The sequence below is a fragment of the Nocardioides sp. NPDC000445 genome (genome assembly GCF_040300245.1).
GTDB lineage: Bacteria > Actinomycetota > Actinomycetes > Propionibacteriales > Nocardioidaceae > Nocardioides.
Map to the genome: position 1 here is coordinate 1 of NZ_JBEPDH010000008.1, position 112,586 is coordinate 112,586.

The 112,586-nt window shown below is 69.6% G+C and carries 115 protein-coding genes, 1 tRNA gene and 1 riboswitch (1 of these 117 running past the window's edge); of the genes, 54 read left to right on the forward strand and 62 right to left on the reverse strand.

Going from position 1 to position 112,586, the window contains the following annotated elements; translation table 11 throughout:
- Positions 1–591 (forward strand): HNH endonuclease signature motif containing protein (locus ABT304_RS12195; RefSeq protein ID WP_350715458.1); only part of this gene is annotated, 591 nt, incomplete at its 5' end.
- 6 nt (positions 592–597) lie between these two features.
- On the opposite strand, the gene ABT304_RS12200 is transcribed toward ABT304_RS12195, so the two are convergent.
- On the reverse strand, positions 598–1,221 hold the full coding sequence (locus tag ABT304_RS12200) for a TetR/AcrR family transcriptional regulator (protein WP_350715460.1): 624 nt from the start codon (positions 1,219–1,221) through the stop codon (positions 598–600).
- The gene (locus ABT304_RS12205; protein ID WP_350715462.1) at positions 1,218–1,847 is read right to left on the reverse strand and encodes a hypothetical protein; all 630 of its coding nucleotides are present in this window, start codon (positions 1,845–1,847) and stop codon (positions 1,218–1,220) included. The genes ABT304_RS12200 and ABT304_RS12205 overlap by 4 nt, the downstream gene beginning before the upstream one ends.
- Before the next feature lie 92 nt (positions 1,848–1,939).
- Between ABT304_RS12205 and ABT304_RS12210 the strand changes: the two genes are divergently transcribed.
- From ABT304_RS12210 to ABT304_RS12245, 8 genes are all read left to right on the forward strand, one after another.
- Positions 1,940–2,950, forward strand: coding sequence for a TIGR01777 family oxidoreductase (locus tag ABT304_RS12210; protein ID WP_350715464.1), 1,011 nt, complete (start codon positions 1,940–1,942; stop codon positions 2,948–2,950).
- Positions 2,951–2,954: 4 nt separating this feature from the next.
- Positions 2,955–3,251, forward strand: a complete 297-nt coding sequence (locus tag ABT304_RS12215; RefSeq protein ID WP_160026936.1) for a DUF2087 domain-containing protein — start codon at positions 2,955–2,957, stop codon at positions 3,249–3,251.
- Between the two features lie 37 nt (positions 3,252–3,288).
- The gene (locus ABT304_RS12220; RefSeq protein ID WP_160026934.1) at positions 3,289–3,708 is read left to right on the forward strand and encodes a hypothetical protein; all 420 of its coding nucleotides are present in this window, start codon (positions 3,289–3,291) and stop codon (positions 3,706–3,708) included.
- 57 nt (positions 3,709–3,765) lie between these two features.
- A complete protein-coding gene (locus tag ABT304_RS12225; protein ID WP_350715466.1) occupies positions 3,766–4,422 on the forward strand; it encodes an exonuclease domain-containing protein in 657 nt (218 codons plus the stop codon).
- Positions 4,423–4,554: 132 nt separating this feature from the next.
- Complete coding sequence (locus ABT304_RS12230; protein ID WP_350715468.1) at positions 4,555–5,412, forward strand: L,D-transpeptidase family protein; 858 nt, start codon at positions 4,555–4,557, stop codon at positions 5,410–5,412.
- A gap of 74 nt (positions 5,413–5,486) precedes the next feature.
- Complete coding sequence (gene serA, locus ABT304_RS12235; protein WP_160026930.1) at positions 5,487–6,683, forward strand: phosphoglycerate dehydrogenase; 1,197 nt, start codon at positions 5,487–5,489, stop codon at positions 6,681–6,683.
- A gap of 17 nt (positions 6,684–6,700) precedes the next feature.
- Entirely contained in the window at positions 6,701–7,318 is a 618-nt protein-coding gene (locus ABT304_RS12240; protein WP_350715470.1) for an HD domain-containing protein, read from the forward strand.
- Between the two features lie 40 nt (positions 7,319–7,358).
- A complete protein-coding gene (locus ABT304_RS12245; protein ID WP_350715472.1) occupies positions 7,359–8,600 on the forward strand; it encodes an MFS transporter in 1,242 nt (413 codons plus the stop codon).
- A gap of 41 nt (positions 8,601–8,641) precedes the next feature.
- Here the strand turns inward: ABT304_RS12245 and ABT304_RS12250 are convergent, their stop codons facing one another.
- On the reverse strand, positions 8,642–8,899 hold the full coding sequence (locus tag ABT304_RS12250; RefSeq protein WP_350715474.1) for a DUF4031 domain-containing protein: 258 nt from the start codon (positions 8,897–8,899) through the stop codon (positions 8,642–8,644).
- A 64-nt stretch (positions 8,900–8,963) separates the two neighbouring features.
- On the opposite strand from ABT304_RS12250, the gene ABT304_RS12255 reads away from it, so the two are divergent.
- Positions 8,964–9,314 (forward strand): DUF8819 family protein, encoded by a 351-nt coding sequence (locus ABT304_RS12255; protein ID WP_160026922.1) that lies wholly within the window; start codon positions 8,964–8,966, stop codon positions 9,312–9,314.
- Positions 9,315–9,327: 13 nt separating this feature from the next.
- Here ABT304_RS12255 and ABT304_RS12260 read toward each other — a convergent pair whose 3' ends face one another.
- Positions 9,328–10,098, reverse strand: coding sequence for a GntR family transcriptional regulator (locus ABT304_RS12260; protein WP_350715476.1), 771 nt, complete (start codon positions 10,096–10,098; stop codon positions 9,328–9,330).
- An 89-nt stretch (positions 10,099–10,187) separates the two neighbouring features.
- Between ABT304_RS12260 and ABT304_RS12265 the strand changes: the two genes are divergently transcribed.
- Complete coding sequence (locus ABT304_RS12265) at positions 10,188–10,799, forward strand: alpha-ketoglutarate-dependent dioxygenase AlkB (RefSeq protein WP_350715478.1); 612 nt, start codon at positions 10,188–10,190, stop codon at positions 10,797–10,799.
- 7 nt (positions 10,800–10,806) lie between these two features.
- On the opposite strand, the gene ABT304_RS12270 is transcribed toward ABT304_RS12265, so the two are convergent.
- The 4 genes from ABT304_RS12270 to ABT304_RS12285 all read right to left on the reverse strand — a co-directional run bounded on the left by ABT304_RS12270 (position 10,807) and on the right by ABT304_RS12285 (position 13,520).
- Entirely contained in the window at positions 10,807–11,409 is a 603-nt protein-coding gene (locus tag ABT304_RS12270) for a TetR/AcrR family transcriptional regulator (protein WP_350715480.1), read from the reverse strand.
- Positions 11,410–11,458: 49 nt separating this feature from the next.
- Complete coding sequence (locus ABT304_RS12275; protein ID WP_350715482.1) at positions 11,459–11,782, reverse strand: nuclear transport factor 2 family protein; 324 nt, start codon at positions 11,780–11,782, stop codon at positions 11,459–11,461.
- Positions 11,783–11,856: 74 nt separating this feature from the next.
- Positions 11,857–12,747, reverse strand: coding sequence for an SDR family oxidoreductase (locus ABT304_RS12280; protein ID WP_350715484.1), 891 nt, complete (start codon positions 12,745–12,747; stop codon positions 11,857–11,859).
- 32 nt (positions 12,748–12,779) lie between these two features.
- Positions 12,780–13,520: an SDR family oxidoreductase gene (locus ABT304_RS12285; protein ID WP_350715485.1), complete on the reverse strand. Its 741-nt coding sequence runs from the start codon at positions 13,518–13,520 to the stop codon at positions 12,780–12,782.
- A 199-nt stretch (positions 13,521–13,719) separates the two neighbouring features.
- Between ABT304_RS12285 and ABT304_RS12290 the strand changes: the two genes are divergently transcribed.
- Genes ABT304_RS12290 through ABT304_RS12315 form a run of 6 tightly spaced genes read left to right on the forward strand, consistent with a single transcriptional unit; the run spans position 13,720 to position 18,827 of the window.
- The gene (locus tag ABT304_RS12290) at positions 13,720–14,733 is read left to right on the forward strand and encodes an AAA family ATPase (protein WP_350715487.1); all 1,014 of its coding nucleotides are present in this window, start codon (positions 13,720–13,722) and stop codon (positions 14,731–14,733) included.
- 25 nt (positions 14,734–14,758) lie between these two features.
- Positions 14,759–15,646, forward strand: a complete 888-nt coding sequence (locus ABT304_RS12295) for a DUF58 domain-containing protein (RefSeq protein WP_350715488.1) — start codon at positions 14,759–14,761, stop codon at positions 15,644–15,646.
- A complete protein-coding gene (locus ABT304_RS12300) occupies positions 15,633–16,136 on the forward strand; it encodes a hypothetical protein (RefSeq protein WP_350715490.1) in 504 nt (167 codons plus the stop codon). Before ABT304_RS12295 ends, ABT304_RS12300 begins: the two co-directional genes overlap by 14 nt.
- Positions 16,127–17,200, forward strand: a complete 1,074-nt coding sequence (locus ABT304_RS12305; protein WP_350715492.1) for a VWA domain-containing protein — start codon at positions 16,127–16,129, stop codon at positions 17,198–17,200. Before ABT304_RS12300 ends, ABT304_RS12305 begins: the two co-directional genes overlap by 10 nt.
- Positions 17,197–18,099, forward strand: coding sequence for a vWA domain-containing protein (locus ABT304_RS12310; RefSeq protein WP_350715494.1), 903 nt, complete (start codon positions 17,197–17,199; stop codon positions 18,097–18,099). The genes ABT304_RS12305 and ABT304_RS12310 overlap by 4 nt, the downstream gene beginning before the upstream one ends.
- Complete coding sequence (locus tag ABT304_RS12315; protein ID WP_350715496.1) at positions 18,096–18,827, forward strand: tetratricopeptide repeat protein; 732 nt, start codon at positions 18,096–18,098, stop codon at positions 18,825–18,827. Before ABT304_RS12310 ends, ABT304_RS12315 begins: the two co-directional genes overlap by 4 nt.
- 3 nt (positions 18,828–18,830) lie before the next feature.
- Here the strand turns inward: ABT304_RS12315 and ABT304_RS12320 are convergent, their stop codons facing one another.
- The 7 genes from ABT304_RS12320 to ABT304_RS12350 form a co-directional block, all read right to left on the reverse strand.
- Positions 18,831–19,799: an AraC family transcriptional regulator gene (locus ABT304_RS12320; protein ID WP_350715498.1), complete on the reverse strand. Its 969-nt coding sequence runs from the start codon at positions 19,797–19,799 to the stop codon at positions 18,831–18,833.
- Between the two features lie 164 nt (positions 19,800–19,963).
- A complete protein-coding gene (locus ABT304_RS12325) occupies positions 19,964–21,445 on the reverse strand; it encodes a flavin-containing monooxygenase (protein ID WP_350715500.1) in 1,482 nt (493 codons plus the stop codon).
- 127 nt (positions 21,446–21,572) lie between these two features.
- Entirely contained in the window at positions 21,573–22,316 is a 744-nt protein-coding gene (locus tag ABT304_RS12330; protein ID WP_350715502.1) for an SRPBCC family protein, read from the reverse strand.
- A gap of 3 nt (positions 22,317–22,319) precedes the next feature.
- Positions 22,320–23,174, reverse strand: coding sequence for an FAD binding domain-containing protein (locus ABT304_RS12335; RefSeq protein WP_350715504.1), 855 nt, complete (start codon positions 23,172–23,174; stop codon positions 22,320–22,322).
- Positions 23,171–25,648, reverse strand: a complete 2,478-nt coding sequence (locus ABT304_RS12340) for a xanthine dehydrogenase family protein molybdopterin-binding subunit (RefSeq protein WP_350715506.1) — start codon at positions 25,646–25,648, stop codon at positions 23,171–23,173. Before ABT304_RS12340 ends, ABT304_RS12335 begins: the two co-directional genes overlap by 4 nt.
- The gene (locus ABT304_RS12345) at positions 25,645–26,160 is read right to left on the reverse strand and encodes a (2Fe-2S)-binding protein (RefSeq protein ID WP_350715508.1); all 516 of its coding nucleotides are present in this window, start codon (positions 26,158–26,160) and stop codon (positions 25,645–25,647) included. Before ABT304_RS12345 ends, ABT304_RS12340 begins: the two co-directional genes overlap by 4 nt.
- A gap of 114 nt (positions 26,161–26,274) precedes the next feature.
- Complete coding sequence (locus ABT304_RS12350) at positions 26,275–27,501, reverse strand: transcriptional regulator (protein WP_350715510.1); 1,227 nt, start codon at positions 27,499–27,501, stop codon at positions 26,275–26,277.
- Between the two features lie 151 nt (positions 27,502–27,652).
- Here ABT304_RS12350 and ABT304_RS12355 point away from each other — a divergent pair, with 151 nt between their 5' ends.
- Positions 27,653–28,111 carry a GNAT family N-acetyltransferase gene (locus tag ABT304_RS12355; RefSeq protein ID WP_350715512.1) on the forward strand — a complete coding sequence of 153 codons (459 nt, stop codon included), beginning with the start codon at positions 27,653–27,655 and terminating at the stop codon, positions 28,109–28,111.
- Positions 28,112–28,144: 33 nt separating this feature from the next.
- On the opposite strand, the gene ABT304_RS12360 is transcribed toward ABT304_RS12355, so the two are convergent.
- The 17 genes from ABT304_RS12360 to ABT304_RS12440 all read right to left on the reverse strand — a co-directional run bounded on the left by ABT304_RS12360 (position 28,145) and on the right by ABT304_RS12440 (position 48,269).
- Entirely contained in the window at positions 28,145–28,930 is a 786-nt protein-coding gene (locus ABT304_RS12360) for a TspO-related membrane protein (protein ID WP_350715514.1), read from the reverse strand.
- A gap of 35 nt (positions 28,931–28,965) precedes the next feature.
- A complete protein-coding gene (locus ABT304_RS12365; protein ID WP_350715515.1) occupies positions 28,966–30,087 on the reverse strand; it encodes an XdhC family protein in 1,122 nt (373 codons plus the stop codon).
- Positions 30,080–31,183: a vWA domain-containing protein gene (locus ABT304_RS12370; RefSeq protein WP_350715517.1), complete on the reverse strand. Its 1,104-nt coding sequence runs from the start codon at positions 31,181–31,183 to the stop codon at positions 30,080–30,082. Before ABT304_RS12370 ends, ABT304_RS12365 begins: the two co-directional genes overlap by 8 nt.
- Positions 31,180–32,058, reverse strand: coding sequence for an AAA family ATPase (locus tag ABT304_RS12375; protein ID WP_350715518.1), 879 nt, complete (start codon positions 32,056–32,058; stop codon positions 31,180–31,182). The genes ABT304_RS12370 and ABT304_RS12375 overlap by 4 nt, the downstream gene beginning before the upstream one ends.
- A 73-nt stretch (positions 32,059–32,131) precedes the next feature.
- The gene (locus ABT304_RS12380) at positions 32,132–32,674 is read right to left on the reverse strand and encodes a nucleotidyltransferase family protein (protein WP_350715862.1); all 543 of its coding nucleotides are present in this window, start codon (positions 32,672–32,674) and stop codon (positions 32,132–32,134) included.
- A gap of 2 nt (positions 32,675–32,676) precedes the next feature.
- Positions 32,677–33,252 (reverse strand): hypothetical protein, encoded by a 576-nt coding sequence (locus tag ABT304_RS12385; RefSeq protein WP_160026880.1) that lies wholly within the window; start codon positions 33,250–33,252, stop codon positions 32,677–32,679.
- Between the two features lie 287 nt (positions 33,253–33,539).
- Positions 33,540–34,571: an alpha/beta hydrolase family protein gene (locus ABT304_RS12390; protein WP_350715520.1), complete on the reverse strand. Its 1,032-nt coding sequence runs from the start codon at positions 34,569–34,571 to the stop codon at positions 33,540–33,542.
- Between the two features lie 204 nt (positions 34,572–34,775).
- The gene (gene groL / locus ABT304_RS12395) at positions 34,776–36,410 is read right to left on the reverse strand and encodes a chaperonin GroEL (RefSeq protein ID WP_160026878.1); all 1,635 of its coding nucleotides are present in this window, start codon (positions 36,408–36,410) and stop codon (positions 34,776–34,778) included.
- 207 nt (positions 36,411–36,617) lie between these two features.
- A complete protein-coding gene (locus tag ABT304_RS12400; protein ID WP_350715522.1) occupies positions 36,618–37,829 on the reverse strand; it encodes an ABC transporter permease in 1,212 nt (403 codons plus the stop codon).
- Positions 37,826–38,515 (reverse strand): ABC transporter ATP-binding protein, encoded by a 690-nt coding sequence (locus tag ABT304_RS12405; protein ID WP_350715524.1) that lies wholly within the window; start codon positions 38,513–38,515, stop codon positions 37,826–37,828. Before ABT304_RS12405 ends, ABT304_RS12400 begins: the two co-directional genes overlap by 4 nt.
- Positions 38,508–39,674 carry an efflux RND transporter periplasmic adaptor subunit gene (locus ABT304_RS12410; protein ID WP_350715526.1) on the reverse strand — a complete coding sequence of 389 codons (1,167 nt, stop codon included), beginning with the start codon at positions 39,672–39,674 and terminating at the stop codon, positions 38,508–38,510. The genes ABT304_RS12405 and ABT304_RS12410 overlap by 8 nt, the downstream gene beginning before the upstream one ends.
- Complete coding sequence (locus ABT304_RS12415; RefSeq protein WP_350715528.1) at positions 39,671–40,240, reverse strand: hypothetical protein; 570 nt, start codon at positions 40,238–40,240, stop codon at positions 39,671–39,673. The genes ABT304_RS12410 and ABT304_RS12415 overlap by 4 nt, the downstream gene beginning before the upstream one ends.
- A gap of 110 nt (positions 40,241–40,350) precedes the next feature.
- Positions 40,351–41,766, reverse strand: coding sequence for a sensor histidine kinase (locus tag ABT304_RS12420; RefSeq protein ID WP_350715530.1), 1,416 nt, complete (start codon positions 41,764–41,766; stop codon positions 40,351–40,353).
- Positions 41,763–42,461 carry a response regulator transcription factor gene (locus ABT304_RS12425; RefSeq protein ID WP_160026872.1) on the reverse strand — a complete coding sequence of 233 codons (699 nt, stop codon included), beginning with the start codon at positions 42,459–42,461 and terminating at the stop codon, positions 41,763–41,765. Before ABT304_RS12425 ends, ABT304_RS12420 begins: the two co-directional genes overlap by 4 nt.
- A gap of 72 nt (positions 42,462–42,533) precedes the next feature.
- Entirely contained in the window at positions 42,534–43,055 is a 522-nt protein-coding gene (locus ABT304_RS12430; protein ID WP_350715532.1) for a GNAT family N-acetyltransferase, read from the reverse strand.
- 27 nt (positions 43,056–43,082) lie between these two features.
- Positions 43,083–44,417, reverse strand: a complete 1,335-nt coding sequence (locus tag ABT304_RS12435) for a M1 family metallopeptidase (protein ID WP_350715534.1) — start codon at positions 44,415–44,417, stop codon at positions 43,083–43,085.
- A 15-nt stretch (positions 44,418–44,432) separates the two neighbouring features.
- Positions 44,433–48,269 (reverse strand): Pls/PosA family non-ribosomal peptide synthetase, encoded by a 3,837-nt coding sequence (locus tag ABT304_RS12440; protein WP_350715536.1) that lies wholly within the window; start codon positions 48,267–48,269, stop codon positions 44,433–44,435.
- 114 nt (positions 48,270–48,383) lie between these two features.
- Here ABT304_RS12440 and ABT304_RS12445 point away from each other — a divergent pair, with 114 nt between their 5' ends.
- Complete coding sequence (locus ABT304_RS12445) at positions 48,384–49,952, forward strand: AMP-binding protein (protein WP_350715538.1); 1,569 nt, start codon at positions 48,384–48,386, stop codon at positions 49,950–49,952.
- Between the two features lie 89 nt (positions 49,953–50,041).
- Positions 50,042–51,643 (forward strand): AMP-binding protein, encoded by a 1,602-nt coding sequence (locus ABT304_RS12450; RefSeq protein WP_350715540.1) that lies wholly within the window; start codon positions 50,042–50,044, stop codon positions 51,641–51,643.
- A 118-nt stretch (positions 51,644–51,761) separates the two neighbouring features.
- Here the strand turns inward: ABT304_RS12450 and ABT304_RS12455 are convergent, their stop codons facing one another.
- The 8 genes from ABT304_RS12455 to ABT304_RS12490 all read right to left on the reverse strand — a co-directional run bounded on the left by ABT304_RS12455 (position 51,762) and on the right by ABT304_RS12490 (position 59,949).
- The gene (locus tag ABT304_RS12455) at positions 51,762–52,682 is read right to left on the reverse strand and encodes an SGNH/GDSL hydrolase family protein (protein WP_350715541.1); all 921 of its coding nucleotides are present in this window, start codon (positions 52,680–52,682) and stop codon (positions 51,762–51,764) included.
- A 52-nt stretch (positions 52,683–52,734) separates the two neighbouring features.
- The gene (gene thrC / locus ABT304_RS12460) at positions 52,735–54,006 is read right to left on the reverse strand and encodes a threonine synthase (RefSeq protein ID WP_350715542.1); all 1,272 of its coding nucleotides are present in this window, start codon (positions 54,004–54,006) and stop codon (positions 52,735–52,737) included.
- A gap of 11 nt (positions 54,007–54,017) precedes the next feature.
- Positions 54,018–54,157, reverse strand: a riboswitch (SAM riboswitch).
- A 94-nt stretch (positions 54,158–54,251) separates the two neighbouring features.
- Positions 54,252–55,163 (reverse strand): GlxA family transcriptional regulator, encoded by a 912-nt coding sequence (locus ABT304_RS12465; protein WP_350715544.1) that lies wholly within the window; start codon positions 55,161–55,163, stop codon positions 54,252–54,254.
- Positions 55,160–55,711, reverse strand: a complete 552-nt coding sequence (locus ABT304_RS12470; protein ID WP_350715546.1) for an isochorismatase family protein — start codon at positions 55,709–55,711, stop codon at positions 55,160–55,162. The genes ABT304_RS12465 and ABT304_RS12470 overlap by 4 nt, the downstream gene beginning before the upstream one ends.
- A gap of 68 nt (positions 55,712–55,779) precedes the next feature.
- Positions 55,780–58,104, reverse strand: a complete 2,325-nt coding sequence (gene lon / locus ABT304_RS12475; protein ID WP_350715548.1) for an endopeptidase La — start codon at positions 58,102–58,104, stop codon at positions 55,780–55,782.
- Between the two features lie 85 nt (positions 58,105–58,189).
- Positions 58,190–59,041: a trehalose-phosphatase gene (gene otsB / locus ABT304_RS12480; protein WP_350715550.1), complete on the reverse strand. Its 852-nt coding sequence runs from the start codon at positions 59,039–59,041 to the stop codon at positions 58,190–58,192.
- Positions 59,042–59,133: 92 nt separating this feature from the next.
- A complete protein-coding gene (locus tag ABT304_RS12485) occupies positions 59,134–59,652 on the reverse strand; it encodes a LytR C-terminal domain-containing protein (RefSeq protein ID WP_160026838.1) in 519 nt (172 codons plus the stop codon).
- Positions 59,653–59,949, reverse strand: coding sequence for a DUF3263 domain-containing protein (locus ABT304_RS12490; protein WP_008360832.1), 297 nt, complete (start codon positions 59,947–59,949; stop codon positions 59,653–59,655).
- Between the two features lie 157 nt (positions 59,950–60,106).
- Between ABT304_RS12490 and ABT304_RS12495 the strand changes: the two genes are divergently transcribed.
- Both ABT304_RS12495 and ABT304_RS12500 read left to right on the forward strand, forming a co-directional pair.
- Positions 60,107–61,549: an alpha,alpha-trehalose-phosphate synthase (UDP-forming) gene (locus ABT304_RS12495; RefSeq protein WP_350715864.1), complete on the forward strand. Its 1,443-nt coding sequence runs from the start codon at positions 60,107–60,109 to the stop codon at positions 61,547–61,549.
- Between the two features lie 27 nt (positions 61,550–61,576).
- On the forward strand, positions 61,577–62,599 hold the full coding sequence (locus tag ABT304_RS12500) for a Gfo/Idh/MocA family protein (protein ID WP_350715552.1): 1,023 nt from the start codon (positions 61,577–61,579) through the stop codon (positions 62,597–62,599).
- Between the two features lie 114 nt (positions 62,600–62,713).
- Here ABT304_RS12500 and ABT304_RS12505 read toward each other — a convergent pair whose 3' ends face one another.
- Both ABT304_RS12505 and ABT304_RS12510 read right to left on the reverse strand, forming a co-directional pair.
- The gene (locus ABT304_RS12505; protein ID WP_350715554.1) at positions 62,714–64,264 is read right to left on the reverse strand and encodes an FMN-binding glutamate synthase family protein; all 1,551 of its coding nucleotides are present in this window, start codon (positions 64,262–64,264) and stop codon (positions 62,714–62,716) included.
- A 64-nt stretch (positions 64,265–64,328) separates the two neighbouring features.
- The gene (locus ABT304_RS12510) at positions 64,329–65,324 is read right to left on the reverse strand and encodes an LLM class F420-dependent oxidoreductase (protein WP_350715555.1); all 996 of its coding nucleotides are present in this window, start codon (positions 65,322–65,324) and stop codon (positions 64,329–64,331) included.
- Between the two features lie 53 nt (positions 65,325–65,377).
- Between ABT304_RS12510 and ABT304_RS12515 the strand changes: the two genes are divergently transcribed.
- Genes ABT304_RS12515 through pdxY form a run of 4 tightly spaced genes read left to right on the forward strand, consistent with a single transcriptional unit; the run spans position 65,378 to position 68,164 of the window.
- Positions 65,378–66,067 carry a uracil-DNA glycosylase gene (locus ABT304_RS12515; protein WP_160026833.1) on the forward strand — a complete coding sequence of 230 codons (690 nt, stop codon included), beginning with the start codon at positions 65,378–65,380 and terminating at the stop codon, positions 66,065–66,067.
- Between the two features lie 56 nt (positions 66,068–66,123).
- A complete protein-coding gene (locus tag ABT304_RS12520; protein WP_350715557.1) occupies positions 66,124–66,684 on the forward strand; it encodes a hypothetical protein in 561 nt (186 codons plus the stop codon).
- 14 nt (positions 66,685–66,698) lie between these two features.
- Positions 66,699–67,292 (forward strand): rhomboid family intramembrane serine protease, encoded by a 594-nt coding sequence (locus ABT304_RS12525; RefSeq protein WP_350715559.1) that lies wholly within the window; start codon positions 66,699–66,701, stop codon positions 67,290–67,292.
- Positions 67,293–67,315: 23 nt separating this feature from the next.
- Positions 67,316–68,164, forward strand: coding sequence for a pyridoxal kinase PdxY (gene pdxY / locus ABT304_RS12530; protein ID WP_350715561.1), 849 nt, complete (start codon positions 67,316–67,318; stop codon positions 68,162–68,164).
- On the opposite strand, the gene ABT304_RS12535 is transcribed toward pdxY, so the two are convergent.
- The 7 genes from ABT304_RS12535 to nirD form a co-directional block, all read right to left on the reverse strand.
- Positions 68,165–68,569: an HNH endonuclease gene (locus ABT304_RS12535; RefSeq protein ID WP_350715562.1), complete on the reverse strand. Its 405-nt coding sequence runs from the start codon at positions 68,567–68,569 to the stop codon at positions 68,165–68,167.
- A gap of 35 nt (positions 68,570–68,604) precedes the next feature.
- Positions 68,605–68,680, reverse strand: a tRNA-Thr gene (locus ABT304_RS12540).
- Between the two features lie 145 nt (positions 68,681–68,825).
- Positions 68,826–70,364, reverse strand: a complete 1,539-nt coding sequence (locus ABT304_RS12545; protein ID WP_350715563.1) for a metallophosphoesterase — start codon at positions 70,362–70,364, stop codon at positions 68,826–68,828.
- Between the two features lie 50 nt (positions 70,365–70,414).
- The gene (rlmB, locus tag ABT304_RS12550; RefSeq protein WP_350715564.1) at positions 70,415–71,368 is read right to left on the reverse strand and encodes a 23S rRNA (guanosine(2251)-2'-O)-methyltransferase RlmB; all 954 of its coding nucleotides are present in this window, start codon (positions 71,366–71,368) and stop codon (positions 70,415–70,417) included.
- Positions 71,368–72,777, reverse strand: a complete 1,410-nt coding sequence (gene cysS / locus ABT304_RS12555) for a cysteine--tRNA ligase (RefSeq protein WP_350715565.1) — start codon at positions 72,775–72,777, stop codon at positions 71,368–71,370. The genes rlmB and cysS overlap by 1 nt, the downstream gene beginning before the upstream one ends.
- 116 nt (positions 72,778–72,893) lie before the next feature.
- Positions 72,894–73,373: a 2-C-methyl-D-erythritol 2,4-cyclodiphosphate synthase gene (ispF, locus tag ABT304_RS12560; RefSeq protein ID WP_350715566.1), complete on the reverse strand. Its 480-nt coding sequence runs from the start codon at positions 73,371–73,373 to the stop codon at positions 72,894–72,896.
- Between the two features lie 24 nt (positions 73,374–73,397).
- On the reverse strand, positions 73,398–73,790 hold the full coding sequence (gene nirD / locus ABT304_RS12565) for a nitrite reductase small subunit NirD (protein ID WP_502890332.1): 393 nt from the start codon (positions 73,788–73,790) through the stop codon (positions 73,398–73,400).
- A gap of 139 nt (positions 73,791–73,929) precedes the next feature.
- On the opposite strand from nirD, the gene ABT304_RS12570 reads away from it, so the two are divergent.
- On the forward strand, positions 73,930–74,631 hold the full coding sequence (locus tag ABT304_RS12570) for an IspD/TarI family cytidylyltransferase (protein ID WP_350715567.1): 702 nt from the start codon (positions 73,930–73,932) through the stop codon (positions 74,629–74,631).
- Between the two features lie 23 nt (positions 74,632–74,654).
- On the opposite strand, the gene ABT304_RS12575 is transcribed toward ABT304_RS12570, so the two are convergent.
- Both ABT304_RS12575 and ABT304_RS12580 read right to left on the reverse strand, forming a co-directional pair.
- Complete coding sequence (locus tag ABT304_RS12575; RefSeq protein ID WP_350715568.1) at positions 74,655–75,263, reverse strand: hypothetical protein; 609 nt, start codon at positions 75,261–75,263, stop codon at positions 74,655–74,657.
- 91 nt (positions 75,264–75,354) lie between these two features.
- Entirely contained in the window at positions 75,355–75,840 is a 486-nt protein-coding gene (locus ABT304_RS12580; RefSeq protein ID WP_008360791.1) for a CarD family transcriptional regulator, read from the reverse strand.
- Between the two features lie 235 nt (positions 75,841–76,075).
- Between ABT304_RS12580 and ABT304_RS12585 the strand changes: the two genes are divergently transcribed.
- From ABT304_RS12585 to ABT304_RS12595, 3 genes are read left to right on the forward strand one after another with little or no spacing between them, the layout of a single operon-like run.
- A complete protein-coding gene (locus tag ABT304_RS12585) occupies positions 76,076–76,924 on the forward strand; it encodes a UbiA family prenyltransferase (RefSeq protein ID WP_350715569.1) in 849 nt (282 codons plus the stop codon).
- A 57-nt stretch (positions 76,925–76,981) separates the two neighbouring features.
- Positions 76,982–77,749: a copper chaperone PCu(A)C gene (locus ABT304_RS12590; RefSeq protein WP_350715571.1), complete on the forward strand. Its 768-nt coding sequence runs from the start codon at positions 76,982–76,984 to the stop codon at positions 77,747–77,749.
- The gene (locus ABT304_RS12595) at positions 77,749–78,489 is read left to right on the forward strand and encodes a phosphoglyceromutase (protein WP_160026820.1); all 741 of its coding nucleotides are present in this window, start codon (positions 77,749–77,751) and stop codon (positions 78,487–78,489) included. The genes ABT304_RS12590 and ABT304_RS12595 overlap by 1 nt, the downstream gene beginning before the upstream one ends.
- Before the next feature lie 81 nt (positions 78,490–78,570).
- Here the strand turns inward: ABT304_RS12595 and phoU are convergent, their stop codons facing one another.
- A complete protein-coding gene (phoU, locus tag ABT304_RS12600; protein ID WP_350715573.1) occupies positions 78,571–79,221 on the reverse strand; it encodes a phosphate signaling complex protein PhoU in 651 nt (216 codons plus the stop codon).
- A gap of 120 nt (positions 79,222–79,341) precedes the next feature.
- On the opposite strand from phoU, the gene ABT304_RS12605 reads away from it, so the two are divergent.
- Both ABT304_RS12605 and ABT304_RS12610 read left to right on the forward strand, forming a co-directional pair.
- On the forward strand, positions 79,342–80,499 hold the full coding sequence (locus tag ABT304_RS12605; protein ID WP_160026818.1) for a sensor histidine kinase: 1,158 nt from the start codon (positions 79,342–79,344) through the stop codon (positions 80,497–80,499).
- Entirely contained in the window at positions 80,496–81,173 is a 678-nt protein-coding gene (locus tag ABT304_RS12610; protein WP_091046002.1) for a response regulator, read from the forward strand. The genes ABT304_RS12605 and ABT304_RS12610 overlap by 4 nt, the downstream gene beginning before the upstream one ends.
- A gap of 34 nt (positions 81,174–81,207) precedes the next feature.
- On the opposite strand, the gene ABT304_RS12615 is transcribed toward ABT304_RS12610, so the two are convergent.
- Entirely contained in the window at positions 81,208–82,569 is a 1,362-nt protein-coding gene (locus ABT304_RS12615; RefSeq protein WP_350715575.1) for an MFS transporter, read from the reverse strand.
- 71 nt (positions 82,570–82,640) lie between these two features.
- On the opposite strand from ABT304_RS12615, the gene ABT304_RS12620 reads away from it, so the two are divergent.
- Together ABT304_RS12620 and ABT304_RS12625 are read left to right on the forward strand one after the other, a co-directional pair.
- Positions 82,641–83,624 carry a GlxA family transcriptional regulator gene (locus ABT304_RS12620; protein ID WP_350715577.1) on the forward strand — a complete coding sequence of 328 codons (984 nt, stop codon included), beginning with the start codon at positions 82,641–82,643 and terminating at the stop codon, positions 83,622–83,624.
- Between the two features lie 197 nt (positions 83,625–83,821).
- Positions 83,822–84,724 (forward strand): DMT family transporter, encoded by a 903-nt coding sequence (locus ABT304_RS12625; RefSeq protein ID WP_350715579.1) that lies wholly within the window; start codon positions 83,822–83,824, stop codon positions 84,722–84,724.
- 76 nt (positions 84,725–84,800) lie between these two features.
- On the opposite strand, the gene ABT304_RS12630 is transcribed toward ABT304_RS12625, so the two are convergent.
- Complete coding sequence (locus ABT304_RS12630; protein ID WP_350715581.1) at positions 84,801–85,313, reverse strand: type III secretion system chaperone family protein; 513 nt, start codon at positions 85,311–85,313, stop codon at positions 84,801–84,803.
- Positions 85,310–86,566, reverse strand: a complete 1,257-nt coding sequence (gene mshA / locus ABT304_RS12635) for a D-inositol-3-phosphate glycosyltransferase (protein ID WP_160026813.1) — start codon at positions 86,564–86,566, stop codon at positions 85,310–85,312. Before mshA ends, ABT304_RS12630 begins: the two co-directional genes overlap by 4 nt.
- 146 nt (positions 86,567–86,712) lie before the next feature.
- On the opposite strand from mshA, the gene ABT304_RS12640 reads away from it, so the two are divergent.
- Together ABT304_RS12640 and ABT304_RS12645 are read left to right on the forward strand one after the other, a co-directional pair.
- Entirely contained in the window at positions 86,713–87,456 is a 744-nt protein-coding gene (locus ABT304_RS12640; RefSeq protein WP_350715583.1) for an SDR family NAD(P)-dependent oxidoreductase, read from the forward strand.
- 94 nt (positions 87,457–87,550) lie between these two features.
- Complete coding sequence (locus ABT304_RS12645) at positions 87,551–88,240, forward strand: aspartate/glutamate racemase family protein (protein ID WP_350715585.1); 690 nt, start codon at positions 87,551–87,553, stop codon at positions 88,238–88,240.
- Positions 88,241–88,246: 6 nt separating this feature from the next.
- Here the strand turns inward: ABT304_RS12645 and ABT304_RS12650 are convergent, their stop codons facing one another.
- The gene (locus ABT304_RS12650) at positions 88,247–89,545 is read right to left on the reverse strand and encodes a M4 family metallopeptidase (RefSeq protein ID WP_350715586.1); all 1,299 of its coding nucleotides are present in this window, start codon (positions 89,543–89,545) and stop codon (positions 88,247–88,249) included.
- Between the two features lie 99 nt (positions 89,546–89,644).
- Here ABT304_RS12650 and typA point away from each other — a divergent pair, with 99 nt between their 5' ends.
- The 13 genes from typA (at position 89,645) to ABT304_RS12715 (ending at position 103,029) form a co-directional block, all read left to right on the forward strand.
- Positions 89,645–91,537: a translational GTPase TypA gene (typA, locus tag ABT304_RS12655; RefSeq protein ID WP_160026809.1), complete on the forward strand. Its 1,893-nt coding sequence runs from the start codon at positions 89,645–89,647 to the stop codon at positions 91,535–91,537.
- A gap of 76 nt (positions 91,538–91,613) precedes the next feature.
- Positions 91,614–92,522, forward strand: a complete 909-nt coding sequence (locus tag ABT304_RS12660; protein WP_350715588.1) for a class II fructose-bisphosphate aldolase — start codon at positions 91,614–91,616, stop codon at positions 92,520–92,522.
- An 86-nt stretch (positions 92,523–92,608) separates the two neighbouring features.
- Positions 92,609–93,901 carry an ABC transporter substrate-binding protein gene (locus ABT304_RS12665; RefSeq protein ID WP_350715589.1) on the forward strand — a complete coding sequence of 431 codons (1,293 nt, stop codon included), beginning with the start codon at positions 92,609–92,611 and terminating at the stop codon, positions 93,899–93,901.
- Positions 93,902–93,904: 3 nt separating this feature from the next.
- The gene (locus ABT304_RS12670; RefSeq protein ID WP_350715591.1) at positions 93,905–94,897 is read left to right on the forward strand and encodes a carbohydrate ABC transporter permease; all 993 of its coding nucleotides are present in this window, start codon (positions 93,905–93,907) and stop codon (positions 94,895–94,897) included.
- Positions 94,894–95,724, forward strand: coding sequence for a carbohydrate ABC transporter permease (locus ABT304_RS12675; protein WP_350715593.1), 831 nt, complete (start codon positions 94,894–94,896; stop codon positions 95,722–95,724). Before ABT304_RS12670 ends, ABT304_RS12675 begins: the two co-directional genes overlap by 4 nt.
- Entirely contained in the window at positions 95,721–97,190 is a 1,470-nt protein-coding gene (locus tag ABT304_RS12680; protein ID WP_350715595.1) for a glycoside hydrolase family 1 protein, read from the forward strand. The genes ABT304_RS12675 and ABT304_RS12680 overlap by 4 nt, the downstream gene beginning before the upstream one ends.
- A 14-nt stretch (positions 97,191–97,204) precedes the next feature.
- Positions 97,205–98,200 (forward strand): LacI family DNA-binding transcriptional regulator, encoded by a 996-nt coding sequence (locus ABT304_RS12685; RefSeq protein WP_160029437.1) that lies wholly within the window; start codon positions 97,205–97,207, stop codon positions 98,198–98,200.
- 114 nt (positions 98,201–98,314) lie between these two features.
- Entirely contained in the window at positions 98,315–100,132 is a 1,818-nt protein-coding gene (ectB, locus tag ABT304_RS12690; RefSeq protein ID WP_350715597.1) for a diaminobutyrate--2-oxoglutarate transaminase, read from the forward strand.
- A 27-nt stretch (positions 100,133–100,159) separates the two neighbouring features.
- Entirely contained in the window at positions 100,160–100,576 is a 417-nt protein-coding gene (locus tag ABT304_RS12695; protein WP_350715598.1) for an ectoine synthase, read from the forward strand.
- Positions 100,573–101,472 carry an ectoine hydroxylase gene (thpD, locus tag ABT304_RS12700; protein ID WP_350715600.1) on the forward strand — a complete coding sequence of 300 codons (900 nt, stop codon included), beginning with the start codon at positions 100,573–100,575 and terminating at the stop codon, positions 101,470–101,472. Before ABT304_RS12695 ends, thpD begins: the two co-directional genes overlap by 4 nt.
- A gap of 113 nt (positions 101,473–101,585) precedes the next feature.
- On the forward strand, positions 101,586–101,921 hold the full coding sequence (locus ABT304_RS12705; protein ID WP_350715602.1) for a DUF4333 domain-containing protein: 336 nt from the start codon (positions 101,586–101,588) through the stop codon (positions 101,919–101,921).
- Between the two features lie 79 nt (positions 101,922–102,000).
- A complete protein-coding gene (locus tag ABT304_RS12710) occupies positions 102,001–102,510 on the forward strand; it encodes a hypothetical protein (RefSeq protein ID WP_350715604.1) in 510 nt (169 codons plus the stop codon).
- Between the two features lie 36 nt (positions 102,511–102,546).
- Complete coding sequence (locus ABT304_RS12715; protein ID WP_350715606.1) at positions 102,547–103,029, forward strand: MarR family winged helix-turn-helix transcriptional regulator; 483 nt, start codon at positions 102,547–102,549, stop codon at positions 103,027–103,029.
- A 24-nt stretch (positions 103,030–103,053) separates the two neighbouring features.
- Here ABT304_RS12715 and ABT304_RS12720 read toward each other — a convergent pair whose 3' ends face one another.
- The 3 genes from ABT304_RS12720 to ABT304_RS12730 are packed head-to-tail and all read right to left on the reverse strand — an operon-like array spanning position 103,054 to position 104,042.
- Positions 103,054–103,320 (reverse strand): transcriptional regulator, encoded by a 267-nt coding sequence (locus ABT304_RS12720; protein WP_350715608.1) that lies wholly within the window; start codon positions 103,318–103,320, stop codon positions 103,054–103,056.
- Positions 103,321–103,324: 4 nt separating this feature from the next.
- On the reverse strand, positions 103,325–103,669 hold the full coding sequence (locus ABT304_RS12725; protein ID WP_350715610.1) for a zinc ribbon domain-containing protein YjdM: 345 nt from the start codon (positions 103,667–103,669) through the stop codon (positions 103,325–103,327).
- Positions 103,670–103,709: 40 nt separating this feature from the next.
- A complete protein-coding gene (locus ABT304_RS12730) occupies positions 103,710–104,042 on the reverse strand; it encodes an ArsR/SmtB family transcription factor (protein ID WP_350715612.1) in 333 nt (110 codons plus the stop codon).
- A gap of 115 nt (positions 104,043–104,157) precedes the next feature.
- On the opposite strand from ABT304_RS12730, the gene ABT304_RS12735 reads away from it, so the two are divergent.
- The 4 genes from ABT304_RS12735 (at position 104,158) to ABT304_RS12750 (ending at position 110,161) form a co-directional block, all read left to right on the forward strand.
- Positions 104,158–104,397 (forward strand): hypothetical protein, encoded by a 240-nt coding sequence (locus ABT304_RS12735; RefSeq protein WP_350715614.1) that lies wholly within the window; start codon positions 104,158–104,160, stop codon positions 104,395–104,397.
- 18 nt (positions 104,398–104,415) lie between these two features.
- Entirely contained in the window at positions 104,416–106,083 is a 1,668-nt protein-coding gene (locus tag ABT304_RS12740; RefSeq protein ID WP_350715615.1) for a SulP family inorganic anion transporter, read from the forward strand.
- 123 nt (positions 106,084–106,206) lie between these two features.
- Positions 106,207–109,323: a fused isobutyryl-CoA mutase/GTPase IcmF gene (icmF, locus tag ABT304_RS12745; RefSeq protein ID WP_350715617.1), complete on the forward strand. Its 3,117-nt coding sequence runs from the start codon at positions 106,207–106,209 to the stop codon at positions 109,321–109,323.
- Between the two features lie 100 nt (positions 109,324–109,423).
- Positions 109,424–110,161: a helical backbone metal receptor gene (locus ABT304_RS12750; RefSeq protein ID WP_350715618.1), complete on the forward strand. Its 738-nt coding sequence runs from the start codon at positions 109,424–109,426 to the stop codon at positions 110,159–110,161.
- On the opposite strand, the gene ABT304_RS12755 is transcribed toward ABT304_RS12750, so the two are convergent.
- From ABT304_RS12755 to ABT304_RS12765, 3 genes are read right to left on the reverse strand one after another with little or no spacing between them, the layout of a single operon-like run.
- Positions 110,109–110,480: a YrdB family protein gene (locus ABT304_RS12755; RefSeq protein WP_350715620.1), complete on the reverse strand. Its 372-nt coding sequence runs from the start codon at positions 110,478–110,480 to the stop codon at positions 110,109–110,111. The two genes, ABT304_RS12750 and ABT304_RS12755, sit on opposite strands and share 53 nt — an antisense overlap.
- 29 nt (positions 110,481–110,509) lie before the next feature.
- Positions 110,510–111,268 (reverse strand): DinB family protein, encoded by a 759-nt coding sequence (locus ABT304_RS12760; RefSeq protein WP_350715621.1) that lies wholly within the window; start codon positions 111,266–111,268, stop codon positions 110,510–110,512.
- 40 nt (positions 111,269–111,308) lie between these two features.
- Positions 111,309–112,181: an oxidoreductase gene (locus ABT304_RS12765; RefSeq protein WP_350715623.1), complete on the reverse strand. Its 873-nt coding sequence runs from the start codon at positions 112,179–112,181 to the stop codon at positions 111,309–111,311.
- 69 nt (positions 112,182–112,250) lie between these two features.
- Between ABT304_RS12765 and ABT304_RS12770 the strand changes: the two genes are divergently transcribed.
- A protein-coding gene (locus ABT304_RS12770; protein ID WP_350715625.1) for a helix-turn-helix transcriptional regulator crosses the window boundary here: on the forward strand, positions 112,251–112,586 show its beginning. The gene runs 540 nt beyond the window's last position; the window shows 336 of its 876 coding nt (coding positions 1–336); it begins with the start codon at positions 112,251–112,253; the stop codon falls past the right edge of the window.

A 112,586-nucleotide genomic window follows, 5' to 3' on the forward strand; every position in this document is an offset into this window, starting at 1 on the left:
GACCGGCTGGCCACCACCTTGGAGGCCTTCGCCTCACCCCGACGCGAGGACGGCACCCGCACCGAGACCGGTGAGTACCTGCCCTATGACCGCCGCCTGGGACGCGCGTTCTGTCAGCTCCTCGAGACGATTGACCCGGCCCGGCTGCCGATCCACGGCGGCGATGCGACCACGGTGATCGTGACCATCGACCTCGACCAGCTCCGCAAAGAGGCCGGCATCGCCCAGATCCTCGGCGGCAGCCCGATCACCGCCGCCGAAGCCCGCCGCCTGGCCTGCACCGCGAACATCCTCCCCGCCGTCCTCGGCGGCGCCTCCGAGGTCCTCGACCTCGGGCGCAAGGAACGCTTCTTCACCGCAGCCCAACGCCGAGCCCTCCTCCTCAGGTCAGCCACCTGCGAGGCCGAGGGCTGCGACATCCCCGGCACCTGGGCCGAGGCCCACCACTGGATCGCCTGGGCCCAAGGCGGAGCCACCGACCTCGACAACGCCGCCCTGCTCTGCTCCCATCACCACCACCGCGCCCACGACGCCGCCTACCTCCACGAACGCTTACCCAACGGCGACATCCGCTTCACGCGACGCACATAGACGGCGCTAGCCGCGGGCTTTGAGCCGAGAGCGAAGGACGAGCCGGGCCGCCGGTCCGAGATCCTCGATCACCTCGACGAGCGCGCCGAGCTGCTCGAGGGAGGCGAAGGCCGACTCGGCGCCGGGGCGGTCGACACCGTCGTACATGAGCAGGCCGATGAACGCCGAGCTGATCGCGCGCGACAGCCCAGGGGCGTCCACCACATCTTCGACCGGGCTTCCCTTCAAGGCGCGAGCGACCGCGGCCTCGACCTCGTCGTTCCAACGACCCAACGCGTAGCGCGCTGTCTCGGCCAGCGTCTCGTCGCGCTGCGCACCGGCCAGGAGCTGAGCCATCAGCGTGATGTTGCCGGCGGCTCGCTCCCGCTCATGGAGCCCGCGCCCGAGCTCCAGCAGCTCACCCAGCGAGGTCACCTCGGCGAGCTCCGCTCGGTAGGACGCCGCCGCCTCGTCCGTCGCCGCCCGGCATGCCTGGTCGACGAGGTCCATCACGGTTCCGAAGTGGTAGAAGACCAGCGCCTGGTTGACCCCCGCCCGGTCGGCGACCGCCCGCGCCGAGAGACCGGCGATCCCCTCCTGCTTGAGCAGGTCGGTGACCGCCGACATCAGCTTGGCCTTGGTGGGGTTCATTCTGCGGCGGGCTCCTTCGTGACGAGCAGGTTGTAGCCGATCAGGACGAGACCGAGTATGCCGCCACCGATGAAGCCCACGAACGCGCCGAGCATGGCAATCCACGGCCCGGCATGAATCCATCCTTCCGCCATCACGAGTCGCACGGTCGACACCACCGTTCCCGCCAACGCAAAGTAGACGAAGGTCTCAGGCGTACGCAGCCCACGGATCCGCGCACGGCGGGTGATCGCACGACCGAAGAGTCCCGCGATCAGACCGGCAGCGACAGCCAGGCCGACGAAGATGGCGAGGTCTTCCGAAGACGCATCCAGGCTCGCCCCCGAGAACATGACCTGACTGAGCAGCACGAACGTCAGCCCTGCCGCGACGATCGCCGGCCACGCCCGATCCGCGACAGCCGAGCGCCGAAGCAGCGACACCGGCGCCACCAGAACGGCGAACGGCACCCCGGTCATCGCACCCATGACAGCGCCGATCACTCCGCCGATCACTCCGCCGAGGACCGCCCCCAGGACAGGCATGAGAAGGCTCCCGAGAGCACCGCCCAGCACCAACCCGAGCACCACCCCGAACAGCCATGCTCGGAGGAACGCTCCGAAAAAGATCCGCACCAGACCCACCACGTACGCCTCCTTCGACCCATTTGAGCGATTGCTCAAATTCAAGGTAGCGCAACTCTTGAGCGATCGCTCAAATAGGCCGTATGGTCGCTGGCATGAAGATCGTCATCCCCGGTGGGACCGGACAGGTCGGAGGCATCCTGCGGCGTGCCTGGAGCACGCGAGGACATGAGGTCGTGGTGCTCTCGCGCCACCCGGAACAGCTGGAGGAAGGCGTACGTCATCAGGTCTGGGACGGCCGGACGATCGGTCCCTGGGCCGAGGAGATCGACGGCGCTGACGTGGTGGTGAACCTCGCAGGCCGGACGGTCAGCTGTCGCTACACCGATGCCAATCTGAAGCAGATGATGGACTCGCGCGTCGAGTCGACCCGGGTCGTCGGCGAGGCGATCGCGAGGGCGGCCAACCCACCGAGCACCTGGCTGCAGATGAGCACCGCGACGATCTACGCCCACCGCCTCGACGCACCCAACGACGAGGCGACCGGCATCATCGGCGGCAGCGAACCCGACACCCCGGCCTACTGGGAGTTCTCCACGAGGATCGCCAAGAGCTGGGAGGCCGAGCAGGCCGCGGCGGTGACACCGCACACCCGCAAGGTGGCGCTCCGCTCGGCGATGGTGATGAGCCCCGACAAGGGCGGCGTTCTCGACGTACTCCTCACCATGGCGCGCCTCGGTCTCGGCGGGCCGGTCGCAGGGGGCGACCAGTTCGTCTCCTGGATCCATGAGACCGACTTCGTACGCGCCTGCGATCTGCTCATCGGGCGCGATGACATCTCCGGACCGGTGAATCTGGCAGCACCAGGACCACTGCCCCAACGCGACATGATGCGCACGCTGCGGGCGGAGGCCGGGATGCCGATCGGGTTGCCCGCCACTCGCTGGATGGCCGAGATCGGGGCTTGGGTGCTGCGTACGGACACCGAGCTGCTCCTCAAGAGCCGTCGTGTCGCACCGGGGAGGTTGCTCGAGGCAGGCTTCGAGTTCGAGTACGCCGACTGGGCCTCCGCCGCCCATGACCTGGTCAGCTGGGCCCGGCGGACCCGCAGAGAGGGAGCCGGCAGAGAAACCAGTCGCATCGCCGAGCCGGATCGGCCACGATGAAAAGGTGACCCGCGCGACCTGGCAGCCCCGACCCGACGACGCCGAGACCCTGAGGCGGTTCTTCGGCAAGGACGGCCGGCTGCTGACGATCCCCTCGAAGCACGTCAAGAAGCTGGTGGTGCTCAACCAGCTCGCGCAGGCCTTCGAGCCGGGGAAGGTCTACCCCGAGCGGGAGGTCAACGAGATCCTGGGGCGGTTCCACGAGGACGTCGCCGCGCTGCGCCGCTACCTCTTCGAAGAGGGGTTCATGATGCGCGAGGACGGCTACTACTGGCGCGACGGTGGGAGCGTGGAGGTCTGAGCGGCGAGGGTCCCGCCCGTCGGGCATGATTCGCCCCATGACGATGCCGGACCAGTCGGGCCAGCCAGTGCCCGGACAGCCGCCCGTGGGGTGGATCGACCTGACCATCCAGGGCAGCCACATGACCTCGAACATGATCGTGCCGACGGTGCTGCTCAACGGCCACCAGATGCCGACGCAGTACGGCCGGAACGTCTTCCCGGTGCCGCCGGGACGCTGGAACGTCGACATGTACGCCCAGTGGACCTGGAAGTTCGGCAAGGCGTCGATGAGCTTCGACGTCGCCGAGGGCCAGACCGTCCCGGTCTTCTACGCCTCGCCGCTGACCGGCTTCAGCAAGGGTGCGATCGGGCACGAGAAGCAGCGCAAGCCCGGCGTCCTCGGATTCGTCCTCTTGATGGTCGTGCTGCTGCTCTTCATCGTCGGCATCGTGGCCCTGGGCGTGGTGTCGGGCTAGCCCCGCCCGCGGGGACACCGGCTCGGACTGTCGGTGCTCACCGATACCGTCAGCCTTGTGACCACCACCGAATCACGCGGCCGAAGCGAAGCCCGGCGCAATGGCCGGGGCTACGCGGTCCTCGACGTCGAGACGACCGGGCTCGACCCCTACCGCGACCGCGTGATCCAGGTGGCGATCCGCCAGATCGCCGCCGACGGCACCGCCGAGTCGGAGTGGGAGACCCTGGTCAATCCCGGCGCCGGCGTCGACCCGGGGCCGGTCGAGGTGCACGGCCTGACCAGCGCCGACCTCGCCGGTGCCCCGCTCTTCCGGGACGTCGCCGCCGCGATCGCCCAGCGTCTCGCCGGCCGGGTCTTCGTGGCCCACAACGCCGCGTTCGACTGGGCGTTCGTTGCCGTGGAGTCGGACCGTGCCGGCGTACGCCTCGAGGTCCTGGAGTGGCTGTGCACGATGCGGTTCGCGAAGGCGCTCGCGCTGGAGGTGCCGGACAAGTCCCTGGCGACCATCGCGGCCTACTACGCGGTCGAGCAGCTGAAGGCCCACGACGCCGGTGACGACACCCGGGTCGCCGCGGAGATCCTGCTGCGCGAGCTGGCCGACGCCGACCGGGTCGGTCTCACCCTGCCGCTGGTGGAGTGCAACACCTCCCGACACCGGCTGAAACGGACCGTACGCCGTTGGTTCAGCCGCGTCCGGAGACCGCTTCGCTGAGAGATCGTCCCACCATCCGGGACATTTCCCGCAGAAATGCAACCGGAGAACCCGGTTCGGACATCACCATGTCGTCGGCCCCGCGTTACTTGGAGTAACAGCACCTTGAGGGCCCTGCTCCGAAGTGAGGCGATGAAGATGGTCATCCGGGGATTGGTCGCCGGGGCGCTCGCCGCCCTGTTGGCAACGACGTTCGCGGCCTGCACCGAGGAGCCGGCCGCCGCACCTGGGTCCGAGGCGACGACCTCGTCCGCCGCGGCCTCCTCTTCGGCGAGCCCCTCGCCGAGCGCCACGCCGACACCGTCGCCCAGCGCGAAGCCGAAGCCCGAGCCGAAGCCGTCCCCGACCTCGGGCCCGCGGCTCTTCGGCAAGGGTGACAGCGGTGACGACGTACGTGACCTGCAGGCGCGCCTGAAGCAGATCGGCTGGTTCAACGCGGGCGTGACCGGGTATTACGGCAACGTCACCACCGAGGCCGTCTCCGGGTTCCAGGGCAAGCGCGGGATCGCGGTCACCGGCTTCGTGGACCAGACCACGCTCGACCGGCTGCACGCGATGACCCGCGAGCCGACCGAGGCCGAGCTGACCGACGCGCCCCCGCCGGTGCCCTCCGGCAAGCTCGACCCGCGCTGCCTGACCGGCCGGGTGATGTGCATCGACAAGTCCACCTCGGTGCTGCGCTGGGTCGTCGGCGGGACCGTACAGCTGAGCGTCGAGGTGCGGTTCGGCTCGCAGGAGCTGCCCACCCGTGAGGGCCAGTTCTCGGTCTTCGCCAAGAGCCGCGACCACGTCTCGTCCATCTACAAGACCCCGATGCCGTTCGCGATGTTCTTCTCCGGTGGCCAGGCGGTCCACTACTCCCCCGATTTCGCCGCCAACGGCTACAACGGCGCCTCCCACGGCTGCGTGAACGTGCGCGACTACGGCGCCATCACCTCGCTCTACGACCAGGTGAACATCGGCGACGGCGTGGTCATCTACTGGTCCTGAGAACCGCCCTGCGCGGCCGTCCGGCCCTCGGGCAGGATTGAGGAGGCGTACGTCCCGCGTCTTAGGCTTGAGCCATGAAGGCGCTGCTCCTGGAGAACATCCATCCTGTCGCTGTCGAGAACCTCGAGAAGGCCGGCTTCGAGGTCGAACTGCGCAGCAAGTCTCTCTCCGAGGACGAGCTGGTGGCCGACCTCCCGGGCGTGACGCTGCTCGGCATCCGGTCCAACACCCACATCACCCCGCGCGTGCTGGACGCGGCCACCGACCTCAAGGCGATCGGCTGCTTCTGCATCGGCACCAACCAGGTGGACCTGGCCGGAGCCGCCGAGCGCGGCGTGGCCGTCTTCAACGCCCCCTACTCCAACACCCGCTCGGTCGTCGAGCTGGTCATCGGCTACATCATCTCCCTGGCGCGACGACTGCCGGAGAAGACCGAGAAGATGCACGCCGGCGTCTGGGACAAGTCCGCGAAGGGCTCCCACGAGATCCGCGGCCGCACGTTGGGCATCGTGGGCTACGGCAACATCGGCACCCAGCTCTCCAACATCGCCGAGGCGCTGGGGATGTACGTCATCTTCTACGACATCGCCGACCGGCTGGCCCACGGCAACGCCCGCCGGATGAAGTCCCTCGACGCGCTCCTGGAGGAGGCCGACGTGGTCTCCATCCACATCGACGGACGCCCGGGCAACCTGGGCATGTTCGGCGAGGAGCAGTTCGCGAAGATGAAGCCGCGTTCGCTGTTCATCAACGCCGCGCGCGGCTTCCTGGTCGACAACGACGCGCTGCGCAAGCACATCGAGTCCGGCCACATCGCCGGCGCCGCGCTCGACGTCTTCCCGATCGAGCCCAAGGCCCAGGGCGACGCCTTCGAGAGCCCGTTGCAGGGTCTCGACAACGTCATCCTGACCCCGCACGTCGGCGGCTCGACGCAGGAGGCCCAGGAGGAGATCGGCTGGTTCGTCTCCGGCAAGCTGCGCGACTTCATCCGCTCCGGGTCGACCGCGCTGAGCGTCAACCTGCCGGCCGTCCAGCCGCCGCCGTTGGCCGCCGGTGCGCGCCTCGCACTGCTGCACGACAGCGTCCCGGGCGTGCTCGCCGAGCTCAACGCGCTGCTCGCCGCCGAGGGTGTCAACGTGACCGGTCAGTACCTCGCCACCGCCGGGGAGACCGGCTTCGTGGTCACCGACGTGACCAACGTACCTGCGACGACGCTGGAGAAGATCACAGCCAACCCGCACACCAGGTGGGTGCGCGCCTACCACGCCTGACGCTAGCGTTCTGGCTCATGGAGCTCCCGCAACATTGGCCGCTGCCAGAGGCGACCGACCTTCTCGAAGACGTCCTGGCAGCGTACGACGAACCGACCCGCCGCTATCACGACCGCCGGCACCTCACCGAGGTGCTGGACCGGATCGAGGAGCTGCGGGCGGAGGGAGAGCGCTTCGACCAGCTGACGGTCACCCTGGCGGCGTTCTTCCACGACTCCGTCTACGACGGGGAGCGGGACGCCGAGGAGCGTTCGGCCACCTGGGCCGAGGACGCGCTGGGCGCCCACCTGGAGGCCGACGCCGTGGCCGAGGTCGCCCGGCTGGTGCGGCTGACCGAGACCCACGATCCCGCCCCCGACGACCACAGCGGCCGGGTGCTCTCCGACGCCGACCTGGCGATCCTGGCAGCGCCGGCGGAGCGCTATGCGGAGTACGCCGCGACCGTCCGGGAGGAGTACCAACACCTCTCCGACGAGGAGTTTCGCGTCGGCCGCGCCCAGGTCCTCGAGCGGCTGCTGGAGAAGGAGTCGCTCTTCTCGACACCCTTCGCGAGAATCAGCTGGGAGGCCGCCGCGCGGGCTAACATCTCGGCCGAGATGGAGACCCTGGACACATACCTGTCACGCGATCGATAACAATTCGTAAAGAACCGCTCCCCGGTGACAGAATTCATCGGTGAGCTTCCAGACGTACGCCGAGCTGTGGCGGATCCCCGACGTGCGCCGCATCCTCGTGCTGGGTCTGTTCCTGCGGATCCCGATGCCGGCGTCCTCGGTCATCGTGACCCTCCACGTGGTCGGCCCGCTGGACCGCTCCTACGCCGAGGCGGGCCTGGTCTCGACGGTGCTCGCGATCGCGATGGCGATCTCCGCGCCCTGGCTCGGCCGGCTCCTCGACCGCCTCGGCCTGCGGCGTACGCTCCTGCTGCCGCTGGCCGTCCTCCCGATCGCCTGGTCGATCGCCCCCTGGGTCGGCTATCTTCCGCTGCTCGCGCTGGTCGCCGTCGCCGGGCTCTTCACGGTCCCGTCCTTCTCGGTCGTACGCCAGGTGATGATCCGCTCGGTCGGTCCCGGGCAGCGCACCGCGGCGCTGAGCGCCGACGCGATGATGACCGAGCTGGGCTTCATGGTCGGTCCGGTGATCGGCGTGCTCGGCGCCAGCTACTTCGGCACGGCCTGGGCGATGCTGCTGATCCAGTGGCTCGGGATCGCCGCGGCCGTCGTGTTGTGGCTGTTCAACCCGATGATCACCGAGGGCGAGCCGACACTTCCGAGCGACGCAGTCCCGAGCGACGCCGTTCCGAAGCGCCGCTTCGGGCTCCCCTCGTGGGTGAACCCGGGCGTCACGCTCCTGCTCGCCGGCACCTTCACCGCCTCGCTCATCCTCATCGCCGAGGACCTCGGCACCGTGGCCGCGATGCGCGACTTCGACCGCACCGCCCTGCTCGGGATCGTCATGGCGATCTGGGCGCTCGGCTCGCTGCTCGGCGCACTCATCTACGGCGCCCTCAACAGCCACCCCTCCACCGCGGTGATGCTCGTCCTGCTGGGTGCCACGACGGTCCTGACCGCGTTCGCCTGGGACCCGATCTCCTTCGCCGTCCTGCTCCTGCTCAGCGGCTTCTTCTGCGCACCGACCCTGACCGCCGCGCTCGAGGCGATCACCAGCAGCGTCCCCTCGACCGTACGCGGCGAGGTGATGGGCTGGCACGGCTCGGCCATCACCCTCGGCAGCGCCGTCGGAGCCCCCACGGCCGGGTTCGCCATCGACCTGATCGGCTGGCAGGGCGGCTTCGTCCTCGGCGGCGGCCTCGGCCTGCTCATCGCGGCGGCCATCTGGCTCACCACGCGACGGATGTCCACCCCCGCCGAGGCGTCACTCCCGCCGGGCGAGAAATCAGCCGCGCCGGCCGAGTAGTCACCGCGGTGCCCACTCGGCCGACGTACGTGACGCCTGGGCTAGTGGGGTTTGCGACGGCGTAGGCCGGCGGCGATGAGCGCAGCGACCAGGACCCGAGAGGTGACCTCGACCGCACCCGCGGCGACCATGTCGTCGTAGACCTCGGCAGGTACGTCGTAGTGGTCCCGGTCGAAGCCCCGGGCGGGGATGCCCATCCGGCTCGCGAAGGCGTGCAACTCCTCGTAGGAGGTGTCACTGGCGAGGTGAGACCACATCCGGCCGCGACTGGGTACGTTCGGCGGGTCGATGAGGATCACGGGCCATTCTTACCGTGTCCATCCTGAGGCCACAGCCTTGACCGGTCGGCAAGAATGGGTCCTGATGAACACGACAGTGCTGTTCGAGGCTCGGGCGAGGGTGCTCCATGACCTCGATGCCCGCGGACTCGCCGGTGCGGCAGCCGTCTCCGCTCTCGAGGACGCGATGACCGAGCGCGGCTGGTGGGTGGAGCAGTGGCCGGAGGGCAAGGCGTACGTCGCCGGCCTGGTCGCCCAGGACGTGCAGGACCTGCTCTTCGACGGCGAGGCCTCCGCGCGCTGGCCGGTGTGCACCACCTGTCCGCCGGAGTCGCCGGTGCACTCGCTCCACATCACTCCCGACCTGGGAGGTCCGGACCCGATCTGGGTCTGCGAGGAGAGCGGCGACGTGGTCGCGCCGCTCGGCGATCTCTGACCAGCTCAGCAGGTCAGGACGGGCCGAGCTGCAGGTGCAGCGCGTAGCGGTCGGCACGGTAGACCGAGCGGCACACCTCGACATAGCGGTCCCCCGCGACCGACTTCCGCTGCCTGCGGAGCACGGGGACGCCGACCGAGAGGCCCAGCAGGGTGGCCTCCTCGATGTTGGCCACATCGGCACGGAACGTGTCGTCGACCCACGACGGCCGCATCTGGCGACTGGCCAGCTCGGCGTAGAGGCTGGTCGGCGCGGTCCGCTCGAGCATCCCGGGCACGATCGCCTCGTCGAGATAGACGTCCTCGATACAGATCGGCACCCCGTCACCGCGGCGCAGACGCCGCCAGTGGACGACGGCGGCACCTTCCTTGATGCCGAGCGCGCGGGCGATGGTGGGCCCGGCCTTCTCCCGGCCGAGCAGCAGCGTCTCGGAGGATGCCTGCATCCCTCGGCGAGCCATCTCCTCGCTGAACCCGAGCACCGGACTCGCCGCCCGCGGCGGGCGCGCCACGAAGGTGCCCCGGCCCGGGATCCGCACCAGCAGACCGTCGGCGACGAGCGCGTCGAGCGCCTGCCGCACGGTGGCTCGGGCGACGCTGAACTTCTGGACCAGCTCGCGCTCGGAGGGCGCGGAGGCACCAGGGCTTTCGCCGATGACCAGCTCCCTGACGTACTCACGGATCTGGACGTGCTTGAGCGACCGCTCTCCCTCGACCGACCGGACCATGAGCAGAGCGTAGGTGTACACCTCGCGTACGTCCGGAGTTTGGTCAAGTTGTGACATTGCAGCGAGATGAGGCAGACCAGCTGCAACGAAATAAGAATGTCTGATTTGAGTAGAACACGTGTTCGATCACGAGGTATGGTGAAGGGGTGGACTTCCAGGGAACACTCTTCGCCCCCACAGACGACGAGACCACCGAGACGACGTACGAGCGGATCCACCTGGACCGCGGAGCGTGGGTGGACATCGCCCGCGGCTGGCTGCCCGATCCCGACGACGTCTTCGCGGCGCTGGTCAGCGACGTCCCGTGGCGCGAGGAGCGCCGGCAGATGTACGACCGCGTCGTCGACGTACCCCGGCTCCTGCACACCTATCTGCAGGGCGACCCGCTCCCCCACCCCCGTCTCGCCGAAGCCCGCGGGCGCCTCACCGCCCACTACCTGCCCGAGCTGGGCGAGCCGTTCGTGACCGCGGGGTGCTGCTACTACCGCAACGGCCACGACTCGGTCGCCTGGCACGGCGACAAGGTCGGCCGGGGCCGCACCGACGACACGATGGTCGCGATCGTCTCCGTCGGCGACCCCCGCCGCCTCGCACTGCGCCCCCACGGAGGCGGCAAGGGGATGAGCATCCAGATGGGCCACGGCGACCTCGTCGTCATGGGCGGCTCCTGCCAGCGCACCTGGGAGCACGCCATCCCCAAGGTCGCCTCCGCCGGACCCCGGATCTCGGTCCAGTTCCGCCCCCGCAACGTCTTCTGAGACTCGCTCAGGACGCTGCGACGCCGTCCAGGAGGTTGGTGACCAGGGCGGTCGCGAACTCACGGGTGACGGGCTCGTCGGGGATGAGCAGCCGGTGGTAGACGGATCCCCAGAGCTGGTCGATGAGGACGCGTACGTCAACGCCAGAGCGGAGCTGGCCGGCCTCCTGAGCGCGGGTGAGCCGCTCGACGGCCAGCCGACGGCGCTCGGCGGAGTAGAGCGCTCGATAGGCGGCTGCGAGCTCGGGGTCCGTCTGCGCCTCCCCGATCAGCTGGAGAAGCGCTGAGCCGCCGGCCGTCTCGGTCATCAGCGTGACGAACGCATGCAACTGGCTGAGGAGATCGGCACGGATGTCGCCGGTGTCCGGGAAGGCCAAGGTGTCCTCGACGGCGTGGAAGTATCCGTCGAGGGCGAGCGCGCCCCGAGAAGGCCACCACTTGTAGAGCGTGGTCTTGCTGACCCCTGCGAGGCGAGCGACCCGGTCGAAGGTGAGGTCGGCGATGCCCTCGCTGAGGAGCAGCTCACCCGTCGTACGAAGGATGTCGGCTCGGACCTCGTCGGCGGGTCGCCGGCCCCGTCCACGGCGTGGCGGAACATCCTCGGCGGTCATGATCCGTCCCCTTCTGATGTCGATCGGTGAGCCAGTGTATGGGGAGTCATCACTCGATCCGGAGTTCGGCGATCAGCCCCTCGCGGAGCTCGAAGGTCATCGGCCCGGTGCCTCTGTAGCCGTTGCCGGTCACCCGCAAGGTGACCACCCAGGACTCTCCGGGTTCCGCGGGTGTCCAGTCGACGACGTCGAAGTGTGCCTGCACGCCGATGTTGTCGGTCTCGTTCCAGGCACGTACGCCGTCGCGGCCGCGGTAGCTACGGCCCCAGTCCACGATGAGCGCGTCCTGGGTGAATGCTGCAGCGAAGGCCTCGGAGTCTCCGCGGTTGGTCGCCTCGACGAAGGTCGCGATCGATCTGGGAAGGCTGTTCATGTCTGCTCCTTGGAGAAGATGGTCGGCGGTGAGGTGAGGCCGGCAGCGGGATGGCGCTGCCGACCTCACCTGGTTCACCGAGCGATGGTGAGAAGGTCAGCGAGGTCGACGCGGGTGAGGAAGTCGCGGCGGACACGATCGGCCACGTCGGACACCTCCTCCGAGCCGTCGTTCGCCGGGTCGATGTGGACCCGGAACGGGCGTTCGCCGGCCGGCAGGGACACGATCCGAGCGATCTCGTCGGAGACCATCGCGGCGTCCGCGTCGGCCGGAGCCAGCGCGGCGAGCTTCTCGGCCACCTGGCCCATGAGCCCGGCGTATCGCGTCTCGTACTCGGCTTCGACGGCCGTGTCGGCCGGCCGTCCGGAGTGCGCGAAGTGGTTCGTACCGCTGGTGAACGAGCCGGGCACGACGATCGAGGTCTCCACACCCCACCGGGCCAGCTCGCCGGCGTAGGAGACCGCGAGGGAGTCCATGCCCGCCTTGGCGGCGAAGTAGGGCGCCAGGTAGGGCGGCGTACCTCCCTTGACCGAGGAGCTCGACACCCACACCACCAGGCCGGCACCACGTGCCCGCATGCCCGGCAGCACCGCCCTGTTCACACGCTGGGTCGACAGCACGTTGACGTCGTACAGCTCGGCCAGCTGCTCGGGCGTGAACGCCTCGGTCGGACCGACGACCATGTGACCGGCGTTGTGGATGAGGACGTCGATACGGCCGTGGTCGGCAACGACTTGGGCGATGGCCGCATCCACCGAGTCCTGGGAGTTGACGTCGAGCTCGATCGCACGCAGGTCGACCCCGTGCTCGGTCGAGTAGTCGGCAGCGGCTCGAACCGCCGGTGCGTTGCGGCCGCCGGTCTCGCGCATCCCGGCGTAGACGGTCTGTCCGGTCCGCGCGAGCGCGCGGGCGGTGAGAGCGCCGAAGCCGCTCGAGGCTCCGGTGATGACGACGATCTGATTCATGACGATGTCCTTCCTGCTGCTCGCCGACCGGCTCAGACCATGCCGCCGTTGGCGTACACGACCTGGCCGTTGATCCATCGGCAGGTGCCCGCGAGGAAGGCGACGACCTCGGCGATGTCGTCAGGCGTGCCGAGCCGGTGCAGCGGGTTCATGTTGGCCATCCGATCGATGGTCTCCTCGTCCTTGCCCTCCAGGAACAGCGGCGTGGCGACCGGGCCCGGCGCGACCGCGTTGACGGTGATGTCGCGGCCCGCGAGCTCCTTGGCCAGCACCATGGTGAGGGCGTCGACAGCGCCCTTGGACGCGGTGTAGGCGGCGTACCCCGGCAGCGCGACCTTCTTGACCGAGGTCGAGAAGTTGATGACGGCGCCACCGGCGCGGACCTGGTTCGCGGCGAGCTGCGAGACCACGAAGGTGCCGCGGATGTTGGTGCGGTGCATCCGGTCGAGGACGTCCAGGTCCAACGACGCGATCGGACTCAGCGACATGATGCCGGCGGTGTTGACGACGACGTCGATGCCGCCGAACGCCTCGCTGGTGGCCTTGAAGGCCTCGGCCATCGCGACCTCGTCCGCGACGTCGCCGCCGACTGCGATCGCCTGGCCACCGGCCGCGGTGATCTCCGCGACGAGGCTCTCGGCCCGGTCGGCGTTGCCCGCGTAGTGGACGGCGACCGCGAAGCCGTCGCGGACGAGTCGCTCGACGACGGCCGTGCCGATGCCGCCCGAGCCGCCGGTGACGAGTGCGACGCGAATGGTGGTGGTGCTGGTCATGGTGGTCTCCTTCAGGAGTCGATGTGAACGATGCGTTCATATAATCATAGATATGAACTGTCTGTCCACATATGTGGTTCACGCCACCCTGCCAAGAGCTCCTTGCGGTTCACGGAACGGGCTTTGGAGTGGGTCCCAGATGCGATCCGTACGCTGGTAGGAAAGGATGGGACTGACAGCCGACGCCTCTGGAGCCGCCTTGACCACCACCGCACCACCCATCGCCCCGCCGTCCGCTGAGGAGATCGCCAGGGCGAAGGAGATCGTCGGGCGGGTCAGCACCGCCTTCAGCAGCCGTGTGGTCGGCCAGGAACGGCTCAGGACGGCGCTGCTGATCGCGCTGCTCTCCGAGGGTCACGTGCTGCTCGAGAGCGTGCCCGGGCTGGCCAAGACGCTGGCCGCGAGCACGCTGAGCCAGACCGTCAAGGCGCAGTTCTCCAGGATCCAGTGCACCCCCGACCTGCTGCCGAGCGACATCATCGGCACCCAGGTCTACGACCAGCGCAACCACGAGTTCGAGACCCAGCTCGGCCCGGTGCACGCCAACTTCGTGCTGCTGGACGAGATCAACCGAAGCTCCGCCAAGACGCAGAGCGCCATGCTCGAGGCGATGCAGGAGCGCCAGACGAGCATCGCGGGCCACATCCACCCGCTGCCGCGCCCGTTCATGGTGCTCGCCACGCAGAACCCGATCGAGGAGGAGGGCACCTACGTCCTCCCGCACGCGCAGATGGACCGGTTCCTGCTCAAGGAGATCGTCAACTACCCCAGCGACGCCGAGGAGCTCGTCGTCCTCGAGCGCATCGAGGCCGGCACGCTCGGTCCCGACCACGAGGAGACCCGCCCGGTCGCCGACCCCGACGACGTGATCTGGCTCCAGGAGCTGACCAAGCGCGTCTACGTCGACCCGGCGATCAAGCGCTACATCGTCGCCCTCGTCCAGGCGACCCGCAACGCCCGCCAGCTCCTCGGGCCGGAGACGGGTTCCTACGTCGAGATCGGCGCGTCCCCGCGTGCCTCGATCGCGTTCCTGCAGGCGTCGCGCGCGGCGGCGCTGCTGCTCGGCCGCTCCTACGTCACTCCCGAGGACGTGCGCGAGCTGCGCCACAGCATCCTGCGCCACCGGCTTCACCTCAGCTTCGAGGCGCTGGCCGAGAAGGTCCAGCCCGAGATGCTGGTCGACGCGCTGGTCCGCGCTGTCCCGAGCCCCTGAGTGGCGCCAGGAAATCAGGCACAGAATGGCGACGTACCTTCCCCGGATCCGCACGCGGTTGATGATCCATGCCCACCGCAAGGTCCTGAGCCTGCTCGACGGGGAGTACGCCAGCGTCCAGACCGGGCGCAGCATGGACTTCCACGACCTGAGGGAGTACGTCCCCGGCGACGACGTCAAGGACATCGACTGGAAGGCGACCGCCCGGTCCCGGAGCCTGCTGGTCAAGCGGTTCACCGCCGAGCGCCAGCATCTGGTGCTGCTGGCGATCTCCACCGGCCGGAGCATGGCGGCCCAGGCGACCGGCACCACGACCAAGCGTGAGCTGGCGATCTTCACCGCCGGCCTGGTGGGTTGGCTGGGCGTACGCCACGGCGACAAGGTCGCGGTCGCCTACGGCGACTCGGAGACCCAGAGGCTCACCAAGTCCGCGGACACCGAGGTCGCGCTCGAGCGGGCGCTCGGGCAGGCCCACGAGGCGATCACCCCCGACTCCGCCGAGGCCGACATCGTCGCCGTCCTGCGCCACATCGCCACCACCGTACGTCGGCGCGCGATCCTGCTCGTCGTCACCGACGAGCACTCGGTCAGCGACGAGATGGCCGCGGTCCTGCGCCGCCTCACCGTCCAGCACGAGGTCCTGGTCGCCGGCATCGACGACCTCGACCCCACCACCGCTGTGGCCGGCGGTGCCCCAACCGTCGACGTCGACACCGTCTCCGCCCTGCCTGGTTGGCTCACCGGCGACGCGGTCCTCCAGGCGCAGTACGCCGAGCTGGCCGCTGCCGAGGAGCACAGCCTGCGCAGCGCCCTGGACCGTCTGGGCATCGCCTACCAGCGGGTCCAGGACGACGCCACCGCCATCGGCGCGGTCTTCCATCTCCTGGAGAGGCACCGCCATGCGCGCCGGTAGCGTCCCCGAGGAGTTCCAGCAGCCGCTGGCCCACTCGGGCTGGTGGCTGGTGCTCGCGCTCGCGCTGCTCGCCGCGGTGGCGCTCTACTACCTCGCGGTCATCCTGCTGACCCGTAAGCGCCGCCCGGTCGTCGAGGTCGAGACACCCTGGGTGCCCGCGCCTCGTGACTTCCGTGCCGAGCACCTCGCCGAGATCGACCGGATCGAGCGCGCGGTGCACCGTGGCGATGTCCCGGCGCGGGTCGGCCACCAGCACCTGAGCCGCACCGTGCGCGACTACGTCGCCGAGGTCAGCCAGATCCCGGCCGACAAGATGGTCCTCGCCGACCTGAAGGCGACCGTACGCAGCGACCCTCGCACGCGTCCGCTGGCGATGGCCGTCGAGGTGATGTACCCGCCGGCCTTCGCCTCCGAGGAGGAGGGCAAGGCTGCCGAGCGCTTCCCCGAGGCGCTGAGCCGGGCCCGTCAGGTGGTGACGACATGGACCTGAGATGGCCCGTCCTCGGCGCGATCGTGCTGGTCCTCACCATCATCGCGATCGCCGCGATCGTCGTGTTCGCGGCCCGGGTGCATCGCCGCCCGGCCGACGCGGTGCTCGTCGCCCACACCGAGCGGCTCAAGCGGCTCCCCCGGTTCCGTGAGCTCGCGACCCAGCAGCGGTGGCTGTCCTGGTGGCAGACCGCGGGGATCGCGCTCGCGGTGATCGGATGCATCTGGCTGATCGCCCGGCCGCAGGCGACCGACATCACCCAGAACCGCTACTCCACCCGCGACATCGTGCTCTGCCTGGACGCCTCGACCTCGATGTTCGACGAGGACACCCAGGTCACCCAGGCGTACTCCCAGCTCGTGGCCGGCCTCAACGGCGAGCGGGTCAGCCTCGTGCTGTGGAGCGACGCCGCGGTCACCGTCTTCCCGCTCACCGACGACTACGGCTGGGTGCAGGACGAGCTGGCGCGGGCCGGCCGGGCCTTCGCCCTCGGCGACCAGGAGTACGTCGCCGGAACCTATCTCGGCAAGGAGCGGGCGAGCCTGATCAGCGACGGGATCGTCTCCTGCGTCAAGCGCTTCGACCTGTCCAACTCCGAGCGCGGCCGGGCGGTCATCGTCGCCTCAGACAACGACCCGCAGGGCGGCCCGCCGGTCTACACGCTGCCCGAGGCCACCGAGTTCGCCAAGGAGCGCGACGTCCAGCTCTACGGCATCGGCTCCGCCGACCTCAGCTTCCAGGAGGACAAGCGCGCCACCTTCGACAAGGCGATGACCGACACCGGCGGCACCTTCTCGCTGCTCGGTGACGACGGGTCGATCGACTCGATCCTGGCCGGCATCGACCGGCTCTCCGCCGACGAGGTCGTCGAGCCGCCGAAGTACCAGATCCGCGACGCTCCCGGCTGGCCGATCGCGACGATCGTCCTCGGGGTCCTCATGCTGATCGCCGGGTGGGTCTACGCCCTGGTCCGCTCCGGACGGCTGTCCCCGGGCCCGGCACCCCGGCAGGCGGGAGGCTCGTTGCCCCCACAGACCCGGCCACCGAGCGAGGTGGCCCGATGAGCGCCTCGGGATGGCAGATCCTGACGCTCGTACGCCGCGCGCTGATCGTCCTGCTCACCGTCGTCGTCCTGGTGCGACCGAGCTGGGGAGCGGCGCCGGCCGAGATGCGTACGGCAGATCTCGACGTCCTCGTCGTGGTCGACCGGACACGGTCGATGGTCGCCGAGGACGCACCCGGCGGCGAGGCCCGGATGACGCAGCTCAAGAAGGACCTCAAGGCGCTCTCCGCGGCTCTGCCCTCGGTGCGGTTCGGCGCGATCACCTTCGGCGGCGAGGTCGTCCGCACCGAGATGCCGTTCACCTACGACACGACAGCCTTCAACGCCTGGGTCGACGGTCTCTACGCCGAGCGGGCCTTCGACGGGTCCGGGTCGATGGTGGATGCTCCGCGCGACGAGATGATCGAGGCCCTGGAGCGTGACCAGGAGCGATACCCCGAGCGGCGCCGGATCGTGGTGTTCGCCTCCGACGGCGAGAACACCCGCGAGGGCGTCGACCAGCAGTCGTTCGCCGAGGTCGACGACCTCTCGGCCGGCGGCGTGGTGCTCGGCTACGGCACCGAGGAGGGCGGCCGGATGCCCTGGGACGACGAACGTCCCCAGGACGGCTACCTCAAGGACGGCGACGGCCAGGACGCCCGGTCCCGGATCGACCTCGCCAACCTGCGCGAGATCGCCGGTCAGATGGGTCTTCAGACCCTTCACCGCACGACGAAGGAGACCAAGGAGGTCACCACGGAGGCCTCGACCTGGGACTCCGAGATGCTCACCGAGGAGACCTCAGCCGGCGGCGAGACGTCCCGGGCCTGGCTCTTCGGCTTCCCGCTCCTGGCACTCTTGCTGTGGGAGCTGTGGGGCCATCGCCGCCGTGCGCACGAGGCCGAGGAGGTGCTGTCGTGACCGTCACCGAGACGCCTGTCGACTCGACCGAGCCGCAACCGCTACGCACCCCTCGCGAGCAGGTGCGGCGCGCGCTGCTCCTCGCCGGGATCGTGCCGGTGGTCATCGGCCTCGCCTTCCTGGGGAAGGTGATCCTGATGGGTCACCACGACCGCGGCGGCCGGGACGCCTGGGACGTACGCGACGCCGCGACCGCGATGGAGCACTACTCGGCCAACCGCGACCTCAACTTCCTGCAGCCGTGGATCGCCCACTTCGACGCCGGCAACGCCGCCTTCCTGCTCGGCGAGAACGCCCGCGCGGTCGCCTACTACGGCGAAGCGCTGGAGCGGGTGCCCGAGGACCACGAGTGCACCGTACGCATCAACATGTCGCTGACCCAGGAGGCGATCGGCGACCGCGCCCGGGACGCCGGCAACCAGGCCGGTGCGAAGGCGGCCTACGAGGACGCGCTGGCCACGCTGAAGGAGGGCGACTGCCCCACCGACGCCGGCCAGGGCCCCGAGCAGTCCCAGCAGGGCGAGTCCGTCGAGGAGCGCCTGAAGGAGAAGCTGACCCCGAAGGTACGGGTCAAGCCCAACGAGCAGGAGGACCCGCCCGAGGAGCCGCAGAACCAGGACGAGAAGGAGGACAAGCTCGACCGGCGCAACGGCGACGGCGAGGCCTACCGCCGCGACGACGCCGACCTGGACGACTACGGCGGGTTCAGCGACGAACCGCAGTGGTGACGCTCAGCGCATGAGCGTCTGAGACGGGAGCTCCTGGAACTGCGCCCGGTACGCCTGGGAGAACCGGCCGAGGTGGAAGAAGCCCCACTGAGCAGCGACCTCGGTGACCGAGGTCGCGGTCGCGTCCGCGGCGAGCAGGTCGGAGTGGGCACGGTCGAGCCGCGCACGCCGCCAGTACTCCAGCGGGGTGGTGTCGAGGTCGCGCTGGAACGCCTCCTGCAGCGTGCGGGTGGAGACACCGACCCTCTGGGCCAGCTCGGCTACCTTCCAGGGGTGCTCGGGGTGGGCCTCGAGGAGGTCCACGGCCATGCGTACGGCCCGGGAGATGGTGGAGGATCCGGTCTCGGAGACGATCTCCAGGGACGTGTTGGCCTGGATCGTCAGCAGTCCCCCGATGAGCGCCTGCTCGTAGGGCGCGGCCACCAGCGGAGAGCTCATCAGCGTGCCCCCGGCCTCGACGTTGTCGTAGGCCAGCCGCACCATCTTCAGCCAGTCGCGCACCTCGGGCCGGCCGAGGTCGAGCGTGGGGTCGAAGACCACCGGCCCGGAGCCGCCGATGCCCGCGGCCGCCTCCTCGACGGCGCTGCGGCGGATGTAGACCTGCAGCTTCTCGCAGCCGTCGGACCAGAGCATGTCGACCGGTTCGGTCGGCGAGCCGATCGAGGCGCGGGTTCGGTCGGCGAGGACGACGTGCTCCCCCACCTTGACCTTGGCGGTGCCGGCCAGCGGGAGCTGGATCAGGTAGAAGTCGTCGAAGGTGCCGGGAGTGATCCGCACCTCGTCGCCGTAGCGCATGTAGTTGAGCATCACGTCCTCGCCCAGCGGCGCGGCGTTGTGCACCATGTCGAGGTGGGAGCCGGCCTTGGTCAGCGCAAGATAATGAGCACAGAATCGTTCGGCGACGGCTTCTCGGGCCTGGTCCACGTCAGTGGTGGCGACAACGGTGTGGCGACCCAGCAGGGGACGGGGCAAGGCAGGCTCCTGGCGCGCGGCTCGATTGACCGAAGAGCGTAGCGGAGCCCGCGTCGCGTGAACGCGAACACGGCGCAATCACCGTCTAAGGTCCCAGCCGAGGTCCTGCCCTGGTCCCGAACGAGATGCCGGTCCCACCCTGGAGTAACCGGCATCTCGCCGTACTAGCTCCTCGCTGCCAGCTTCTCCACGAGTCTGGGAGTGATGGAGGCGTACGCCTTCGGGTCGATCGGCAGCAGCCACTGCACTGCTTTGACCCGCTTGCTGACGTCGATGCCGACGTCACCGAGAACCTCGTCGATGTTGTGCATCGAGAACGGGATGATGTTGGTGCCGCGGGCATGGTGGCCGTCGGTGCGCTCCCGCATCCAGGCCAGCCGCGCGGTGACATGGGCCTCCATCTCCTCCGCAGGCGGAACCTCGTGGCCGCCACCGAGGTGCGAGCCGATCCAGACGGCGCTCATCTCGGCCGAGAGCGGCGAGAAGAACGAGGAGTTGTAGCCGGCGAAGGTCAGGTCCTTCACGCTCAGCGGCAGGATCTGGCGGTAGAGCTGGTAGTCGCCGTTGTCGTCGGTGAGCTGGTCCTGGATCTCCTCGGAGAAGAACGGGAGCTCCTGCTTGAACCCGGTCGCGGTCACCACGACGTCGGCGGGAACCGCGCGCCCGTTGGCGAGCTCGGCGTACGGCTTGCCGTCCTTGGTCACGAACGCGGCGATCTCGGTGTCGCGCTCGACGGCGATGTCCCCGGCCTCGACGCCCTCGAAGAAGCCCTCGGTGGCCAGCGAGACCGTCGAGCGGGCGATGTCGGTGAACTGGCCCTTGGGCAGCAGCCCGAGCTTCTTCAGCTTGAGCTGGCTGGTGGTGACCGACTCGACGCTGCCGACCATCGAGCCGGCCATCTTCGAGCCCCCCGCGTGCAGGGCCTTCTCGGCCCCGCGGATGCTCTGGTAGGGGAACAGCCCCTCCCCCAGGCGGGTGAGCAGCAGCATCTTGTAGTTGAGGACGCCCTTGATCTTGCGGGGCATCTTCCACAGCAGCTGGCGCGCGACCACGGTGGTCGAGGCCGCCTCCTTGGCGATCTCGACGGCCACGTCACAGGCCGACTTGCCGTAGCCGACGACCACGACGTGCTTGCCGTTGACGGTCTCCAGGTCGTGCAGCTCGCTCGCCGCGAGGATCTTGCCTCCGGCGGCCTCCAGCTCCTCGACCCCGTCGTACGCGGGGGCGAACGGCTCCGAGAAGACGCCGCTGGCCACGACCAGATGGTCGTAATGCTCGGTCGTCTCGCCGTCGTCACCCGCCAAGGTGATGTCCCAGCCGCCCCCTCCAGCCGGCTGGGCACTCCGCACCTCGGTGGAGAGCTTGATCATCGGGGCGAGCTCGAACTTCTCGACGTACATCTCGAGGTAGCTCTGCACCTGCTCGCCACTGAGCCACTCGGGGAACACCTTCGGCATCCTCAGGTCCGAGAGCGTGTAGGAGTCCTTGTTGTTCTGCGTCGTCAGGCCCGGGTAACGACGGGTCCGGCTCCAGACGCCGCCGACATCCGGGGCCTTCTCGTAGACGGTGACGTCATGACCGAGCTCGGTGAGCACCTTCGCCGAGGCAACGCCCGCGAACCCGGCACCGATGACCGCGATCTTCACTTTTCTGTTTCCTCTCGCAGCAGGGTCTGCGTACGCAAAACGCTAGAGAGGTCGCGTGGCGCTCCGCTATCCACGTTGCGCGAGAGGTATCCGGTTTGCGCGACGGGATTTGTCACGCAGACCGGCCTCAGCCCCGCAGGAGCCTGTAGACGATCACCACCGCCGCGATCACGGCCACCCCGACGGCGATCTTCCTGCCGTAGTTCTTGATCAGCACCGGTACGACCGTCGCACCCAGGTCGAGTGCCTCGGGCTGCTTGGTCGCCGCGTGCCTCGGTGCCCCGCTGGTCGAGCCGCCGGAGCCGCTAGGCGGAGGCCCCGCCGAACCGGGCACAGTGAGTCCAACACGGTCTTCTCCGGCGCTCGATGGAGCCGTGTTGGTCTCGACACCGCTCGCTTCGCTCGCGGGCTCGACCAGCGGAGCGGCAGCCGGAGCCGACTTCTGCTCCAGGCACGCCACGAACTGGCCGAGAAGCTTGTCGGAGACGTCCTGCATGACCCCGCGCCCGAACTGGGCGGGCTTTCCGGTGACGGCGAGGTCGGTGACGATCTCGACCTTCGTGCCGGTGCCCTCCGGGGCCATCGTCAAGGTCGCGTTGGCGCCGGCGGTGCCGTTGCCGCGCTTGTCCCGTCCCTTGGCCTCGACGACCAGGCGGCGAGCGGCCTCGTCCTTCTCGACGAAGGTTCCGGAGCCGGCGTAGACCATGGCGATCGGGCCGAGCTTGACCTTCACCGTGCCGGTGAAGGTGTCGCCCTCGGCCGAGGTGACCTGGGCTCCAGGGAAGCACTCGGCAAGCGAGCCGATGTCCAGGAAGCTGTTCCAGGTCTCCTCGACCGAGGTCGGAACCGTGAACTCGTGCGTCAGGTCCACGCCTCAGCCCCCGAGGGCCTTCATGATGGCGCGCCGGGTCAGCACCGTGACCAGATGACGCCGGTAGTCGGCGTCGCCGTTGAGGTCGGAGGGCGGCTCGGCGCCGTCCGCGGCCAGGGCCGCGGCGTTGCGTACGACCTCCTCGGTGGCCTGCTGGCCGACCAGCGCCTGCTCGACGCCGGCGGCACGCAACGGAGTGGAGCCCATGTTGGTGAGACCGATCGCCGCGCCCTCGATCACCCCGCCGGAGACCTTGAGGGTCGCGCCGACCGCGCAGATCGGCCACTGGTGGGCGACCCGGACGAACTTCTCGTAGTGGGCCGTCCATCCGGTGTGCTTCGGGATGCGTACGCCGATGAGCAGCTCGTCCTCGGAGACGGCCGTCTCGAAGAGCCCCTGGAAGAACGCAGGCCCTGGGACGACCCGCTCCCCGGCCGGCCCGGCGATGACGAACTCGGCGTCCAAGGCAAGGGCCGGGGCTCCGAGGTCGCCCGCCGGGTCGGCGTGGGCGAGCGCGCCACCGAAGGTGCCGCGGTGGCGTACCTGCTCGTCGGCGACCGTCGCCGTGGCACGAGCGACCAGGGCCGCGTGCTCGGCGACCAGAGGATCGGCCGCGACGTCACAGTGGCGCGTCATGGCGCCGACGAAGATCGACTCACCCTCGTCGCGTACGCCGCGGAGAGAGTCGATGCGACCGAGGTCGATGACCCACTCCGGAGCGTTGAGGCGCATCCTCAGCACCGGCAGCAGGCTCTGTCCGCCGGCGATGATCTTGGCCTCGTCCCCGTACTGTGCGAGGGCGGCCAGCGCCTCCTCGACCGTGGTCGGGGCGACGTAGTCGAACGATGCGGGAATCACTGGACGTCTCCTTCCGTGCGGTCGACGTTCCCGGACATGCCCGTCGACGGATCGAAGTGTGCTGCGGCCGCGCCGGTGGTCTCGCCACCGGACGAGCCCTCGTTGATCGCCCGCCACACCCGTTCCGGTGTGCAGGGCATGGTCACGTCGTGCACGCCCAGCGGGCGCAGCGCGTCGACGACCGCGTTGACCACGGCGGGCGTGGAGGCGATCGTGCCGGCCTCGCCGACGCCCTTGGTGCCGAGCGTGTTGGTGGTCGCGGGCGAGGTGGTGTGGTCGATGTCGAAGCTGATCGTGTCGGCGGCCGTCGGCAGCAGGTAGTCCACGAACGAGCCCGACACCAGGGTCCCGGCGTCGTCGTAGACCGCGTCCTCCCACAGCGCCTGAGCGATGCCCTGGACCAGGCCACCGTGCACCTGACCTGCGACGATGAGCGGGTTGATGATGTTGCCGATGTCGTCGCAGCAGACGTACTTCCGCATCTTCACCTGGCCGGTCTCGGTGTCGACCTCCATCGCGCACAGGTGGGTCCCGTGCGGGAAGTTGAAGTTCTCCGGGTCGAAGGTGGCCTCGGAGTCGAGGTTGGCCTCGACGCCGTCGGGCAGGTTGTGCGCGGCGAAGACCGCCGTGGACAGCTCGCCGATGGACATGCCCTGGTCGGTGCCGCGCACCGTCCACCTGCCGCCGGTGAACTCCATGTCGTCGACGCTCGCCTCGAGCAGGTGGGCCGCGATCGGCTTGGCCTTCTCGAGCACCTTGTCGGCAGCCCGCATCAACGCCTCGCCACCCACGACCAGCGACCTGGACCCGTAGGTGTCGTAGCCCTTGGCGGCGATCTGGGTGTCGCCGTGGAGCACCTCGACGTCCTCGAAGGCTACGCCGAGACGGTCCGCCACGATCTGGCTGAACGCGGTCTCGTGCCCCTGGCCGTGGGCACTGGCCCCGGTGATGACCTCGACCTTGCCGGTCGGCGTCAGTCGCACCTGGGCGTGCTCCCAGCCGCCGGCTCCGTAGTCGAGGCTGCCGAGGACTCGGGACGGAGCCAGGCCGCACATCTCGGTGAAGGTGGAGATGCCGATGCCGAGCTGGACCGGGTCGTTGTTGGCGCGGCGCTCGGCCTGCTCGGCCCGCAGCGCGTCGTAGCCGAACATCTCCTTCGCCTTGGCGGTCGCCGCCTCGTAGTTCCCGGAGTCGTAGGTCAGACCGGCGATGGTCGTGAACGGGAACTCCTCGTGCTTGATCCAGTTCTTCTCGCGGATCTCGAGCGGGTCGACCCCGACCTCGGCGGCCAGCTCGTCCATCAGCCGCTCGATGGCGTACGTCGCCTCCGGCCGCCCCGCGCCGCGGTAGGCGTCGGTCCAGGTGGTGTTGGTGAACACCGTCTGGCAGTTGAACTGGTAGGCCGGGAACTTGTAGATCGCGTTGAACATGAAGGCGCCAAGGACCGGGACACCGCCGCCGACGATGGCGACGTACGCCCCCAGGTTGGCGTCGAGCTCGACCTTGAGGCCGGTGACCTGGCCGTCCTTGGTGGCCGAGAGGGTCAGCTTCTGGATCTGGTCCCGCCCGTGGTGAGCGGAGAGCAGCGACTCGGAGCGGGTCTCGGTGTACTTGACCGGCTTGCCGAGCCGGCGAGCCATCGCGAAGACGATCATCTCCTCCGGCGTCTGCTGGAGCTTGCCGCCGAAGCCACCGCCGACGTCGGGCGCGATCACCCGGATCTTCGACTCTGGCACGCCCGTGGTCGCGGCGAACGCGAACCGCAGGATGTGCGGGATCTGGGTGGCGCTCCACACCGTGATCTGCTCACCGGTCGGGTCGCACACCACGCTGCGGGGCTCCATGAACGCGGGGATCAGCCGCTGCTGGCGGTAGGTGCGCTCGATGACGATCCCGTCGCTCTTCGCGGAAGCGATCGCCTCGTCGACGCTGCCGCCGGTGCCGGCCTGAGCGCTGTCGAAGACCCACAGGGCGGACTTGTTGGTGCCGAGGTCGGGGTGCGCGAGCACCTCGTCCTTGACCGCCTCCTCGAGGGAGACGACCGCAGGGAGCTCCTCGTAATCGACCTCGACCATCTCGGCGGCGTCCCGAGCCGCGGCCGCTGAGCGGGCGGCCACCACGGCGACGATCTCACCGGCGAAGGTGACCCGGTCGGTGGCGACCGGCGGGTGGGCCGGCATCTTCTGGTCGGGCGTGATCGGCCAGGCGTTGATGCAGACGCCGAGGCTCTCGTCGAAGTCCTTGGCGGCCAGCACGGTCACCACGCCCTCGGACTCCTCCGCGGCGCTGGTGTCGATGCCGGTGATCCGGGCGTGCGCGAACGGGCTGCGCACCATCGCGAGGTGCAGCATCCCGGGCAGGTTGATGTTGTCGGTCCAGCGCGTCCGTCCCGTGATCAGGCGCGCGTCCTCCTTGCGGCGGCGGTCGCGGCCGATCTCGTTGGTCTGCTCCGGACGAGCTTCTACGGCGGTCACAGCGCGTCCACCTCCTCGGTCGCGCCCTTGGGGCCGGCAGCCGTGGCCAGGTGGCCGCTGGCGTACTGCACCGCGCGGACGATGTTGTGGTAGCCCGTGCAGCGACACAGGTTGCCCTCGATGCCCTCACGGATCTCTTCCTCGCTGGGCTGAGGGTTGCGCTTGAGCAGGTCGACGGACTGCATGATCATGCCCGGCGTGCAGAATCCGCACTGCAGGCCGTGGCACTCACGGAACGCCTCCTGGACCGGGTGGAGGTCGCCCTCGACCGTGTCGGCGAGGCCCTCGATCGTGGTCACCTCGCACCCGTCGGCCTGGACCGCGAGCACGTTGCACGACTTCACCGAGTCGCCGTCGAGATGGACCGTGCAGGCGCCGCAGTTGCTGGTGTCGCAACCGATCACCGTGCCGGTCTTGCCGAGTCCTTCGCGAAGGTACTGCACGAGCAGCGTTCGCGGTTCGACGTCGTCGGTGACCTTCATACCGTCGACGCGCATGCTGATCCGGGCCATGTTGTCTCCCTGCCAGACGTCACTGTTCTAGTGGAAAGCTGTGTGGGCCAGATCACACTAGGACGCGCAGGGTTGGGCGTCGGTTGGCTGCTCGGGTGGCGTACCCGTTCTTGGTCAGCGGCTGGCAGCCAGGCGTGCCCTGAGCAGGGGCAACGCGGGATGCGCGCTGCCGCCCAGGTGGCGCAGACAGACGTCGACGACCTCGGTGTCGTACGGAGCCAGCTCGCTGTAGCTCAGCACCGCGTCGGGCTGCGGGTCGGCGATCAGCGCCTCGCGCAGCGCGACCGCGACGTACTCGGCCATCTCGGCGAGCGCGGGACTGTTGGTGCCGGGCAGGAGATCACCGCCGTACGCCTCCACAGCAGCGGCCACGCGGCCGTGCCGGACCAGGGCGAGCACCTGCTCGACGTCGGTCACCACCGGCATCAGCAGGCGGTAGGGCCTCGATGCGACCTGGCCGCCGAGGGCGTGGCGCAGGTGGGAGACCTCCGCCTTGAGCGTGGAGAAGGTGACCGCCTGGTCGCCGTAGACCATCGCGTGCAGCCGCTCCAGCGAGAGGCCCTCGGGGTGGAGCGCGAGCAGGGCGAGGATCTCGGTCTGGCGGCGGTTGAGCAGCAGCCGCTGCCCGTCGAGCCAGGTCTCGGCGGTGCCGAGCAGCGTCAGCACCAGCCCTGGCTGCTCGATCGCCTCGTCGCTGTCACGCTGGGTCGGCATCTTCGGCAGCGCGCTCTCGATGAGCCGCGCCATCACCCGGGCGGTGGCCATTCCGATCGGGTGGGTGCGGTCCCAGGTGGTGGAGAGGTCGAGGACACCGAGGTGCTTGCCGGTGACGGGGTCGTGGAGCGGCGCGGCCCAGCAGACCCAGTTGTGCACGACCTCGGCGTAGTGCTCGGGGCCGAAGACCATCGACGGCGAGTTGGTGCGGTTGGCGAGGTCGAGCGCGTTGGTGCCGGCGCTCTCGTCGTCCCAGCGGCCGCCCGGCACGAAGTTGACCGACTCCGCCTTCCGCCGCATCACCCGGCCGCCGTACGTCCACAGCACCCGGGTGTCGGGGTCGGTCACCGCGATGACCAGGTCACCGTCGTCGGCGGTGCACCGCAGCTCCTCCTCGACTCGCTCGACCGCCACCTGGAGCGGGGAGCCGCGCCACATCTCGCGGGTCTCGTCCTCATCGGCCAGCGGCGCCTCGCGTACGTCCGTCCTGACGGTCGTCGCCGAGCGCGTCCAGCTGCTCAGGATCTCGGGGCGGACGAAGTCCTCGGCGGCATCGCCACTCTCCACGAAGGCGGTCCACGCCCGCGCCGCGCTGATGCGGCGCTCCTGCAGATCGCTACGAACCATCACTCCCCCTTTGGAGCTCGGCCCATTGAGGCTCGGTTCTGCCAAGGTAGCACCCTGTGACGTGCCTCACGATCCCCTCGGCGGTACCCGCTCCGTACGCACTCCGATCGCAGGCGCCGCAGCGTTCGGGCGGCGGTGTCACAGTGGGTGCATGACCACGCGCACAGCCACGACCTGGGCGGACTTCGAGACCGCGGCCAGACTGCAGGTCGACTTCAACACCGAGTACGCCTACCCCGCCCCGCCCGCCGACGAGCTCGCCCGGCACTTCAGCCGGCTCGTCGAGGGTGGGGACACGACCGTGATGCTGATGGGCGACCCCGCGGTCGGCCACGGCATCACCCGCTTCCGCCTGCAGACCACGGCCGACGAGCTCGAGGCCTACCTCGCCGAGCTCTACATCGTGCCCGACCGGCGCGGGCACGGCCTCGGCACCATCCTGCTGCAGGCGATCATCGACGAGGCGAAGGCCCGCGGCGCGACGTACATGGACCTGGGGACGAGCGAGGACGACATCTCGGCCCGTGCGCTGTACGAGAAGTTCGGCTTCGACAACCACGAGGGGCGCGGCTCCGGTCCGCGGGCGCTCTACTACGAGAAAGAGCTGTAGCGCGCCCGTTTCGACCGCTCAGCCCGTCGACGATCAGGCGGGAGCGCTTTCGGGGCGGCCGTCGTACGACAGTCCGCGAGCAATCGCGTGGACGAGCATCGCGAGGATCAGGATCCCGGCGCAGACCAGCGCCACGATCGCCACCGGCGTGCTCTGCGACAGCTGAATCTGGCGGAGGCCGATCGCGGCCAGCGCCCAGGCGCAGGAGAACAGCAGCTCTCGCAGGTTGCGCGCGAACAGGAGCGTGAGCAGAGCGACGGTGAGCACCGCGATCACCACGATCGAGGCCAGTGGGCTGACCGTCACCTCCCTCGAGTCGAGGTAGGTCGCGATGTTGACGATGCTCGCCGCGGTCACCCATCCCGTGTAGAGCATCAGCGGCAGCCAGACCATGAGGAAGTCCTTGGTGGTCGGCCGCTTCGTGCCGACTCCGAGGCGCCACAGCGCGGCGTAGAGGCTTGCGGTGAGAGTCAGCAGGACGACGACGGAGAGGCCGACCCACTCCTGCACGAAGACGTAGGTCCACAGCCCGTTGCAGATGCTGGCGACGATGAAGAGCGGCCCGAGCAGCTGCGGGATCTGGTTGTCATCGCGCGGATCACGCAGGTCCCTCGCCTGGTAGACCGCGAAGACGATCAGCAGCAGATAGATGAGGGTCCAGATGGAGAAGGCGTATCCGGCTGGTGTGAGGTACGTGGCGTACCTGTCCGATATCTCGCCGATCGGCGGCAGATCGAGAATCTGCGCACCGGTCAGGAAGTTGGCCACCAGCGCAAAGACGAGAGCCAGAACATTACCGAGCTGCCATGTTCTCTTCACCCTTCGACCGTAGCAAGATCCGATCGCAATCTTGCCTAACGATCTTCGTGGATCCGTCCGGTGGTGGTGGCCAGGCGCTCGCCCGAGCCGCCCCAGCGGCCGGCGATGATCTCGGCGGCGATGGAGATGGCGGTCTCCTCCGGCGTACGGGCGCCGAGGTCGAGGCCGATGGGGCTGCTCAGCCGGGCGATCTCCTCCTCGGTGAGACCGGCGTCGACCAGGCGGGCGAGACGGTCGTCGTGGGTGCGGCGGGAGCCCATCGCACCGACGTAGGCGATGTCGGGGAGACGGAGGGCGACCTCGAGGAGAGGTACGTCGAACTTCGGGTCGTGGGTGAGGACGGCGATCACGGTGCGCTGGTCGATGCGGCCGGCCTCGACCTCCTGGGTCAGGAAGCGGTGGGGCCAGTCGACGACGACCTCGTCGGCCTCGGGGAAGCGGGAGTTGGTCGCGAAGACCGGGCGGGCGTCGCAGACGGTGACGTGATAGCCGAGGAACGCACCGACGCGAGCGACGGCGGCGGCGAAGTCGATCGCCCCGAAGACGAGCATCCGGGGCTTGGGCGCGAAGGACCAGACGAAGACCCGCATGCCTTCGCCGCGGCGCTCGCCGTCGATCCCATAGGACAGTGTCTGGTTGGTGCCGTGAGCGAGCAGGCCGAGCGCGTCGTCGTGGACGGCGTCGTCCATCCGGGCGCTGCCCAGCGACCCCTTGACCCCTTCGGGGCGGATGAGGACGCGGCGCCCGAGGATCTCGGGGTCTGGGTGCTCGATGACGGTCGCCAGGGCGACGGGGCTGCCGCTGCGTACGTCCTCGGCGAGCTCGCCGAGCTCCGGGAAGGTCTCCTGGGACACCTTCTCGACGAAGACGTCGAGGATGCCGCCGCAGGTCAGCCCGACTGCGAAGGCGTCGTCGTCGGAGACGCCGTATCGGTTGAGCTCCGGGACGCCGGTCTCGGCGACCTCGCGGGCGACCTCGTAGACGGCGCCCTCGACACAGCCTCCGGAGACCGAGCCGACCGCACTCTCGTCGGGACCGACGAGCATCGAGGCGCCCGGCGGCCGAGGGGCTGACTGGAACGTCGCCACCACGGTGGCCACCGCCACGGTCTCGCCGGATTCCCACCACTTCATCAGATCGTCGAGTACGTCACGCACGCGCGATCACCTCCACCAGATCCTCGTACGTCGCCAGGGAATGTCCGGCGACGAAGTCGTCCACGTGCGGCAGCACCGCGACGATGCCTCGCTGCAGTGGTTCATATCCAACCTTGCCACGGTGTGGGTTGACCCACACCACGCGGTGGGCGAGGCGATGCAGCCTGGCCGCCTGCTCCTCCAGGAGCGCGGTGTCGCCGCGCTCCCAGCCGTCGCTCGCGATGACCACCACCGCGCCTCTGGCCAGTCCCTGGTGTCGCCGCAGGAACGCCTGCAGGTCGTCACCGAGACGGGTCCCGCCCGACCAGTCGGGCACCGTCTCGCCGGCCGCGACGAGCGCACGGTCGGGGTCACGGTGGCGCAGCGCGCGGGTGACGTTGGTGAGCCTGGTCCCCATGGTGAACACGGCGTTGGCCGGGCTCGTCGAGCTCACCCGGTGGGCGACCCGCAGCAGCACGTCGGCGTAGGAGCTCATCGATCCGGAGACGTCGATCAGCCACACGACGCGACGCGGCCGCTCGCCACGCCTGCGGTAGTGGATCCCGGCCGGTTCGCCGAGGTGTCGCAGGCTGGCCCGCAGGGTGCGGTGGGCGTCGACGCGCCCTCGCCGCCAGGGGTCCTGCCGAGGCGTCCTCCGACGTGGCGCCCGGGGGCGCAGCCGGGCGATGAGCGCTGCCACTCGCTCCTGCTCGGCCGGGTCGAGGTCGGCGACGTCGCGATGACGCAGGGTCTCGATCTCGCTGGCCCGCGCCCTGATGAGGTCGTCGGTCTCCTCGCCCTCTCCCTCGCCCTCCTGCGGCTCGGTCTCGGGGAGGGTGGAGGTGACCGAGACCGTACGCGGCGGGCCTTGCGGTCCCGGCAGCGTCGCGGTCGACCCGAACCAGGCCTCGAAGACCTGGTCGTAGCGGCGCAGGTCGTCCGGGCCGGCGCACAGCGTGGCCCGTCCGGCGGTGTAGGTGGCGGTCGGGTCGCCGGCGTCGAGGATCGCGGTCGCCTGCAGGAAGCCGTGGGCGCGGTCCTGGGTCACCTGCACCCCGGCCGCTCTGAGCGCTCGGGTGAAGCCGAGCAAGATCTCGGGAGCGTCGTGTGCTGTCATGCCAGCAGCCGGTCCAGTGCTGCCCGGACGCGGTCGGCGTCCTCGCGGTGCTTGACTAGCGCGCCGAGCGTGGCGGCGGCGCTCTCCAGGTCCATCTCGGCGACTCCGAGGTGGTGCAGGGCGCGAGCCCAGTCGAGGGTCTCGGCGACGCCTGGGGGTTTGAGCAGAGCGTTCGCGCCCTCGGCGCCGCGCAGCTGCTGGACGACGGTGACCACCTGGCGGGCGAGCTCGTCGGCGACCTCGGGGGCCCGGCTGCGTACGATCTCGATCTCGCGGGCCAGGCCCGGGTGGTCGATCCAGTGGTAGAGGCAGCGGCGCTTGAGGGCGTCGTGGAGCTCGCGGGTGCGGTTGGAGGTGAGCACGACGACCGGTGGGACCGTTGCCGCTACGGTCCCGAACTCCGGGATCGTCACCTGGTAGGTGGACAGCACCTCGAGCAGGAAGGCCTCGAACTCGTCGTCGGCCCGGTCGACCTCGTCGACGAGCAGTACGGACGGAGCCTGGCGCAGCGCGGCCAGCACCGGGCGGGCGAGCAGGAACCGCTCGTCGTAGAGGGACTTCTCGGCCTCCTCCACCTCCCCCGCGCCTCCGGCGGCCTCCAGGGCACGCAGGTGCAGGATCTGGCGGGCGAAGTCCCAGTCGTAGAGCGCTTGGGTGGCGTCGATCCCCTCGTAGCACTGCAGCCTCACCAGCGGCAGGTCGAGCGCCTCGGCGACCGCTTCCGCGAGTGCGGTCTTCCCGGTCCCGGGCTCACCCTCGAGCAGCAGCGGCCGCTGCATCCGCAGCGCGAGGAACGTCACCGTCGCCAGCTCCGGGTCGGCCAGGTATCCGGTCGCCGCCAGGCGGTCAGCGATCTCCTGGGGCGTCAGGTCCATGACCTGAGCCTAGAACGCGAAGCGTTGGCTCAGGGTTGGACAACCTCCTATGAGGGGACGAACGAATTTTCGTTCAGCGCCGATCGACGTCGTTCCCACCCGCCAGGTCGCCGCACTCCACCAGGCGTACGTCGTGGGTCTTCAGGTAGCCCCGCGCGCCCTGGTCGCCGACGGCTGCCTCAATGACCCCTGCCCAGTGGTCGCGCCCGATCAGCACCGGGTGACCCGGAACCCCGGCGTACGCCGCCCGCGCCAGCCCCGGGGTCGGGCCCGTTGTCGAGGCTGACGAGAGCACCCGAGAGACCACATCCGGCCCCACGTCCGGCAGGTCCACGAGATGAACCACAGCCACCTCGGCATCCGGCCCGAGCGCACCCAGGCCGACCCGCAGCGAAGCTCCCATCCCCTCGTCCCAGTCCTCGGCGACGACGACCCGCTGATCGGCCGGGAGCAACGCCCGCGCCTCGTCGGCGGCGGCGCCGAGGACGACGAGTACGTCGTCACAGCCGCCCTCACGCAGCACCTCGATCGACCGCACCAGCCAGTCGTCGACCAGCGCCTTGGGCATGCCCATCCGCCGACCCGCGCCGGCGGCCAGAAGCAGGCCGGCGACCATCGTCACTTGAACGCGGCGGTGTAGAGCTTCTGCAGCTTCGCGCTCTTGACGTCGCTGTAGCCACAGCCGATGACCTTGGCATCACCCTTGGCCGCGACGAGGTAGTTCTTGCCCTTCTCGAACTCGGGCATCGGGATCGTGCTCGGCGCGGGCAGCGTGATCCGGACGGTGTCGGTGCCACCGACGCCGTCCGCGTACATCCACGTCTTCACCCGCAGCACGGCCTCGCTCTCGGTCACGCTCTCCGCGGTGCCCTCGAAGGCGAGGGCGGCGTTCTGGGAGAGCCACTTCGAGGTCGGCGGGATGCAACGGGCGGCGTCCGCGACGACGGTCAGCTCGGTCGCCCCGGCGCCTCCGGCAGGAGCGGATGACGAGGGGACCGGCGCGGTCTCGGTGACCGTCGCGGTCGGCGACGGAGGTGCGGCATCGGGGTCCTCAGCAGTGTCGTCGGAGCTGAGCAGGCCGAAGGAGGCGACGATCGCGACGAGCACGACCGCGGCGGCGATCACGGCTGCGACCCAACGCCACGGTGACCGCGGCGGCTGCATCCCGGTCTTCGGCTCGACGTCGATGCTCATGCCAACATCATGCCTCATCACTGGGCGGCATCTGTGGACCCGTCGGACACACTCGGGTCGACACACGCAGGCGGGGCCCTGGCTTCGAAGAGCCCTGACCCCGCCCGCCGCTGCAGAACTTCACCCGGATATTCCCTTGGGCTTCAAAGCCCCCCAGATCCAGACGCTTCCCCGCAGTCGGCCACTGTGTGGAGCACCAATGTTGCGTTACCGAGCTGTTGTCGAGACAGTGTCGAAAGTCCCCAATAGGATGGGACCGCTGGGCCCCTCCTGATCGCCTGGTCAGGTCATGCCAGATGACGATCGAGGAACCCGATGACCCGCCGGATCGAGAGGTCCCACTGCGGCCCGAAGGCGTGCTGCTCGCCGGGGTAGACCCACAGCCGCTGGCGCACACCTGCGGTCTCCATCAGGTCCCGGGTCGTGTAGGCCCACCGGATCGGGCAGGACTCGTCATTGGTCCCGTGGTGCATCTGGACCGGGACCTCGATGCGGTCGAAGTACGTCCGCGCCGACAACCCATCCCAGAACTCCGGCTCCGTCTCGGGATCGCCGTACTGCCGATAGAGCCGGGCCACCTCGTCGGGCCGCGACGGCACCGCCCACCGGTTGATGTTGTCGACGATGTCGGAGGAGACCGACGCGTACGTCACCCCGGCCCGCACCAGCCCTGGCTGGGCGACCAGCGCGTTCATCACCACTCCCCCACCCATGGAGCGGCCGAGCAGCGCGGTGCGGTCGGGGTCGACGTACGGAAGTCGCTTCATCGCCTGGACGGCGTTGATGGTGTCCCGGGTGTAGCCGAGCCGGCTCTCGTCCTCCTCGGTTCCCTCCGGGATGGGGGACGATCCGGCGTGACCGCGGTAGTCGGTGTGCAGGACGACAAAGCCTGCCCGCGCCAGCCGGTCCTGCTCCCGCATCAGCCCTTGCCCGGTGACGTAGATGTCGGTGTCGATGTGGCCGTGCGCGAAGACGACCCCGGGGAACGGCCCTGCGCCCCGTGGCCGGAAGAGCACCCCGGTGATCGTCAGCGGACCGCTCGGGTAGCTGACCTCGAAGCGCCGGTAGGCATCCGTGCTCCCCGCCTCCCGCAGCACCTTCACCTCCCCGCCCGGGAAGTCCTCTCGCATCAGCTGCGGGAGCGAGACCTTGTCGGTCACCGGCGGCAGCGTCTCCGACGGGCTCGGTGACGGCGTCGCAGGCGCCGACGGGGCCGTCGGGCTCGCTGCCCGAGACGACGGCGCGGCGGTCGGCTCACCACCACACCCGGCGAGAAGCACGGCCGAGATCGCCAGCGCCGCCATCGCCTTCGGCCTCATGCCGTCGAGCGTAGCCCGGTGATCCTGGGGCGGCGTGCGGTTCCTTCGTCAAGGTATGCAGCCGAAGGATCGCTTCCCCTGCGGAGGTCCGCCGGGGAAGCGGTCGTTTCCCTGCATACCTTGACGAAGGAACGTTCCCCACCGAAACGCAAAGAGGGCCCCTCCCGAAGGAAGGGGCCCTCTCGTGGCGCTAGCGGGACGGACTCAGAAGCCCATGCCGCCCATGTCACCCATGCCACCGGTCGGGTCGCCACCAGCGGCGGCCTTCTCCGGCTTGTCGGCCACGACGGCCTCGGTGGTGAGGAACAGCGCGGCGATCGACGCGGCGTTCTGCAGCGCCGAGCGGGTCACCTTGGCCGGGTCGATGATGCCCGCGGCCAGCAGGTCGACGTACTCGCCCGTGGCGGCGTTGAGGCCGTGGCCCTGCGGGAGGCCGGCGACCTTCTCCGCCACGACGCCGCCCTCGAGGCCGGCGTTGATGGCGATCTGCTTCAGCGGCGCCGAGATGGCGGCCTTGACGATCGAGGCACCGGTGGCCTCGTCGCCGTCGAGCTCGAGCTTCTCGAAGGCAGCGGCAGCGGCCTGGATCAGCGCGACACCACCACCGGCGAGGATGCCCTCCTCGACAGCAGCCTTGGCGTTGCGGACGGCGTCCTCGATGCGGTGCTTGCGCTCCTTGAGCTCGACCTCGGTGGCCGCGCCGACCTTGATGACGGCCACGCCGCCGGCCAGCTTGGCGAGGCGCTCCTGGAGCTTCTCGCGGTCGTAGTCGGAGTCCGACTTCTCGATCTCGGCGCGGATCTGGTTGACCCGGCCCTCGATCTGACCCTGGTCGCCCGAACCCTCGACGATGGTGGTCTCGTCCTTGGTGATGACGACCTTGCGGGCCTGGCCGAGCAGCTCGATGCCGGCGGTCTCCAGGGAGAGGCCGACCTCCTCGGAGATGACCTGACCACCGGTGAGGATCGCGATGTCCTGCAGCATGGCCTTGCGGCGGTCACCGAAGCCCGGAGCCTTGACGGCGACGGACTTGAAGGTGCCCTTGATCTTGTTGACGACCAGCGTCGAGAGAGCCTCGCCGTCGACGTCCTCGGCCAGGATGACCAGCGGCTTGCCGGTCTGCATGACCTTCTCCAGGACCGGGATCAGGTCCTTGACGGAGGAGATCTTCGAGTTGACGATCAGGATGTACGGGTCGTCGAGGACGGTCTCCATACGCTCCGGGTCGGTCACGAAGTAGGCCGAGATGTAGCCCTTGTCGAAGCGCATACCCTCGGTCAGCTCGAGGTCGAGCCCGAAGGTGTTCGACTCCTCGACGGTGATGACGCCTTCCTTGCCGACCTTGTCCATCGCCTCGGCGATGATCTCGCCGACGGTGGTGTCAGCAGCGGAGATCGAGGCGGTAGCAGCGATCTGCTCCTTGGTCTCGATGTCCTTGGCCTGCGCGAGCAGCTGCTCGGAGACGGCGTCGACGGCCGCCTCGATGCCGCGCTTCAGGCCGGCCGGGTTGGCACCCGCGGCGACGTTGCGCAGGCCCTCGCGGACCAGCGCCTGGGCGAGAACGGTCGCGGTCGTCGTGCCGTCACCGGCGACGTCGTCGGTCTTCTTCGCGACCTCCTTGACCAGCTCGGCACCGATCTTCTCGTAGGGGTCCTCGAGCTCGATCTCCTTGGCGATGGAAACACCATCGTTGGTGATCGTGGGGGCACCCCACTTCTTCTCGAGCACGACATTGCGGCCCTTGGGACCGAGGGTGACCTTGACGGCGTCGGCGAGGGTGTTGAGACCCTTCTCCAGACCCCGACGGGCCTCCTCGTTGAAAGCGATGAGCTTCGGCATTGCTCCTGCGATCCTTCACTTGGGAAGTTCGTTGGATCCGGTCCGATGGGTTGCCCGCGACGGACGACGCCACTCCCGGCAGAACCCTTCCCTGCCGCTCGCGACGCCTCAACGTCACCGGTCCGGTTGTTGTCACTCTCATGGTAAGAGTGCCAGCCTCATGTTTAGCACTCGACCCCTGCGAGTGCAAGCGCCGACGGGTGCCGGTCATGCCGCTCGCAACGCCTCTGTCGGCGAGAGCCGCGCGGCTCTCGCGGCCGGGTAGACGCCCGCCAGGATGCCGATGAGGAGCGCCGCGGCCAGGCCGTAGCCGACCGACTCCGGTGGCATCGCGAAGGTGATCGCCTTCCACCGGGCGTACCCGAAGGTGACCACGGCGCCGGCCAGCACCCCCAGTACCCCGCCGGCCAGGGAGAGCAGCACCGCCTCGACCAGGAACTGCGTACGGATGTGGCGTCCGGTGGCACCCAGTGCCCGGCGCAGGCCTATCTCCCGGCGCCGTTCGAGCACCGACATCACCATCACGTTGGCCGTGCCGACCGCACCGACCAGCAGAGCGACCGCGCCCAGGCCCAGGAAGAGCGAGGTGAAGGCGTCCTCGGCCGCCGCCTTGGCGGCGATCACGTCGGAGGGCCGCGAGACGTCGACGTTCTCGGGTGCCTCGGGATTGACCTGGGCCGCGAGTACGCCGCTGACCGCGTCCACCGCGTCCGGTGCCGTACGCACGTAGAGCAGCGAGGGGTCCAGCTCGTCGTCGAGATAGACCTCCGCGGCGTCGTAGCCGACGAGGGCCGCCCGGTCCAGGTCCGGAGAGAGCGGCAGCGGCTCCATGATGCCGACGACCTGCCAGGCCCGTCCGTCCATCCAGACCGAGACCCCGCTCCCGACCGAGGTGATCCCGAGCCGTTCCGCGGCGACCGATCCCAGCACGACGACCGGGAAGTCGTCGACCGCTGCGTCGAGGAACCGGCCCTCGGCCATCTCTCCCGCGAGGGTGGCGAGGGTGTCGGGGGTGGCGGCCTTCGCCGAGAGTCCGTTCGTACGATAGGGGTCGGCCAGCGAGCTGCGCAGCGGAACGGCCGACAGGTCGGTGACCTGGGCGACGTTCTCGACGGGCTCGATGTTGCGCGCCTGGACGGCCGCGGTCTGCGGCATCGCGGTGTCACCGCCCATCCCGAATCCCTGGCCGGCCTTGGCCTCCAGCAGGTTGGTCCCCAGCGAGTCGAGCTGTTCGAGCAGGTCGGCCTGGGACGAGCGGGAGATGCCGAGCACGGCCACGACGGTCGCCACACCGATCGCGATGCCGAAGGCGGACAGCAGGCTGCGCAGCTTGCGCGCCCGCAGCGCCCTTCCTCCGGCGCGGGCCTGGTCGGCGATCGAGACCCGGGACGGCTCGACCCGCGTACGCCGGCGGCTCATGCGGCCACCACCTGGGAGTCGTGCGTGATCAGGCCGTCCCGGATCTCGACCTGGCGGGCCATCCGGGCGGCGACCTCGTGCTCGTGGGTGATCACCACGATCGTGGTGCCGTCGCGGTGAAGCTCGTCGAAGAGGTTGAGCACCTCCTCGCCGGAGTGGCTGTCCAGGTTGCCGGTGGGCTCGTCGGCGAAGACGATGGCCGGCCGGTTGAGCAGCGCCCGCGCGACCGCGACCCGCTGTCGCTCGCCGCCGGAGAGGATCCGCGGGTCGTGGTCGAGCCGATGCCCGAGGCCCACCCGCTCCAGCACCTCGCGGGCCCGGCGCATGCGCTCGGGGCGGCGTACGCCGCTGTAGAGGAGGCCCTGGGCGACGTTCTCGGTCGCGGAGAGCCCGTCGATGAGGTGGAAGCTCTGGAAGACGAACCCGACACGGTGCGAGCGCAGCCCGGCCAGCTCGGCCTCGGAGAGGTCGGTGGTGTCGTACCCGTCGATCACCACCGCCCCGCTGGTGGGGCGCTCCAGGGTGCCGACGATGTGTAGCAGGGTCGACTTCCCCGAGCCCGAGGGGCCGACGATGGCGACCTGCTCCCCGGCGCCGACCTGCAGGTTCACGCCATGGAGGACCTCCAGGTCCCCGTAGCTCTTGCGGACGTCGCGCATCTCCAGGACGCTCGTGCGCTCACTCATCGGGCACCGCCACGGTGTCGCCCTCGGCCAGCCCTGCGGTGATCTCGACGTAGCCGTCGGCATAGAGACCGACCTCGACGCCGGTGAGCGTCTCGGTGTCTCCGGTGACCTTCTGGACACCGAACCCGCCCTCGGCCAGAGCAACGAGGGCCGTGACCGGCACCGCCAGGGCGTCCTTCTTCGTCTCGCTGGTCAGGTCGACCGACACGGTGGCCAGGCTCATCCCCTCGGCGAGCTTCGGATCGTCGAGGGTGAGGGTGATCGGGATGACCGAGGTCGTCTCGCCCTCGTTGCCCGTCGACTGCTCCAGGGCGCCGACCGAGGTGATCTTCGCCTTCGCCTCCTTGCCGCTGGGCAGGGTCACGGTCGCCGCGGCGCCGACCTTGGCGAGCGCCTCGGAGTCGGGGTCGAGGCCGACCGCGACGACCTGGTCGGTGCTGGCGGCCTGGTAGAGCCCCGCGCCACCGCCCGGCCCGACCTGCTGGCCGAGCGTCGCCTTGTGCGCCCCGATCCGGATCTTTCCCGGCGTGATCACGAAGTCGGCCGGGTCGGCCGTACCGGTCTCCTCCAGGCCGTGGTCGGACTGGAAGTCGTAGAGCGCCGACTGGGTCGACTCGGTGAAGTCCTTGTCGACGGTGCCTGGGTCGTACCCCATCTCCTTCAGGTTGCGCTCCAGGAGGCGTACGTCCTTGGCGTCCTCGGAGCCCAGGTCGAGGGGCCGCCACATCGGGGTGGCCCCGGTGAGCAGGATGACCGGCACGTCGTCGACGCGGTACGCCACATCGCCCTGTTCCAGGACGCTGCCCTCCTCCGGCAGCTCGGTGAGCGTGCCCTGGGCGGAGCTGACGACGTCGAAGGAGGCGTCGTACTCCAGCGTGCCGCTGACCTGCTCGGTGTCGGCGAGGGTACGCCGCTCCACGGTCGCCGTGCTCGAGGCCGGCGCCTCCTCCGCTGCCCCCTCGGCAGGGGCGAGCAGGCGGGTGTAGCCCGCGAAACCGGCGACCCCGAGCCCGGTGACCACCAGCAGCGCGGTGGCGCCGACCAGCACCGTCCGGCCCCGGCCGCGGCGACGCGGCGGACGGGACTCGGCCGGCCTCGGTTCCGGCGCCGTCCCCGGGGCGTTGGTCTCGGTGTCGACGTCCTTCTGGGTGGCGCTCACTGGGAACCGCCCTTCCGCATCTCGTCCATGCCGGACTCCTCGGCACACTTCTTCTCCGCGGCCTGCACCTTCGGGTCCTCGGGGTCGATGCCCTCGGGCATCCGCATCATCACGCCGCCGCCGCTGAAGTCCGGGTCGGGCACGTTCACGCCGTTCTCCCGCATGCACGCGGCGAACTCGAGCACGCGGTCCTGCATCTCCTGGACCTCCTCGGGGTCACGCGGACCTCCGATGCCGCCCTCGGGACGCTTGTCCTCGCACGCCTTCATCGCCTTGTCGCGGACCTCGGGGTCGGGCATCGCACCCTTGCCGCCCTGCCCCTGGATCCGCACGCCGCCGTCCTCGGTGAACTCCGGGTCGGGCATGTCCACGCCGTTCTCCCGCATGCAGGCCGCGAAGTCGAGCCACTGCTGCTCGACGTCCTCGGCGTTCGCCGAGGGGCTCGCCGAGCTGTCGGCGTCCTTGTCGCTGAGGGTGGCCACGCCACCGTCGTCGGCGCCGCCGCCGCACGCAGCCAGCGTGATCGCCAACAGCGCGGCACCGATCGCCACGGTCATCCGTTGCATCTGGTCCTCCTGATCGTCTCGTCCGTCCTTCGGATGAGGGCGACGCTAGGAGTCCGCTTTGTGAGTCTTCGCTGGGCAACCTGAGAGGTCTGTGAAGAGACTCAGAGAGCTCAGCGACGGCCGGAGAACCGGATGCCGACCTCGCTCCCGCCGCCCTCGCGAGCGCGGAAGAACGGCGTGCCGCCGTGGCGCGCGGCGACCTCCGCGACGATCGCCAGCCCGAGGCCCGAACCAGGCAGCTCGCGGTCGGTATCGGCGCGCCAGAAGCGCTCGAAGGCGTGCGCCGCCTCGGCGTCGGAGAGGCCGGGGCCGCGGTCGGCGGCGTACACCTCCTCGTCGCGAACCACGACGGAGACCGGCCCGTCGGAGAACTTCAGCGCGTTGTCGAGCAGGTTGACCACCGCTCGCTCGAGGGCCGCCGGATCGCCGGTGATCCGGTGCGGCTCGAGGTCGAGATCGAAACGGCGCGCCGGGTCGCGGCGCTGGGCGCGCTCGACGGCTCGCAGCACGACCTCGTCGACCTGAACCGGGCCCGTCGCCGCGTCGTCGCCGTTGTCGCCGTTGCCCCGGGCCATGTGGCTCAGCTCGGTGACCAGGTCGGCGAGCTCCTCGACCTGGCCCAGCACGGCCTGCGCCACCCGGCGCCGCTGTTCGGGCGGCAGCGGGCGGCCGCTGTCGTCGAGCCGCATCAGCCACTCGACGTTGGTGCGCAGGCTCGTCACCGGGGTCCGCAGCTCGTGTCCGGCATCGACGACCAGCTGCTGCTGACGCCGCCGGGAGCCGGCCAGCCGGGTCATCATGGCGCGGAAGGCGGTGCTCAGCCTGGCCACCTCGTCGCGGGAGCCCTCGGCGCTGTCGACATCGAGCGGTACGTCGAGGTCGTCGGTGGCGGCGACGTACTCGGCGGCCGTGGTCAGCCGCTCGATCGGGCCCACCAGATAGCGGGCCAGCAGCATGCCGGCGAACGCCGCGAACAGCACCCCGAGCAGGCTGGCCAGGCCGAGCAGCCCGGCCAGGCTGCGCAGGGTCGCGTCGACCTCCTCCAACGAGCGCACCGACTGGGCCGCGAGCCCCGGCTCCACCGCCTTGGTCAGCACCCTGACCCGGGTGCCCTGGTCGGTGGACGTGTCACGGACGACCTCGCCGCGACCGGACTCGGCGACCGCCCGCTCCTCGGCGTTGGGCTCGACCAGCCGTTCCTTCTTCCCGAGCAGGCAGATCGATCCGTCACCCCTGAGCAGCTGCACCTGCGGCACCGGCGCGTCCTCCGCCTCCAGCTCCGGCGGCAGCGCCGGCGGGTCCTCGCACATCCGCTCGGTCAGGCCCTCGCTGAGTGCCGTGACCCGGGTGCCGTTCGCGTCGATCGAGCCCCGGATGAGCAGCCGGTCGCCGAGCGAGCTGTCGATCTGTCGCAGCAGGGTCGCTCGGGTGGCGGTCCACGCGAACACGCTCGCCATCACGATCGCCAGAGCCACCACCACCGCCGACAGCAGCGCGATCCGAGCCCGGATCGGCCACTGCCTCACGACGGCTCCTTCAGGACGTAGCCGACACCGCGGACGTTGTGGATCAGGCGGGGCCCGCCGCCGGCCTCGGTCTTGCGGCGCAGGCAGCCGACGAAGACGTCGAGCGTGTTGGAGCCGGAGTCGAAGTCCAGCCCCCAGACCTCGCGAAGGATGGTGTCGCGGGAGAGCACGCGGCGCGGGTTCTGGAGGAAGAGCTCGAGCAGGTCGTACTCGGTGCGGGTCAGGTCCACGCGGCGCTCGTCCACGGTGACCTCGCGCAGGGCGGGCTCGGCGACGATCCCGGCGAAGCGGAGCAGCCTGTCCCCGGCGCCGCCCCTACGGCGCAGCAGCGCACGCATCCTGGCCAGCAGCTCCTCGAGGGCGAACGGCTTGACCAGGTAGTCGTCGGCACCGGCGTCGAGACCGGTCACCCGCTCCTCGGTGCCGTCACGGGCCGTGAGCAGGAGGATCGGTACGTCGAGGTGCCGCGAGCGCACCCGCCGGCACACCTCCAGCCCGTCGATGTGGGGCAGCCCGATGTCGAGGATCACCAGGTCGGGTACGTCCTCGGAGAGCCGTCCGAGCGCTTCGCCCCCGTCGGCGGCGGTGGTCACGGCGTACCCCTCGAAGGCGAGGCCGCCCTTCAGGCTCGTACGCACGTCCGGCTCGTCGTCGACGAGCAGCACCCGGACAGGTTCGGCTGAGGTCGTGGTCACGCGATTCAGGATCCCTCGGGATCCTGAGAGGAGATGAAAGCCCCGGCTCGGCAGAGCCTGGTCGGGGCCGGGTCAGAGCGGCTTCGCGAGCTCGGCGAACTCGAGGTCGTCACGCAGCGGGCGACCGAAACGCTCGTCGCCGTAGGGGAACGGCTCGAAGCGTCCCGTACGCCCGAACCCGCGCCGCTCGTAGAACGCGATCAGGTCCTCGCGCTGGCGGATCACTGTCATCCTGATCTCCGCCGCGCCCCACTCGCGCGCGATCCGCTCGGCCTCGGCCATGACGGCCTTGCCGACGCCGCCTCCCTGCAGCTGCGGCGAGACGGAGAACATGCCGAAGTAGACGTACGCCTCTCGCTTCTGCAGCTGGCAGCAGGCGACGATCTCGCCGGCGCGTTCGGCGACGAGGAGGCGAGACCCCGCAGCGGTGATCACCTCACGTACGCCGTCGGGGTCGGTGCGTTGGCCGGCGAGCAGATCCGCCTCGGTGGTCCAGCCGGCACGGGAGGCATCGCCGCGGTAGGCCGACTCGATCAGCCCGACCAGGGCTTCGACGTCGGCGAAGTTGGCGTCACGGAAGGTCAGCTCGGGCACGAGCCCCAAAATACGACAGAGCGACAATCAGGCGGGCAGGTCGGGCAGCGCCGCCCGCAGCAGCCAGGCGTCGAAGAGCGGGGTGAGGTCGCGGCCACAGACCTCGGCCGCGAGGGCCTCGAAGTCGGCGGTGGTGACCGATCCCCCGCTGTGCCGGGCCACCCAGGTGCGCAGGATCGTGAAGAAGGCCTCGTCGCCGACGGTGCGTCGCAGGGCGTGCAGGGTGAGCGCGCCGCGCTTGTAGACGCGGTCGTCGAACATGTCCGCGGGACCGGGGTCGGCGAGGACCAGGTCCTGCGCCAGCGCCGACAGCCGGCGGTGGTGATGGCGCGCGTGCTCGCCGCACGAACGGCCGCCGGAGGCGTCGGACCACAGCCACTCGCTGTAGCAGGCGAAACCCTCGTGCAGCCAGATGTCACGCCACTCGCGCAACGTCACCGCGTTGCCGAACCACTGGTGGGCGAGCTCGTGGGCCACGAGGCGTACCTCCGACCACTCGCCGGTGAGGTGGTTGCGCCCGAAGGTCGACAGCGACTGCGACTCGAGCGGGATCTCGAGCTCGTCGTCGGTGACCACGACGGAGTAGGAGGCGAACGGGTAGGGCCCGAAGACCGAGGTGAAGTAGGCCATCATCTCCCGCTGGCGCCCGAAGGAGGCCTCGAACCCGGCGGTGGCGTCGACCGGGTACGCAGCCCGGATCGGCACCCGGCCGCCCGGCCCTTCGGCCGGCGCGATGTCGACGACCCGGTAGCGCCCGATCTGCACCGTGGCCAGATAGGTCGCCATCGGTTCGGCCTGCCAGTAGCGCCAGGTCTCCCCGCTGCCGCGGCGTACGCGGGAGGTCAGCTCGCCGTTGGAGACGACCGCATAGCCCGGCGCCGTGGTCACGCTGATCGCGTAGCGGGCCTTGTCGGAGGGGCGGTCGTTGCACGGGAACCAGGTCGGCGCACCATGCGGCTGACCTGCGACGATGACACCGTCGTCGAGCTCCTCCCAGCCGGCGTCGCCGTGGTGCGAGAGCACCACCGGACGGGGCTTGCCGGAGTATCTGACCGTGACCACGAACTCCTCGCCGGCAGCGATCCGTGAGCGGAGGTTCAGTACCAGGCGGTGGTCGTGGTGGGACCACTTCGCCGGCGGGCGGCCGTCGATCGCGACCTTCTGCACCCGCAGGTGGGAGAGGTTGAGGACGACGCGGCTGAGGTCGTCGACGGCGACGGCACGGATCGTCGCCGTGCCTGCGAGCCGGTTGCCGACCAGATCGTAGGTGAGCTCGAGGTCGTAGTGGGTCGCGCTCCAGGACAGGTCCCCGTGACCTGAGAGGTAGGGGTCTGCTGTGGGGAGCTTCGGCACGGCGGTCATGTTAGAGGCATCCGCTCAGCCGGCCTGGTCCCAGGGACCGATCGGGTTGCCGATCCACAGGGTCTTGTCCGGGAGGCTCTCCCCGCGCATGACCAGCGAGACCGGGCCGACCACCGCGTGCCGGCCGATGGCGGCGGCGGGCAGGATCACCGAGTTGGGCCCGAGCGTGGCGCCGCGCCGGAGGACGACCTCGTCGAGGGCCAGGACGCGGTCATGGAAGAGGTGGGTCTGCACGACCGTGCCGGCGTTGACCGTGGCGCCGTCGCCGACCTCGACGAGGTCGGTCTCGGGGAGCCAATGGGTCTCGATCCACACGCCGCGGCCGATCTTCGCGCCGAGCGCTCGAAACCAGAGGTTGAGCACCGGGGTCCCGGACACGGCGCCGGTGAACCAGGGCGCGGCGAGCACCTCGACGAAGGTGTCGGCCAGCTCGTTGGACCACACGAACCAGCTCCACAGCGGGTGCGACCCTGCCCGGATCCGGCCGACGAGCAGCCACTTCGCCGCCACCGTGATGCCGGCGGCGACCGCTCCGGCTGCGGCGAGCACCGGTCCTGCGACCAGGATCGCGACGAGGAGATCCGTCGCCTCCCAGATCCTGACGAGCACATAGGCCACCCCGGCGTAGAGCAGCACCGCGAGCGTCTGCGGCACCAGCCGGGCCAGCTCGACGAGCGCCCGCGCGATCTCGAGGCGTCCCGGCGGGTCATAGGTACGTCCCGAGTCGGCCTCCCCGGCCGCCCGGCGCAGCGGCGCCGGCGGCGAGCCGAGCCAGCTCTCGCCCTTCTGCGCGCGCTTGCGGCGCGGGGCGGCGCTGAGCACGGCGACCAGGGACGCCTTCGGCACCTTGCGGCCGGGTGCGGCCATGCCGGAGTTGCCGACGAAGGCCCGTTTGCCGATCTTCACCCGCTCGACCCGCAGCCAGCCGCCGCCGAGCTCGTAGCCGCCGATCAGGGTGTCGTCGGCCAGGAAGCTCTGGTCGTTGACCTGTGTCAGCCCGGGGATCATCAGCACCGTCGAGGCCTCGACGTGCTTGCCGATCTTCGCGCCCAGCGCCCGCAGCCACAGTGGCGTCAGCGTCGAGGAGTAGAGCGGGAAGAGCCAGGTGCGGGCCTCGTCGAGCACCTGCATCGTCGACCAGACCGCGACACCGGCCAGGCTGCGTACGGGATGTACGCCGGGGGCGATCGCCAGACCGGCGAGCCGCACCACCGCCCAGATCAGTGTCGCCAGGGTGGCGAAGCCGGCCACGACCGCGACCGGACTCCAGGCCAGCAGCGCCCCGATGTCGGTGTAGGAGGTGGGCACGCCGGCGAGAGCGACGCCGACGAGCACCCCGACGCCGATGGCGACCGCGGGAAGCAGGGCGAGGACGCCGGCCGCGATGCCGTAGAGGAGCATCCAGACCTGGGCGCGAGCCTGGGGCGGCTGCCACGGCCCGCGGGCCTCCCGCGCGGCACGAGCCGCCGGCGAACCAGACCAGAACTCGCCCACCGGTACCACGCCGAAGACCGCCGACCCCGGTCCGACCTCGGCGTCGTCGCCGACCCGGGAGCCGGGCAGCAGCGTCGACCGGGCCCCGACCCTGGCCCGTTCGCCCACCTCGACAGCACCGAGATGGAGCACGTCGCCCTCGATCCAGTGACCCGAGAGGTCGACCTCCTGCTCGATCGAGCAGCCCTTGCCGAGGGTGAGCATGCCGGTGACCGGCGGGAGGCTGTGCAGGTCGACGTTCTTGCCCATCCGCACGCCGAGCAGCCGGGCGTACCAGAGCATCCAGGGTGCCCCGGCGAGACCGTGGGCGCCGAGCTCGTCGACGGCGTGCGTCGCCAGCCAGAGCCGGAGATGGACCTTGCCGCCGCGGGGGTGCTCCCCCGGACGTACGCCGCGCAGGATGAGCCGCGCCGCGCCCGCGGCGAGCAGCATCCGGCCGGGCGGGGTCAGGAAGGTGAGGACGGCCGGCACGAGGATCCACCAGCTGAGCGAGGGCAGCCAGGGCGCCCACGGGTGGGCGAGCGTCGTCCCGAGCGCGATCCAGGTCAGCCAGCGCGGTGCCGCGAGGCAGCGCAGCAGGATGGTGGCGACCACCTGAGCGACCTGGGTCTTGAGGCGTACGGCCGGCACCTCGTGCTCGGAGAGCGCGGCAGAGCTGCCCATCTCGTCGATGTAGGTGGCCAGCGCCCCGAGCTTCGGCTGGTCGTAGATGTCGCCGAGCGCGACCTCGGGGAAGCGCTCGCGGATCAGGCTGACCATCTGGGCCGCGGTCAGGCTGCCGCCGCCGAGGTCGAAGAAGTCCGCCGCCGGCCCGGTGACCTCGGCGCCCAGGACGTCGTTCCACAGCCCGGCCAGCCAGGCCTCGGTGTCGCTGAGCCCCTCACCCGAACCTGCGGCGGAGGCGAGCGGCCAGGGCAGCGCGTCGCGGTCGACCTTCCCGCTCGTACGCGTCGGGAGGCTGTCGACCACGGCCAGCCGTGGAACCAGGGCCGCCGGCATGTCGGCCCGGAGCCGGGCGACGGAGGTGGCCTGGTCGAAGGTGTCGTCGACGGTGACATAGCCGACCAGCAGGCTGTTGCCCGCGGCACTCCTCCGCACGGCGGCGGCCGCCCCGACGACTCCGGGAAGCTGGAGCAGTGCGCTGTCGATCTCGCCGAGCTCGATGCGCCGGCCGCCGAGCTTGATCTGGTCGTCGGCGCGCCCGCCGAAGAGCAGCCCGGCGGGGTCGTTGACGACCAGGTCACCGGACCGGTAGGCGCGCTCCCAGCCGAGGGAGGGCATCGGGGCGTACTTCTCGGCGTCCTTGGCCGCGTCGAGGTAGCGCGCCAGGCCGACGCCGCCGATGATCAGCTCGCCGGTCTCGCCCTCGGGGACCGGGAGGCCCGTGGCAGGGTCGACGACGGCGAGGTCCCAGCCGTCGAGCGGGAGGCCGATGCGTACTGGTCCCTCCGCGGTCAGCCGGGCACCGCAGGCCACCACCGTCGCCTCGGTCGGGCCGTAGGTGTTCCACACCTCCCGCTCGGGCGTGACCAGTCGGGCCGCGAGCTCGGGCGGGATCGCCTCGCCGCCGGTGATCAGCAGCCGCACCCGGTCGAGCGAGGACGGCGGCCACAGCGCGACCAGCGTGGGCACCGTCGAGACGATGGTGATCTGGTTGGCGACCAGCCACGGACCGACGTCGACCCCGGAGCGCACCAGCGCCCGTGGGGCCGGGACCAAGCAGGCCCCGTAGCGCCACGCCAGCCAGATCTCCTCGCAGCTCGCGTCGAAGGCCACCGAGAGACCCGCCATCACCCGGTCGCCGACCCCGATCGGGGCGTCCTGGAGGAAGAGGCGCGACTCGGCGTCGACGAACGCCGCCGCGTTGCGATGCGTCACCGCGACCCCCTTCGGGGTGCCGGTCGACCCGGAGGTGAAGATCACCCAGGCGTCGTCGTCGGTCGACGGCTCCTCCGGTTCACGCGCCTCTCTGGTCCCGACCGTGGTGACCCGCAGGTCGTTGGTCACCACCGCGGCGACCTGCGCCTCGCCGAAGACCAGCCGGGCCCGCTCCTCGGGGTCGTCGGCGTCGACCGGCACATAGGCAGCACCCGCACAGAGGATCCCGAGGATCGCGACGTACAGGTCGGTGGTGCCGCTCGCGATCCGCAGCCCGACCTTGTCCCCCGGCCCGATCCCGGCGGCGTTGAGCTCGGCGGCCAGCCCGTCGGCGGCCTCCTCGAGCTCGGCGTACGTCAGCAGCCCGTTGCCCGCGTCGACCGCCGGCTCGTCGGGCACCTGGGCCGCGGTGGCCCGGAAGATGGCCACGAGCGTCCGAGGCTCAGGCGCGAGGTCTCCTCGCAGCAGGGGATCGGTCACCCTGACATCATCGGTCACCCAAAGCGAACCGGGCGGGTTGTCCCGGCGTACGTCTTGGAAAGGTTTTCGCGAACCCGTAGACGAGAACACGTTCTAATTGCCACACTCGGTGATGTGACCCCGATCACTCTCCCCGACGTCCTCGAGGCGATGGCCGACGCCATCCCCGACCGCACCGCCGTGTTCACGATGGAACACGCCTACAGCTTCGCCGAGGTCGACGAGCGCGCGACCCGGCTGGCCAACCACCTCCTCGGGCAGGGCATCGAACCCGGCGACCACGTCGCCGTCCACTCCCGCAACCGGATCGAGTGGGTCGACGCCTTCTACGGGTGCATGAAGGCGCGGGCGGTGCCGATCAACATCAACCACAAGTACCTCCACGACGAGCTCGACCACCTCTACCGCAACTCCGACGCGGTCGCGGCGATCATCGGACCGGAGCACGTCGAGGCGGTCGCCGCGCTCGGCCTGGGCATCCCGACGCTGGTCCTGGGCGAGGAGTACGACGCCGCGGTCGCCGCCGCTTCCAAGGAGCGCCCCGACATCGAGCGCAGCGCCGACGACCGCTACGTCATCTACACCGGCGGCACCACCGGGATGCCGAAGGGCGTCGTGTGGCGCCAGGAGGACATCATCCGCGCCGCGATGAACGCGAGCCGGTTCGGAGCTCCCTTCGACACCGTCGAGCAGCTCGCCCAGGAGGCCGCGGCGCAGGAGTCGCCGATGGTGCTGCTGGCCTGCGGCCCGATGATGCACGGCGGCAGCCAGTGGATCATGGGCAACGGCCATGTCGCCGGCTGCACGGTCTCGCTCTACACCGAGCCGACCTGGTCGCCCGAGACGATCCTCGACCTGGTCCAGGCCGCCGGGGTCAACTCGCTCACCTTCCTGGGCGACGCCATGGGCCGCCCGGTCGCCGAGGCGATCCTGCGGGAGCCGGAGCGCTGGGACCTGAGCAGCCTGTTCGCCGTCTCCAACGGTGCCGCCCCGCTCTCCGCGGGGGTCCGCGCCCAGCTCCGGGAGGCGCTGCCGGGTCGCTACATCCTCGATTCCTACGGCGCCTCGGAGTCCGGGGCGGCCGGCATGCAGGTCGACGACGGCAATGAGGGCGTCCAGGCCGCGCCGAAGTTCCAGGTCGGGATGGACGTACAGGTCTTCGACACCGACATGAGGCCGTGCGCGCCGGGTGAGACCGGGATGCTCGCGCGCACCGGGTCGATCCCGCTGGGCTACTACAACGACCCGGTGAAGACCGCGGCGACGTTCAAGGAGGTCGACGGGCAGCGCTGGTCGATCCCGGGCGACTTCGCGCGGCGCGAGGAGGACGGCTCGATCACCGTCCTCGGCCGCGGGTCGGGCTGCATCAACACCGGCGGCGAGAAGGTCTTCCCCGAGGAGGTCGAGTCGGTCCTGCTGCGTCATGCCGACGTCTTCGACACCGCGGTCGTCGGCACCCCACACGAGCGCTGGGGCCAGCAGGTCACCGCTCTCGTGCAGCTCCGCGACGGCGCCGCGACCTCGACCGATGCGCTTCGCGAGCACTGCCGCAGCCTCATCTCCGCCTACAAGGTGCCCAAGGACATCCTGCTCGTGGAGCGAGTCCCCCGCACGCCCGTGAGCAAGGTGGACTATCGTGCCAGCGCTACGGTCGCTGCGGAGCTGCTCGAGGCGCGTACGTGACGGCCGGCTGATCGGACGTACGGTTCGGTGCCGTACGGCCCTACCCCTGGCTCTATCAATTGGAAGGCACGTACGTCGCTGTGTCCGCCGTGATCCCCCTCACACTGCCCGACATCCTGGAAGCGATGGCCGACGCGATCCCCGATCGCACGGCCGTCGTCACCTCCGACCGCACCTACTCGTACGCCGAGATCGACGAGCGTGCCACGCGCCTGGCCAATCACCTGTTGAGCGTCGGCCTCGAGCCGGGTGCCCAGGTCGCCGTCCACGCGACCAACCGGATCGAGTGGGTCGACGCCCTCTACGGGTGCCTCAAGGCCCGCACCATCCCGGTCAACATCAACCACGCCTACCGGCGCGACGAGCTCGCCAGGACGTACGCCGCCACCGACTGTGTCGCAGCCATCGTCTCCCCCGAGTTCACCGACGACCTCGACGAGCTCGACCTGAGGCTCGACCACCGCGTCGTCCTGGGTCCCGACTACGACGCCAAGGTCGCCGCGGCGTCCAAGGAACGGCCGACGGTCGGACGTACGCCCGGCGACTGGCACATCATCTTCACCACCGGCACCACGGGCACCCCGAAGGGTGCGGTCTGGCGCCAGGAGGACCTGATCTGGGCCGCGCTGAACACGGTCCGCCGCAACGCACCGATCCCGTCGGTCGAGGGCCTCGCCGCGGAGGCGGCCGCTCGCGACTCGGGTGTCGTCCTGCTCGCCGGCGGTCCGCTGCTGCACGGACAGAGCCAGCTGCTGCTCCTGCGGGCGCTGGTCTCAGGCGGCACCGCGGTGCTCGACACCTCGCCCACCTTCTCCGCCGAGGCCTTCCTCGACCTCGCCGAGCAGGCCGGCGCGACCGCGATCACGCTGCTGGGCGACGCCCAGGCGCGGCCCGTGGCCAACGCCCGGCTGACCGGCAAGAAGCGCTGGCCGCTGCGCTCGCTCGCCGGGGTCTCCAACACTGCGGCGCCGCTCTCCGACGGCGTCCTCGGCACCCTGCGCAACGCCTTCGCCCGCCGGGTCATCGTCGACTCCTACGGCACCCTCGAGACCGGCGTCACCGGCTCCCGCGCCGACGACGGATCCCCGCTCGTGCCCGGCGAGGCGCGGTTCATGGTGGGCCCGGAGGTGGAGGTGTTCAACCCCGACCTCACCCCGGCGGCTCCCGGCGTCGAGGGCCTGCTGGCCCGCTCCGGCCCGTCGGCTCTCGGCTACTACAAGGACAACGCCCGCTCGGCCACCGCGATCAAGCTGATCGACAACCGCCGCTGGACTTTCCCCGGCGATCTCGCCCGCCGCGAGCAGGACGGCTCGATCACCCTGCTCGGCAGGGCTGCCACGCTCGTACGCACCGGTGACCTCGAGATCCACCCCGAGACCATCGAGGGCGTGCTCCTGGCCCACGAGGACGTCGTCGACGCCGCCGTCTTCGGCATGCCCCACCCGCGCTGGGGCCAGCAGGTCGCGGCGCTGGTGCAGCTGACCCCCTCGACCGAGACGACCGCCGCCGACCTGCGCAAGCACGCCCGCGACCGGCTCGGGGAGTCGCACGAGCCCAAGCTCGTCCTGCTGGTCGAGTCGGTGCCGCGTACGCCTGCGGGGACCGTCGACTACCGCGCCGCCACCGGCCTCACCGCCGACATGCTCAGTACCGGCGGCAAGAGCCCGGACGACGTGGCAGCCGAAAAGTAGCCGAGTCGGCGCAACTGCCCCGCCGCCGGACGCCGAGTCGGCGCGAATGTCCCAGCTGCTTGGGACATTCGCGCCGACTCGGGATCGTTTTGCGGGGCAGACGCGCCGAGTCGGCGCGTTACGACGAGCCGACTCGACCGGTGTTCGTGTCAGGATCCGGCGGCTCGGTCGCCTCGGGCGGGAGCTCGGGCAGGTGGTGTCCGAACGGGACCTGCTGGATCTGCCCGAGGGCGGCGAGGACGGAGGGCAGCATCGCCTTGGCGGTGCGCTTGTAGCCCATCGCACTGGGATGGAAGTGGTCGATCGCGAACATCTCGTCGGGGTTGGTGATGAAGAACGGGCCCACGACATCCGAGAGCGAGACCACGTGGGCGCCCTTGGCCAGCGCGGTCTCCCGCTGGCCCTCAGCCAGCTGCTTGGCGATCCTGCGCCCGAGCGAGCGCAGCGGCTGAGGCAGGGGGCGTACCGCACCCACGTCCGGGCAGGTTCCGACCACGACCTCGGCGCCACGCTCGCGCAGGGCGTCGATGACCTCCCCCAGCACCCGGGTGGAGTCCTTCTGCGGCACCCGGTGGGTGACGTCGTTGCCACCGACGATGACCACCGCCACGTCAGGCCGGTAACCCTCCGGCAGCGACTCGAGCTGCGCGGGGACCATCGACGTCTCGGCGCCGACCACGGCCGCCGTACGTAGCCGCACCGGCCTCAGCAGAGCCTTGGCCGTGCCCTTGGCCAGCCGGGCCCCGAGGGTGCCGCCCCTGGTCTCCGCGCCCAGCCCGGCGGCGATCGAGTCGCCGAGGATGAGGAGCTCGACCGGCGTACCTCCGTAGGTCTTCTTGTAGACCTTGTCGGCGTCGATCGCCTCCTCGCCGAGCGGCTTGCCGATCACGTCGCGCGCGTGCGCCGCCTGTCTTTTCAGCAACGTCACGAACCCGGCACCGGCCGCCGCACCCACCACACCGACTGCGCCGGCGACTCCAGCGGTGGCGGCGACCATGCCGAGCCACCTGGCCTCTTCACTCGTCTTCGCGCTGCTCACATTCCTTATCTGTAGCGCACGAGTGTGAACGCAAGGTTCCTTGACGAAGGTCCTACGCCTGGGAGAGCCCGGCTTCCTCGAAGGCGTCGTAGTTGGGGGCGATGGTGGCGCGGGGGCCGACGATGCCGCTGACCGCGTCGAGCGTCTTGAGACCGTGGCCGGTGTTGATGATCACCGTCTCCAGGCTCGGGTCGAGGAGACCGTTGTCGACGAGCTTCTTGGTGACCGCGAGCGTGGTGCCGCCGGCGGTCTCGGTGAAGATGCCCTCGGTGCGGGCCAGGAGCACGATCGCGGCGCGGATCTCGTCGTCGGTGACCTCCTCGACAGCACCGCCGGAGGAGCGGGTGGCGTCGAGGACGTAGATGCCGTCGGCCGGGTTGCCGATGGCGAGCGACTTGGCGATCGTGTCCGGCTTGACCGGGCGGATGGCGTCGACGCCTGCCTTGAACGCGGTCGCGACCGGGTTGCAGCCGGTGGCCTGGGCGCCGAAGATCCGGTAGGGCTTCTCCTCGACCAGACCGAGCTTGATCAGCTCCTTGAAGGCCTTGTCGACCTTGGTCAGCTGGGATCCGGAGGCCACCGGGATGACGATCTGGTCAGGCAGGCGCCAGCCGAGCTGCTCGGCGATCTCGAAGCCGAGCGTCTTGGAGCCCTCGGCGTAGAAGGGACGTACGTTGACGTTCACGAACGCCCAGCCGTCCTCCTCCGCGGCGATCTCCTGCGCGAGCTTGTTGACGTCGTCGTAGTTGCCGTCGACGGCGATCAGGTTGTCGGTGAAGACGGCGGAGTTGACCTGCTTGGGCTGCTCGAGGTTGCTGGGGATGAAGACGGCGGTGGGGATCCCGGCGCGGGCGCCGGCGGCGGCCACGGCGTTCGCCAGGTTGCCGGTCGAGGGGCAGGCGAAGACCTTGGCGTCGAGCTCGCGGGCGGCGCTCAGAGCACAGGCGACCACGCGGTCCTTGAAGGAGTTGGTCGGGTTGGTCGAGTCGTCCTTCACCCAGATCTTCTCGATGCCGAGCTCACGCGCGAGGTTCTTCGCGTCCAGCAGCCGGGTGAAGCCGGGCTCGGTGTTGGGGCTCTGCTCGATGTCGTCGGGCACCGGCAGCAGGGCCTTGTAGCGCCAGATGTTGCGGGGTCCGGCCTCGATCTCCTCGCGGGTCACGGCCGGGAAGTCATAGGCCACCTCCAGTGGCCCGAAACACTCCGGACAGGCGTAATGCGGTCCGAGCTCGATCTGGTGCACACACTCCCGGCACGACAGCGCCGAGGCGTTGCCGAAAGCGCCCTCGCGCAGGCCCTTCGTCTCCGTGGTCGCAGCGCTCATGAGAAACCTCCTCCTCATCTTCCCCGATCACGTCTCTCGCGCCGGGCCGGAATTAGCACCTGCTCCACGCCCTACCCGATGGCCGGGAGGAGGCTCGTGGTCGGTTGCCGGGACTTCACTGGGCCGTTCCCTCAGTCCCTCTCGATGAGCGATACCGATCGTACGGCAGGCAACTTGCCTGAAACACACCCGGGTTCCACTCCGCGGACCAACTGTCCATCATTTGGACACCGACGGGTCCTCGGTCAGCGGGCGCGGAGGCGGCGCAGCATCCGAGCGTCGTCGAAACCGACCGCTCGCGCGGCCGACTCCATCGTGGTGCCCACGGCCAGCAGATGGTCGGCCCGTTCGCGACGGAGAGCCTGCTGGTAGCGGAGCGGAGTCAGACCGGTCGCCGCGACGAAGGCGCGGGTCAAGGTGCGTTCGCTCACCCCCGCACCGTCCGCCAGAGCGGAGAGCGGCAGCGGCTCGGCGAACCGGGCGTCGATGACGTCCTGCACATGGTGGACGGTGTCGTCGAGATGGTTCCGGTGGCGCAGCAGGACGCTCTCCTGCGGCTGGTCCCCGTTGCGCCGCGCGTAGACGACCATGTCGCGGGCCACGCGGGCCGCCAGCGCCGGTCCGTGGCGTACCGCGAGCAGGTGCAGGCTCAGATCGATGCCGCTGGCGATGCCCGCTGACGTCACGATCCGGTCATCGCTGGTGAAGAGCACGTCGCGCACCACCCGGGCCTTCGGGTAGCGCCGTGACAGCGCGTCCTGGAGATCGTGATGAGTGGTGCAGCGACGTCCGTCGAGGAGGCCCGCCTGCCCGAGGGCGTCGGCGCCGGCACAGACGCTGGCCACCTCGCCCCCGGTCGCATGATGGGCACGCAGCCGCTCGGCGGCCTCACGGCTGAGCCGGGGTCCGGCGACGAGGTCGTACGCCGCCCGCCAGCCCGGCACGACGAGCAGGTCACCGGAGTCGAGATCGGGCCATTCCGCGGTGGCCGTCAGCGGCAGACCCTGTGCGGACAGCACCTCCCCCGGCTCGGCGCCCGCGACGTACGCGAGGTCGTAGGGGTGTCCGAGGCTGCCCGCGGTGTGGAACGCCTGTGCCGGCCCGGCGAGGTCGAGCAGATGTACGCCGGGCAGCAGCACGAACACGACCGCGGTCATACCGCAGATGCTGCCACAGCCTCCAGATCGTCGATGGTCGCGATCTCGGCGAACCGGCCGCTGAGCACGAGCTTCGTACGCTCCACGACCTCCTCGGCCGAGAGGCCGCCCAGCGGCTCGGTGGTGACGGCGTCGGCGACATAGGTGACCCGGTAGCCGAGGTCGGAGCCGACCCGCGCGGTGGTCTCGACGCACTGCTCGGCGCGGATCCCGCACACCACGAGCTCGGTGATCCCGCGCTCGGTCAGCACCTGCTGCAGGTTGGTCGTGGTGAAGGCGTTGTGGGCGGTCTTGCGCAGCTCGACATCGCCCGGCTCGGGGCCGCTGAGCCCGTCGAGGTAGCGAACGTGGCCCGACTCCGGGTCGAAGACGCCGCCACTGCCGGGCTCGGTGTGGAGCACCCAGACCACCAGGTCGCCCGCGGCCCGCGCGAGACTCACCAGCCGGTCGGCGCGGTCGGCGATGTCGGGGTGAAGAGTCTGCTGCCATACCTCCCGCTGGCGGAAGGACTCCTGGATGTCGATGACGAGAAGCGCTCGGTTGCTCATGCCCCCAGTGTGCGAGCTGCCCGCTCGACGCACGAGGCATCAAGCGGGCAGCATCCGGAACGATCCGGTCAGGCAGCAGCAACCGTGCTCTGGGTGGTGGCCTCTCCCTCGGCAGGCGCGAGGGCGCCGCGTACGACATCCCTGACATCGCTCACCAGGTTGATCTTCAGAGCCTGCTTCACCTCGTCGGGCACCTCGTCCAGGTCGGGCTCGTTGCGTTGCGGCACGAAGACCTCGGTCAGGCCGGCTCGCTGGGCGGCGAGCAGCTTCTGCTTGAGGCCACCGATGGGCAGCACCCGGCCGGAGAGCGAGACCTCACCGGTCATGCCGACCTCGCTGCGCACCGGGCGACCGGTGGCGAGAGAGGTGAGGGCGGTGACCATCGTGATGCCAGCGCTCGGGCCGTCCTTGGGGACCGCACCCGCGGGCACGTGGACGTGGAGCGAGCGGTCGAGCACGGCCGGGTCGACGCCCAGCTCGGCGGCGTGCGAGCGGACGAAGGAGAGCGCGATCTGCGCGGACTCCTTCATCACCTCGCCGAGCTGACCGGTGATGTTGAGGCCGGTCTGCCCCTCGGCCGAGGACGCCTCGATGAAGAGCACATCCCCACCGAGCCCGGTCACCGCCAGTCCGGTGGCGACCCCCGGGACAGAGGTACGCTCCGCCGACTCCGGCGTGAACCGCGGTCGTCCGACCAGGTCCTTGAGGTTGTCCAGGCCGATCTCGACGTGCTCCGCACCGGTGGCCAGCCGTGTCGCCACCTTGCGCAGCGCCTTGGCGATGAGCCGCTCGAGCTGGCGTACGCCCGCCTCGCGGGTGTAGTTCGCGGCCAGCTCACGCAGGGCGTCGTCGCTGACCGCGGCCTCCTCGGAGGTCACCGCGGCTCGCTCGAGCTGCCGGGGCAGCAGGAAGTCACGGGCGATGGCGACCTTGTCGTCCTCGGTGTAGCCGTCGATCGTGACCAGCTCCATCCGGTCCAGCAGCGCCGACGGGATCTGCTCGACCACGTTGGCGGTGGCGATGAACAGGACGTCGGAGAGGTCCAGGTCCAGCTCGAGGTAGTGGTCGCGGAAGGTGTGGTTCTGCGCCGGGTCGAGCACCTCCAGCAGCGCGGCGGCAGGGTCACCCCGATAGTCCGAGCCGACCTTGTCGACCTCGTCCAGGAGCACGACCGGGTTCATCGAGCCGGCCTCCTTGATGGCCCGCACGATCCGGCCGGGCAGAGCCCCGACATAGGTGCGCCGGTGACCACGGATCTCGGCCTCGTCGCGGACACCGCCCAGCGCGACCCGGACGAACTTCCGTCCGAGCGAACGCGCGACCGACTCACCCAGCGACGTCTTACCGACCCCTGGCGGGCCGGCGAGCAGCACCACGGCACCGGAGCCACGGCCACCGATGACCTGCAGGCCCCGCTCGGCACGCCGGGTCCGCACCGCCAGGTACTCCACGATCCGGTCCTTGACCTCCTCGAGGCCGTGGTGGTCGGCGTCGAGAACCTCACGAGCCGCGACCACGTCGGTCGAGTCCTCGGTCCGGACCGACCACGGCAGCTCCAGCACCGTGTCCAGCCAGGTGCGGATCCAGGCGGTCTCGGGGTTCTGCTCGGAACCACGCTCGAGCTTGTCGACCTCGCGCAGCGCGGCCTCGCGTACGGCCTCGGGGAGGTCGGCGGCCTCGACGCGGGCCCGGTAGTCATCGGAGCCCTCGGGCTCGCCCTCGCCGAGCTCCTTGCGGATCGCGGCGAGCTGCTGGCGCAGCAGGAACTCCCGCTGCGTCTTCTCCATGCCCTCGCGTACGTCCTCAGCGATCTTGTCGCTGACCTCGGACTCCGCGATGTAGTCCTTCGCCCAGGCGATCACCTTCTCGAGCCGCTCCTCGACCGACGGCGTCTCCAGCAGCTCACGCTTCGCCTCGTCGTCGAGGTAGGGCGCGTAGCCGGCGGTGTCGGCGATCTCGGACGGCTCGGTGAGCCGGTTGACCTGGTCGATGACCGGCCACGCCTCTCGACGCTGGAGCACCGCGACGACCAGCCGCTTGTACTCCTCGGCCAGCTCCTTCGCGTGCTCCGTGGTCGTCTCGGTCGCGGTCTCGACCTCGACCCACAGCGCAGCACCGGGGCCGGTCACGCCGGAGCCGATCTTCGCGCGGCCGACGGCCCTCAGCACCGCCGCGGGCTCACCGCCCCGGAACCGGCCGACGCGCTCGATCGTGGCCACAGCGCCGTACGTCGCATACCGGTCCCCCAGCCGCGGCGCGACCAGCAGCCGGCTCTCCGAGCCGGCCCGGGCGGCGTCGATCGCAGCCTGCGCGGCCTCGTCGAGCTCGATGGGCACGACCATCCCCGGCAGGACCACGGCATCCGAGACGAACAGCACAGGAAGCTTGTCCATTTGCGGACCCTCCTAGAAGAGTTGAGTGATACTGGCTCAACTTCTGGGAGCAACCGGATGTTCCCTCCGGTTATCGTGTTCGCTGTCAGCGGACGGCGTCGGCCGTCAGCCGCTCCAGCAGCCCCAGTACGCCTTCCGGCCCCTGCACCTCGAGATCGGCGAGATCCGCGAGGGGACCCCGGTCGGGCCCGGCGTGGGAGTAGACGAGCAGCGTCGCCGACCCGGTGGTCTTTCCCCAGGCCCTGACCGCCTCGAACGCCTCGATGTCACCCAGGTCGTCACCGCCGAACAGGATCGCGCCGGGCGAGACCTCCGAGATCAGCGTGTCGATCGCGTGACCCTTGTGCATGCCGGGCGCACGCACCTCGATGACCTGCTTGCCGGGCTCGATCACGAGCCCGTGCTCGCCGGCCAGCTCGGTCAGCGGCGGAAGCAGACGCGCGGCGAGGCCGTCGGGATCGGGGAACCGGCGGGTGTGCACCCCGACGGCGAGACCCTTCTCCTCGATGTAGGCGTCCTGAGCCCCGTGAGCCGCGAGCACCTCCGGCAGCGCCGCCTCGAAGGCGGCCAGCCCGTCGGGCGGCGGCGGGCCGACGACGACCCGGTCGGCACCGCTCCAGCGCTCGTTGCCGTACTGCCCGAAGACGTACAGCTCCTTGCCCTCCTCCGCGAGCGCGTCGGCGATCGCGGCCAGCCCGCCGAGCTCGACGACCTGTCCGGCCGGTCGGCCGGTGACGATGGCCAGTGCCTTCACCTGGGACGCGAGCGCGATCAGGACCGCGGCCGCGTCCGGATGGATCCGAGCCGCAGCCGGATCCTCGACGATCGGAGAGAGCGTGCCGTCGAAGTCGAGACCGACGAGGGTCTCGGCGGCAGCAGCCGCGATCGCGGCGTACTTCTGCTCTCCTGCGGTGCCATCAGGCTGGAGTTCGGCCATGCCTCAACTGTGACACGGCAACCACCTCGGAGCCGACCGCGAGGTCGCCGCCGTGCGGTAGATCACACACCCTCGACAACGGCCGGAAAGGCTCAGAGAGCCCCGGTCAGAACCACCGTCAACCGGTCGCCCTTCATCGAGCCCTCGACCGACACATGGGTGCGTTTGATGCCGAGGTCGTCCGCGAGCTGTTGACCCTCGCGCTTCATCTCGCTCGGGTAGTAGACGGTGTTCTCCGGGATGGAGCCCATCCAGTTGTCCTCGCCGACGACGTTCCACCCGACCGTGGTCGCCTTGGCCGCGACCTCACCGGCCAGGCCGGCGATGTTGGTGTTGTTGTAGACCTCGACGCTGACCTTGGCACGGTCGACGGGCGAGGGCTCGGCCTTCGCCGGCTTCTTCTCCTCCGCCTTGGCCGCCTTCGGTGAGGCCGACGCCGAAGCCGAGGGGCTGCCGCCGGCCTGGGCGATCTCCTTGCCCTCGTCTCCGTCACCACCGGTGATCCAGAAGATGATCACCGCGGCGACCACGGCCACCACGCTCAGCGCGATGACGGGTGTGGGGAGCGCGACGCCACGCTCACCCTTCGAAGGACGTACGCAGCCGGTCATTCAGACCTCGAAACCGAGCCGTCTCGCCGAGCGCTGACGCTGCCGGGCCGCGCGGAGCCGCCGCAGGCGGCGTACCAGCAGAGGGTCGGCCTCGAGGGCCTCCGGCTTGTCGATGAGAGCGTTGAGCACCTGGTAGTAACGGGTGGCGGACATGTTGAACGCCTCGCGCACAGCGGCTTCCTTGGCTCCGGCGTACTTCCACCACTGACGCTCGAAGTCGAGGATCTGCTTGTCTCGCTCGCTGAGGCTCGAGGGGTCCTCGCCTGGGCCTGTGACCTGCACGTTGACAGCGCTCATTCCTCGTCCCCCGGTGTCGTCTGCATCTGACCACACCCTAACGCGCCGAACTACACCGCTGTGGTTCACCCTCCCGGCGTGTTACTCGACAGGTATTCACTTCAGGGGGCCGGAAGTCACGGGTGGAACGACTCGGCGCCGAACCTGGCGCCGTTCCATTACAGTCGGAGATGTGCAGGCTGACCTGGTAATCGTGGCCAATCGGCTCCCCGTGGATCGTGTGGAGATGCCGGACGGAACGAAGGCGTGGCGGCGCTCCCCAGGAGGTCTGGTCAGCGCCCTGGAGCCTGTCCTGCGGGCCAACGACGGTGTCTGGATCGGCTGGCCGGGCGGCACCGACGAGGACCTCGAGCCGTTCGAGGACGACGGGCTCCACCTGCTGCCGATGACGATGACCGCTCAGGACATCGAGGAGCACTACGAGGGCTTCTCCAACGGCACCCTGTGGCCGCTCTACCACGACGTCGTGGCCAAGCCGGAGTTCCACCGCGAGTGGTGGGACGGCTACCAGCGCGTCAATCGGAGGTTCGCCGAGAAGTGCGCGGAGGTCGCCGCGAAGGGCGCGACCGTCTGGGTGCAGGACTACCAGCTCCAGCTGGTCCCGCAGATGCTGCGCGAGCTCCGCCCCGACCTACGCATCGGCTTCTACCTGCACATCCCGTTCCCGCCGGCCGAGCTCTTCCAGCAGGTCCCCTGGCGCCGCCAGCTCCTCGAAGGCCTCCTCGGCGCCGACCTGGTCGGCTTCCAGCTGCCGCAGGCGGCCCAGAACTTCGTCCGCCTGGTGCGCCAGCGCGTCGGTCACAAGACCCATCGTGACCTGGTCTATCTCCCTGACGGCCGCACCGTGCACGCCGCCGCCTTCCCGATCTCGATCGACTTCGTGGGCTTCGACGAGATGGCCCACGACGAGGCCATCAATCAGCGCGCCAAGGAGATCCGCCAGCAGCTCGGCGACCCGAAGAAGATCCTGCTCGGCGTCGACCGGCTCGACTACACCAAGGGCATCTACGCCAGGCTGCGCGCCTACGGCGAGATGCTCCGCGACACCGAGCTCGACGTCGAGGACGCGATCTTCGTCCAGGTGGCGGTGCCCTCGCGCGAGCGCGTCGAGCAGTACCGCAAGCTGCGCGACGACATCGACCGCCTCGTCGGCCGGCTCAACGGCGATCTCGGCCGCATCGGCCGCCCCGCGATCTCCTACCTCCACACCTCGCTCCCCCGAGCGGAGATGGCCGCGCTCTACCGCGCCGCCGACATCATGGTCGTCACCCCCTACCGCGACGGCATGAACCTGGTCGCGAAGGAGTACGTCGCCTGCCGCTACGACAACGACGGCGCCCTCGTGCTCTCCGAGTTCGCCGGCGCGGCCGAGGAGCTGCGCCAGGCCTGGCTCGTGAACCCCTACGACATCAACGGGATGAAGGCCGCGCTGCTCGAGGCGTACAAGGCCGAGCCGAAGGAGCTCACCCGCCGGATGAAGGCGATGCGCAAGCAGGTCGCCTCCAAGGACGTACGTTATTGGGCCGACTCCTTCCTCGAGGAGCTCGCCGGGGTGCAGGGCAGCCACACCAAGAACGTCCTTCCGCCCAACGCCCACTAGGACCGGCCAGGTGGCTAGAGTCGTCGCGTGACCACCAACTCTGACCCGATCAGGTGGGGAATTCTCGGCACCGGCCGGATCGCCCACTCCCTCGCCACCGATCTGATGCTCGTCCCCGACGGCCGGCTCGCGGCCGTCGGCTCCCGGAGCAAGGAGTCCGCGGAGACGTTCGCGAAGGAGTACGCCGCCAACGGCCCGGTCCGCGCGCACGGCTCCTATGAGGAGCTCGCCGCCGACGAGGACGTCGACGTCGTCTATGTCGCCTCCCCCCACTCCCACCACCTCGAGCACGCCACCCTCATGCTCGAGGCCGGCAGGCACGTGCTGTGCGAGAAGGCGCTGACGCTCAACGCCGCCGACTCGCAGAAGATGGTCGACCTGGCGACCTCCAAGAAGCTCTTCCTCATGGAAGCCATGTGGATGGCGACCAACCCGATCATCCGGCGCCTCGTCACCGACGTGAAGTCGGGCCGCTTCGGGGTCCCCCGACACGTACACGCCGAGCTCGGCTTCGTCGCCGACCCCGAGCAGCACCAGCGCCTCCTCGACCCCGCGCTCGGCGCCAGCGCGCTGCTCGACATGGGCATCTACCCGCTCACCTTCGCCCACCTGCTCTTCGGCGAGGCCCGCGCGCTGACCGCTCAGGCCAACATCGGCACCGGGGCCGACGGCGGCACCTTCGACCTCGACCTGGTGATGACCGGGAAGTACGCCGGCAACGAGCTCTCCACCATGGTCTCCTCGGTCACCTCCTACTCCTCGCGCTCGGCGGCCATCGCCACCGACCAGGGGCGCATCGAGCTGACCGACTTCCACCACCCGTCCTCGGCGGTCTTCAAGCCCGCCAACGGCGACGAGCCCGTCGAGATCGTCGGCGACGAGCCCGTCATCGGCGCGGCGTACGGCAACGAGATCGCCGAGGTGCAGCGCTGCCTGCGCGAGGGTCTTCTGGAGTCCCCGCTGGTGCCCCACAGCCAGACGCTCAGCCTGATGCGCCAGATGGACATGATCCGCGAGTCCATCGGCGCCCGCTACGCGAGCGAGTCCTGACGAGAAGTCACCCCCTCAGGCCGAGACGTCAGCTGCGTCGGTCGAGTTGGCAGCTCGATGCCAACTCGACCGACGCGAGTGACGTCTCGGCCGACGTACCTGACGGCTCGGCTCTCAGGCGGTGTTCGGCTTCTCGTTGAACGTACGGTGCGGCTGCACGACGGCGAGGAGCTCGCGGGCGATCTCGGGGCCGAGGGCGCCCCAGTGGTCCTTGTAACCGTAGACACCGGCGAGGGTGCGTGACTCGTAGTCGCCGTTCATGACCTCGATGTCGTGGGGCGTGATCAGGCCGGGGTGGGCGACGCCGACGGCGGCGGAGACCTTCGTCAGCTCCCGGCGAAGGGTTCTCAGGTAGCTGGCGCAGCGGTCGCCCTTGTCCAGCGGGTCGAGGCCGCCGGAGAGCCACTTGCTCTGCGTCGCGACGCCGGTCGGACAGGTGTCGTCGTGGCACTTCTGAGCCTGGATGCAGCCGATCGACATCATCGCCTCGCGGCCGACGTTGACCATGTCGGCGCCGAGCGCGAAGGCGACGGCGGCGTTCTCCGGCAGACCGACCTTGGCCGAGCCGATGAAGGTGACCGAGTCGGTCAGGCCGAGCTCGGCGAAGGTGCCGTAGACCCGCGAGAAGCCGATCCGGTACGGCATCGCGACCGCGTCGGAGAAGATCAACGGCGCGGCGCCGGTGCCACCCTCGCCGCCGTCGACGGTGACGAAGTCGACGCCCCGCTCCCCCGACCGCATTCTGGCGGCGAGCTCCCGCCAGAACTCCATCTCACCGACCGCCGACTTGATGCCGACCGGCAGCCCGGTCTCGGCGGCGATCATCTCGACGAAGTCGAGCATCGAGTCGACGTCGTGGAAGGCGGAGTGACGAGACGGCGACACGCAGTCCTTGCCGACCTCGATGCCGCGGATCGCGGCGATCTCCGGGGTCACCTTGGCCGCCGGCAGCAGCCCACCGAGGCCGGGCTTGGCGCCCTGGGAGAGCTTGATCTCGATCGCCTTGACCGGCGCGGTGGCGACCCGCTCCTTGAGCCGATCGATCGAGAAGGTGCCGTCCGCGTTCCGGCACCCGAAGTACGCGGTGCCGATCTGCATGACCAGGTCAGCACCACCTTCGAGGTGGTAGGACGAGATGCCGCCCTCGCCGGTGTTGTGCATCGCGCCGGCCTTGAACGCACCCCGGTTGAGCGCCGTGATCGCCGGCCCGGACAGCGACCCGAACGACATCGCCGAGATGTTGACGACCGACTCCGGCCGGAACGCCTTCGCACGCCTGCGCGGACCTCCGAGCACCTTCGCCGACGGGAGCCTGGCGGCCCGGTCGTGGTCGTCGGGCAGGGAGTCGGCGAACGTACGGTGCTTGATGTGGATGTGGCCCTGGACGTGCTCGATGTCGTTGTCGGTGCCGAAGCCGAAGTAGTTGTTCTGCTCCTTGGCCGAGGCGTAGACCCAGCGCCGCTGGTCCCGGCTGAAGGGCCGCTCCTCGTCGTTGCCGGTCACGATGTACTGCCGCAGCTCCGGCCCGATCTTCTCCATCAGGTAACGCGCGTGCCCGATCACCGGGAAGTTCCGCAGGATCGCGTGCTTGCGCTGGGTCAGGTCGCGCGCGGCGACCACGCCGGCGGCAACTGCCACTCCCCCGAGGAGGGTCGTCATCTTCATGTACGTCTTCCTACCGGGCGGTCTCCTCGTTGTAAAAGTCCGCGACCGTGTCGCCGGGTGTCACTCAGGCGAACTCGGGAATGACCTTCGACTCGAAGAGCTCGATCGAAGAGCGGTCGTAGGCGGCGTCGCCGAAGTAGGTGATGGCGTACGTCATCCCCAGCTCCTCCATCGACTTCAGCTTCTCCACGATCTGCTCGGGCGTGCCGGCTAGCCCCTGGACGCCGCTGCGGCGAGCATGCTCCGCGCCGGCAGCCTCTCCGAGCGACTTGGCGAGGTGGTCGGCGTACCAGTCGATCTTGTCCTGGACGTCCTTCTCGGTCTCACCGATGAAGACGTTGTAGTTGGACGAGCGGGTGATCTCCGAGAAGTCGCGGCCGAGGTTCTCGCAGTGCGCCGCGAGGATGTCGGACTTGGCCTTGAACGTCTCCGGGTCGCCGGCGAAGTTGGTGTAGTCGGCGTACTGGGCCGCGATCTTCAGAGTCACCTTCTCGCCGCCGCCGGCGATCCACAGCGGGATGCCGGATCGGCCCTGCTGCAGCGGCAGCGGCTGACAGATGGCGCCGTCGACCTGGTAGTACTTCCCGTCCAGCGACGAGATGCCCTTGGTCCAGGCCTGCTGGAAGATCTGAACGCCCTCGCGGAGCATCCCGAGACGGTCGCGCGCCTCCGGGAAACCGTAGCCGTAGGCCCGCCACTCGTGCTCGTACCAGCCCGCGCCGATGCCCATCTCGACCCGGCCGCCACTGATGTGGTCGGTGGTCGCGGCAACCTTCGCCAGGTAGGCCGGGTTGCGGTAGGACATGCACGAGCACATCTGCCCGAGGCGCACCCGTGACGTCACCGCGCCCAGACCCGCCATCAGCGACCAGGCCTCGTGGGTCGCCTGGTCGGACGGCTCCGGGGTGGTGTGGAAGTGGTCGTAGACCCAGACCGACTCCCACGCCTCGCCCGAGTCGGCGTGCAGCGCGAGTTCCTTCATCGTCGTCCACTGGTCCGCCGGGTCGATGCCGACGAGGTCAAAGCGCCATCCCTGCGGGATGAAGAGTCCGAACTTCATGCATCCAACCTATCCAGCGCCCGTGTGGGTGGCGAACGATATGTTGAGCGACTATGAGCGCACTCGCCGGACTCGTGGACAAGGGCCTGATGGCTGCCGACTGGGCCGAGGCGCTGGCGCCGGCCGAGCCGCAGATCGAGCAGATGGGCCGCTTCCTGCGCGACGAGCTGGCGGCCAGGCGTCCCTACCTTCCCGACGGCGACCGGATCTTCAACGCCTTCCGGCGCCCGCTGCGGGACGTACGCGTCCTGATCGTCGGCCAGGACCCCTACCCGACCATCGGGCACCCGATCGGGCTCAGCTTCGCGGTCGAGAAGGACGTACGTCCGCTGCCGGCGTCGCTGCGGAACATCTATGCCGAGCTGGCCACCGACCTCGACCTGAAGATGCCCGAGCACGGTGACCTGTCGACCTGGGCCGACCGCGGGGTGATGCTGCTCAACACCTCGCTGACGGTGCGGCCGGGTGCTCCCGCCTCCCACTCGAAGAAGGGCTGGGAGGAGGTCACCGGGCGGGCGATCGACGTCCTCGGCCGACGCGGCGGACCGCTGGTCGCGATCCTGTGGGGCCGGCACGCGCAGAATCTCGAGCCACGGCTCAACGGGGTGCCCGCGATCAAGTCCGTCCACCCCTCGCCGCTCTCGGCGCGCCGGGGGTTCTTCGGGTCCCGGCCGTTCTCCCGCGCCAACGCCCTCCTGGTCGAGCAGGGCGGTTCCCCGGTCGACTGGTCCCTTCCCGATTAGGCTCTGCCTGATGAGGGTCGCCCCATCGGCCCATCGGCGCGGTGAACGGGGGTCACGTGGGCGAGAACACGACCGGACCGACGCTGTCGGTGTCACGGCGGCTCAAGATCGGCGGGACCATCGTCGTCGTCCTGATAGCGCTCTGGGCCGCTGTGCTCGGCGGACGGACCCTCCTGGAACGGGCAGGTCCTCCGGAGTACCCCGCGACCGACGTACGCGACTGGGCGACCTTCGCCGACCACCTCGTCCTCGGCACCGCCGGCCCTGACGACGCGGACCGGCTCGAGGTCACGACCATCCTGTGGAGCCGGCAGGGAGCTCATCCGATCGGCCGCGGGATCACCCTCGACGCCGACATGACCGAGGGCGAGGCGTACGCCGTGCCGGTGGCCTGGCTCGAGAGCGGCGGTGGACGCTGGGTGGCGCTGGCGGCCGAGGCGGTCCTGCCCCTCGACGGCGGGCGGATCACCGGGGGTGGCCAGACCTGGGCGGCCGACCACGCCGGGGAGTCGCCCCGGGGCCTCGCCACCGAGCTCTACGAGACCGGTCCGCACCCGGCCGCCGTCCCCTACCTCTATGAGAGTCTCGAGCAACGACTCGCCGCTGTGGAGCGGTAGGTAAGATTTCAAGCGTGAGCCAGGACTCCCCCACGCGGCCCCAACGCGCCAACTGGCTTCGGGCCGGCATTTGGTCGCTCGGCTTCGTCGCCCTGCTCTGGGTGCTCGAGGCCACCGACTACATCAGCGGACACCAGCTCGACACGCTGGGCATCCAGCCGCGCACCGACGCCGGCCTGCTCGGAATCGTGTTCGCCCCGGTGCTCCACTTCGGCTGGGCCCACCTCTACGGCAACACCCTGTTCGCACTCGTCCTCGGCTTCCTCGTGCTCGCCTCGGGCGTCGGCCGCGGGATCGTGGCGACGCTCATCATCTGGGTGGTCGGAGGCGTCGGCGTCTGGCTGATGTCGCCCCCGGGCAGCATCACCGCCGGCACCTCGATGCTGATCTTCGGCTGGCTCGTCTACCTGATCCTGCGTGGCCTGTTCAGCCACCGCGTCGGCCAGATCGTCATCGGCGTCCTCATCTTCCTGGCCTGGGGCAGCCTGCTCCTGGGCGTACTCCCGGGGCAGACCGGTGTCTCCTGGCAGGGCCACCTCTTCGGCGCGATCGGTGGCGCGCTGGCGGCCTGGCTGCTCAACGACCCGCCCCAGAAGCAGGCAGCCTGAAGCTGCAGTCGCAGAATACTGCCATGCAGATCCTCTCCATCCAGTCGCACGTGGCCTTCGGCTACGTCGGCAACTCGGCGGCAGTCTTCCCGATCCAGCGCCTCGGTCACGAGGTCTGGCCCGTGCTCACGGTCAACTTCTCCAACCACACCGGCTACGGCGAGTGGCGTGGACCGGTCGTGGCCGCCGACCAGGTCGCCGAGGTCATCGAGGGGATCTCCGAACGCGACGGTCTCTCCACCGTCTCCGCCGTGCTGTCCGGCTACCAGGGCGACCCGGCCGTCGGCGCGATCATCCTGGATTCCGTACGCCGCGTGAAGGCGCTCAACCCGCGCGCCCTCTACTGCTGCGACCCGGTGATGGGCGACGTCGGGCGCGGGATGTTCGTCCGTGAGGGCATCCCGGAGTTCATGCGCGACGAGGTCGTGCCTTCCGCCGACGTGATCACACCCAACCACTTCGAGCTCAACTTCCTCGCCAGCCTCGAGTCGACCGACACGCTGCAGGAGGTGCTCGCCGCCGTCGACATCGTCCGCGAGTCCGGCCCGTCCAACGTGCTGGTGACCTCGGTGATCACCAAGGACCCGACCCATCTCGACCTGGTCGCCGTCTCCGACGAGGGCGCCTGGTCGGTCACCACTCCCCTGCTCCCGATCTCCCCCAACGGCGGCGGCGACGTCACCGCGGCGGTCTACCTCTCCCACCTGCTCTCGACCGGCTCGACGCCGGCCGCCCTCAGCCGCACCGCGAACACCCTGTTCGCGATCCTCGACCGCACGTTGAAGTCGGGCCGTCGCGAGCTCGAGCTCGTCGCCTCCCAGGGCGACATCGCCAACCCGCCGACGACGTACGAGGTCACTCAGCTCCGCTGATCAGTAGGACTTGCCGTCGGCGTACCGCTGTCGCCGCCAGGCCCTGCCACTTCCCCGGTTCTTGGCCTTGTACGTCGGCAGCTGGCTGTCGCAGTTCGGACAGACCAGTCTCAGATTTTCGCGTCTGTTGTTGGTCGCATCTCCGTCGATGTGGTCCAGCACAAAGGTCAACTCAATGTCGTTCCACGTAGCTGGGCACGCGCAGATCGCACATAGCCCCACCTGATCCTCCATCAAGTGGAGCTTCACGTAGTGGCGCCGACTTCCGCTGAGCCTTGCCTCACCGGTCTTCAACCATCGCTCGATCTTCTCGCGACGTTCCATCGCCCGTTGACACGCGTTGCTGCAGAACCTGAGCTGGTGGCGCTTCACAAGGGGCGCACCACACCCCACGCAAACTCTCATGGCGGTGACACTAAATGCGACCACCGACAACTTCGTGGAGCCGGTGACAGGACTCGAACCTGCGATCTTGGTCTTACAAGGACCCTGCTGTACCAACTCAGCTACACCGGCACGCCGACGAGGAATGCCGGCCGGGCAATCGTAGCCAGTCATTGGCCCGAGTGCGCATCCGGCGTGTCGTCCTGACCGTGACGCGCGCCGAGGCATCCCTTGAGAACACGTGCAGGGAGACCTACGAGTCCGAGCGCGAGCGGGTCTAGGGGCTCGCGTCGCTCGTCTCCGGCGGGACGTCCAGGGGGACGTACTCGTGGGCGGTCAGGGCGCCGTTGGTCTCCAGCTCGACGGACTGGAGACCGACGGGGATCCCGTCGGCGTAGGTGATCAGGGTGACCTCCGCGGTGCGGCGGATCTTCCCCATCGCGAAGGCGTACGCCGCCCCGCCCGTCGTGCCGTTGGTGTAGGTCCAGCCGATCTCGCCGTTCTCGCCGATCACCTGGCTCGGCCCCAGGTGGACGTGGCGGTGGCCGCCGACGACGAGGGTCGCGCAGCCCCGTCGCAGCGTCTCGCGTCCGAGCGAGGGGTCGTGGACGAGAAGGGTCGCGATGGGCTTGCCCTCCTCCATCGAGGCGCAGGCGATGTCGGCCAGCTTCTCGCCGGCCTCCTCGAGGGTGACGCCCTTCTCGTCGATCCAGTTGCCGAGGCCGCTGGTGCGCGGGTCGGGGACGCCCAGGAGCGTCGAGCCGCCGGGGCCCTCGACGACCTCGCCGTCGAGCATGGTCCAGCCCCGGTCGGCGAGGTAGTCACCGACCGTCGGGCCGTAGTCGTGGTTGCCGGTGACCGCCCACTTGTCCAGGCCGCCGCTGGCGTCGGTGAGCGAGTCGAGGGAGAAGGTCTCCCAGTCGGATCCGGTCGAGGTGTCGTCGCCGGCGTCGAGGATGCCGGTCGCGCCGCCCTCGTCGGCGATCGCGCGGACCACGGAGTCCATGCCGACGTTGTCGTGGCGGTCGGAGACGAGGACCGACACGGTCTCGTCCTCGCCCGGCTCGCGCAGCGCCAGGTCCGGGACCTTCTCCACGACCTTCTCGTAGAAGGTCCGGCTGGAGTTGTAGGTGTCGACGGCGCTGGCCACGAGTCGGCGGGTCTGGTTGGCGTAGGCGTCGCCGCGGACCTCCACCTCGGCCAGCTCCTCGGGCACCGGGATCGCCGCGCCGAGGAAGTCGGCCAGCGGGGTCCATTCGCCGGCGACCGGTCCGGCCTCCTTGTCCGCGGCGGGCGCTCCGGCCGCGCCCCCGGGCTGCCAGACCGCGGCCACGAGCACCGCCACCGCGACCATGCCGATGCCCGCGGTGGTGAGACCGCGCCGGGTGCGGACCGACTCCGTGATGTGTCTGCGCAGGTCGGCGCGCCGCTGGGAGCCGGGCAGCCACCACAGCACGACTCCCCCGGCGACGATCGCCAAGGACACCGCGGCGCCGCGGACCACGGCCGCGACGAGCATCGACTCGACCTGCTCCACCACGACCGCGCGCTGGCCGGCAGGGGCCGACCCGAGGACCGCGTAGCGCTCGAAGAGCTCGTCCATCGACCGCAGCTCGGTCTTCCCGAGGGTGACGTCGACGCCGACCGGGCCGCCGACGTCCAGACGTACGTCAGGCAGCACCGGTCCGGTGTGGATGACCGCCTTCCCCGACAGCGTCGGGCGCAGGACCGAGTCGTGACCGGCCAGGACCACCTGGCGTTCGCTGGACAGGAAGAGCCACGCGCTCAGCGCCACGGCCAGCACGAGCCACAGCACTCCGAGCCCCGCCCAGACGGCGAGGCCCCGAAACAGAGTGCGGCGAGAGATCAGCGGCGCGCCTCCGCGACCGCGTAGAGCACGACCGACGCAGCGACGCCGGCATTGAGGGACTCTACGGAGTTGGCCATCGGGATCGACACTATCTGGTCGCAGGTCTCCTGGACCAGGCGGGACAGCCCACCACCCTCGGCACCGACGACGATCACCAGCGGACCATCGGCGAGGCCCTCGGGGGCACCCAGCTCGGGCAGCGTGATGTCACCCTCCATGTCGAGCCCGACGACCATGCAGCCGGCCTCCTGGTAGGCCTTCAGCTGCCGGGTCAGGTTGACCGTCTGCGCGACCGGGATCCGCGCCGCGGCGCCGGCGCTCGTCTTCCACGCGGCGGCGGTCATCCCGGCCGCACGCCGCTCCGGGATGACCACGCCATGGGCGCCGAACGCCGCGGCCGAGCGCACGATGGCGCCCAGGTTGCGCGGGTCGGTGACCTGGTCGAGAGCGACGATCAGCGCCTTCTCCCTGACCTCGGCCGCGCGGTCGAGCAGGTCGTCGGCGTGGGCGTACTCGTAGGCGGGGATCCGCGCCGCGAGCCCCTGGTGGCCGTTGAAGCCGGTCAGCCGGTCGAGCTCGACCTTGGTCACCTCGAGCAGCGAGATGCCCTTCTCGGAGGCGAGCATGAACGCCTCGCGCAGCCGGCCGTCGCGCTCGGCACCCTCGGCGACGTAGAGCCCGTTGACCGGTACGTCCTCACGCAGTGCCTCGACCACGGAGTTGCGTCCGATGATCCACTCGGCGTCGCCGGCGGCCCGCTTGCGCGGACCCTTGTTGCGCTGCTCCGCGGCCTGAGCCGCCTTGTGGGCCTTGTGGTAGGGCCGGTCCTTCGCCTTCGGCGTCGGACCCTTGCCCTCCAGACCCTTACGCCGGTTGCCGCCGGTGCCGACCTGGGCACCCTTCTTACGCCCCTTCGCGATCGCTCCGCGACGCTGGGAGTTGCCTGCCATCAGTTAACGCTCCATTTCGGACCCTCAGGGGTGTCCTCGATCTCGATCCCGGCGTCCTTGAGCCGGTCTCGCATGGCATCGGCGCGGGCCCAGTCCTTGGCGGCGCGCGCCTCGGCGCGCTCGGCCAGGACCCCGCGAACAAGTACGTCAAGCGCGCCGGTCAGCTTCTCGTCATCACCGCTCGCCGGACCCCACGCCGGGTCGGCGGGGTCAAGACCGAGCACGTCCAGCATCGCGCGGACGCTCGCGGCGACCCCGCGCAGCGCCGGGCTGTCGCCGTCGGCGAGCAGCTTGTTGCCCTCGCGGACGACCTCGTGCAGGGCGCCCACGGCGGCCGGGGTGCCGAGGTCGTCGTCCATCGCGTTGACGAAGTCGGCGCACGGCACGCCGTCGTCCGGGATCTCGCCGATCGCAGCCGCCGCGCGCTCCAGGAAGCCTTCGATCCGCTGGAATCCGGCTGCGGCCTCCTCGAGCGCCTCGAAGGAGAACTCGACGTGGGACCGGTAGTGGGCCGCGACCAGGTAGTAGCGCAGCTCGATGCCGCGTACCTTCTTCAGGACCTCGGGGATCACCAGCGAGTTGCCCAGCGACTTCGACATCTTCTCGCCGGAGGTCGTGATCCAGGCGTTGTGCAGCCAGTAGCTCGCGAAGGGCCGGCCGGCAGCGCGCGACTGGGCCTGCTCGTTCTCGTGGTGCGGGAAGCGCAGGTCGATGCCACCGCCGTGGAAGTCGAAGGCGGGACCGAGGTATTTCCCGGCCATCGCCGAGCACTCGATGTGCCACCCGGGCCGTCCCAGACCCCAGGGCGAGGGCCAGGAGGCGGTCTCCGGCTCGGAGACCTTCCGGCCCTTCCACAGCGCGAAGTCACGTGGGTCGCGCTTGCCGCGCGGGTCGGCGTCGGCGGCGGCCTCCATGTCGTCGACCTTCTGCCCCGACAGCTCGCCGTAGGCGGGCCAGGAGCGCACGTCGAAGTAGACGTCCGCAGAGCCGTCCTCGGCAGCGTAGGCATGCCCCTTCGCGATCAGCTCCTCGATCAGCGCGATGATCTCGGGGATGTGACCGGTGGCCAGCGGCTCGTAGGTCGGCCGGGCGACGTTGAGCGAGGCGTAGGCGGCGTCGAGCTCACGGTGCATGGTGTAGCCGAGGTTGTACCAGGGACGTCCCTGCTCGGCCGACTTCGCCAGGATCTTGTCGTCGATGTCAGTCACGTTGCGGATGAAGGTGGTCTCGTAGCCCGACGCCCGCAGCCACCGCTGCAGCACGTCGAAGTTCACCCCGCTCCGCACGTGCCCGACATGCGGCTCGCTCTGCACGGTCAGGCCACAGACATAGAGCGACGCCTTGCCGGGCTGCAAGGGGGTGAAGTCACGTACTTCACGGGTCGCCGAGTCGTAGAGCCTGAGTGCCATGCCCCAAGTCTAGGGACGTACGCGGGTTCCCTACCTATCGCGACGCACGATGAGCGAGCGCCAGCGAGCGAACGACAAGTATTTCATCGGGCCATGTCGGTATCCTCGCGCTTGCGCTACCGGCGTGGCGCGATGAGCGCGGTTGCGATCGCGGCTACGCCCTCGCCGCGGCCCGTGAGCCCGAGGCCGTCGGTGGTCGTGGCGGTCACGGCGACCGGCGCGCCCGCAGCCGCGGAGAGAGCCTCGTTGGCCTCGGCCCGCCGGGGACCGATCTTGGGCCGGTTGCCGATCACCTGCACCGCGACGTTCCCGATCTCGAAACCGGCCTCACGGACCCGGCGCGCGGCCTCGGCCAGCAGGACGACCCCGGCGGCCCCTGCCCACTCGGGCTCGGAAGTACCGAAGTTGGACCCCAGGTCGCCGAGCCCCGCGGCGGAGAAGAGCGCGTCGCAGCAGGCGTGGGCGGCGACGTCCCCGTCGGAGTGCCCGGCGAGACCCTGCGGCTCGTCGGGGAAGGCGAGACCGGCCACATGCATCGGGACACCGTCGGCAAGGCTGTGTACGTCGGTCCCGATGCCGATCAGAGGAAGCTGCACGCTCCGCAGTCTCCCAGATGGGGCTCAGGCAGCCTTCCGGTGGCCGACGTGGATGAGCCCGTCGACGACCCGGACCTCATAGGCGGGGATGGTCACGTGCGGGTCGTCCAAGCACTGTCCTGTACGCAGGTCGAACCCGTGCCGGTGAGCGGGCGAGGCCACGAACGGCACCCCGTCGCGCACCCCGACGATGCCCTTGGCGATCACCGACGCCTTGGCGAACGGGTCGTGGTTCCCCAGGGCGTAGACGACGTCGTCGGGCATCCGGAAAATGGCGATGGCCTGCCCGTGGACCAGTGCCGTGGCGCCGCGCTTCACCTCGAGCGCGTCGACCGGGCAGACGGACTGCCAGTCACCCTGGTCGTCCCGCTGCGCGTGCGCACTCATGACGTCGCCGGCCCGAGCCGCTTCGTCCACATTCGTCGGGTCCTCCCTTCGGTGGATTTGAACCGTAGGACGCGTGAGGGACACCTCCTGTTTCGCTCTGTTACGCGTACGTAAACACCAGCGCCCAGCCCCTCGGCCGTCTTCGCCGCCGAACGGATAGCCTCCAGGGGTGCCCGCCGCTCTCGTCCTCCTGGCCGCCGGATCCGGCACCCGCGTCGGAGCCGCCACCAACAAGGTGCTGCTCCCGCTCGACGGGTCCGACGATCCGGCCTCCTCAGCCCTCGGCCTCTCGCTCCGGACCGCCCTGGCCGTGCCCGACGTGCGCCGTCTTGTCCTGGTCGTACGCAGCGGCGACGAGGAGGCGGTCGCGGCCGTCGCCCAGCCCCTGCTCGGGGACCGTGAGGTCGTGATGGTCGCCGGCGGCGAGACCCGGCACGCGTCCGAACAGGCCGCGCTGGCCGTGCTCCGAGCCGACATCGAGGCAGCCGGCACGGACGGCATCGACGTGGTCGCGATCCACGACACCGCGCGGCCGCTGGTGTCGCCCGAGCTCTTCTCCGTGGTCATCGGCGTCGCCCGCAAGCACGGTGGCGCCATCCCCGCCGCCCCGCTCAGCCACCTCTCGACGCGTGACCTGCAGCCGGTGGCAGGTCCTCTCGTCGGCGTACAGACCCCGCAGGCGTTCCGCGCGGCCGACCTGCTGGCCGCCTATGCCCAGGCCGCGGCCGACGGCTTCGACGGCACCGACACCGGCGCCACCCTGGAGCGCTACGCCTCCGGGGTACGCATCGTCGCCGTGCCCAGTTCGTCGCTGAACCTCAAGGTCACCTTCGCCGACGACCTGGGCGCGGTCGGGAAGCTGCTCGGCTGAAGCGGAGCCCGAAGCAGTTCAACTCAGCTGACGGCGCTGACCGACAGGGCCTCGAGCAGGCGTACGTCATCCTCGGAGGCGACGCGGCGGCCGACCGGCGGCGCCTCGACCGAGACGACCGGGAACCGGCGGGCCAGCGAGCCCGCGATCTCGGCGAAGTCGCCGGAAGGCCAGTCGTCCAGGGCAGCGACGACGGCCGGGGGCAGCACGATCGGCGAGGCGACCGAGACCAGCGAGGTGCGGTCGATGGTCGCGCCGAGCACCGGCACCCCGTCCTCGATGGCCAGGTTCTTGACCGTGTCCGTGACCGGGCGTACGCCGACGACGACCGCCTCGCGCGCGAGCGCGGTCGAGACACAGTGAGCGATGAAGGCCGGCGGGGTCATCGGGCACAGCGAGTCGTGCAGGACCAACGGCTCCTCGGCCTCGACCATCCCGTCCCACGAGGTGGTGAAGTCGACGGGCGTCACGCCGGACTCCCCGAGGGACCAGGTCGCCGCGGCGACCAGCGCCTCACCGTGGATCAACGCGAACGGCAGCGAGCCTCGACCGTCGTCGGCGACGAACCCGAGGGCCGGCGGAACCTCGGCGGTCTCGTCGATCTCGTCGTAGTCGGCGTAGGGGTCCTCCATGGAAGTCACCGTATCGGCCCCGCTGAGCCCGCCAAAACGCGAAACAGGCCCCGGGTTTCCCCGGAGCCTGTAACGCAGACCGAAACCAGCGTCAGCTGGCCAGCACCTCATCGAGGAGGACTTCAGCCTTGTCTTCGTTGGTGTGCTCGCACAGCGCGAGCTCCGAGACGAGGATCTGGCGTGCCTTGGCGAGCATGCGCTTCTCCCCGGCGGAGAGGCCACGGTCACGCTCACGACGCCACAGGTCACGCACGACCTCGGCGACCTTCATGACATCGCCGCTGTGCAGCTTCTCCAGGTTTGCCTTGTAACGACGCGACCAGTTGGTCGGCTCTTCGACGTGCTCCGCACGAAGCACCTCGAAGACTCGATCAAGCCCGTCCTTGTCTACGACGTCTCGAACTCCGACGAGCTCGAGGTTGTTGGCCGGAACACGCACCACGAGGTCCTGCTGAGCGATGATGCGGAGGACCAGATACTGCCGCTCCTCGCCCTTGATGGTGCGCATCTCGATGTCTTCGATGACGGCCGCGCCATGGTTCGGGTATACGACGGTCTCGCCGACGGTGAAAGTCATATTTTTAGGTACCCCTTCCTAGGGCTATAAGTCTACCACGGATCTTAGAATTCGGATTCCGTGTTTGCGCAGGTCAGGGGCTCAATCTGGGGTTGACAGATTGATAACTTGTGTGGTTCCGCGCGCGCAGGCCCGTCGAACGTGGCAGCATGGCTGATTTCGAAACGGCTCCGAAATCTCGCCGTAGCCAGCCTGTTGTCCTGCGCGGCTCGGCCGAGTGCCCGATACTGCCGCCATGGCGAATGCATCGCAGAGCGCCCCCAAGACCATCTTCACCGTGTCGTCGTCGCACGCCCAGGATCAGGACCCGGAAGAGACGCAAGCCAGCGCGTCGGCCGTTCCCGATGCCCCGGCGGGCCGAGCAAGCGTCATGGACAAGGTGGGCAACTGGGCCCCGTTCCTCCTCATCCGCTCCACCCACCCCCGCCAGGCGGTGCTGACCGCCATCGGCCTGTCGGTGGCGGCCGTCCTCGCCGGGCTGACGACGCGCGAGGTCACGCTGATCGCGGTCACCGTGCTCGTCGGCCAGGCCGTTCTCGGCTGGCACAACGACCTCGTCGACCAATCCGTCGACCGTCGTCACGAGCGCGAGGGCAAGCCGATCTCGGACGGCCGTCTCGAATCGGGCAGCGTCTGGTTCGCTCTGTGCTGCGGCGTACTGCTCGTCATTCCGCTCTCGGTCACCTCGGGCACCGTCGCGGGGCTGTTCTACCTCGGCTCGCTGGTGCTCGGGATGCTCGCCAACGTACTGCTGCGCAAGGGTCTCTTCTCCTGGGTCCTGTGGGCGGCGGCCTTCGCCTGCTACCCCGGATACCTCTCGTACGCCGGCTGGGCCGGTGAGTCCGCAGGCGGACCGCCGCACTGGGTGATGGTCGCGCTCGCCGCGGCGCTCGGTGTCGGCGTGCACTTCCTGACCGCGCTGTGGGGCCTGGTCGCCGACAACGAGGACAAGTGGACGTACCTGCCGCTCAAGGCCGGACTGAAGCTCGGGGCCGGCAAGCTCCTCCTCGTCACGCTCGTCTACATCGCCGTGGTGATCGCCGGGATGCTGTACGCCGCGAGCGCCGTCGGACTGCGTGCCTGATCTTTCGGATCCTGACCCTTTTCAGTCCGGGCAGATCGGGCGGATAGAGTGTCGCGCGTGACGACCAAGGTTATGCAGAAGCGGCTCGCAGTGACGGGCGCACTCGTGGCTCTCGCCCTCCCGGCGCTCACCGCCTGCAGCAGCTTCGACTACGCGACCGACCGGCCCAACGAGATCACCCACGGCGGGTCGACGCTCGACGGTGCCATCCGGATCAACGCCGCTCGCATCGTGACCGCGCAGGAAGGCTCCGGCGTCCTGGTCGCCACCTTCTCGCTCGACCCGGCGATCAACCCGGCGGTCGCCGGCGAGGCGCTGCCCTCGGTCACCTCGATCGCCACGGCGACCGAGGCCGAGGAGACCGTCACGCCCGAGTCGTTCACCCCGATCGAGCTGCCGAAGTCGGGGATCATCAACCTGGCCGACCCGGCCACCGGTGGCATCGCGGTCACCGGCGACTTCAAGCCGGGCGACAGCATCCCGATGACCTTCACCTTCTCCGAGGGTGAGGAGAAGACCATCTCCGTCCCGGTGGTCACCCAGTGTGGTCCGTACGCCGAGGTCGTCGCAGCCGTCGACGAGACCGCGAAGCCCGCGAAGAAGGGCAAGAACGCCGAGGACCAGGCATCCGAGGACGCTGCCGCCGAGGGCGCTGCCGAGGGCACCGAGGAGGCGTCGACCCTGCCGGCCGAGGAGACCGAGACGGAGGGCGAGCACGCCACCGAGGGCGAGGCGCACGACGAGTCCGCGGGCACCATCTCCGAAGACCCCTACTCCTGCGAGTTCCCCCCGGCCGCTCTGCCCGGTGCCGAGGAAGCTCACTGATGACCTACAAGCTCGTCCTTCTGCGTCACGGCGAGAGCGAGTGGAACGCGCTCAACCTGTCCACCGGATGGGTCGACGTCGACCTCACCGACAAGGGCCGGGCCGAGGCCGTCAACGGCGGCAAGCTGCTGGCCGAGGCCGGGATCCTTCCCGACCTGGTCCACACGAGCCTGCTGCGACGTGCGATCAACACCGCCAACATCGCGCTCGACACCGCTGACCGCCACTGGATCCCGGTGCGCCGCGACTGGCGTCTCAACGAGCGCCACTACGGAGCGCTCCAGGGCAAGAACAAGTCCGAGACGCTGAAGAAGTTCGGCGAGGAGCAGTTCCAGCTGTGGCGTCGTTCCTACGACGTACCGCCGCCGCCGATCGAGGCCGACTCCGAGTACTCCCAGGCCGGTGACCCGCGCTACGCCGACATCGACGTGCCCGCCACCGAGTGCCTCAAGGACGTCGTCGCCCGGATGATCCCCTACTGGGAGTCGGCGATCGTGCCCGACCTCCAGGCCGGCAAGACCGTCCTGGTCACCGCCCACGGCAACAGCCTGCGCGCGCTGGTCAAGCACCTCGACAACATCTCCGACACCGAGATCGCCAAGCTCAACATCCCCACGGCCCAGCCGCTGGTCTACGAGCTCGACGAGTCGCTGAAGCCGGTCGTCACCGGCGGCACCTACCTCGACCCCGAGGCCGCGGCCGCTGCGGCCGAGGCCGTCGCCAACCAAGGCAAGCAGTAACAACCACAATCCCGCCGGGTCGGCTCGTCTTGACGAGCCGACCCGGCGGGATTTTCGGTCAGTACGAGCCGACTCGACGGGTCAGGAGTCGGCGGGAGTCTCGCCGGTCACGACGAAGACGACCCGGTTGGCCACCGTGACGGCGTGGTCGGCGATGCGCTCGTAATAGCGGCCCAGCAGAGCCACGTCGACGGCCGGCTCTACGCCGTGGGTCCAGTCCTGGCCCAGCAACTCGGCGAAGGACTTGCGTCGCAGCTGGTCCATCTCGTCGTCGTCGGCGACCAGGTCCTGAGCTGCGGAGACATCGCGGGTGCGGAGGATCTCGCAGGTGCGCTCGACCATCTGCTGGGCGATCTCGGCCATCTTGCCGATGGTCGGCTGGGCCAGCTCGGGGACGGCCTTGTTCGGCGTACGCAGCCTGGCGATCTTGGCGACGTGGACGGAGAGGTCACCCATCCGCTCGAGGTCGGAGATCATCCTCAGCGCGGCGACGACCACGCGCAGGTCGCCGGCGACCGGCGACTGGAGGCCGAGCAGCTCGAGGGCGTTCTCCTCGATGCGCTCGCGGGCGTCGTCGATCTCGACATCCTTGTCGATCACCTGCTCGGCGAGGTCGTTGCGGGCCTCGAGGAGAGCGGTGGTGGCGTCGCGTACGGCCACCGACACCAGCTCACAGACACTGGTGAGATCGGTGAAGATGGCATCGAGGTCCTCATGGAAAGCAGCGCGCATGGGCCGATCCTAGACACACGACATGTACTGATCTTCATCCCGAGTGAACCGACGGTGAACGTTCGGCGCGGAGACGTCCAGAGGCGAAGTTTGGGTGTTTGATGGGCTTACCCTGATCGTGTGGACTCGACGACGCAGGCCTTTCTTGCTGCGCTCCTCGGCGCTGTCGTCGCCGGAGCGGCGGTCCTTGCGTGGGCGATGAGCGAACGTTCCCGCCGCCGGATCCCGGAGGTCGAGCCCCCGAAGGTTCCCTCCGAGGTGGCCGCTGTCCTCTCGGTCCTGCGCAGCAGCGCGGTCGTCGTCGACGAGCACGACACGGTGCTCAAGGCCAGCGCTCCGGCGTACGCCCTGGGCCTGGTGCGCGGCACCTCGCTGGTCTCGCCCGAGCTCTCCGAGCTCGTCCACGGTGTGCGCCGTGACGGCCAGATCCGGGAGACCGAGCTGGTGATCTCGCGCGCCAACGGGGCCTCGCGGCACGTCACCGCCCGGGTCGCTCCGCTCGGCACCCGTCTGGCACTCGCCCTGGTCGAGGACCGCACCCGCGAACGCCGCGTGGAGGCCGTGCGCCGCGACTTCGTCGCCAACGTCAGCCACGAGCTCAAGACGCCGGTCGGCGCGATCCGAGTGCTCGCCGACGCGGTCACCGAGGCCTCCGACGACCCCGAGGCCGTACGCCGCTTCGCCCACCGGATGATCACCGAGTCCGAGCGCCTGACCGAGCTCGTCCAGCAGATCATCGAGCTCTCCCGGCTCCAGGGCGACGAGCCCCTGGAGGCACCGATCGCGGTCGACGTCGACAAGGTCATCGCGGCCGCCGTCGACGCCTCGACGGTCGACGCCGACGCCAAGGGCATCAACGTGGTCAGCGCCGGCACCGCCGGGTTGCACGTCTTCGGCAACGACGAGCAGGTCTCGACCGCGGTCACCAACCTGGTCTCCAACGCGGTCGCCTACTCCGACCCCGGCTCGACCGTGACCGTCTCGACCCGCGCGACCGACGGCTCCGTCGAGATCTCCGTGGTCGACCAGGGCATCGGGATCCCGTCCACGGAGATCGATCGGATCTTCGAGCGCTTCTACCGCGTCGACCCGGCTCGCCACCGCTCCACCGGCGGCACCGGGCTCGGCCTGTCGATCGTCAAGCACGTCGCCGCTACGCATGGTGGCGAGGTCAAGGTCTGGTCGCAGGAGGGTCAGGGCTCCACCTTCACCCTCACCCTGCCCCAGCACCTACCAACTGCCGGGAAGTCCGGCACAAGCAAGGAGGAACGCCCGTGACCCGGGTACTCGTCGTCGAAGATGAAGCCAGCTACAGCGAGGCACTGTCCTACATGCTCCGCAAGGAGGGCTTCGAGGTCGCCGTCGCCGAGGACGGCACCGACGCTCTGAAGGAGTTCGACCGCAACGGGGCAGACATCGTGCTGCTCGACCTGATGCTTCCCGGCCTCTCCGGCACCGAGGTGTGCCGGCAGATCCGGGCCACCTCGTCGGTCCCGGTCATCATGGTGACCGCCAAGGACGACGAGGTCGACAAGGTCGTCGGCCTCGAGCTCGGCGCCGACGACTACGTGACCAAGCCCTACTCCCCGCGCGAGCTCGTCGCCCGGATCCGCGCCGTCCTCCGCCGAGGCACCGAGCCCGACGCGGCCCCCGCCACCCTCGAGGCCGGGCCCGTCCGGATGGACGTCGAGCGCCACGTCGTGACCGTGGACGGGTCCGAGCAGCGGCTGCCCCTCAAGGAGTTCGAGCTGCTGGAGATGTTCCTGCGCAACCCCGGCCGCGTTCTCACCCGCGGCCAGCTCATCGATCGCGTCTGGGGCTCCGACTACGTCGGCGACACCAAGACCCTCGACGTACACGTCAAGCGCCTGCGCGCCAAGCTCGAGCCGGACCCGTCGGAGCCGAAGTTCCTGGTCACGGTCCGCGGGCTGGGCTACAAGCTCGACCTCTGAGGCTGTTCCTTCGTCGAGGTATGCAGCCGAAGGCTCACTCCCCCAGTGGAGCTCCGCTGGGGATGTGTTCCTCGGCCTGCATACCTTGCTGGAGGCTCGCGCCGCGCGGCATCACCAGAGACATCAGCGCGGCGGCCGCGCACAGGGCGCCGGCTGCGTACCAGACCAGGTCGTAGGACCCGGTGACATCGCGTACGACGCCGCCGATCCAGGCGACCAGGCCGGCTCCGACCTGGTGCGAGGCGAGGACCCAGCCGAAGACGATCGGAGCGTCCTCGGGCCAGACCTCGCGGCACAGCGCGAGCGTCGGCGGCACGGTGGCGACCCAGTCGAGACCGTAGAAGACGATGAAGAACACCATCGGCGGGTGCACCTCGGACGAGAGCAGCATCGGCAGGAAGATCAGCGAGATCCCGCGCAGCGAGTAGTAGACGCCGAGCAGCACCACGGGGTTGAAGCGGTCGGTGAGCCAGCCGGAGAAGATCGTCCCGACGACGTCGAAGATCCCGATCACGGCGAGCAGCGAGGCGGCCGCGACGGTGGCCATCCCGTGGTCGTGCGCGGCGGGTACGAAGTGGGTCCTGATCAGCCCGTTCGTGGTGATCCCGCAGATCGCGAAGGCACCGGCGAGAAGCCAGAAGGCCTTGGTACGCATCGCCATCCCGAGCACGCGTACGGTCCGTAGCGCGGCGCCGGTCGCGGGGGCGGGGCGCGGCACGATCTTCGAGGCGCCGTAGGGCGCCAGGCCGATATCCGCCGGGTAGTCACGGAGCAGCAGCAACACGAACGGGATCACGGCGGCGGCGACCAGGGCGATGGTCACCGAGGCGGCCCGCCAGCCGAGCTCCCCGATCAGCACTGCCAGCACCGGCAGGAAGATCAGCTGTCCCGAGGCGCCACCGGCGGTCAGCAGACCGCTGACCAGGCCCTGCCGCTTGTCGAACCAGCGGGTGGTGATCGTCGCGCCGAAGGCGAGCGCCATGCAGCCGCTGCCACCGCCGACGAGGACGCCCCAGCCGAGGACGAACTGCCACGACTGGCTCATCCAGACGGTGCCGAGCGAGCCGAGCGTGATCATGGTGAGCGCGACGGCGACCACCGGACGGATCCCGAAGCGGTCCATCAGAGCGGCGGCGAACGGCGCGGTCAGCCCGTAGAGCGCCAACTGCAGGGTGATCCCGACGCCGATCGTGCCGCGCGACCAGCCGAACTCCTCGTGCAGCGGACCGACCAGGAGGCCCGGCGCTGCGGTGAAGGCGGCCGCGCCGACGATGGTCACGAAGGCGACGGCGGCCACCCACCAGGCCGGATGGATACGGGGACGGCGCGCGGCTGCGCTGCCGGCAGGCGGCGGGGTCGTCGTCTGGGCGCTGTCCTGAGCCTGTCGAAGGGTCATGACGGTGATCCTTCCGGATTCGCACCGCTCCAGACAGTGGCCTGATTGTCATCTATCGGTAAGATCCAGCCATGAGTGACGTACGGGTGGCTTCTCCGCATCGGGTCGCGGTGCTGATCCAGGACGGGTTCATCCCGTTCGAGATCGGCATCCCGCACCGGATCTTCGGCAGGGCCCGCGACAGCGAGGGCCGACTGCTCTACGAGGTCGTCACCTGCACCACCGGCGGCGCCGGACCGGTGCAGTCGGACTCGGACGTGGTCGTCCTCGCGCCGCACGGACCCGAGGCGCTCGCGGACGCGGACACCGTGGTGATCCCGAAGTTCGGCCTCGACTACCCGACGGTCTCGGACGGGGTCCTGTCGGCGCCACTGAAGGAGGCGCTCGACCTCATCCGGCCCGGCACCCGGATCATGTCGATCTGCACCGGCGCCTTCGCGCTCGCCGCGGCGGGCCTCCTCGACGGCCGCCCGGCGACAACCCACTGGTCGCACACCGACGACTTCCGAGCCCTGTTTCCGCAGGTCAAGCTGGACCCTGACGTACTCTTCGTCGACGACGGCGACATCCTCACCTCCGCCGGCGTGGCCTCGGGTCTGGACCTCTGCCTGCATGTCGTACGCAGCGACCACGGCGCCGCGGTCGCCAATCGCGTCGCCCGCGCCACGGTCGTACCTCCCCACCGCGACGGCGGGCAGGCGCAGTTCATCCGGCATCACGCCCCCGCTCCCGGCGACACCGGCATCTCGGCGGCGACCGCCTGGGCCCTCGCCCATCTCGACCAGCCGCTGAGCCTGGAGGCGATGGCGTCCCGGGTCTCGATGTCCGTACGCACCTTCACCCGGCGGTTCCGCGACGAGACCGGCGACTCCCCCGGCCGCTGGCTGCAGCGCCAGCGCATCGAGCTCGCCCGCACCCTGCTGGAGACCACCGACCTCTCGATGGAGCAGGTCGCCGCCCGCTGCGGCCTCAACACCGCCCAGTCCCTCCGCCTCCACTTCCACGCCGCCCTCGGCGTCACCCCCACCGCGTACCGCCGCACCTTCCGCGGCTGACCAACCGAGGCGTCACTCCGGTCGGCCGAGGCGTCACTCCGGTCGGCCGAGTGGGCACCACCGTGACCTCTCGGCCGACGCCAGTGACGTCTCGGCCGACGCGGCTGACGTCTCGGCGGGGGCGAGATGGCGGGATGTCGAACATGGATGGCTGATATCCGCTCGCGCCCCGGGGCGCGGATCTTTACCCTTTTATCGTGACGACGACGATCAGCCCCGCGCCCGCTGCGACCACGCCGATCTGGAAGCCACTGATCGCCTGCGGGATCACGCTGGTCCTGTGGGCATCGGCGTTCGTCGGGATCCGTCACCTGGGCGACACCGTTCCTCCGGGGAGCCTGTCGCTGGGCCGGCTGATCGTGATGGTGGCCGCGCTCGGCGCCTACCTCGCCCTGAAGGGCGGGTTCCGGCTGCCGACCCGGAAGGAATGGCCGCTGATCGCGCTGGGCGGTGCATCGTGGCTCGGGATCTACAACCTGGCGCTCAACGAGTCCGAGCGCCGGATCGACGCGGCGACGGCGGCGCTGATCGTGCAGGTCGGGCCGATCGTGGTGGCGCTGCTGGCCGGTCTCGTGCTCAAGGAGACGATCCACCGGTGGATCCTGATCGGCACCGGTGTCGGCTTCGCCGGGGTCGTCGTCATCGGCCGCGCCTCGGCCAACGGTGACACCGGCGACTGGATCGGCGTCGCCCTCTCGGTCGTCGCGGCGCTCACCTTCGCCGTCGGCGTCCTCACCCAGAAGAAGCTGCTGCCGACGATGAGCGCGCTGCTGCTGACGTTCTGGTACGCCGTCGCCGGCCTCGTCATCTGCCTGCCCTGGTCGTTCGAGCTGGCCACCACGATCCCCGACATCAGCGTCGGCAACATCGGCTGGATCGTCTACCTCGGTCTCTTCCCGAGCGCTCTGGCCTTCGTGACCTGGGCTTACGCCCTCTCCCACTCCGATGCCGGCAAGTTCGCACAGTCGACGTTCCTGGTGCCGTTCATCACCGCGCTGATGGCGTGGCTGGTGCTCGACGAGGTGCCGCCGGCGCTCGCCTTCATCGGTGGCGCGATGTGCATCGCGGGTGTGTTGATCACCCGCCGTCAGCCCCGTTAGTCCTCGCCGGCCTGCGCGCTCCGCGCGCTTGCTCCCTCGCTCGGCGCGAGCGGACGAGCAAGCTCGCCGCTCGTCCTCACTCGGTCGCCTCGAGCCAGCCCCGGAACGCCTCGAGGTTGGCGGTCGACTCACCGCGCAGCTTGCGCCACTCCCACTCCTTGCGGATCGAGGAGGCGAAGCCGAGCTCGAGGATGGTGTTGAAGGACTCGTCCGCGTACGTCAGGACCGAGCCGAGCAGCCGGTCGAGCTCGCCCGGTTCGACCATCGCGAGCGGCAGCCGGCCGTCGAGGTAGATGTCGCCGAGTCGGTCGAGACCGAACGAGACCCCGTAGAGCCGCAGGTTGCGCTCGAGCAGCCAGCGATAGACGGTCTCGTGGTTCTCGTCGGGACGGCGGCAGACGAAGGCATGTACGCCGAGGGCGTGCTGCCCCAGGTCGAGCCGGACCGGCGTCTGCAGCTTGCGCTCGCCCGGGAGCGAGAACGAGAAGACCACCTCGCCACCCGGCTGGGACGTCTCATCCCAGGTCAGGTCGTTGGACTTCAGCCAGCCGCGTACGACCTCTTCCAGGTCGGTCCGCGCATCAGTCATGCCGTCAGCTCCTCACGCATCAGCATCTTGGCCTCTTCATAGACCTCGAGCGTATTGCGTGCGGTGAGATCCCAGGAGAAGTCCTGGGCGTGTTCGCGGGCTCCGTCGGCCAGGGCGGACCAGCGTGAGTGGGAGGCGATGGCGTTGGTGAGCGCGTCGGCCCACTGCGCCGGGTCGTGGCCGTCGACCAGGAGCCCGCTGCGGCCGTGGTGCACGGCGGTGGTCAGCCCGCCGACCGCGGCCGCGACGACGGGCGTGCCGCAGGCCTGGGCCTCGACGGCGACCAGGCCGAAGGACTCGTTGTAGGAGGGGACGGCGACGACGGAGGCGGCCGAGTACCAGAGCGCGAGCTGATCCTGGCGCACCGGCGGGACGAACCGGACCACGTCGGATATCCCCAGCTCAGCGGCCAGATCGGCGAGCCCGGTCGGGTGCTCCAGACCGGAGCCGGAGGGACCCCCGACGATCGGGACGACGAGGTTGGGGCGCAGCGATGGGTCCCGGGCGAGCATGACCGCGGCCGCCCGCAACAACACATCCGGAGCCTTGAGCGGCTGGATGCGACCGGCGAAGAGGAGCACGTGAGCCCGGGCAGGGAGCCCGAGCGCGGCACGTGCCGCGGCCCGCCCGCGCGGACGGAAGACCCGCAGGTCGACCCCGGGATGCACGACGGCGACACGGCCCGGCTCCGCGTCGTACATGTTGATCAGCTGCTTGGCCTCGAGGTCGGTGTTGGCGATGAGCATGTCGGCGGCGTCGACGACCTGCTCCTCCCCGATCACGCGGGCCTCGGGCTCGGGACAGTCGCCCTCGGCGAGCGCCTCGTTCTTGACCTTGGCCATCGTGTGCATCGAGTGGACCAGCGGTACGCCCCAGCGGTCGCGGGAGAGCGCCCCGACCTGGCCCGAGAGCCAGTAGTGGGAGTGCACGGCGTCGAAGTAGCCCGGCGGGTTGGACGCCTCCGCACGGAGCACCTCGCGCGCGAACGTGCACAGCTGCCCCGGAAGGTCACCCTTGGCCAGCCCCTCGAACGGACCGGCGTGGACGTGGTGGACGGCGACCCCGTCGTACGCCTCCACGACCTGCGGCAGGCGCGAGGAGGTCGCGCGCGTGAAGATGTCGACCGCGATGCCCTGGGTGGCCAGCCGCCGGGAGAGCTCGAGCACGTAGACGTTCATGCCGCCGGCGTCGCCGGTGCCGGGCTGGTCGAGCGGAGAGGTGTGCAGACTGACCATCGCTACGCGGTGGATCATTCCTGCCCCTTTGTGTATACGCCTGTGGTCCCGTCTCTCAACACGCGGATCTCGCTCATCATTCCCAGCCGCGTGAACCAACGTGAATCGTCTTCGATCGTGGGACCCGGTGGGCAAAGTCGAGCGAGTGACGAGAGAATGGCGCCATGTCGTCCAAGAATGCTGTCGTCACCGGCGCCTCGAGCGGGATCGGCGCGGCCACCGCCCGCCAGCTCGCCAAGGAGGGCTACCACGTCTTCCTCGCCGCTCGCCGGGCCGACCGGATCGCAGCGCTGGCCGAGGAGATCGGGGGCACCGCGATCGCGACCGACGTCACCTCCGACGACTCCGTCGCCGCCCTCGCCGAGGCGGTCGGCGACCGTCTCGACCTGCTGGTCAACAACGCCGGCGGCGCCTTCGGTGTGGACAAGGTGGCCGAGGCCGACCTGACCAAGTGGCAGGCGATGTTCGAGGTCAACGTGATCGGCCTGACCCGCGTGACCAAGGCGCTGCTCCCCGCGCTGGTCGCCTCGGGAGCGGGCGCGATCATCAACGTCGGCTCGATCGCCGGCCGGCGCGCCTACGAGGGCGGTGCGGGCTACAACGCGGCCAAGTTCGGCACCCGCGCGGTCACCGAGGCGCTGCGCCTGGAGATCGTCGACAAGCCGGTGCGGATCATGGAGATCGCCCCGGGCATGGTCCAGACCGAGGAGTTCTCGCTCGTACGTCTCGGGGGCGACCAGGCGGCCGCCGACGCGGTCTATCAGGGCGTCGCCGACCCGCTGGTGGCCGAGGACATCGCCGACGCGATCGTGTGGATGGCGACCCGTCCGGCTCACGTCAACATCGACGAGCTGGTCATCAAGCCCCGCGCCCAGGCGGCGGCGCACAAGGTGCACCGCGAGGGCTGACAGCCCCTGATCCGGCCTCTGACCTGGTCTGGTCCAGGTCAGAGCGACGCCGAGGATTCAGTACGCGACAGCCGACGGTGTCACACTCGATGACGTGCAGACGATCGGACTCATCGGCGGCATGAGCTGGGAAAGCACCGCCGCTTACTACGAGGGACTCAACAAGGGTGTCCAGGAGCGGCTCGGCGGTCTCCACTCCGCCAAGATCGTGCTGGCCTCCGTCGACCTGGCCGAGCTGACGGCACTGCAGGAGAAGGAGTCCTGGGACCAGGTCGCCGAGATCCTGACCGCCGCGGCCCGCAGCGTGGTGGCCGGCGGCGCCGACTTCATCCTGCTGTGCACCACCACCTTCCACAAGGTCTACGACGAGGTGGCGGCGGCCGTCGACGTACCCGTGCTGCACCTGGCCGACGAGCTCGCCGCGAAGGCCAAGGAGCTCGGCATCACCAAGGCCGGGTTCCTCGCCTCCCGCTACACCGTGGAGAACGACTTCTTCGCCCAGCGGATCTCGGACCACGGCGTCGACGTGAACCTGCCCGACACCCTCCACGTGGAGATGCTCGACTCGATCATCTACGAGGAGCTCATCCACCGGAACGTCGTGTCCGGCTCCCGCAAGCGGGTTCTCGAGGTCGTCCACGAGCTGTGGGACGCGGGCGCCGACGGCGTCATCCTCGGCGCCTCCGAGCTCAGCCTGCTGGTGCGACCCAGCGACGTCGACGTACCCATCCTCGACGCCATCACCGTGCACGTCGAGGCCGCGCTCGACCGCGCCCTGCCCTGACGCTGATCAGCTCTCGAGCAACTCGTTGGCGACGGCGCGCAGCTCGGGGCTCATGTCGCCCTCGTGCACGACCACCTTCCGGCCGTCGACCTCGAACTCGTAGATGTAGCGGTCAGCACCCTTCGGCTTCGAAGGCGTGACGTCGCGCTGCGCGATCAGGTTGCGCAGGGCGGTCACATGGGCGGCCGAGGGCGCGAGCTCCGCGGCCCCCTCCTTGGTACGTCCCAGGAAACCGCCGCTGCGGCGTACCTTCACCATGGTCGGCGCCTCACCATCGGACTCGGGTGCCCCGGACGCCGGGGTGACCCCGACCTCGGACCAGGCGGTGGTGACCGCCTCGGCCTGGTCGCCGGCCTCGGCGATGGTGGCCGCGGCGAACCCGGCGAAGTCGGTGTCGGTGGTGACGGCGCCGTTGGTCAGCGCGGCGTACCAGATCTTGCCGGCACCGTCCCAGGAGTTGCCGCCGATGGCCTTCGCGGCGAGGGCGAAGGCGCGGTTGGGGATGCCGGAGTTGATGTGGACGCCGCCGTTGTCGTCGGTGCCGTCGTAGAGGTCGTCCATGTGGGCCGGCTGCGGGTCCTTGCCCAGGGTGGGGTCGTCGTAGGCGGTCCCGGGCTCGAGCATGTGCCGCAGCCCGACGCCCTGGACCGACTCGGTGAAGAGTCCCTCGCCGATGATCCAGTCGGCCTCGTCGGCGCTCTGGCCGAGGAGGCGCTGCTTGAGGCAGGAGCCGAACACGTCCGACATCGACTCGTTGAGCGCGCCGGGCTGGCCCTGGTAGACGAGCCCGGCGGAGTGCTCGGTGACCGCGTGGGAGAGCTCGTGACCGATCACGTCGACGGCCTTGGTGAACCGCTGGAAGATCTCGCCGTCGCCGTCGCCGAAGACCAGCTGGGTGCCGTCCCAGAAGGCGTTGGCGTAGTCGCGGTCGTAGTGGACCGTCATCACGACCTCGATGCCCCGGCCGTCGTATGAGTCGCGGCCGTAGACCTCCTCGAAGAGCGCCAGCGAGCCGGTGATCCCGGTCGCGGCCTCGTCGACGCTCTCGTCGCCCGACTCGGGCTCACCCGCGGCGCGGGCCTTCTCCCCGGGCAGGTCGGTGCCGTTGTTCGCGGTGTAGACCGTCCAGTCCCCGGCCTCGGCGGTGGTCTCGCCGGCTTCGGGGGCGGGGGCCTGGGCGAGAACCCTGGTCAGGTGCTCGGCCCGGGCGGCTCGAAACGCGTTGTCCTGGTCGAGGCGGCCGGCGTCGAGCCGCTGCATGAGATACGGGGGCACGATCTGGCAGACGTGTTTCCGAGAAGTCATGGGCCTCAGCCAACCGTCATCTCCGGATGCGGGTCAAGGAGGTCGCGGCGGATAAGATCAGACGTCCCGTCCCGCGCCAGAAATCGAGCCGCTTCGCACATGTCCGAGATCCTCAAGGCCAATCTACGCAACGTCGCCATCGTTGCGCACGTCGACCACGGCAAGACCACGCTGGTCGACGCCATGCTGCGTCAGGCAGGCACGTTCACCGAGCACGAGGCCGAATCGGTCGCCGACCGGGTCATGGACTCCGGCGAGCTCGAGCGCGAGAAGGGCATCACCATCCTCGCGAAGAACACCGCCATCCACTACACCGGGCCGAGCGCGCCCGAGGGGATGACGATCAACATCATCGACACCCCCGGCCACGCCGACTTCGGTGGTGAGGTCGAGCGCGGCCTGTCGATGGTCGACGGGATCGTGCTGCTGGTGGACGCCTCCGAGGGCCCGCTCCCGCAGACCCGGTTCGTGCTGCGCAAGGCGCTCAACGCCGACATGCCGGTCGTGCTGGTGGTCAACAAGGTCGACCGCCCCGACGCCCGCATCGAGGAGGTCGTCGACGAGACGTACGAGCTCTTCATGGACCTGCTCGACGACTCCCACAGCCAGGACGCGCTCGACTTCCCGGTGATCTACGCCTCGGGCAAGGCCGGCGTCGCCTCGCTCGAGCAGCCCGGCAACGGCGAGCTGCCCGACTCCAAGGACCTGGAGCCGCTGTTCCAGACGATCATGGACACGATCCCGGCTCCGACGTACGTCGAGGGCGCGCCCCTCCAGGCCCACGTCACCAACCTCGACGCGAGCCCGTTCCTCGGCCGCCTCGCGCTGGTCCGCATCCACCAGGGCACCCTGAAGAAGGGCCAGAACGTCGCCTGGATGCGCCGTGACGGCGAGGTCAAGAACGTACGCATCACCGAGCTGCTCATCACCGAGGGCCTCGAGCGCAAGCCGGGCGAGATCGCCGGCCCCGGCGACATCGTCGCCATCGCCGGCATCCCGGACATCACCATCGGCGAGACCCTCGCCGACCCGGAGAACCCGGTCGCGCTGCCGCTCATCCACGTCGACGAGCCGGCCATCTCGATGACCATCGGCACCAACACCTCGCCGCTGGTCGGCAAGGTCAAGGGCTCGAAGGTCACCGCGCGCCTGGTCAAGGACCGCCTCGACTCCGAGCTCATCGGCAACGTGTCCCTGAAGATCCTCAACACCGAGCGTCCCGACGCCTGGGAGGTCCAGGGCCGTGGCGAGCTGGCGCTGGCGATCCTGGTCGAGCAGATGCGCCGCGAGGGCTACGAGCTGACCGTCGGCAAGCCGCAGGTGGTCACCAAGGAGATCGACGGCAAGATCCACGAGCCGTTCGAGCGCCTGACCATCGACGCTCCGGAGGAGTACCTCGGCGCCATCACCGAGCTGCTCGCGAACCGCAAGGGCCGCATGGAGGGCATGACCAACCACGGCACCGGCTGGGTGCGCATGGAGTTCATCGTCCCGGCCCGCGGCCTGATCGGCTTCCGCACCGAGTTCCTCACCGAGACCCGCGGCACCGGCATCGCCCACCACATCTCCGAGGGCTACGACCGCTGGGCCGGCGAGATCCGCTCGCGGAACAACGGCTCGCTCGTCGCCGACCGGGCCGGTGCGGCCACGGCGTACGCGATGACCTCGCTGCAGGAGCGCGGCGTCATGTTCGTCGAGCCGGCGACCGAGGTCTACGAAGGCATGATTGTCGGCGAGAACTCCCGCGCCGACGACATGGACGTCAACATCACCAAGGAGAAGCAGCAGACCAACGTCCGCTCCGCCACCTCCGACAACTTCGAGAAGCTCATCCCGCCGAAGAAGCTCTCGCTCGAGCAGTGCCTGGAGTTCTGCCGCGAGGACGAGTGCGTCGAGGTCACCCCCGACATGGTCCGCATCCGCAAGGTCGTCCTCGACCAGAACGACCGCGCCAAGATCGCCTCCCGCGCCCGCAAGGCCAACAAGTCCTGATCGACTCATCGGACGGCCGCCGACCCTCGTGGGTCGGCGGCCGTTCTCGTCGTCGGCCGGCTGCGACACTTCGACCATGACGCTCACGACGACCACCTCGCTGATCAGCTCGGCCTACGAGGAAGGCCGCGGTGTCGCCGCCTTCAACGCGATCAACCTGGAGACCGTCGAGGCGATCGCCACCGGAGCCGAGACCGCGAACCGGCCGGTCATCGTGCAGATCAGCGAGAACGCGGTGCGCTACCACCGCGGCCTGGCTCCCCTGGCCCAGGCCGCGATCGCGGTCGCGTCCGGCTCGACGATGCCGATCGCGCTCCATCTGGACCACGCGACCGACGAGCGCCTGGTCGGGATCGCGGTCGACCTCGGCTTCTCGTCGGTGATGTACGACGCCTCCCAGCTCCCCTACGACGACAACCTCGCCCGCACCGCCGCCGTCGCCCGCCGCTGCCACGACCGCGGCGCCCACGTGGAGGCCGAGCTCGGCGAGGTCGGGGGGAAAGACGGCGTTCACGCGCCCGGCGTACGCACCGACCCGGCCGAGGCGGCCGCGTTCGTCGCCGGCACCGGCGTCGACGCCCTCGCCGTCGCGGTCGGCTCGAGCCACAAGATGACCACCCGCGACGCGGCCCTGGACGAGGCGCTGATCGCGGAGCTCCGACGCGCCGTCGACGTACCGCTGGTGCTGCACGGCTCCTCCGGGGTGAGCGACGAAGGTCTCCGAGCCGCCATCGCCGCCGGGATGACGAAGATCAACGTCGCCACCCAGCTCAACAAGGCCTTCACCGGCGCCGTCCGCAACACCCTCAAAGCGGACCCGGCCCTGGTCGACCAGCGCCGCTACCTCTCGGTGCCGGCCGCGATGCGATGGCCGCCGAGGCCGCGCGGCTGCTCACCGTCATCTCGGGCTGATCGACGCCCTCGTTTCCCCAGTTTGGTGGAAGCGCTCCCACGGTCACAAAATCGTTACCGCCCGGCTACTTGACAGAGCCTTGTGAGCACGATCACACTCTCCCTAGTCCCGAGAGTGGAAGCGCTCTCACTCCCCACACAGACGTGCAGGAGCACCCCGTGTCCAAGATCTCCAAGTCCTGGCGCCGCGGTCTAGCCGCTGGCGCGGTCGCCACTCTCATCGCTGGTCTCGTCGGGGCCTGCGGCGGCAGCGACGACACCGGCGAGCAGGCCAAGCTCGGCAAGGACGACACCCTGACCATCACGACCTTCAGCGAGTTCGGCTACGGCGACCTCATCGAGCAGTGGAACGCCGACCCTGATCGCCCCTTCAAGGTCAAGCAGACCGTCGTTGCCGAGTGGGACACCTGGAAGCAGAGCCTCACCACCGGCCTGCAGTCGGGCGAGGGTCTCACCGACATCGTCGGCATCGAGGGCGACATGATGCCCGCGCTCGTCGCCGAGGGCGCCTCCGAGCAGTTCGTCGACCTCACCGACAAGGAGCTCGACAGCCGCTGGATGGAGTCGAAGTACCTCGAGGGCCAGACCGCCGACGGCAAGCAGATCGGCTATCCGACCGACGCCGGCCCCGAGGCGTTCTGCTACCGCGCCGACCTCTTCGAGAAGGCCGGCCTCCCGAGCGACCGCGAGGCCGTGAAGGAGCTCTTCAAGGACTGGGACACCTACTTCGCCACCGGCGAGCAGTTCAAGAAGAAGATGCCGAAGACGGCCTGGTACGACTCCAGCGGCTCGATCGCCCAGGCGATGCTCAACCAGGTGGAGTACCCGTTCCAGACCAAGGACCAGAAGGTCGACGCCGACAACCCGGAGCTCCGGGCGGTCTACGACACGGTCTCGCAGCACGCCGACACCCAGTCGACGAAGGTCGAGCAGTGGGGCGAGGACTGGATGGCCAACTTCACCAACGACGGCTTCGCGACCATCCCCTGCCCGGGCTGGATGTTCGCCAACATCAAGGACTCCGCGCCTGAGGTGAAGGGCTGGGACATCGTCGACGCCTTCCCGGGCGGCGGCGGCAACTGGGGCGGCTCCTACCTCGCCGTCCCGGCGCAGTCGGAGCACCAGGAGGAGGCCAAGGAGTTCGCCAACTACCTGACCAACGCCGAGTCCCAGGTCGCTGCCTCGAAGGTGGCCGGCAACTTCCCGGCCAACCTGGAGGCGCAGACGACCCTGGCCGACGAGAACGCCACCGACCCCTACTTCAACAACGCCCCGACCTCGCAGATCCTCGCCAGCCGCGCGGAGGCCGTGCCGGCGGGCGTCCCGTTCAAGGGTGACAAGTACTCCGACATCCTGGGCCTCTTCCAGCAGGCGATCCGACGTGTCGACGAGGGCACCGACCCCGAGAAGTCGTGGGCGACCTTCCTCGAGGGCGTCGAAGGAATGTCCTGATCCATGCCGACCACCACCTCTGCCCCGGTCGAGAACGCCACCCCGGCGCCCTCGACCGGGGCAGCACCCCGCCGCCAGGCGTGGCGTAACCGGCTCTCCCGGTGGGACTTCAAGCTCTCGCCCTACCTCTACGTCGCGCCGTTCTTCCTGGTGTTCATCGTCATCGGGCTCTACCCGATGCTCTACACCGGCTACCTGTCCTTCTTCTCCTGGCCTGCCTACGGGTCCGAGGTCGGCCCGTGGGTCGGCTGGGACAACTACGCCCACGTGCTCGGTGACTCGGTCTTCCGCAAGGCCTTCTGGAACACCATCGGGATCTTCCTGCTCTCCTCGGTACCGCAGATCATCGTGGCGACGATCCTCGCCGCGCTGCTCGACACGCAGCTCCGTGGCCGCACCCTGTGGCGGATGAGCATCCTGCTGCCCTTCGTGGTCGCCCCCGCGGCGTCCGCGATGATCTTCGGCGCGATCTTCGCCGACGGCACCGGCCTGATCAACCAGACGCTCGCCGGGTTCGGCTTCCCGAAGGTGCCCTGGCACGCCGACCGGTTCGCCAGCTGGACCGCGATCGCGACCATGGTCAACTGGCGCTGGACGGGCTACAACGCGCTGATCATCCTCGCCGCCATGCAGGCGATCCCGCGAGACCTCTACGAGGCGGCCGACATCGACGGCGCCTCCAAGGTGAGGCAGTTCTTCCACGTCACCCTGCCCTCGATCCGGCCGACGATGATCTTCGTCATCGTCACCTCGACCATCGGTGGCCTGCAGATCTTCACCGAGCCGCGGATCTTCGACACCAACCTGCGGTTCCAGGGCGGCTCCGACTTCCAGTACACGACCTTGACGATGTACGTCTTCAACACCGCCCAGACCACGACCAACCCGTATCCGCGGGCGGCCGCCGCGGCCTGGGTGCTCTTCCTCATCATCGTGGGGATCGCCTTGGTCAACTTCCTGGTCACCCGGGCCGTTCAGCGTAGGAGCCTCCGATGAGCAAGAGACCTGGATTCCTCGTGTACGGCCTGCTCACAGCGTTCTTGATCGGCTCGGCCTTCCCCCTCTACTGGTCGTTCGTCATCGGGTCCGTGACCCGCCAGCGGGCGATCCAGTCGCCTCCCCCGCTGGTCCCGGGCGGACACTTCTTCGACAACGCCGCCCGGGTCTTCGACCGGATCGACTTCTGGACGGCGCTGCTCAACTCGATCATCGTCTCCGGGGTCTCGGCTGCCTCGGTGGTGCTGTTCTCGACCCTGGCCGGCTACTCCTTCGCCAAGCTCCGCTTCCGCGGAGCCAACGCGGCGATGGTCTTCGTGGTCGCCACCTTGGCGGTGCCGACCCAGCTCGCACTGGTGCCGATGCTCAAGCAGTTCTCCAGCCTCGGCCTGACCGGCACCCTCCCTGCCGTGATCCTGCCGTGGCTGGTGACCGCGTTCGGCGTCTTCTTCATGCGGCAGTACCTGGTCGACGCGATCCCCGACGAGCTCATCGACGCAGCCCGCGTCGACGGTGCGTCCATGATCCGTACGTTCTGGACAGTCGCCCTCCCCGCCGCACGACCGGCCATGGCGATCCTCGGCCTGTTCACCTTCATGCAGGTGTGGACCGACTTCATGTGGCCGCTGATCGTGCTGCAGGGCTCCGACGTACAGACCCTGCAGACCGCGCTGGACGCCCTCAAGGTCGCGCCCGGACAGGGGCATGCCGACATGGCACTGGTCCAGGCCGGAACGATCCTCGCGACCGTGCCCCTACTTCTGTTGTTCATCGCCACCGGCCGCCACCTGGTGTCCGGCATCATGCAAGGAGCCGTCAAGGGATGAATCTCTCGACAAACCCAGCCCGCGCCGAGCGTACGTTTCCCCAGGACTTCCTCTGGGGTGCGGCGACGGCTTCCTACCAGATCGAGGGAGCCATCGACGAGGACGGACGTACACCCAGCAACTGGGACACCTTCACCAAGGTGCCGGGGGCGATCCTCAACGGCGACACCGGCGAGGTGGCCTGCGACCACTACCACCGGGTGCCCGAGGACGTCGCGCTGATGAAGCGCCTCAACCTGGCCTCGTACCGGTTCTCGACGGCGTGGCCGCGGATCCGTCCCGACGGCGGAAAGGTCAACCAGGCGGGGCTCGACTTCTACAGCCGTCTCGTCGACGAGCTGCTCGAGGCCGAGATCGCGCCGTGGATCACGCTCTACCACTGGGACCTGCCGCAGGCGCTGGAGGACCAGGGCGGCTGGACCAGCCGGGACACGGCCTACCGGTTCGTGGAGTACTCCACGACCGTCTACGACGCGCTCTCCGACCGCGTCGACAACTGGACGACGCTGAACGAGCCGTGGTGCTCGGCGTTCCTCGGCTACTCCGGTGGCCAGCACGCACCGGGTCGCCAGGAGGGCGTGGCCGGCATCGTCGCGGCCCACCACCTCATGCTCGGGCACGGGCTCGTGATCAACGAGCTGCGCGCCCGCGGCGCGACGCCGGAGAACGGCAAGTCCCTCGGCATCACCCTCAACCCGACGGTCGTCGACCCCTACGACGCCGACCGTCCCGAGGACGTCGACATGACCCGGCGGATCGACGGCCTGCACAACCGGGTGTTCCTCGACCCGCTGTTCCGGGGCAAGTACGCCGACGACCTGGCCGCGGACACCGAGGGCCTGACCTTCCAGGGCCGGCCGTGGCAGGACTGGGTGCTCGAGGGCGACCTGGAGGTCATCTCCGCACCGCTCGACGTGCTCGGGGTCAACTTCTACTTCGGCAACGCCATCGCGGCGGAGCCGTTCGAGATCGACCCCGACCAGGTGCTGGGCAGCCGGCTCGTGCACTCCGACCTGCCGCGGGGGAACCCCTACCCCGGCGCCGAGTTCGTCACCCCGCGTACGGGCCGTGACACGACCGCCCGCGACTGGGAGATCGACCCGGTCTGGCTGACCCGGCTGCTGACCCGGCTCAGCGGTGAGTACGGTGCCCCGCCCATCTACATCACCGAGAACGGGGCCTACTACGATGATGTGGTGGAGGATGGCGCCGTGCACGACAGCGCCCGACTCGACTACATCGACACGCACCTGCGGGCGACCCTCGACGCGATGGAGCAGGGTGCGGACGTACGCGGCTACTTCGCCTGGTCCCTGCTCGACAACTTCGAGTGGAGCTACGGCTACGCGCACCGGTTCGGGATCGTGCACGTGGACTTCGAGACCCAGGTGCGTACGCCGAAGGACAGCGGCCTCTGGTTCGCCGATGTCGCGGCCAACAATCGGGTGCCGGCCCGGAAGGAATAGGCACTGTCGTGAACATGCCCACGCTCGACGAGGTCGCTCGGCTGGCTGGTGTCAGCCGGGCGACCGCGTCGCGTGCCATCAACGGCGGCTCCCGCGTTTCCGCGAAGGCCGCTGAGGCCGTGTCCGAAGCGGTCCGCACGCTCGGCTACACCCCCAACCCGGCGGCGCGGTCGCTGGTCACGCGGCGCACCGACTCGGTCGCGCTGGTCGTGCCCGAGCCCGACGAGCGGGTCTTCTCCGACCCGTTCTTCGCGCGCACGCTGCACGTCGTCACACGGGTCCTGTCCGAGCGCGACCTGCAGGTGGTGCTGCTGATCGCACAGGGCGGCGAGGAGGAGCGGATGCTGCGCTACCTGCGCGGACGCCACGTCGACGGGGCCATCGTCGTCTCTCACCACCGCAGCGACGCCCTTCCGGACCATCTGGCCGCCATCGGCCTGCCGAACGTCTTCATCGGCCGCCCTTGGACCAGCGAGGACTTGGTGTCCTACGTCGACAGCGACAACGTCGGCGCCGGGCGGCAGGCGACCCGCGTCCTGGTCGATCGCGGCTGCCGAAGGATCGGCACCATTGCCGGACCAGCCGACATGCACGCCGGCTGGGACCGGCTGACCGGCTGGCGGGCCGAGCTCGCCGAGAACGGCCTGTCGGACGAGGCCATGGTCGAAGGCGACTTCACCGAGGACGGCGGCGCGGTCGCCTGCGGGCGCCTCCTCGACGCCCACCCCCACCTCGACGGCATCTTCGCCGCCTCGGACCTGATGGCTGCCGGCGCCCTGCGCTGCCTGGGCGAGCGCGGCCTGCGTGTGCCCGATGACATCGCCCTGATCGGCTTCGACGACCTGGGCACGGCAGCACGCACGCTTCCGCCGCTCACCACCATGACCAACCCGATCGTCGCGATGGCCACCGAGGCTTGCCGGCTTCTCCTCGCCCAGCTCGACGGCACCACCACCCTCCCGCGGCGGGTCGTCTTCGCGCCCGAGCTGGTGCGGCGTACGTCTGCCTGACCTGACGCCCCGCTCGGTACGCCCGCATATCGGAGTGCGGACGCGACCCGGGCATGCCCGCGGCAAGGCTGTTAGCGTCGTGCGGCGATGCCACATCGCAATTCGACTGGCAGCGTGCCCCGCCTGAAGTCGGCTTCCCGAGTCGACTTCCGCTCACCGGACCTCGAGGACGGTCAGCACCTGTGGCGGATGGCAACGAAATCTCGGGTACTCGACGTCAATGCCTCGTACGCCTACCTGCTGTGGGCGCGCGACTTCGCAGAGACGTCGCTCATCGCGACCGTCGATGACGATCCAGGAGGATTCGTCACCGGCTATCTCCGTCCGGACGATCCGGAGAGCCTGATGATCTGGCAGGTCGCCGTCGACGAGCAGCACCGCGGCCAGGGCCTGGCCCGCCGCATGCTCGACGAGCTCGTCGACCGCCTCGCCGTCGACCAGGGCGTACGCCACCTGGAGACGACCATCACCGCGGACAACAGCGCCTCCATCGCCCTGTTCACCTCGTTCGCGAACGCACGCGGCGCCCCGATCGAGCGCACGCCGCTCTTCGAGGCCGCGATGTTCCCCGACGGGCACGACGCGGAGCTGCTGTTCCGCATCGGCCCGTTCCCACCCGCACGACCCGATCACGGAGGTGTCATACCCATGACGACGACCACCGAGCCCGCCACTGCGATCTTCGACTCCCTGGAGTCACAGGTCCGCAGCTACTGCCGCAGCTGGCCCGCCGTGATGACCCACTCCCAGGGCGCCACCGTCACCAGCGAGGGCGGGACCGAGTACCTGGACTTCTTCGCCGGGGCCGGCGCGCTCAACTACGGGCACAACAACCCCGCGCTGCTGGAGCCGCTACTCGACTATCTGCGCGAGGGCCGCATCCTGCACTCCCTGGACATGCACACCAGCGCGAAACGGGACTTCCTGCAGGCCTTCTCGGACCTGATCCTCGAGCCGCGCGACCTCGACTACAAGGTGATGTTCCCCGGTCCGACCGGGACCAACTCCGTCGAGGCCGCGCTCAAGCTGGCGCGCAAGGTGACCGGGCGACAGCACGTGCTGTCGTTCACCAACGCCTTCCACGGGATGACGCTCGGCTCGCTGGCGGTGACCGGCAACTCGATGAAGCGCAAGGGCGCGGGCATCCCGCTGACCAACAGCTCGAAGATCCCGTACGACGACTACTTCAACGGTGCCGTCGACGACTTCATGTGGCTGGAGCGGGTGCTCCAGGACAGCGGCTCCGGCGTCGACAAGCCGGCCGCGATCATCGTGGAGTCCGTCCAGGGCGAGGGCGGCCTCAACGCCGCCCGGCTGGAGTGGCTCAAGGCGCTCTCGGACCTGTGCCGCGAGTACGACATCATCTTGATCGTCGACGACGTGCAGGCCGGCTGCGGACGTACCGGCACCTTCTTCAGCTTCGAGGAGGCCGGGTTCTCCCCCGACATCGTCTGTCTGTCGAAGTCGATCTCCGGCTTCGGCCTGCCGATGGCGCTGACCCTGATCCGGCCCGAGCTGGACCAGTTCGAGCCCGGTGAGCACAACGGCACCTTCCGCGGTCACAACCTCGCCTTCGTCACCGGCCGGGCGGCGTTGGAGACGTACTGGGCCGACGACTCCTTCCAGAAGGACGTCCAGGCGAAGGCCGCCGAGCTGCGGGACGGGCTGACCGAGGTCGCCGAGCGGTACGAGGGTGCGACCGTCCGCGGCCGCGGCCTGCTGACCGGCATCGCCTTCCCGGACGTCAGCGCGGCCGGGAAGATCGCGACGGCGGCGTACGAGCGGGGCCTGCTGGTCGAGACCTCCGGCCCCGAGGACGAGGTCCTCAAGACGATGCCGCCGCTGACCATCACCTCCGAGGAGCTCGCCCGCGGTCTCGCCATCGTCGAGGAGGCCACCGCGTCCGTCCTCGGCGACGGCAACCCCGCCTGACCTCCCCGACAGCTGAAACGAGAGAACATGCGCGTCACCTATCTGGAAGACCTCGACGAGACCGACCGAGACGTACGCGTCGAGTCCGAGCACGGCACCTGGCGCAGCCGCCGGATCGTGCTGGCCCGCGAGGGCGTCGGCTTCTCCTTCCACGAGACCAACATCCCCGCCGGGACGACGAACGAGTTCTGGTACGCCAACCACATCGAGTGCGTCTACTGCGTCGGCGGTGAGGGCGAGCTCCTCGACCGCGAGACCGGAGAGACGTACGAGATCCGCGACGGGATGTGCTACCTGCTCGACAAGCACGACAAGCACACCGTCACCGCCCATACCGATCTGCGCCTGATCTGCACCTTCAACCCGCCGGTCACCGGCCGGGAGGTGCACGACGAGGACGGCGTCTACCCGCTCCTCACCGAGCCCAAGGAGGTAACTGCATGACCGCTGCCACCGAACACATCGAGGACGTGTACCCCACCCGTCTCGAAGAGGGGTTCAGCACGCTCCCCCGCCAGGACGAGGTCGTCTGGGGCACCGCGGCCGACGGGCCGATTGACCAGCAGACGCTCGACTCCTACGACGAGCGCGGCTACCTGACCGTCCCCGAGCTGATCACGCGCGAGGAGGTCGCCGAGCTGCGCGCCGAGCTGCACCGGCTCAGCAACGACCCGGACACCCGGGCCGACGAGCGCACCATCATCGAACCCGCCTCGCAGGAGGTGCGCTCGATCTTCGAGGTGCACAGGACCAGCGACCTCATCGCCCGGCTGGCAGCCGACCCGCGCGTGGTCGGCCGGGCCCGGCAGGTCCTGGGGTCGGACGTCTACATCCACCAGAGCCGGATCAACTTCAAACCCGGCTTCGGCGGCGGTGACTTCTACTGGCACTCCGACTTCGAGACCTGGCACGCCGAGGACGGCCTGCCCCGGATGCGGACCGCCAGCATCTCGATCTCGCTGACCGACAACCACTCCTTCAACGGACCGCTGATGATCATGCCCGGCACGCACCGGACGTACGTCTCGTGCGGCGGCGCCACTCCCGAGGACAACTACAAGTCCTCGCTGGTGATGCAGGGGGCGGGCACCCCGGACCAGGAGACCATCACGAAGATGGCGGACACCTACGGGATCGACGTGCTCGCCGGCGCCGCCGGCAGCGCGGTCATGTTCGACTGCAACTGCATGCACGGGTCCAACGGCAACATCACGCCCTACCCGCGCTCGAACGTCTTCCTGGTGTTCAACAGCGTTGAGAACACCGCGGTCGAGCCGTTCTCGGCCCCGAGGCCGCGGCCCACCTTCATCGGGGCGCGCGACTTCACTCCGGTGGGCTGACCCCTCCGCCGCCCGGCCGCCGGCCCCATCGGGTCGGCGGCCGTTCGCGTCTGCGCACCCGTGCTGGAGCGGCGTACGTCTGCCTGATCTCTGCCTACCCCTAGTCTGTGCGCATGACACGCACCCGCGCCTTCTCGGGCGCCACCACCGGCGCGGCACTGCTCGTGCTGCCGCTCGGTCTGTCTCTGACGGCCTGCGGCGGCTCGGACAAGGACTACGTGCAGGAGAAGACGGTCGAGCGGATCGCGACCGAGCAGCTCACCAACGCCATCGGCGTCACGCCCGAGGATCTCGACTGCCCCGGTGATCTCGAGGGCAAGGTCGGCACGGAGATGACCTGCGTCCTCACCTCCGAGGGCGAGAAGTACGACGCGATCCTCACCGTCGACGACGTCGACGGTGGCCGGGTCCACTTCCAGATCGACGTGCCGCCCAACGCCACGGAGTGAGCCCACGGAGTCCCCGGAACCGATAACCTCTTGAGACGTGTCCCCTCATGCGAGGCCCTTCTTCGAACATGTCGCGCGCGTGTGCGACGGAACGCCCTACAAGGCGACCGAGACGGCGCGCGGTTTCGACGTGGAGCTCGACCTGGCCGACGAACGCTGGCACCCCCTGCTGCTGGCCGCCAAGCTGCACTGGGTCTTCACCTACCACGTCTCGATGCCGACCCGGAGCTCGTACGCGATCATCGAGGACACCCGCAGCCTCGTCTGGTTCGGCGACGTGCCCCACACGCAGAGGACCGGCGTACGCCGCATCGAGGCCGATGACGAGCAGACCGACCAGGGCGTGTGGACCGTGCACGACCCCGAGGCCGTTCCCGACACCGACCAGTACCGTTTCGACGCCGAGGAGGGGCGCACGCTGATCACCAGCGTCGCTCGGCTCTACGCGCTGCAGCAGCGCGGCGCGCGGCACGAGGGGGCGGGCTTCTCCGTCGCCGTCGGCCTGGTCGTGACGCTCTCGGTGATCGCGACCCTCATCGGCGTCGCGGTGATTCTCAACCTTCTCGGGACGTTCGGCGCGCCGTCGTAATCAATTCGTAAAGCCATCTGTGTGATGCTGGCCCGCATGGATCCGATCGGCGAGGCGAAACGGCAGTGGATCGCGCACGGCTGGGCCGATGCCGCCGACGGGATGGCGCTGGTGACCTCGCTCGTGCGCGTGCACCAGCTCGTGATGGAGCGCGTCGACGCCGCGCTGCGCCCCCACGACCTCTCCTTCGCCCGCTACGAGGTGCTCCGCCTCCTCTCCTTCACCCAGGACGGCCAGCTCCCGATGGCCAAGCTCGGCTCCCGCCTCCAGGTGCACCCCGCCTCGGTGACCAGCGCCGTCGCCCGCCTGGAGAAGCAGGGCTTCGTACGCCGCAGCCGCTCCGTCGACGACGGGCGCGTGGTCCTCGCCGCCATCTCCGACGCCGGGCGCGAGGTCGTCGAGGCGGCCACGATCTCGCTCAACAGCGAGGTCTTCGAGAAGCCCGGGATCGAGGACGTACCCGCCGTGACCGCGCTGCTCACCCAGCTCCGGGCAGCCTCCGGGGACACGGTCGACTAGGACGTGGCGTAGCCGCGGAGCCGGCTATCTCCAGAGCACGAAGTAGTAGACGAGCAGCGGGATCACGGGCGCCAGAAGAAGCCAGGGCGTGGCCGGCGAGAGCCTGTTGATCAGGCGTACGCCGACCACTGCCATCACGCCGAGGAGCACCGAGATCACGAAGAGCCCCTCGCGCGCGCCGCCCTTGTCGGCACCGGTCGCGCCGAGCGCGGCCATCGCCAGGGAGTGCAGGAGGACGACCGCGCAGAGCAACGAGGATGCGACGTACTTCTTGACCTGCTCGATGTGCACGGGATCAGCTCTTCTTGACGTATTCCGACTTCAGCTGCATCGGCCCGATGCCTTCTATCCTGCAGTCGATGTCGTGGCCGCCGAAGCCGTCGCCGAGTCGGATGTTCTTGACCTTGGTGCCGACCTTGACGACGAGGGAGGATCCTTTGACCTTCAGGTCCTTGATCACGGTGATCGAGTCGCCATCGGCGAGTGGAGTCCCGTGGGCATCGGTGATCTGCCCGCCGCCGGTGGACTCGGTCTCCTCAGGGTTCCACTCGTGCCCGCACATCGGGCAGACGAGCAGGGCGCCCTGCTCGTAGGAGTAGGCCTCGGAACATTCCGGGCATGGGGGCAGTGCGTCGGTCATCGGACTCTCTTCGAAGTTGTCAACGGTCAGGGTGGTCGGCTCAGTCGTCGGCGACCGTCAGCTCGTCCTCGAACTCGCTGCGGGTCTCGGCGAGGTTGAACAGGATGGTCCGGGCGGAGACCAGGAGGTCGCGGACCTCGGGGATGCTGATGGAGTAGACGACCTCGCTCCCCTGTCGGTAGGAGGCGACCAGCGAGGTACGTCGCAGCACCGAGAGCTGCTGCGACAGGTTGCTGGGCTCGATCGCGATCCGTTCCAACAGCTCGTGGACGGCGTGGTCGCGCTCTGCGAGCAGCTCCAGGATGCGGATCCGTGCGGGATGGCCGAGGGTGCGGAAGAACTGGGCTTTGGCCTGGTAGAGCGGGACGCTCATCGAGCCCTCCGTCGAACGAGGATGAACAGGATTTCTGGGACGAGGCTATGATACATGACTTGAAGACATCTTCATGTCATGAATCTGTTTCCCGCTCGACCTTCAGGAGCACACCGTGGCCAACGTGAGCGCCAGCCGGATCGAGATCGGCGATGTCATCACCATTCCGGGGACGCCGATGCGTCGGTGCCGCGTTCGTCTGATCCGATCAGCCGCGCCGGGCGTCGTGTGGCTGTATCTGACCGATTCGACGGGCGAGCGGCTCCGTCGTCACGTCGCGCTCCCGCTGGACCAGAGCGTCCTGCGCCACCACACGGCGCCGTCCGATCCCGAGCAGATCCCGGAAGACGGCTAGATGCTCGAGGTGTCGTCGATGTCGCTCGCGGACCTGAGAGATCGTGCCGTCGCCCTGTTGCCGGGCAGGGAGGACTGGGAGGCGGTCAGACGGGACCCGAAGAGGGACCTGGTCGCCGGGGTCACGGTCGCCGTCGTAGCGCTGCCGCTGGCGCTCGCGTTCGGGGTCTCCTCCGGGATGGGAGCGTCGGCGGGGATCGTGACGGCTGTGGTCGCAGGCGTCGTCGCGGCGGTGTTCGGCGGCTCGAACCTGCAGGTCTCCGGGCCGACCGGGGCGATGACGGTCGTGCTGGTCCCGATCATCCACGACTTCGGCCGCGACGGCGTACTGATGGTCGGGCTGCTGGCTGGGATCATGCTGCTGATCGCCGCCGGGCTCGGTCTCGGGAAGCTCGTGCGCTACCTGCCGATCCCGGTGATCGAGGGATTCACGGTGGGTATCGCTGTGGTGATCGGGCTGCAGCAGGTGCCGGCCATGTTCGGGATCGACGGCGGCGAGTTCGAGCACACCTGGCAGGTCGCTCTCGACGTTGTCCACCGCTGGCTCGGGCAGCCACAGTGGGCGCCCGTGGTGATGGCGCTGCTGGTGGCGGCGCTCATCCTGGCCGCACAGCGGTGGCGCCCGGCGGTGCCGTGGTCGCTGGTCGCGATCGTGCTGGCCACCGTCGCCGGACTGTGGCTACCCGTCGAAGGGATCGGCGACCTGCCGCCCGGCCTACCCGCACCGGACGCCGGATTCGTCTCGCTGTCCGGGCTGACCGCCCTGGTCCCCGCGGCTGCGGCCGTTGCCGCGCTGTCTGCGCTGGAGAGCCTGCTGTGCGCGACCGTGGCCGACTCGATGACCGTGGACCAGTCCCACGACCCCGACCGCGAGCTCGTCGGCCAGGGGCTGGCGAACCTCGCGGTGCCGTTCTTCGGTGGCGTCCCTGCAACGGCGGCGATCGCGCGCACCGCCGTCAACGTGCGCGCCGGGGCGGGCTCCAAGCTGGCCGCGGCCACCCATGCCGTGGCCCTGCTGGTGATCATGAGCGCGTTGACCGGTCCTGTCGCGCACATCCCGCTCGCGGCACTCGCCGGCGTGCTGCTGGCCACCTGCGTACGCATGATCGAGGTCGCCTCCGTCCTCGCGCTGCTGCGCTCGACCCGTGGTGACGCGGTCGTCCTGGTGCTCACCTTCGTGGTGACGGTCGCCTTCGATCTCGTCGATGCGGTGATCGCAGGCCTGCTGGTCTCGATCCTGTACGCACTGCGGCAGATCGCCCGGAGCGCGGTCGTCAAGCGGGTCGAGCCGTTCGGGCCCACCCACGGAACGCACTCCGAGGAGGAGCACGAGCTGCTGAAGAAGCACATCGTGGTGTACCGCTTCGACGGACCGCTCTTCTTCGCCGCTGCCCACCGCTTCCTGCTCGAGCTCTCCGAGGTCGCCGATGTCCGGGTCGTGGTGCTGAGGATGTCCCGGGTGACCACGATCGACGCGACAGGCGCGAAGGTCCTGGACGAGGTCATCTCCCGTCTTGAACGACGGGGCAAGGTCGTCATGATCTCGGGCATCTCGCCGGAGCACGCCGAGGTTCTGGCCCGCCTCGGGGTCGCCGACCACCTGCGCCGCGACAACCGCATCCACAGCACGACCCCGGAGGCGATCTCCCGCGCACTGGAACTGGTGGCCGAGCACGCTACAACCTGAGGCCGGGAGGCCTGCCGAAGAAGGCATCCCGCCCACCCGTCGAATCGCGTACTGGCGAGTACGTGATCCACGACCTATGCTGGAATTACTTGGACGTCCAACTATTCCCTGGGAGCATCGCCCATGTCCGACCTCCACATCCCCCAGAACCACGTACGGATCGTGACCGCGAGCAGTCTGTTCGACGGTCACGACGCGGCGATCAACATCATGCGCCGGATCTTCCAGGCGCAGGGATGCGAGGTGATCCACCTCGGCCACAACCGCTCGGTGACCGAGATCGCCGACGCCGCCGTCCAGGAGGACGCGCACTGCGTGGCGGTCTCTTCCTACCAGGGCGGGCACGTGGAGTTCTTCGAGTATCTGGTGTGCGCCCTCAAGGAGCGCGGCGCCGGCCACGTCAAGGTCGTGGGCGGTGGCGGCGGCGTGATCGTTCCCTACGAGATCGAGCGGCTGGCCAACTCCGGCGTCAAGATCTTCTCCCCCGAGGACGGCCAGCGGCTGGGGCTCCCGGGGATGATCAACACGGTCGTACGCGACATCGACCGCGACCTGTGGCCCACCTTCCCCATCACCCCCAACGGCGTGATCGCGGGCTACGGGCTCTCCATCGGACGCGCGATCACCGGTGCCGAGCAGGGCCGGCTCCCCGAGGACTTCCTGACCCGGCTGCGTGAGGCCGACCAGGCCGTCGTGCTCGGTGTCACCGGCACCGGCGGCTCCGGCAAGTCGTCGCTCACCGACGAGCTGGTCCGGCGGCTGCGGGTCGACCAGGAGGACAAGATCCGCATCGGCGTACTCGCCATCGACCCCACCCGGCGGCGCGGCGGCGGTGCGCTGCTGGGCGACCGGATCCGGATGAACTCGCTCGCCGCCATCACCGACGGTGGCTCGACGACGTACTACCGCTCGCTGGCCACCCGCGGCGGCCACGAGGTGCCCGAGCACTTCGGCGACGTGCTCACCGTGATGAAGGCCGCCGTCGACCTCGTCATCGTCGAGACCCCCGGCATCGGCCAGGGCGACACCGGGATCAGCGACTTCGTCGACGTCTCGCTCTACGTGATGACGCCCGAGTTCGGCGCCGCATCGCAGCTGGAGAAGATCGACATGCTCGACTTCGCCGACGTCGTGGCGATCAACAAGTTCGAGCGGCGCGGGGCCGAGGACGCACTGCGCGACGTGTCCCGCCAGCTCGTCCGCAACCGGGAGGCGTTCACCTCCTCCCCCGACGACATGCCCGTCTTCGGCACCTCGGCCGCCGCCTTCGACGACGACGGCGTCACCGCGCTCTACCAGCACCTGCGCGGGCTCCTCGCCGAGGCGGGGCTCGCCATCAGCGAGGGCGTCCTTCCCCGGGTCTCGACCCGCCACTCGACCGGCCTCCATCCGATCATCCCCGAGAGGCGGGTCCGCTACCTCGCCGAGATCGCCGGCGACGTACGCGACTACCACGCCCGCACCGTCGAGCTCGTCGCCGCGGCGCGGAAGGAACAGGCCTACGAGATCGTCGCTGCGGACCACCCCGAGCTCGAGGCTCCTGCCGGCGAGATCCCGGACGACCTGCGCAAGCAGCTCTCCTCCTGGCAGGAGACCAGGGAGACGTACGCCGCCGACGAGAGCGGCCGCACGTCGCTCGCCGGCAACTACATCCCGCGGGTGTCGACCCCGCGCTACACCGACCGTGGCGAGCTGACCCGGTTCCTGCGCAACGAGAACCTGCCCGGGTTCTTCCCGTTCACCGCGGGCGTCTTCCCCTACAAGCGAGCCAACGAGGATCCCGCGCGGATGTTCGCCGGCGAGGGCGACCCGTTCCGCACCAACCGCCGCTTCAAGCTGCTCTCCGAGGGCCAGCCCGCCACCCGGCTCTCGACCGCGTTCGACTCGGTGACGCTCTACGGCCGTGATCCCGACGTACGCCCCGACATCTACGGCAAGGTCGGCACCTCCGGCGTCTCGGTGGCGACGCTGGACGACATGAAGGCGCTCTACGACGGCTTCGACCTGCTGGCCCCGACGACCTCGGTGTCGATGACGATCAACGGTCCGGCGCCGACGATCCTGGCGTTCTTCCTCAACACCGTGATCGACCAGGCACGCGAGCGCGGTATCGACCCGGCGAAGGCGCTGCAGACGGTCCGCGGCACGGTGCAGGCCGACATCCTCAAGGAGGACCAGGGCCAGAACACCTGCCTGTTCTCCACGGAGTTCTCGCTGCGCTGCATGGCCGACATCCAGGAGTGGTTCATCGAGAACGGGGTGCGCAACTTCTACTCGGTGAGCATCTCCGGCTATCACATCGCCGAGGCCGGGGCAAACCCCATCTCCCAGCTCGCCTTCACGCTCGCCAACGGCTTCACCTATGTGGAGTCCTACCTGGCCCGCGGCATGGACATCGACGACTTCGCGCCCAACCTGTCCTTCTTCTTCTCCAACGGGATGGACCCGGAGTACTCCGTCATCGGCCGCGTCGCCCGCCGGATCTGGGCGATCGCGATGCGGGAGCGCTACGGCGCCTCGGAGCGCTCGCAGAAGCTGAAGTACCACATCCAGACCTCGGGCCGGTCCCTGCACGCGCAGGAGATGGACTTCAACGACATCCGCACCACGCTGCAGGCGCTCATCGCGATCTACGACAACGCCCAGTCGCTGCACACCAACGCCTTCGACGAGGCCGTGACCACCCCGTCCGAGGAGTCGGTGCGGCGCGCCCTGGCGATCCAGCTGATCATCAACCGCGAGTGGGGCCTGGCGTTCAACGAGAACCCGCTCCAGGGCTCCTTCATCATCGACGAGCTCACCGACCTCGTCGAGGAGGCCGTACTGAAGGAGTTCGACCGGATCTCCGAGCGCGGCGGCGTGCTCGGCGCGATGGAGACCGGCTACCAGCGCGGCAAGATCCAGGACGAGTCGATGCTCTACGAGCACCGCAAGCACGACGGCACGCTGCCGATCGTCGGCGTCAACACGTTCGTACGCGACACCAACGGCGCCCCCGCCGGCCCCGTCGAGCTCGCCCGGGCGACCGAGACCGAGAAGAAGTCCCAGCTCGACCGCGTCCACGCCTTCCAGGCCGCCCACTCCCGTGAGGCGGAAGAGGCGATCGTACGTCTCAAGCAGGCCGCCACCTCCGACGAGAACGTCTTCGCCGCGCTCATGGACGCGGCTCGCGTCTGCTCGCTCGGCCAGGTCACCGAGGCGTTCTTCGAGGTCGGCGGGCAGTATCGGCGCAACGTGTGAGGTGTTCCTTCGGCAAGGTATGCAGCCGAAGGAACGCATCCCGCGCGGAAGTCCGCACGGGATGTGCGCCTTGACCTGCATACCTTGACGGAGGAACCACATGCACGACGACCTGGGCACCCCGTACGACGGCCCGCGCCCCGCGACCCGAGTGGTCTCGCTGGTCCCGTCGCTGACCGAGGCGCTCGTCTCGATCGCGGCGGACCGGGTCGTCGGGGCGACGGACTGGTGCACGCATCCGGCAGACCTCGACGTGCCGCGCGTGCGCGGCACCAAGAACCCCGATCTGGCCGCGATCGCGGCGCTGGCGCCGGACGTGGTGGTGGCCAACAAGGAGGAGAACCGGGAGCTGGACGTACGCCGGCTGCGGGAGCGGGGCGTCCGGGTCTGGGTCACGGACATCGAGACGGTCCCCCAGGCGATCGCGTCCATGGAGAACCTTCTCGACGGCCTCGGCTGGGACCGCCCGAGCTGGCTCGCGGAGGCTCGCCGGCTCTGGTGCGGGCCGCTCCCCCGGGTCACTCGCCGGGTGGTGGTGCCGATCTGGCGGGACCCGTGGATGGTGGTCGGCTCACGGACGTTCACCGGAGACCTGCTGCGGCGGCTGGGCTGGGAGAACGTCTTCGGCGAGCACGCGGACCGCTATCCGCACGTCGAGTTGGCCGAGATCGACGGCGCCGGAGCCGACGCCGTGCTGCTGCCCGACGAGCCGTACGTCTTCACCGCCGAGGACGGCCCGGAGGCGTTCTCGCGGACGCCGACCGAGCTGGTCAGCGGCCGGCTGATCACCTGGTACGGACCGAGTCTGGTCGAGGCACATCGGTGGGCAGCCGGCTGATCGCCGGCACCTGAGCCAACCCGTTGATGATGACCGAGAAGACCAGCAGCGCGAGCGCCCATCCCGGCTGACCCGCGTCCAAGAGCGCCAGCGAGGCGAGCCCGAACACGATCACCTTGGCCACCGGCCGGACCACGGGACCACCGCGAGGCGCCTTCGGCGACGCGAACGACCACCAGACGAACATCGCTGCAAGAGGCAGCAGCCAGACCAGCAGCCATCGCGGCTCCTGCTGCCAGCCCCACACCCCGAAGGCGGCCATCGCCAACAGCTCGTCGACGAACACCAGAGTCAGCACGAACCAGCCGAAGACCTTCACGGCGGTCAGCGTAGGGGCACCGCCCCGCCTCAACCAGCGGTTAATGCAGCCAGGTCGCGTACGGCGTAGCGGTGGTGCTCTGCCTCCTCGGCGAGGACGACCTTGAGGCAGCGGCGCACGGTGTAGTCGGCCTCGGGATCGTTGCCGATCGGCTTGCGGGTGCAGAGCCGGTCGAGGTCCGCGTCGGTGACCCCCGAGACGAACTCGCGCATCGTGCCCATCCGGGCCAGGCGTGGCTCCAGGATCTCCTCCAACGACGGGTCCGCGTCGACGGTAAGTCCGTCGACTCCGTCAGGAGCACCGCCTGGACCGAACCCGAGCGGGTGGTAGGGCGAGTCCTCCTCGAGGACCGGGTTGCCGAGCCACTTGTCGCTCGCGTAGAGCAGATGGCGCTGGGTCTCGATGAACGACCACTCGTCGTCGACCCGCCGACGATGCAGCTCCTCCGGCAGCGCCCGGACCCGCTCGAACGTCGCCGCCCAGGTCGCCTCGATCGCCGCCCAGGCCGCACGGATCTCATCCGCCGTCTGCGCCTCGCGGGCCAGCACACGGTTGGGCTCGACGCGATCGAGCTCGGCCTCGACGTACGCCGTCACGTCGATGTCGTTGACCACGACCCGCCCGAAGTCGCCGCCGAGATAGACGTCGCGGCCGTAGCAGTCGACGACCTTCACCCGCTCCTCGAACCAGCAGTCCCGGATCTCCAGACCACTGACATCGCTCTGCCGGATCAGCGCGTCCCGGAACTGGTCGGTGTCGACGTACGTGTTCGCCTGTGTGGAGGTCATGTTCCATCGTCCACCGGCCCAGCCGAAGTGGCAAAGGAAATCAGCGACCTATCGCGTCCAGCTCAGCCAGGTCGTCCGGATCGAGCTCGATCGCGGCGCCGGCGACGTTCTCGCGCAGGTGGTCGACCGAGGACGTGCCGGGGATGAGGAGGATGTTGGGCGAGCGCTGGAGCAGCCAGGCGAGGGCGACCGACATCCGACTGGAGCCCACCCTGTCCGCGACGACGTCGAGCGCACCGGACTGCAGCGGCGTGAAGCCGCCGAGCGGAAAGTAGGGGACGTACGCGACGCCCTGCTCGGCCAGCGAGTCGATGAGGTCGCCATCGCGGCTGTTGGCCAGGTTGTAGAGGTTCTGGACGCAGACGACCGGCGCGACGTCCTGCGCCGCGGCGATCTGCTCGGCGCCGGCCTCGCTGAGCCCGAGGTGGCGGATCAGGCCCTGCTGCTGCAGCTCGGCCAACACCGCATAGCTGCGAGCGACGTCACCAGGACCGGTGCCTGCGATGTCGTCGGTGTCCATGATCCGAAGATTCACGACATCGATCACGTCAAGACCGAGATTGTCCAGGTTGGAGTGCACGGCGGCACGCAGCTCGTCGGGCGAGGCCGCGGGGAGCCAGGCGCCCTCGTCGTCGCGACGTGCCCCGACCTTGGTCACGATGCGAAGCCCCTCGGGATAGGGGTGCAGTGCTTCCCTGATGAGCTGGTTGGTGACGTGGGGGCCGTAGAAGTCGCTGGTGTCGATGTGGTCGATGCCCAAGGCGATCGCCTCGCGGAGGACCGCGACAGCGGCGTCGCGATCGGCCGGAGGGCCGAAGACATGCGGCCCGGCGAGCTGCATCGCGCCGTAGCCCATCCGGCCGACGGTGAGGTCGCCCAGGGTGTAGGTCCCGTACGTGGTGGTGTCAGTCATGCTTCCACCCTGCCTCGCCCGAGGCGGACCAAGGAGTGGGCCGCTGATCCTGGTAGCGAGGGGACCAGGATGGAGCGCTTGCGCGGGCCGGTGGACAACTACGGTGGAGACGTGAACGAGGACAACCGGCTGGGTGCCTACCTCCGTGCCCGACGCGAGCTCGTGCAGCCCGGCGACGTAGGCCTTCCCACCAGCGGTGTACGCCGCGTGCCCGGCCTGCGCCGCGAGGAGGTCGCGCTGCTCGCCGGCGTGAGCGCTGACTACTACCTGCGGCTGGAGCAGGGTCGCGATCGCAACCCGTCACCGCACGTGCTGGAGTCCATCGCACGGGTGCTGCGGCTCGACGAGGCAGGGACCAGCTACCTGCTCGGCCTGGTCGCGCCCGGCTCGCGGCGACCGCGTCGC

What these genes read in the sequence shown, in the direction of transcription:
- ABT304_RS12200 (WP_350715460.1), bottom strand. Translation starts at nt 1,221, where the DNA reads ATGAACCCCACCAAGGCCAAGCTGATGTCGGCGGTCACCGACCTGCTC.
- ABT304_RS12210 (WP_350715464.1), top strand. Translation starts at nt 1,940, where the DNA reads ATGAAGATCGTCATCCCCGGTGGGACCGGACAGGTCGGAGGCATCCTG.
- ABT304_RS12220 (WP_160026934.1), top strand. Translation starts at nt 3,289, where the DNA reads ATGACGATGCCGGACCAGTCGGGCCAGCCAGTGCCCGGACAGCCGCCC.
- ABT304_RS12230 (WP_350715468.1), top strand. Translation starts at nt 4,555, where the DNA reads ATGAAGATGGTCATCCGGGGATTGGTCGCCGGGGCGCTCGCCGCCCTG.
- serA (WP_160026930.1), top strand. Translation starts at nt 5,487, where the DNA reads ATGAAGGCGCTGCTCCTGGAGAACATCCATCCTGTCGCTGTCGAGAAC.
- ABT304_RS12240 (WP_350715470.1), top strand. Translation starts at nt 6,701, where the DNA reads ATGGAGCTCCCGCAACATTGGCCGCTGCCAGAGGCGACCGACCTTCTC.
- ABT304_RS12255 (WP_160026922.1), top strand. Translation starts at nt 8,964, where the DNA reads ATGAACACGACAGTGCTGTTCGAGGCTCGGGCGAGGGTGCTCCATGAC.
- ABT304_RS12260 (WP_350715476.1), bottom strand. Translation starts at nt 10,098, where the DNA reads ATGTCACAACTTGACCAAACTCCGGACGTACGCGAGGTGTACACCTAC.
- ABT304_RS12270 (WP_350715480.1), bottom strand. Translation starts at nt 11,409, where the DNA reads ATGACCGCCGAGGATGTTCCGCCACGCCGTGGACGGGGCCGGCGACCC.
- ABT304_RS12275 (WP_350715482.1), bottom strand. Translation starts at nt 11,782, where the DNA reads ATGAACAGCCTTCCCAGATCGATCGCGACCTTCGTCGAGGCGACCAAC.
- ABT304_RS12280 (WP_350715484.1), bottom strand. Translation starts at nt 12,747, where the DNA reads ATGAATCAGATCGTCGTCATCACCGGAGCCTCGAGCGGCTTCGGCGCT.
- ABT304_RS12285 (WP_350715485.1), bottom strand. Translation starts at nt 13,520, where the DNA reads ATGACCAGCACCACCACCATTCGCGTCGCACTCGTCACCGGCGGCTCG.
- ABT304_RS12295 (WP_350715488.1), top strand. Translation starts at nt 14,759, where the DNA reads ATGGCGACGTACCTTCCCCGGATCCGCACGCGGTTGATGATCCATGCC.
- ABT304_RS12300 (WP_350715490.1), top strand. Translation starts at nt 15,633, where the DNA reads ATGCGCGCCGGTAGCGTCCCCGAGGAGTTCCAGCAGCCGCTGGCCCAC.
- ABT304_RS12305 (WP_350715492.1), top strand. Translation starts at nt 16,127, where the DNA reads ATGGACCTGAGATGGCCCGTCCTCGGCGCGATCGTGCTGGTCCTCACC.
- ABT304_RS12310 (WP_350715494.1), top strand. Translation starts at nt 17,197, where the DNA reads ATGAGCGCCTCGGGATGGCAGATCCTGACGCTCGTACGCCGCGCGCTG.
- ABT304_RS12345 (WP_350715508.1), bottom strand. Translation starts at nt 26,160, where the DNA reads ATGGCCCGGATCAGCATGCGCGTCGACGGTATGAAGGTCACCGACGAC.
- ABT304_RS12350 (WP_350715510.1), bottom strand. Translation starts at nt 27,501, where the DNA reads ATGGTTCGTAGCGATCTGCAGGAGCGCCGCATCAGCGCGGCGCGGGCG.
- ABT304_RS12355 (WP_350715512.1), top strand. Translation starts at nt 27,653, where the DNA reads ATGACCACGCGCACAGCCACGACCTGGGCGGACTTCGAGACCGCGGCC.
- ABT304_RS12370 (WP_350715517.1), bottom strand. Translation starts at nt 31,183, where the DNA reads ATGACAGCACACGACGCTCCCGAGATCTTGCTCGGCTTCACCCGAGCG.
- ABT304_RS12375 (WP_350715518.1), bottom strand. Translation starts at nt 32,058, where the DNA reads ATGGACCTGACGCCCCAGGAGATCGCTGACCGCCTGGCGGCGACCGGA.
- ABT304_RS12380 (WP_350715862.1), bottom strand. Translation starts at nt 32,674, where the DNA reads ATGGTCGCCGGCCTGCTTCTGGCCGCCGGCGCGGGTCGGCGGATGGGC.
- ABT304_RS12385 (WP_160026880.1), bottom strand. Translation starts at nt 33,252, where the DNA reads ATGAGCATCGACGTCGAGCCGAAGACCGGGATGCAGCCGCCGCGGTCA.
- ABT304_RS12390 (WP_350715520.1), bottom strand. Translation starts at nt 34,571, where the DNA reads ATGAGGCCGAAGGCGATGGCGGCGCTGGCGATCTCGGCCGTGCTTCTC.
- groL (WP_160026878.1), bottom strand. Translation starts at nt 36,410, where the DNA reads ATGCCGAAGCTCATCGCTTTCAACGAGGAGGCCCGTCGGGGTCTGGAG.
- ABT304_RS12400 (WP_350715522.1), bottom strand. Translation starts at nt 37,829, where the DNA reads ATGAGCCGCCGGCGTACGCGGGTCGAGCCGTCCCGGGTCTCGATCGCC.
- ABT304_RS12405 (WP_350715524.1), bottom strand. Translation starts at nt 38,515, where the DNA reads ATGAGTGAGCGCACGAGCGTCCTGGAGATGCGCGACGTCCGCAAGAGC.
- ABT304_RS12415 (WP_350715528.1), bottom strand. Translation starts at nt 40,240, where the DNA reads ATGCAACGGATGACCGTGGCGATCGGTGCCGCGCTGTTGGCGATCACG.
- ABT304_RS12435 (WP_350715534.1), bottom strand. Translation starts at nt 44,417, where the DNA reads ATGACCGCCGTGCCGAAGCTCCCCACAGCAGACCCCTACCTCTCAGGT.
- thrC (WP_350715542.1), bottom strand. Translation starts at nt 54,006, where the DNA reads ATGAGCGCTGCGACCACGGAGACGAAGGGCCTGCGCGAGGGCGCTTTC.
- ABT304_RS12465 (WP_350715544.1), bottom strand. Translation starts at nt 55,163, where the DNA reads ATGACCGCGGTCGTGTTCGTGCTGCTGCCCGGCGTACATCTGCTCGAC.
- ABT304_RS12470 (WP_350715546.1), bottom strand. Translation starts at nt 55,711, where the DNA reads ATGAGCAACCGAGCGCTTCTCGTCATCGACATCCAGGAGTCCTTCCGC.
- lon (WP_350715548.1), bottom strand. Translation starts at nt 58,104, where the DNA reads ATGGACAAGCTTCCTGTGCTGTTCGTCTCGGATGCCGTGGTCCTGCCG.
- otsB (WP_350715550.1), bottom strand. Translation starts at nt 59,041, where the DNA reads ATGGCCGAACTCCAGCCTGATGGCACCGCAGGAGAGCAGAAGTACGCC.
- ABT304_RS12485 (WP_160026838.1), bottom strand. Translation starts at nt 59,652, where the DNA reads ATGACCGGCTGCGTACGTCCTTCGAAGGGTGAGCGTGGCGTCGCGCTC.
- ABT304_RS12490 (WP_008360832.1), bottom strand. Translation starts at nt 59,949, where the DNA reads ATGAGCGCTGTCAACGTGCAGGTCACAGGCCCAGGCGAGGACCCCTCG.
- ABT304_RS12505 (WP_350715554.1), bottom strand. Translation starts at nt 64,264, where the DNA reads ATGAAGATGACGACCCTCCTCGGGGGAGTGGCAGTTGCCGCCGGCGTG.
- ABT304_RS12510 (WP_350715555.1), bottom strand. Translation starts at nt 65,324, where the DNA reads ATGAAGTTCGGACTCTTCATCCCGCAGGGATGGCGCTTTGACCTCGTC.
- ABT304_RS12515 (WP_160026833.1), top strand. Translation starts at nt 65,378, where the DNA reads ATGAGCGCACTCGCCGGACTCGTGGACAAGGGCCTGATGGCTGCCGAC.
- pdxY (WP_350715561.1), top strand. Translation starts at nt 67,316, where the DNA reads ATGCAGATCCTCTCCATCCAGTCGCACGTGGCCTTCGGCTACGTCGGC.
- ABT304_RS12535 (WP_350715562.1), bottom strand. Translation starts at nt 68,569, where the DNA reads ATGAGAGTTTGCGTGGGGTGTGGTGCGCCCCTTGTGAAGCGCCACCAG.
- rlmB (WP_350715564.1), bottom strand. Translation starts at nt 71,368, where the DNA reads ATGGCAGGCAACTCCCAGCGTCGCGGAGCGATCGCGAAGGGGCGTAAG.
- cysS (WP_350715565.1), bottom strand. Translation starts at nt 72,777, where the DNA reads ATGGCACTCAGGCTCTACGACTCGGCGACCCGTGAAGTACGTGACTTC.
- ABT304_RS12575 (WP_350715568.1), bottom strand. Translation starts at nt 75,263, where the DNA reads ATGGAGGACCCCTACGCCGACTACGACGAGATCGACGAGACCGCCGAG.
- ABT304_RS12580 (WP_008360791.1), bottom strand. Translation starts at nt 75,840, where the DNA reads ATGACTTTCACCGTCGGCGAGACCGTCGTATACCCGAACCATGGCGCG.
- ABT304_RS12585 (WP_350715569.1), top strand. Translation starts at nt 76,076, where the DNA reads ATGGCGAATGCATCGCAGAGCGCCCCCAAGACCATCTTCACCGTGTCG.
- ABT304_RS12595 (WP_160026820.1), top strand. Translation starts at nt 77,749, where the DNA reads ATGACCTACAAGCTCGTCCTTCTGCGTCACGGCGAGAGCGAGTGGAAC.
- phoU (WP_350715573.1), bottom strand. Translation starts at nt 79,221, where the DNA reads ATGCGCGCTGCTTTCCATGAGGACCTCGATGCCATCTTCACCGATCTC.
- ABT304_RS12615 (WP_350715575.1), bottom strand. Translation starts at nt 82,569, where the DNA reads ATGACCCTTCGACAGGCTCAGGACAGCGCCCAGACGACGACCCCGCCG.
- ABT304_RS12620 (WP_350715577.1), top strand. Translation starts at nt 82,641, where the DNA reads ATGAGTGACGTACGGGTGGCTTCTCCGCATCGGGTCGCGGTGCTGATC.
- ABT304_RS12630 (WP_350715581.1), bottom strand. Translation starts at nt 85,313, where the DNA reads ATGACTGATGCGCGGACCGACCTGGAAGAGGTCGTACGCGGCTGGCTG.
- mshA (WP_160026813.1), bottom strand. Translation starts at nt 86,566, where the DNA reads ATGATCCACCGCGTAGCGATGGTCAGTCTGCACACCTCTCCGCTCGAC.
- ABT304_RS12640 (WP_350715583.1), top strand. Translation starts at nt 86,713, where the DNA reads ATGTCGTCCAAGAATGCTGTCGTCACCGGCGCCTCGAGCGGGATCGGC.
- ABT304_RS12650 (WP_350715586.1), bottom strand. Translation starts at nt 89,545, where the DNA reads ATGACTTCTCGGAAACACGTCTGCCAGATCGTGCCCCCGTATCTCATG.
- typA (WP_160026809.1), top strand. Translation starts at nt 89,645, where the DNA reads ATGTCCGAGATCCTCAAGGCCAATCTACGCAACGTCGCCATCGTTGCG.
- ABT304_RS12660 (WP_350715588.1), top strand. Translation starts at nt 91,614, where the DNA reads ATGACGCTCACGACGACCACCTCGCTGATCAGCTCGGCCTACGAGGAA.
- ABT304_RS12670 (WP_350715591.1), top strand. Translation starts at nt 93,905, where the DNA reads ATGCCGACCACCACCTCTGCCCCGGTCGAGAACGCCACCCCGGCGCCC.
- ABT304_RS12675 (WP_350715593.1), top strand. Translation starts at nt 94,894, where the DNA reads ATGAGCAAGAGACCTGGATTCCTCGTGTACGGCCTGCTCACAGCGTTC.
- ABT304_RS12680 (WP_350715595.1), top strand. Translation starts at nt 95,721, where the DNA reads ATGAATCTCTCGACAAACCCAGCCCGCGCCGAGCGTACGTTTCCCCAG.
- ABT304_RS12685 (WP_160029437.1), top strand. Translation starts at nt 97,205, where the DNA reads ATGCCCACGCTCGACGAGGTCGCTCGGCTGGCTGGTGTCAGCCGGGCG.
- ABT304_RS12695 (WP_350715598.1), top strand. Translation starts at nt 100,160, where the DNA reads ATGCGCGTCACCTATCTGGAAGACCTCGACGAGACCGACCGAGACGTA.
- thpD (WP_350715600.1), top strand. Translation starts at nt 100,573, where the DNA reads ATGACCGCTGCCACCGAACACATCGAGGACGTGTACCCCACCCGTCTC.
- ABT304_RS12705 (WP_350715602.1), top strand. Translation starts at nt 101,586, where the DNA reads ATGACACGCACCCGCGCCTTCTCGGGCGCCACCACCGGCGCGGCACTG.
- ABT304_RS12715 (WP_350715606.1), top strand. Translation starts at nt 102,547, where the DNA reads ATGGATCCGATCGGCGAGGCGAAACGGCAGTGGATCGCGCACGGCTGG.
- ABT304_RS12725 (WP_350715610.1), bottom strand. Translation starts at nt 103,669, where the DNA reads ATGACCGACGCACTGCCCCCATGCCCGGAATGTTCCGAGGCCTACTCC.
- ABT304_RS12730 (WP_350715612.1), bottom strand. Translation starts at nt 104,042, where the DNA reads ATGAGCGTCCCGCTCTACCAGGCCAAAGCCCAGTTCTTCCGCACCCTC.
- ABT304_RS12740 (WP_350715615.1), top strand. Translation starts at nt 104,416, where the DNA reads ATGTCGCTCGCGGACCTGAGAGATCGTGCCGTCGCCCTGTTGCCGGGC.
- icmF (WP_350715617.1), top strand. Translation starts at nt 106,207, where the DNA reads ATGTCCGACCTCCACATCCCCCAGAACCACGTACGGATCGTGACCGCG.
- ABT304_RS12750 (WP_350715618.1), top strand. Translation starts at nt 109,424, where the DNA reads ATGCACGACGACCTGGGCACCCCGTACGACGGCCCGCGCCCCGCGACC.
- ABT304_RS12760 (WP_350715621.1), bottom strand. Translation starts at nt 111,268, where the DNA reads ATGACCTCCACACAGGCGAACACGTACGTCGACACCGACCAGTTCCGG.
- ABT304_RS12765 (WP_350715623.1), bottom strand. Translation starts at nt 112,181, where the DNA reads ATGACTGACACCACCACGTACGGGACCTACACCCTGGGCGACCTCACC.